This window comes from Bacillus sp. MYb56 (assembly GCF_002976445.1).
GTDB lineage: Bacteria > Bacillota > Bacilli > Bacillales > Bacillaceae_G > Bacillus_A > Bacillus_A mycoides.
On sequence record NZ_PCOH01000022.1, the window covers coordinates 1 to 94900 of the forward strand.

General features: G+C 35.8%; 96 protein-coding genes, 5 tRNA genes, 1 pseudogene and 3 riboswitches. Of the genes and pseudogenes, 26 read left to right on the top strand and 76 right to left on the bottom strand.

Translation table 11 applies throughout. The features are described from left to right. Positions 1–164: 164 nt before the first annotated feature. Complete coding sequence (locus CQ058_RS21950; protein ID WP_016095131.1) at positions 165–620, bottom strand: SprT family protein; 456 nt, start codon at positions 618–620, stop codon at positions 165–167. A 210-nt stretch (positions 621–830) separates the two neighbouring features. Between CQ058_RS21950 and cmpA the strand changes: the two genes are divergently transcribed. After that, entirely contained in the window at positions 831–947 is a 117-nt protein-coding gene (gene cmpA, locus CQ058_RS21955; protein WP_001143642.1) for a cortex morphogenetic protein CmpA, read from the top strand. A 57-nt stretch (positions 948–1004) separates the two neighbouring features. On the opposite strand, the gene CQ058_RS21960 is transcribed toward cmpA, so the two are convergent. From CQ058_RS21960 to acpS, 6 genes are all read right to left on the bottom strand, one after another. After that, positions 1005–3173, bottom strand: coding sequence for a Tex family protein (locus tag CQ058_RS21960; RefSeq protein ID WP_002124824.1), 2169 nt, complete (start codon positions 3171–3173; stop codon positions 1005–1007). Positions 3174–3241: 68 nt separating this feature from the next. Next, positions 3242–3592 carry a type II toxin-antitoxin system endoribonuclease NdoA gene (gene ndoA / locus CQ058_RS21965; RefSeq protein WP_000635965.1) on the bottom strand — a complete coding sequence of 117 codons (351 nt, stop codon included), beginning with the start codon at positions 3590–3592 and terminating at the stop codon, positions 3242–3244. 4 nt (positions 3593–3596) lie between these two features. Next, positions 3597–3884: an antitoxin EndoAI gene (locus CQ058_RS21970; RefSeq protein ID WP_000004570.1), complete on the bottom strand. Its 288-nt coding sequence runs from the start codon at positions 3882–3884 to the stop codon at positions 3597–3599. A gap of 311 nt (positions 3885–4195) precedes the next feature. After that, positions 4196–5365 carry an alanine racemase gene (gene alr, locus CQ058_RS21975; RefSeq protein WP_002124821.1) on the bottom strand — a complete coding sequence of 390 codons (1170 nt, stop codon included), beginning with the start codon at positions 5363–5365 and terminating at the stop codon, positions 4196–4198. Between the two features lie 117 nt (positions 5366–5482). Continuing rightward, entirely contained in the window at positions 5483–6433 is a 951-nt protein-coding gene (locus CQ058_RS21980) for a LolA family protein (RefSeq protein ID WP_002124820.1), read from the bottom strand. Positions 6434–6589: 156 nt separating this feature from the next. Then, positions 6590–6949, bottom strand: coding sequence for a holo-ACP synthase (gene acpS / locus CQ058_RS21985; protein ID WP_002009969.1), 360 nt, complete (start codon positions 6947–6949; stop codon positions 6590–6592). Between the two features lie 92 nt (positions 6950–7041). Between acpS and CQ058_RS21990 the strand changes: the two genes are divergently transcribed. Then, positions 7042–7614: a rhomboid family intramembrane serine protease gene (locus tag CQ058_RS21990; protein WP_002167128.1), complete on the top strand. Its 573-nt coding sequence runs from the start codon at positions 7042–7044 to the stop codon at positions 7612–7614. Here CQ058_RS21990 and uvsE read toward each other — a convergent pair. The 16 genes from uvsE to CQ058_RS22070 form a co-directional block, all read right to left on the bottom strand. Continuing rightward, positions 7607–8569: a UV DNA damage repair endonuclease UvsE gene (gene uvsE / locus CQ058_RS21995; protein WP_105589983.1), complete on the bottom strand. Its 963-nt coding sequence runs from the start codon at positions 8567–8569 to the stop codon at positions 7607–7609. The two genes, CQ058_RS21990 and uvsE, sit on opposite strands and share 8 nt — an antisense overlap. Before the next feature lie 92 nt (positions 8570–8661). Next, the gene (gene cshA / locus CQ058_RS22000) at positions 8662–10278 is read right to left on the bottom strand and encodes a degradosome RNA helicase CshA (RefSeq protein WP_002063522.1); all 1617 of its coding nucleotides are present in this window, start codon (positions 10276–10278) and stop codon (positions 8662–8664) included. Positions 10279–10584: 306 nt separating this feature from the next. Beyond that, a complete protein-coding gene (gene murF / locus CQ058_RS22005) occupies positions 10585–11961 on the bottom strand; it encodes a UDP-N-acetylmuramoyl-tripeptide--D-alanyl-D-alanine ligase (RefSeq protein WP_002124813.1) in 1377 nt (458 codons plus the stop codon). A 60-nt stretch (positions 11962–12021) separates the two neighbouring features. Further along, entirely contained in the window at positions 12022–13110 is a 1089-nt protein-coding gene (locus CQ058_RS22010) for a D-alanine--D-alanine ligase (RefSeq protein ID WP_002009961.1), read from the bottom strand. A gap of 300 nt (positions 13111–13410) precedes the next feature. After that, positions 13411–14685, bottom strand: coding sequence for an MDR family MFS transporter (locus CQ058_RS22015; RefSeq protein WP_002124811.1), 1275 nt, complete (start codon positions 14683–14685; stop codon positions 13411–13413). Positions 14686–14792: 107 nt separating this feature from the next. Continuing rightward, positions 14793–16208, bottom strand: a complete 1416-nt coding sequence (gene bcaP / locus CQ058_RS22020; protein WP_002124809.1) for a branched-chain amino acid transporter BcaP — start codon at positions 16206–16208, stop codon at positions 14793–14795. Positions 16209–16466: 258 nt separating this feature from the next. Further along, positions 16467–17639 carry a homogentisate 1,2-dioxygenase gene (locus CQ058_RS22025; RefSeq protein ID WP_002140161.1) on the bottom strand — a complete coding sequence of 391 codons (1173 nt, stop codon included), beginning with the start codon at positions 17637–17639 and terminating at the stop codon, positions 16467–16469. Next, on the bottom strand, positions 17605–18561 hold the full coding sequence (locus tag CQ058_RS22030; RefSeq protein ID WP_105589984.1) for a fumarylacetoacetate hydrolase family protein: 957 nt from the start codon (positions 18559–18561) through the stop codon (positions 17605–17607). The genes CQ058_RS22025 and CQ058_RS22030 overlap by 35 nt, the downstream gene beginning before the upstream one ends. A gap of 66 nt (positions 18562–18627) precedes the next feature. After that, positions 18628–19746, bottom strand: a complete 1119-nt coding sequence (gene hppD / locus CQ058_RS22035) for a 4-hydroxyphenylpyruvate dioxygenase (protein WP_000810917.1) — start codon at positions 19744–19746, stop codon at positions 18628–18630. Positions 19747–20056: 310 nt separating this feature from the next. After that, a complete protein-coding gene (locus CQ058_RS22040; RefSeq protein WP_001083697.1) occupies positions 20057–20167 on the bottom strand; it encodes a DUF3948 family protein in 111 nt (36 codons plus the stop codon). Positions 20168–20209: 42 nt separating this feature from the next. Then, a complete protein-coding gene (locus CQ058_RS22045; protein ID WP_002130820.1) occupies positions 20210–20317 on the bottom strand; it encodes a DUF3948 family protein in 108 nt (35 codons plus the stop codon). Positions 20318–20361: 44 nt separating this feature from the next. Beyond that, positions 20362–20478: a DUF3948 family protein gene (locus CQ058_RS22050; RefSeq protein WP_002029425.1), complete on the bottom strand. Its 117-nt coding sequence runs from the start codon at positions 20476–20478 to the stop codon at positions 20362–20364. A gap of 35 nt (positions 20479–20513) precedes the next feature. Next, entirely contained in the window at positions 20514–20630 is a 117-nt protein-coding gene (locus tag CQ058_RS22055; protein ID WP_000654250.1) for a DUF3948 family protein, read from the bottom strand. 35 nt (positions 20631–20665) lie between these two features. Continuing rightward, positions 20666–20773 carry a DUF3948 family protein gene (locus tag CQ058_RS22060; protein WP_000664237.1) on the bottom strand — a complete coding sequence of 36 codons (108 nt, stop codon included), beginning with the start codon at positions 20771–20773 and terminating at the stop codon, positions 20666–20668. Between the two features lie 44 nt (positions 20774–20817). Continuing rightward, the gene (locus CQ058_RS22065; protein ID WP_000654250.1) at positions 20818–20934 is read right to left on the bottom strand and encodes a DUF3948 family protein; all 117 of its coding nucleotides are present in this window, start codon (positions 20932–20934) and stop codon (positions 20818–20820) included. Between the two features lie 35 nt (positions 20935–20969). Then, positions 20970–21080, bottom strand: a complete 111-nt coding sequence (locus CQ058_RS22070) for a DUF3948 family protein (protein ID WP_001058532.1) — start codon at positions 21078–21080, stop codon at positions 20970–20972. Between the two features lie 473 nt (positions 21081–21553). Between CQ058_RS22070 and CQ058_RS22075 the strand changes: the two genes are divergently transcribed. Continuing rightward, the gene (locus CQ058_RS22075) at positions 21554–22426 is read left to right on the top strand and encodes a Cof-type HAD-IIB family hydrolase (protein ID WP_002091393.1); all 873 of its coding nucleotides are present in this window, start codon (positions 21554–21556) and stop codon (positions 22424–22426) included. A 67-nt stretch (positions 22427–22493) separates the two neighbouring features. On the opposite strand, the gene CQ058_RS22080 is transcribed toward CQ058_RS22075, so the two are convergent. The 6 genes from CQ058_RS22080 to CQ058_RS22105 form a co-directional block, all read right to left on the bottom strand. Further along, positions 22494–23459 carry an ABC transporter ATP-binding protein gene (locus CQ058_RS22080; protein ID WP_105589985.1) on the bottom strand — a complete coding sequence of 322 codons (966 nt, stop codon included), beginning with the start codon at positions 23457–23459 and terminating at the stop codon, positions 22494–22496. Further along, positions 23456–24436 carry an ABC transporter ATP-binding protein gene (locus CQ058_RS22085; RefSeq protein ID WP_002091396.1) on the bottom strand — a complete coding sequence of 327 codons (981 nt, stop codon included), beginning with the start codon at positions 24434–24436 and terminating at the stop codon, positions 23456–23458. Before CQ058_RS22085 ends, CQ058_RS22080 begins: the two co-directional genes overlap by 4 nt. Before the next feature lie 10 nt (positions 24437–24446). Continuing rightward, complete coding sequence (gene opp4C / locus CQ058_RS22090) at positions 24447–25370, bottom strand: oligopeptide ABC transporter permease (protein ID WP_002191741.1); 924 nt, start codon at positions 25368–25370, stop codon at positions 24447–24449. A 13-nt stretch (positions 25371–25383) separates the two neighbouring features. Further along, positions 25384–26340 carry an ABC transporter permease gene (locus CQ058_RS22095; protein ID WP_002191740.1) on the bottom strand — a complete coding sequence of 319 codons (957 nt, stop codon included), beginning with the start codon at positions 26338–26340 and terminating at the stop codon, positions 25384–25386. 103 nt (positions 26341–26443) lie between these two features. Further along, a complete protein-coding gene (locus tag CQ058_RS22100; protein ID WP_002124792.1) occupies positions 26444–28171 on the bottom strand; it encodes an ABC transporter substrate-binding protein in 1728 nt (575 codons plus the stop codon). 243 nt (positions 28172–28414) lie between these two features. After that, positions 28415–30118 carry an ABC transporter substrate-binding protein gene (locus tag CQ058_RS22105; protein WP_002191737.1) on the bottom strand — a complete coding sequence of 568 codons (1704 nt, stop codon included), beginning with the start codon at positions 30116–30118 and terminating at the stop codon, positions 28415–28417. A 233-nt stretch (positions 30119–30351) separates the two neighbouring features. On the opposite strand from CQ058_RS22105, the gene CQ058_RS22110 reads away from it, so the two are divergent. Continuing rightward, complete coding sequence (locus tag CQ058_RS22110; RefSeq protein WP_002115459.1) at positions 30352–30549, top strand: hypothetical protein; 198 nt, start codon at positions 30352–30354, stop codon at positions 30547–30549. Between the two features lie 15 nt (positions 30550–30564). On the opposite strand, the gene CQ058_RS22115 is transcribed toward CQ058_RS22110, so the two are convergent. The 7 genes from CQ058_RS22115 to CQ058_RS32755 all read right to left on the bottom strand — a co-directional run bounded on the left by CQ058_RS22115 (position 30565) and on the right by CQ058_RS32755 (position 38150). Continuing rightward, positions 30565–31710, bottom strand: a complete 1146-nt coding sequence (locus tag CQ058_RS22115; protein ID WP_002124789.1) for an ABC transporter permease — start codon at positions 31708–31710, stop codon at positions 30565–30567. Positions 31711–31721: 11 nt separating this feature from the next. Then, positions 31722–32918, bottom strand: a complete 1197-nt coding sequence (locus CQ058_RS22120; protein ID WP_002124787.1) for an ABC transporter permease — start codon at positions 32916–32918, stop codon at positions 31722–31724. 15 nt (positions 32919–32933) lie between these two features. Then, the gene (locus CQ058_RS22125; RefSeq protein WP_000960163.1) at positions 32934–33866 is read right to left on the bottom strand and encodes an ABC transporter ATP-binding protein; all 933 of its coding nucleotides are present in this window, start codon (positions 33864–33866) and stop codon (positions 32934–32936) included. A 138-nt stretch (positions 33867–34004) separates the two neighbouring features. Continuing rightward, positions 34005–34661 carry a response regulator gene (locus CQ058_RS22130; protein ID WP_002191736.1) on the bottom strand — a complete coding sequence of 219 codons (657 nt, stop codon included), beginning with the start codon at positions 34659–34661 and terminating at the stop codon, positions 34005–34007. Next, complete coding sequence (locus CQ058_RS22135; protein WP_000902013.1) at positions 34658–35851, bottom strand: sensor histidine kinase; 1194 nt, start codon at positions 35849–35851, stop codon at positions 34658–34660. The genes CQ058_RS22130 and CQ058_RS22135 overlap by 4 nt, the downstream gene beginning before the upstream one ends. 153 nt (positions 35852–36004) lie before the next feature. Then, positions 36005–37891: a ribosomal protection-like ABC-F family protein gene (gene abc-f, locus CQ058_RS22140; RefSeq protein WP_105589986.1), complete on the bottom strand. Its 1887-nt coding sequence runs from the start codon at positions 37889–37891 to the stop codon at positions 36005–36007. A gap of 124 nt (positions 37892–38015) precedes the next feature. After that, positions 38016–38150, bottom strand: coding sequence for an RAxF-45 family protein (locus CQ058_RS32755; protein WP_000650295.1), 135 nt, complete (start codon positions 38148–38150; stop codon positions 38016–38018). Between the two features lie 420 nt (positions 38151–38570). On the opposite strand from CQ058_RS32755, the gene CQ058_RS31545 reads away from it, so the two are divergent. Both CQ058_RS31545 and CQ058_RS22155 read left to right on the top strand, forming a co-directional pair. After that, complete coding sequence (locus tag CQ058_RS31545; RefSeq protein ID WP_002029408.1) at positions 38571–38699, top strand: hypothetical protein; 129 nt, start codon at positions 38571–38573, stop codon at positions 38697–38699. A 133-nt stretch (positions 38700–38832) separates the two neighbouring features. Further along, complete coding sequence (locus CQ058_RS22155) at positions 38833–39627, top strand: DUF4931 domain-containing protein (RefSeq protein WP_002169305.1); 795 nt, start codon at positions 38833–38835, stop codon at positions 39625–39627. Between the two features lie 11 nt (positions 39628–39638). Here the strand turns inward: CQ058_RS22155 and CQ058_RS22160 are convergent, their stop codons facing one another. Further along, positions 39639–40172: a transglycosylase SLT domain-containing protein gene (locus tag CQ058_RS22160; RefSeq protein WP_000713256.1), complete on the bottom strand. Its 534-nt coding sequence runs from the start codon at positions 40170–40172 to the stop codon at positions 39639–39641. A gap of 248 nt (positions 40173–40420) precedes the next feature. Between CQ058_RS22160 and CQ058_RS22165 the strand changes: the two genes are divergently transcribed. Next, positions 40421–42070 carry a DUF2334 domain-containing protein gene (locus tag CQ058_RS22165; RefSeq protein WP_000831642.1) on the top strand — a complete coding sequence of 550 codons (1650 nt, stop codon included), beginning with the start codon at positions 40421–40423 and terminating at the stop codon, positions 42068–42070. Positions 42071–42102: 32 nt separating this feature from the next. Here the strand turns inward: CQ058_RS22165 and CQ058_RS22170 are convergent, their stop codons facing one another. The 5 genes from CQ058_RS22170 to CQ058_RS22195 form a co-directional block, all read right to left on the bottom strand. Further along, positions 42103–42873: a TatD family hydrolase gene (locus tag CQ058_RS22170; RefSeq protein ID WP_105589987.1), complete on the bottom strand. Its 771-nt coding sequence runs from the start codon at positions 42871–42873 to the stop codon at positions 42103–42105. A gap of 747 nt (positions 42874–43620) precedes the next feature. Continuing rightward, positions 43621–43977, bottom strand: a complete 357-nt coding sequence (locus tag CQ058_RS22180; protein WP_002009906.1) for a YxeA family protein — start codon at positions 43975–43977, stop codon at positions 43621–43623. Positions 43978–44238: 261 nt separating this feature from the next. Next, complete coding sequence (locus tag CQ058_RS22185; RefSeq protein ID WP_002009911.1) at positions 44239–45075, bottom strand: YitT family protein; 837 nt, start codon at positions 45073–45075, stop codon at positions 44239–44241. A gap of 117 nt (positions 45076–45192) precedes the next feature. After that, positions 45193–45522: a PH domain-containing protein gene (locus CQ058_RS22190; RefSeq protein ID WP_002091410.1), complete on the bottom strand. Its 330-nt coding sequence runs from the start codon at positions 45520–45522 to the stop codon at positions 45193–45195. Positions 45523–45682: 160 nt separating this feature from the next. Further along, entirely contained in the window at positions 45683–46660 is a 978-nt protein-coding gene (locus CQ058_RS22195; protein ID WP_002124775.1) for a LacI family DNA-binding transcriptional regulator, read from the bottom strand. 305 nt (positions 46661–46965) lie between these two features. On the opposite strand from CQ058_RS22195, the gene CQ058_RS31550 reads away from it, so the two are divergent. Then, a complete protein-coding gene (locus CQ058_RS31550; protein ID WP_012260201.1) occupies positions 46966–47058 on the top strand; it encodes a DUF3948 family protein in 93 nt (30 codons plus the stop codon). A gap of 71 nt (positions 47059–47129) precedes the next feature. On the opposite strand, the gene CQ058_RS22205 is transcribed toward CQ058_RS31550, so the two are convergent. Next, positions 47130–47735 carry a lysophospholipid acyltransferase family protein gene (locus CQ058_RS22205; RefSeq protein ID WP_002191729.1) on the bottom strand — a complete coding sequence of 202 codons (606 nt, stop codon included), beginning with the start codon at positions 47733–47735 and terminating at the stop codon, positions 47130–47132. 336 nt (positions 47736–48071) lie between these two features. Between CQ058_RS22205 and CQ058_RS31555 the strand changes: the two genes are divergently transcribed. After that, on the top strand, positions 48072–48164 hold the full coding sequence (locus tag CQ058_RS31555) for a DUF3948 family protein (RefSeq protein ID WP_012260201.1): 93 nt from the start codon (positions 48072–48074) through the stop codon (positions 48162–48164). Positions 48165–48233: 69 nt separating this feature from the next. Here CQ058_RS31555 and CQ058_RS22215 read toward each other — a convergent pair whose 3' ends face one another. Next, a complete protein-coding gene (locus tag CQ058_RS22215; RefSeq protein ID WP_002063481.1) occupies positions 48234–48374 on the bottom strand; it encodes a YrzO family protein in 141 nt (46 codons plus the stop codon). A 21-nt stretch (positions 48375–48395) separates the two neighbouring features. Beyond that, positions 48396–49364 carry a DMT family transporter gene (locus CQ058_RS22220; RefSeq protein WP_002124765.1) on the bottom strand — a complete coding sequence of 323 codons (969 nt, stop codon included), beginning with the start codon at positions 49362–49364 and terminating at the stop codon, positions 48396–48398. 127 nt (positions 49365–49491) lie between these two features. Here CQ058_RS22220 and CQ058_RS22225 point away from each other — a divergent pair, with 127 nt between their 5' ends. Together CQ058_RS22225 and CQ058_RS22235 are read left to right on the top strand one after the other, a co-directional pair. Beyond that, positions 49492–50358, top strand: coding sequence for a LysR family transcriptional regulator (locus CQ058_RS22225; protein ID WP_002191728.1), 867 nt, complete (start codon positions 49492–49494; stop codon positions 50356–50358). Positions 50359–50613: 255 nt separating this feature from the next. Then, a complete protein-coding gene (locus CQ058_RS22235; protein ID WP_002124760.1) occupies positions 50614–50715 on the top strand; it encodes a DUF3948 family protein in 102 nt (33 codons plus the stop codon). A gap of 65 nt (positions 50716–50780) precedes the next feature. Here CQ058_RS22235 and CQ058_RS22240 read toward each other — a convergent pair whose 3' ends face one another. Further along, the gene (locus tag CQ058_RS22240) at positions 50781–51728 is read right to left on the bottom strand and encodes a helix-turn-helix transcriptional regulator (protein ID WP_033708172.1); all 948 of its coding nucleotides are present in this window, start codon (positions 51726–51728) and stop codon (positions 50781–50783) included. A gap of 131 nt (positions 51729–51859) precedes the next feature. Between CQ058_RS22240 and modA the strand changes: the two genes are divergently transcribed. The 3 genes from modA to CQ058_RS22255 all read left to right on the top strand — a co-directional run bounded on the left by modA (position 51860) and on the right by CQ058_RS22255 (position 54488). Then, positions 51860–52657 carry a molybdate ABC transporter substrate-binding protein gene (gene modA / locus CQ058_RS22245; protein WP_002169309.1) on the top strand — a complete coding sequence of 266 codons (798 nt, stop codon included), beginning with the start codon at positions 51860–51862 and terminating at the stop codon, positions 52655–52657. 5 nt (positions 52658–52662) lie between these two features. Beyond that, positions 52663–53337 carry a molybdate ABC transporter permease subunit gene (gene modB / locus CQ058_RS22250; RefSeq protein ID WP_002169310.1) on the top strand — a complete coding sequence of 225 codons (675 nt, stop codon included), beginning with the start codon at positions 52663–52665 and terminating at the stop codon, positions 53335–53337. 299 nt (positions 53338–53636) lie between these two features. After that, positions 53637–54488, top strand: a complete 852-nt coding sequence (locus CQ058_RS22255) for a GRP family sugar transporter (RefSeq protein WP_000353554.1) — start codon at positions 53637–53639, stop codon at positions 54486–54488. Between the two features lie 67 nt (positions 54489–54555). On the opposite strand, the gene pnuC is transcribed toward CQ058_RS22255, so the two are convergent. Further along, on the bottom strand, positions 54556–55206 hold the full coding sequence (gene pnuC, locus CQ058_RS22260; RefSeq protein WP_002091429.1) for a nicotinamide riboside transporter PnuC: 651 nt from the start codon (positions 55204–55206) through the stop codon (positions 54556–54558). A gap of 196 nt (positions 55207–55402) precedes the next feature. Here pnuC and proC point away from each other — a divergent pair, with 196 nt between their 5' ends. From proC to CQ058_RS22280, 4 genes are all read left to right on the top strand, one after another. Then, positions 55403–56206, top strand: a complete 804-nt coding sequence (gene proC / locus CQ058_RS22265; protein WP_002124750.1) for a pyrroline-5-carboxylate reductase — start codon at positions 55403–55405, stop codon at positions 56204–56206. Position 56207: 1 nt separating this feature from the next. Further along, the gene (locus CQ058_RS22270) at positions 56208–57041 is read left to right on the top strand and encodes an aldo/keto reductase (protein ID WP_002191726.1); all 834 of its coding nucleotides are present in this window, start codon (positions 56208–56210) and stop codon (positions 57039–57041) included. A gap of 152 nt (positions 57042–57193) precedes the next feature. Then, positions 57194–57298: riboswitch (SAM riboswitch) on the top strand. A 135-nt stretch (positions 57299–57433) separates the two neighbouring features. Continuing rightward, complete coding sequence (locus CQ058_RS22275) at positions 57434–59074, top strand: peptide ABC transporter substrate-binding protein (RefSeq protein WP_002191725.1); 1641 nt, start codon at positions 57434–57436, stop codon at positions 59072–59074. 505 nt (positions 59075–59579) lie between these two features. Beyond that, positions 59580–61220, top strand: a complete 1641-nt coding sequence (locus CQ058_RS22280; RefSeq protein WP_002124743.1) for a peptide ABC transporter substrate-binding protein — start codon at positions 59580–59582, stop codon at positions 61218–61220. A gap of 46 nt (positions 61221–61266) precedes the next feature. Here CQ058_RS22280 and CQ058_RS22285 read toward each other — a convergent pair whose 3' ends face one another. Genes CQ058_RS22285 through CQ058_RS22295 form a run of 3 tightly spaced genes read right to left on the bottom strand, consistent with a single transcriptional unit; the run spans position 61267 to position 62635 of the window. Then, positions 61267–61539 (bottom strand): hypothetical protein, encoded by a 273-nt coding sequence (locus CQ058_RS22285; protein WP_002091435.1) that lies wholly within the window; start codon positions 61537–61539, stop codon positions 61267–61269. Continuing rightward, positions 61526–61717: a hypothetical protein gene (locus CQ058_RS22290; protein WP_002124741.1), complete on the bottom strand. Its 192-nt coding sequence runs from the start codon at positions 61715–61717 to the stop codon at positions 61526–61528. Before CQ058_RS22290 ends, CQ058_RS22285 begins: the two co-directional genes overlap by 14 nt. An 18-nt stretch (positions 61718–61735) precedes the next feature. Next, positions 61736–62635: a helix-turn-helix domain-containing protein gene (locus CQ058_RS22295; RefSeq protein ID WP_002124740.1), complete on the bottom strand. Its 900-nt coding sequence runs from the start codon at positions 62633–62635 to the stop codon at positions 61736–61738. 172 nt (positions 62636–62807) lie between these two features. On the opposite strand from CQ058_RS22295, the gene CQ058_RS22300 reads away from it, so the two are divergent. Continuing rightward, a complete protein-coding gene (locus CQ058_RS22300) occupies positions 62808–63275 on the top strand; it encodes a YusW family protein (protein ID WP_001221531.1) in 468 nt (155 codons plus the stop codon). A gap of 24 nt (positions 63276–63299) precedes the next feature. On the opposite strand, the gene CQ058_RS22305 is transcribed toward CQ058_RS22300, so the two are convergent. The 5 genes from CQ058_RS22305 to CQ058_RS22325 are packed head-to-tail and all read right to left on the bottom strand — an operon-like array spanning position 63300 to position 68599. After that, entirely contained in the window at positions 63300–64910 is a 1611-nt protein-coding gene (locus tag CQ058_RS22305) for a peptide ABC transporter substrate-binding protein (protein WP_002191724.1), read from the bottom strand. Positions 64911–64923: 13 nt separating this feature from the next. Further along, complete coding sequence (locus CQ058_RS22310) at positions 64924–65697, bottom strand: ABC transporter ATP-binding protein (RefSeq protein ID WP_002169314.1); 774 nt, start codon at positions 65695–65697, stop codon at positions 64924–64926. Then, the gene (locus CQ058_RS22315) at positions 65694–66704 is read right to left on the bottom strand and encodes an ABC transporter ATP-binding protein (protein ID WP_002191723.1); all 1011 of its coding nucleotides are present in this window, start codon (positions 66702–66704) and stop codon (positions 65694–65696) included. The genes CQ058_RS22310 and CQ058_RS22315 overlap by 4 nt, the downstream gene beginning before the upstream one ends. Further along, a complete protein-coding gene (locus CQ058_RS22320) occupies positions 66661–67665 on the bottom strand; it encodes an ABC transporter permease (protein WP_002124733.1) in 1005 nt (334 codons plus the stop codon). Before CQ058_RS22320 ends, CQ058_RS22315 begins: the two co-directional genes overlap by 44 nt. A gap of 16 nt (positions 67666–67681) precedes the next feature. After that, on the bottom strand, positions 67682–68599 hold the full coding sequence (locus CQ058_RS22325; RefSeq protein WP_002124730.1) for an ABC transporter permease: 918 nt from the start codon (positions 68597–68599) through the stop codon (positions 67682–67684). A gap of 137 nt (positions 68600–68736) precedes the next feature. After that, positions 68737–68842: riboswitch (SAM riboswitch) on the bottom strand. Positions 68843–69015: 173 nt separating this feature from the next. Between CQ058_RS22325 and CQ058_RS22330 the strand changes: the two genes are divergently transcribed. Then, positions 69016–69231, top strand: a complete 216-nt coding sequence (locus CQ058_RS22330) for a DUF3951 domain-containing protein (protein ID WP_000371388.1) — start codon at positions 69016–69018, stop codon at positions 69229–69231. Between the two features lie 18 nt (positions 69232–69249). On the opposite strand, the gene CQ058_RS22335 is transcribed toward CQ058_RS22330, so the two are convergent. The 6 genes from CQ058_RS22335 to CQ058_RS22360 form a co-directional block, all read right to left on the bottom strand. Beyond that, positions 69250–69753, bottom strand: coding sequence for a hypothetical protein (locus CQ058_RS22335; RefSeq protein WP_002124728.1), 504 nt, complete (start codon positions 69751–69753; stop codon positions 69250–69252). 250 nt (positions 69754–70003) lie between these two features. Next, positions 70004–71263 (bottom strand): multidrug effflux MFS transporter, encoded by a 1260-nt coding sequence (locus CQ058_RS22340; protein WP_003186924.1) that lies wholly within the window; start codon positions 71261–71263, stop codon positions 70004–70006. A gap of 117 nt (positions 71264–71380) precedes the next feature. Beyond that, complete coding sequence (locus CQ058_RS22345) at positions 71381–73099, bottom strand: DUF3981 domain-containing protein (RefSeq protein WP_002187530.1); 1719 nt, start codon at positions 73097–73099, stop codon at positions 71381–71383. A 90-nt stretch (positions 73100–73189) separates the two neighbouring features. Further along, positions 73190–73723, bottom strand: a complete 534-nt coding sequence (locus tag CQ058_RS22350; RefSeq protein WP_002191720.1) for an MFS transporter — start codon at positions 73721–73723, stop codon at positions 73190–73192. After that, a complete protein-coding gene (locus tag CQ058_RS22355; protein WP_002191719.1) occupies positions 73720–75156 on the bottom strand; it encodes an FAD-binding oxidoreductase in 1437 nt (478 codons plus the stop codon). Before CQ058_RS22355 ends, CQ058_RS22350 begins: the two co-directional genes overlap by 4 nt. A 118-nt stretch (positions 75157–75274) precedes the next feature. Next, the gene (locus tag CQ058_RS22360) at positions 75275–76039 is read right to left on the bottom strand and encodes a DUF6612 family protein (protein ID WP_002191718.1); all 765 of its coding nucleotides are present in this window, start codon (positions 76037–76039) and stop codon (positions 75275–75277) included. Between the two features lie 145 nt (positions 76040–76184). Between CQ058_RS22360 and CQ058_RS22365 the strand changes: the two genes are divergently transcribed. The 4 genes from CQ058_RS22365 to CQ058_RS22380 all read left to right on the top strand — a co-directional run bounded on the left by CQ058_RS22365 (position 76185) and on the right by CQ058_RS22380 (position 79881). Then, the gene (locus tag CQ058_RS22365) at positions 76185–77093 is read left to right on the top strand and encodes an NAD(P)-dependent alcohol dehydrogenase (RefSeq protein WP_002192204.1); all 909 of its coding nucleotides are present in this window, start codon (positions 76185–76187) and stop codon (positions 77091–77093) included. A gap of 80 nt (positions 77094–77173) precedes the next feature. Beyond that, a riboswitch (SAM riboswitch) is annotated at positions 77174–77287 on the top strand. Positions 77288–77372: 85 nt separating this feature from the next. Beyond that, positions 77373–78185, top strand: coding sequence for a MetQ/NlpA family ABC transporter substrate-binding protein (locus CQ058_RS22370; RefSeq protein WP_002124722.1), 813 nt, complete (start codon positions 77373–77375; stop codon positions 78183–78185). 12 nt (positions 78186–78197) lie between these two features. Continuing rightward, positions 78198–79238, top strand: a complete 1041-nt coding sequence (locus CQ058_RS22375) for a methionine ABC transporter ATP-binding protein (protein WP_105589988.1) — start codon at positions 78198–78200, stop codon at positions 79236–79238. Beyond that, positions 79213–79881 carry a methionine ABC transporter permease gene (locus tag CQ058_RS22380; RefSeq protein WP_002124718.1) on the top strand — a complete coding sequence of 223 codons (669 nt, stop codon included), beginning with the start codon at positions 79213–79215 and terminating at the stop codon, positions 79879–79881. The genes CQ058_RS22375 and CQ058_RS22380 overlap by 26 nt, the downstream gene beginning before the upstream one ends. 48 nt (positions 79882–79929) lie before the next feature. Here the strand turns inward: CQ058_RS22380 and CQ058_RS22385 are convergent, their stop codons facing one another. Then, positions 79930–80706: an SDR family oxidoreductase gene (locus tag CQ058_RS22385; protein WP_002124715.1), complete on the bottom strand. Its 777-nt coding sequence runs from the start codon at positions 80704–80706 to the stop codon at positions 79930–79932. A 500-nt stretch (positions 80707–81206) separates the two neighbouring features. Here CQ058_RS22385 and CQ058_RS22390 point away from each other — a divergent pair, with 500 nt between their 5' ends. Together CQ058_RS22390 and CQ058_RS22395 are read left to right on the top strand one after the other, a co-directional pair. Then, positions 81207–82493, top strand: coding sequence for a DUF5068 domain-containing protein (locus CQ058_RS22390; RefSeq protein ID WP_000038607.1), 1287 nt, complete (start codon positions 81207–81209; stop codon positions 82491–82493). Between the two features lie 159 nt (positions 82494–82652). Further along, positions 82653–83159: a DoxX family membrane protein gene (locus CQ058_RS22395; protein ID WP_000236347.1), complete on the top strand. Its 507-nt coding sequence runs from the start codon at positions 82653–82655 to the stop codon at positions 83157–83159. A gap of 181 nt (positions 83160–83340) precedes the next feature. Here CQ058_RS22395 and CQ058_RS22400 read toward each other — a convergent pair whose 3' ends face one another. From CQ058_RS22400 to CQ058_RS22465, 14 genes and pseudogenes are all read right to left on the bottom strand, one after another. Beyond that, entirely contained in the window at positions 83341–85305 is a 1965-nt protein-coding gene (locus CQ058_RS22400; RefSeq protein ID WP_002191714.1) for a S9 family peptidase, read from the bottom strand. 148 nt (positions 85306–85453) lie between these two features. Next, complete coding sequence (locus CQ058_RS22405) at positions 85454–85612, bottom strand: hypothetical protein (RefSeq protein ID WP_232301892.1); 159 nt, start codon at positions 85610–85612, stop codon at positions 85454–85456. Between the two features lie 111 nt (positions 85613–85723). Beyond that, positions 85724–87526 carry a glutamine--fructose-6-phosphate transaminase (isomerizing) gene (gene glmS / locus CQ058_RS22410; RefSeq protein WP_105589989.1) on the bottom strand — a complete coding sequence of 601 codons (1803 nt, stop codon included), beginning with the start codon at positions 87524–87526 and terminating at the stop codon, positions 85724–85726. Positions 87527–87538: 12 nt separating this feature from the next. Further along, positions 87539–87723: pseudogene (locus CQ058_RS32915) on the bottom strand (hypothetical protein). 285 nt (positions 87724–88008) lie between these two features. After that, positions 88009–89355, bottom strand: a complete 1347-nt coding sequence (gene glmM / locus CQ058_RS22420; RefSeq protein WP_002091472.1) for a phosphoglucosamine mutase — start codon at positions 89353–89355, stop codon at positions 88009–88011. After that, the gene (locus CQ058_RS22425; RefSeq protein ID WP_105589990.1) at positions 89348–90871 is read right to left on the bottom strand and encodes a CdaR family protein; all 1524 of its coding nucleotides are present in this window, start codon (positions 90869–90871) and stop codon (positions 89348–89350) included. Before CQ058_RS22425 ends, glmM begins: the two co-directional genes overlap by 8 nt. After that, positions 90864–91685, bottom strand: coding sequence for a diadenylate cyclase CdaA (gene cdaA / locus CQ058_RS22430; RefSeq protein WP_002191712.1), 822 nt, complete (start codon positions 91683–91685; stop codon positions 90864–90866). The genes CQ058_RS22425 and cdaA overlap by 8 nt, the downstream gene beginning before the upstream one ends. A gap of 248 nt (positions 91686–91933) precedes the next feature. Then, positions 91934–92827, bottom strand: coding sequence for an arginase (gene rocF, locus CQ058_RS22435; RefSeq protein ID WP_002029355.1), 894 nt, complete (start codon positions 92825–92827; stop codon positions 91934–91936). A 270-nt stretch (positions 92828–93097) separates the two neighbouring features. After that, a complete protein-coding gene (locus CQ058_RS22440; protein WP_002191711.1) occupies positions 93098–94243 on the bottom strand; it encodes a glycerate kinase in 1146 nt (381 codons plus the stop codon). 125 nt (positions 94244–94368) lie between these two features. Continuing rightward, positions 94369–94441: transfer RNA gene (locus CQ058_RS22445), tRNA-Ala, on the bottom strand. Between the two features lie 10 nt (positions 94442–94451). Further along, positions 94452–94523: transfer RNA gene (locus tag CQ058_RS22450), tRNA-Gly, on the bottom strand. 5 nt (positions 94524–94528) lie between these two features. After that, positions 94529–94604: transfer RNA gene (locus CQ058_RS22455), tRNA-Lys, on the bottom strand. 5 nt (positions 94605–94609) lie between these two features. After that, positions 94610–94684, bottom strand: a tRNA-Gln gene (locus tag CQ058_RS22460). A 65-nt stretch (positions 94685–94749) separates the two neighbouring features. Next, positions 94750–94833, bottom strand: a tRNA-Tyr gene (locus tag CQ058_RS22465). Positions 94834–94900: the final 67 nt, after the last annotated feature.

Consider the following 94900-nt stretch of genomic DNA (forward strand, 5'->3'; position numbering starts at 1 on the left):
TACGACCGATCGGTTAACAGCCGATAGCTCTACCACTGAGCTACTGCGGAATAATGAAGACAATTTGTATCTTATAAAAATTCTCATCGTAAGTCAAGAAGTTTTTTCACAACATCTTGCGCAAACGTGACATGTTTATAATATACTGGATTGCGTTTTCACTGTCAAGATGTTTTCACTACCAGTTTTAGTTGTCCTTTACACTTTCCACATACATATCTTTGTGTATTTATTTGACGTCTTCTTACATATTGAAAAGAACACCCCATACATTCATACATAGAAACTCTCGTTTCCTCCTCACTAATCATTCGTTTACAAAAACGTGGTGCACCTACTTTCTTTAATAACTCCCGAAAATCTCTATCTCGATGCTTATACCCTTTTCCTGTGATATGTAAGTGATAATGACAAAGTTCATGTTTAACAATCCCGACTAACTCTTCTTTTCCATATACTTCGTAATATCGATAATTCAATTCTATATTATGATTCTTCAATAGATAGCGCCCACCAGTTGTACGTAACCTACTATTAAACATCGCTTTATGTAAAAACGGCATTCCAAAGCATTGTAACGATACCTCTTCCACTAACCGCTGAATTTCTTGCTCATCCATTCTCATTCCTCCTAAACTAAAAAATATTTCCACACTTTTCTCCCTTCTTATACATATAGTAAATAGTACATATACCCATCCTCATTCAAGAAGCGTGATTTCTAAAAATGCAGCATTGCTAGAAATCCACTCACCAACCTCTCATCAAAGTTACTTTAACTAAAAGGAGCTACTTTTTTTGAGAGCAGGATTAAACAAGGAGGGATTCCTATGCCCACGTGGCTAAAGAAACAAATGCAACGTGCATATTTCGAGAAAAACCGGTATCAAATCAAGTTACTAAATGAATGCTGGTTTTATTATAGTAAAATACATCAAAGCTCATAATCAATTAAACTTTCCAGTTCATAAAAAGAGAGCAGTTTCATCTGCTCTCTTTTCTTACTATTCAATCGGTAACATTGATAATGCAACACGACCTTTTTTCGTATCAATATCATCTACCCATACCTTTACAATTTGTCCCACGGATACAATATCTAATGGATGCTTTACAAATTGTTTGCTTAGTTTAGAAATATGTACTAAACCATCTTGCTTCACACCAATATCAACAAAGGCACCGAAATCAACAACATTGCGGATCGTTCCCTCTAATTCCATACCACGCTTTAAATCTTCTAATTTTAAAATCCCCTTTTTCAAAAGTGGCTTTGGCAACTCATCCCTCATATCTCGCTCCGGGCTAATTAAAGCATCCATAATATCAACTAATGTCGGCTCACCAATCTCCGTCTCTTGAGATAATTTAGAAATATCTACTCCTTCGAAACTCTTTTGCAAGTTTGGTTTCCCCACATCATTCTTTGATAACCCTAAGCTCTTCAATAGCAATTCAACATTTTTATATTGTTCTGGATGAATCCCTGTGCGATCTAACGGATTCGCTCCTTCTAATATACGTAAAAACCCGATACATTGTTCATATGTTTTTGCACCTAAACGTGGGATTTTCTTTAATTCAGTACGCTTCGTGAATTTCCCATCTTCCTCACGCTTAGCTACAATGTTTTTCGCAACTGTTTTTGATAATCCCGAAACATATTGCAACAATGCAACTGAAGCTGTATTTACATTAACACCAACTCGGTTAACTGCTGTCTCTACTACAAATGTTAATGATTCATTTAATCTCTTTTGAGATACATCATGTTGATATTGTCCCACCCCAACAGATTTAGGGTCAATTTTCACAAGTTCTGCAAGTGGATCTTGTAGACGTCTCCCAATTGAAACAGCACTTCTTTCTTCAACCTGTAAATTTGGAAACTCCTCGCGAGCTACATCAGATGCTGAGTACACACTAGCACCCGCTTCATTTACAATAATGTAAAATACATCTCGCTCTACATTTTGTAATACATCTACTATAAATTCTTCCGTTTCCCTCGAAGCTGTACCATTTCCAATCGCTATCATTTCAACTTCATATTTATCTATAATTGAAATGATTTTCGTTTTTGCATCCTCATATTTACGAGCAGGCGGATGCGGATAAATAACATCTATGTGAAGAACTTTTCCTGTATCATCTACTACAGCTAATTTACAACCGGTTCTATATGCTGGATCTACCGCTAACACAACTTTCCCTTTCATCGGAGGTTGTAATAATAAATTACGTAAATTCTCAGAGAAAATATGAATCGCTTGTTCTTCGGCCGTTTCCATTAATTCTTTACGAATTTCTCTTTCTATTGAAGGTTGAATTAATCGCTTATATCCATCTTCCATCGCTAATTGTACATAATGCGCACTTTTAGAAGCTTCATCAAGAATCATTTTTTTATGTAAAAACTGAAGAATTTCTTCAATTGGCGTGATAACAGAAATTCTTAATACGTCTTCCTTTTCACCACGATTCATAGCTAGTACACGATGCGGCACTACTTTTTGCAACGGTTCTTCATAGCCATAATACATTTCATATATATTCTTTTCATCTTTTTCTTTATCTTTTACAGATGAAGACATAATCCCTTTTCGGAAAGTAGTATTGCGAATCCAACTACGATATGCCGCATTATCCGAAACAAGTTCCGCAATAATATCTTGCGCACCTTGCAACGCATCTTCTGCAGACGCCACTTCCTTTTCTGCATTAACAAATTCCATAGCCTTCTCTGCTGGATTTTCTTTTTTATATAATAATAGCCACTCAGCTAACGGTTCTAATCCCTTTTCTTTAGCAATTGTAGCTTTCGTTCTTCTTTTTTCTTTATATGGACGATATAAGTCTTCTACTTCTTGAAGTTTTGTTGCAGCAACAATATGACGACGCAACTCTTCGGTTAGTTTACCCTTTTCACCAATAAGACGAAGAACCTCTTCTTTCCTATCTTCTAGTTGCATCATATATTGCCATCTTTCTAAGATTGCACGAATTTGCACCTCATCAAGAGACCCTGTCCATTCTTTTCGGTAACGAGCGATAAATGGAACTGTGTTACCTTCTTCTGTTAATTGAATAACATGACGAACTTGCTTTTCTGTAAAGCCTAATTCTTTCACTAACATTTTCATTAACCCTTGTCGATTATCTACCATTTCCATATCCAACCGTAACCTCCTCTATAATAAAAAAAAGTTGCCCTGTAAAGAGAGCAACTTAAACTGCCGATTTAAAAATCTATTAGTCCTAAACTAATTTGTAACGCTTCATCTACACGACTCATCATCACTTCATCCAAATGAGTGATTTTGTCCGTTAAGCGTTGCTTATCGATTGTTCGAATCTGCTCAAGTAAAATAACAGAATCCCTCTCAAAACCGTACTTTTTCGCATCAATTTCCACATGAGTGGGTAATTTCGCTTTTTGAATCTGTGCAGTAATAGCCGCTACAATCACAGTCGGACTAAAACGATTTCCGATGTCATTTTGAATGACAAGAACCGGACGAACGCCTCCTTGCTCAGAACCAACAACTGGGGAAAGGTCTGCAAAATACACGTCGCCGCGTTTTACAATCAAAATATTACCCCCCGCTAACTAAGCGTTCTACTGTATGAGCTGCTTCATACTCTGCTAAGAAAGCTTCAGATGCAATACCAAGATTAATTTTTCCCATTTCAATGTACCCACGTCGCATTGATTCATGTTGGTAGCGTTTCTTCGTCTTATGTTGACGCAATAACAGTTGTGTTGCCTGGCAAATTAGTTCATGGCGATTCTTATTCTCTTGTTTTCCAATTCCGTCCAATTCCGTTACCATTTGCTTTGGCAACCGAACCACGATTTCAGTAGTTACACTTGATTCGGACACAAAAATACACCTCCACCGTCAACTACACACCCAAATATATATATGACACCTATTGTAATAATACCATTGTATGGAGCCTGTTGCAAAGACTTCCTTATTCCTTGCTTATGTTTTCCAATTCATAAATAAAACATTCATCTTCTTTTACTTTTTATCTCTTTCAAACAAGAAATAAAGCAATCCTTCAGTAATATTTCATTGCAACTTATATTAATAACAAGTATAAAAAGAAGCTCCCCAGCGAAAAAGAGCCTATTCTTTATTAGTGAAACTCCTCCAAATGACGAGATACTGAGTAATATTACCTTCTTCTATATATCGTTCAAATAATTGATTACTTCTACAACTTTACCGTGTCGTATAAATATTCTCGGTACACGGAAGCTTATCGTTGCAATAATTTCATAATTAATAGTCCCGGAATATTCAGCAACCTCGGTAGCACTAATATACTCATCACCTTGTCTCCCAATGAGTGTAACTTTCGTACCAAGTGGCACTTCACAAGGAAGATGTATCATGAATTGATCCATTGTCACTCGCCCTACAATCGGTACTCTTTCACCGTTTACAAGTACCTTAAACCCTTGCAATCTTCTAAGCCAGCCATCTCCATATCCAATTGCAACTGTCGCAATCCATTCTTCAGTTCTCGTTCGGTATGTGACATTATAACTAATCCCATCTCCTTTAATCACTTGCTTAATATGAGCAACTTTCGTGTGAAGTGACAACGCCGGTTCCAATTTAAATGGTAAAAAAGGACGTATTTCTACAGATGGGGATAATCCATACATCGCAATACCAATTCGCACCGCATTAAATGTAATCCCTTGAAACCTTAACGTTGCGGCACTATTGGCTGTATGGACAAATTTAGGATTCACTCCAAATTCTTTCAACCAACGTAACTGCTGCAAAAATGTATTATATTGCTTATCAAAGTAAGAAGTCTCAACCTCATCCGCTGTTGCAAAATGCGTATATACTCCTTCTAACTCTAAAAATGGCGCACCTTCTAAACTCTTTAAGAACCCTTTTAATTCTTTTCGTTCACGTATTCCGATTCTCCCCATACCACTATCAAAATTAATATGGAATTTCATTATTGATGAACCATCCCAGAGCTTTATCGCTTCTTCCACCCATTCTTTTTGAAAAACAGTTAATGCTACATCATTTTCAGCAGCTACATTTACATCACGGGGCGGGGAAGGACCTAATACTAAAATCGGTGCAGTAATACCAGCCCTCCGAAGCACTAAAGCTTCATCTAAAAAAGCAACTGCTAATCTTGTTGCTCCTGCTTCTAATGCAGTTTTAGCCACCGGTACATAATCGTGCCCATATGCATTCGCTTTAACTACAGCAAAAATCTCTACATCACTTGGAATGTACTCTTTAATATGTGTAACATTGTTATAGATCGCATCTAAATCCACTTCCACCCACGTGTCACGGTAAAACGGTGCTTCTTCCATAAATACACTTCCTTATACACGATATGCGAAGCTTATTCTTTTATATGCTTCTTTTATGAAATCCACCTTCAAACTAAGAAAAGACGTGGTGCACATATATCACCACGTCTAAGAAGTTTACTTCACCTGCTTCGCTGTAACCGAACGAGCAACCATCAACAACTCATTCGTCTCTAAACCTTTAGACACGAGCATATATTCTACTCCGTTATGTGACCACGTTACAGAGTCTTTCGTCAATGCACCAATCGTGAAACCAAGATCAACCGGCTCTCCACTTACACTTACCGCCGATGAGGCCTCTGCAACTTTTGACTTTTCTTGTATTAAAGTAAAGGATTTCTTACTTCCAGTGTATGTGAGTATTGCACGCTTGCCACTGTCTGTCTTCAACTCTTCTTCCTCTTTCAAAGTCATACCTTGCGGTGTATCACGTGGATACAAAATAGCAAACGGTTTGTCTTCTTTCGCTGCCGTCTGAACATCCACTTGTGCTCTAGACATATTTTGTTTCGTATCAAATGCACCTTTATCAAACTTTGCATCAAACTTTACTTTAGTGAAATCTACTTTTACAAGGACATTTTGATCATTATCCATCAGTTTCACAGAAACTGGTGTTAAATCACTTTTATTCAGCTTAATTTCTTGTTTCGGCAACATATTTTGATGTTGATAATTTGTTTTTGTTTTAAACACATAATACTTATCTGTTTTCTCGAAAGAGAGATTTTTCTTATCTTGCAAAATATCTCTTACAAGTGATTCATATAAATAAGCCTGGCTACTATTTTGCGGCCAATCACTTTGAAAACGGAAACTCTTATTAAGTGCCGGTGTTAATACAAATACACCTTCATCATTCCTTAAAATAATTTGACTCTGATCCTTTTTCGCATTCTGCAAATTCACACGATAATACGAAGGTTCTTTATGCCAAATTTCTACATTGTACTCTTGAGGTTCATTTCCTGTTTTAATAGATAATTTCGCTTCAGCTTGATAACTCTTCATACTTTTAACTTTCGTTTCTAAATCTCTCACAACATCTTCCTGTTTCTTTTCCATACAACCCGCCAACACAAAAACGGTCAATAAACCGACAAGAACTAAAAACAGACGCCTTTTCATCACTTCAGCCCCTTTGCCCCTATAAATGAATGGAAGATATGCCTTCCTTATCGCTACCTCAAATATATGAGACAAAGATATAAAATATGCAGACTAGCGTGACGAGCTTTCCAAAACAACTTGAGCAACGGCAAATTCTTTACTATGACTAATTGATAAATGAACAATATGCTCTGTATTTGTAATGATAATCGGCTTACCTCTATCATCATTCCTTACTTCAATATCTAAAAAACTCACTTCTTTCCCGATACCGGTCCCTACCGCTTTAGAATACGCCTCTTTTGCTGCAAATCTTCCAGCTACGAATTCTGTAAGACGACTTCCTTTCAGCCCCTCAGCAACACCACGTTCTCTTTCAGTTAAAATACGTTCCATAAATTTAAGCTTTCCATCTAGCATTTTTTCAATTCGATTTAACTCAATAATATCGATTCCAATCCCTACAATCATTTCAAAATCCCCTTCTTCTATTTAGCTTTCTTCATTCATATTGTAAGAATAACAGAGAATCTTTCTGATGCAAAAGGAGTGATACTAAAAACATGCTAATACCATCCACTCGCATTTCCTTACAACCGATTATCATTTCTTTACTTCTTATACAATTAGTCATGATTATATTGAGCGACTTTTCCCTCTTTCACCTGGCAGCCTACAATGAATATATCGCTAAAGGAGAATGGTGGCGTGTCATAACTTCCTTACTTGTACACGTAGACTTACAACATTTCCTTTCTAATAGTATTTGTTTATTCGTATTTGGTTCTTCCATCGAAAAACAACTAGGACACTTTTCTTTCATCATTATTTTTTTCCTTTCTGGCATTCTCGGGAATATTTCTTCTTATATTATTATGCCTCTTGAATATATTCACGCCGGAGCATCTGGTGGTATTTTCGGATTACTAGGCGCCCAATTATTTTTATTGTATAGTCGATATCGTTCTTCAAAACCAAGAGACATCGCTATTTTTTCAATAATGATACTTATATTACTACTATTTACTTTCTTTAATCCCTCTGCCAATCCTATAAGCCATTTAACAGGACTGATCATCGGCGGCATGTGCACCCCTTTTTTAACAAAAAAAAACGATGGCGCAGAGCTTATTTAATATAGAAGCTCGCACCATCGATAATTTCCACATCTGTTTGTTTACTTAACTCTCTCATTAGTTGAAATAAAGACTCGTCCTTTTTCTTCGCCTCAATCATACAATCAATTCGCGGAACACTCCCCTTTATCTTTTTCAAAAAAGATAAGAAAGTATCTACATCAATAAAATCTGCATGTGCTCTCGGGTTTTTTCCATCTCTAGGACTGGAGATGTGCATTTTAACCGGTAACAAAGACGATTCCCACGTATGTACAACACGCGCCCAATCTTCATGCCAATCTTCCTGGTCATTATTCATCATATGATGGTGCAAATCAAACACGACTGGAATGTCTAATTTCTCACCTAAATACAATGTTTCTTCTAAAGAAAAGGTCGTGTCATCATTTTCTAATATAATCATCTCTTGAATACCTCTTGGAACAGTTGACCAATTTTCTATAAAGCGTTCTAATGCAAGCTCCTTATCTTTATAACCTCCTCCCACATGTAATACACATCGTTGCTTATGTTCAATTCCCATACCCTTTAACAATTTTTTGTGCATCTGCAATGTCTTTACAGATTGTTTGAGAATACTCTCCTCAGGTGAATTTAGTACAACAAAGTGATCTGGATGGAAGTCAATTCGCATATTCATACGAATTGCATATTCACCTAATTCTTTCAGATTTTCTTTTAACGGACGAATATAGTTCCAATCTAACAACTCCTCATGATTCGCTAAAGGAATAAGCTTGGAACTAAGTCGAAAGAAAGATACATCATGCCCTTTATTATGTTTTAATAACCGTAAGCAATTTTCCAAATTCGAATTAGCGATTCTTTCAAGTTTACGAATCGCAGCCTCTCGATCATCAATCCGCTGAAACTGTGCATACGTCATCGTTTGAGATGGAGAAGCATTCTTCAAATGTACACTCATCGCAACATACCCAAGTCTTACAAGCATATAGCACCTCATTTCTATACGAGTTACTATGTAGTATGCACAATTACAGAAATAAAAAAAGAGAATGCCAGCAAAGGGCATTCTCTTTTTTATTAAGCTTGTGGACGGCTATGATGTTTTCTTTCGCCGCGTCCATTTGAAGATCCAGGGCGACCTTCACCTTTACGACCACGGTTGCCATCACGGCTACCAGCATCACGGCTACCGCCATCACGATTACGATCACGGTTACGACCATCGCCACTTCCGCTTCCACGTCCATCACGATTGCGATCACGGTTACGACCATCGCCACCGCCGCGTCCATCACGACTACGATTACGGTTACCATCACGGTATCCACTTCCGTTACCACCGCGTTTTTTAGAACCGCCACCGCCACCTCTTGAAACAACTGGTGGTTCTGATGTTAAAGCGATCGGAGTTGTATCCGGCTCTTTTGTCATCATTTTTAAAGCAGCAGCTACTACTGTTACAGAATCATTCTCTTCTAACATTTCTTCTGCAATACGCTTGTAGTATGATAAGTTATCATTTTCAATTGTGCTTTGAAGTTTTTCAGCGATTAAACGTTGTTGACCTTCTAACGCCTCGTCAAGTGTCGGTGCGTCCATACGATCAACTTTACGTTTTGTTGTACGCTCGATATTTTTTAATTGTCCTGATTCACGTGGTGTTACAAATAACATTGCAATACCTTTTTTACCGGCACGGCCAGTACGACCGATACGGTGAACGTATGATTCTGGATCTTGTGGGATATCGAAGTTGTATACGTGTGTTACGCCTGAAATATCAAGACCACGTGCAGCAACGTCTGTTGCAACAAGAACTTCAATAGTACCTTCTTTAAATTTACGTAATACAGACATACGCTTCGCTTGTGTTAAGTCACCGTGAATACCTTCTGCTGCATAACCACGTAAGTTTAATGCTTCTGATAATTCATCAACACGACGCTTTGTACGACCGAATATGATTGCAAGCTCTGGAGATTGAATATCTAGTAAGCGTGTTAACACGTCAAACTTTTTCTTTTCTTGCACTTCTAAATAGAACTGCTGAATGTTTGGCATTGTTACTTCTTTTGCTTTTACTTTAATGTGTTGAGGCTCAGTCATGAAACGCTCAGCAATACGACGGATTGGATCTGGCATTGTCGCTGAGAATAATAATGTTTGATGTGTTTCTGGCACATCTGTTAAAATCGCTTCAATATCTTCAATGAAGCCCATGTTTAACATTTCATCCGCTTCGTCAAGAACAACAGTCTCTACGTTTTGTAAGCGAAGTGTTTTACGGTTGATATGATCTAAAATACGACCCGGCGTACCTACAATAATGTGTGGGTGTTTTTTTAGAGCACGAATTTGGCGGTTAATATCTTGACCACCATAAATTGGTAGAATACGAACACGTTTATGTTTACCAATTTTGTATAGCTCTTCTCCAACTTGAATTGCTAATTCACGCGTTGGCGCGATAACAATACCTTGAACTGCTTCTTTATTTGTATCCACTTTATCTAATAGTGGTAATCCGAATGCTGCTGTTTTCCCTGTACCTGTTTGCGCTTGCCCAATAATATCCTTACCTTGCAATGCATGTGGAATTGTTTCAGCTTGAATCGGCGTAGCCTCTTCAAAGCCCATACTTTCAACAGATTGTAGTAAAGACTCACTTAATCCTAGTTCTCGAAATGTTGTCAATGTTACTTCTCCTTTTCTATCCTATACTTATCATTTAAAAAAAGGCGTTTTCCGAACTTGCGGAAAAGCCATTTTCCTGAATACTTACGTATATAACCGGGCGTATATTCTTCACGAAAATACTTCTAAACGTTATTACACTTTATCAATTATAAGTTTTGTAGGTGTAAAAAGCAAACCCCAACTGTTACCTTATTTCATATTCAGAGCTTTTTTCTTTACTTTTATTTTTTTATCGTTTACTGTAAGCGCTTATTATAAGTTTCCACTATTTTCGTGGCTATCATCCCTATTTATATACACCAATTATTTCAACATCGTAATTACTTCTTCTAATTTCATGCCGCGAGATGCTTTTACTAATACAACATCTTTCGTACCGACTACTGCTTGCAACTCTTTTATTAACTCTTCTTTACTATCATACGCTTTTACACGGTCTTTAGGGAAATTAATTTTTGCACCTTCAGCAATTTGAGCCCCTAATTTACCATATGTGAATACATATGAAATTTTTGCTGGATCAATTAATTTACCTACTTCATAATGAAATTGCACTTCTTGATTTCCAAGTTCTAACATATCACCAAGCACAACAATTTTTTTAGCAAATCCATCTAAACCATTCATTAGGTGGAACGCAGCTTCCATAGCTGTTGGACTAGCATTATAAGCATCATTGATAATTGTTAAACCACTATCTGTTTTTACAATTTCCATACGCATACCTGTCATTTGAAGTGTTACTAAACCTTGTTTCATTTCTTCCCACGTTACACCAAAATGTTTTGCAATTGCCATTGAAGCAAGCGTATTATATACATTATGCTTTCCTAGTACTGGCAAATAGAATGACGAAGTTTCATCCCTGTTCATCTTAAAGTGTGTCCCAGTAGCCTGCAATGTTACAGTAGTTGGATAGTAATCATTTGCTCTCGCATCACCAAATGTAACTGTTTCAGCTGCTAAATTCATTTCTGGAACACGATTCGTTAATAGCGGCTCATCTCCATTATATACGAACACGCCACCCTTTTGTAAACCTGTAACAATTTCTAACTTCGCTTCAGCAATCGCCTCACGAGAGCCTAAATCCATTAAGTGCGCCTCACCAATGTTCGTGATAATAGCTGCATTAGGGCGAGCTAACTTAGATAGAAATTCAATTTCTCCTCGGCTTGACATGCCCATTTCTAATACAGCTACTTCTGTATTTTCCTCTAAATTTAAAATAGTAAGAGGTAAACCGATGTGGTTGTTGAAATTACCTTCTGTTTTTTGAACTTTAAATTTAGTCGCAAGAATACTTGTTACAATATCTTTCGTAGATGTTTTACCATTACTACCCGTTACACCAATAACTTTTACATCCAATTGATCACGATAGTTTTTCGCTAACATTTGCAATGCTGCTAGTGTATCTTCTACAAAAATAACCGGAAGATTTTCAGGTGGGTTTTCTACATCTTTCATCCATAATGTAGCAATCGCCCCATTTTCAACAGCTTTGTCTACAAAAGCATGTCCATCGAAACGTTCACCTTGAATTGGAACATATAAATTTCCATTTTCAATTTTCCTCGTATCAATAGACACTCCTTGTATAGTAATTCCCTCATACCGCTCTGCTAATCCAGTACCATTTATCATCTGCTCTACTTGTTTTAACGTTCGATTTATCATGAAAACACTCCTTACATAGAGGAAGCACTATTCCTTCGAATAGTGCTTCCTCCTTTTTTGTTAGATTGTATATTTAATTTTTTGTTTTTCTTCGTGACGCTCAATCGCTAAGCGAATTAGCTCTTCAATTAATTCCGGATACGGTAACCCTGTATGTTGCCATAATAGAGGGAACATACTAAACGGCGTGAATCCTGGCATTGTGTTTACTTCGTTAATATATACTTCTCCATCTTTCGTTAAGAAGAAATCAGCTCGTGTTAAGCCCGAACCATCTAATGATTGGAATGCGATAATTGCATCTCGTTTAATTACATTAGACTCTTCCTCTGTCATTTCAGCTGGAATAATTAACGCTGTATCACCATCGATGTATTTCGATTTGTAATCATAAAAATCTTTTTTCGGTACAATTTCACCTACAACTGAACATTTCGGCTCATCATTACCTAATACACCAACTTCTACTTCACGACCTACAATATTTTCTTCCACAATAATTTTACGGTCAAATTGGAATGCCTCTTCGAATGCATTCTCAAGCTCTTCACGATCATTACACTTATTAATACCAACACTTGAACCAAGATTTGCTGGTTTTACGAAGCAAGGATATCCTAATACTTCTTCTACTTTTTCATACGCTGTTTCACGATCTTTTTCCCATGCGCTACGAATGAAAGATGCATATTTCGCTTGTTTCAATCCAGCTTCTGCAAAGATATTTTTCATAACAACTTTATCCATACCAGCAGATGATGCTAATACACCGTTACCTACATATGGAATGTTTAGTAATTCTAATAACCCTTGTACTGTTCCATCTTCACCATTCGGTCCATGTAATAATGGGAAAATAACATCAATTGCATCTTCTTGTTTAGAAGTTGCAGTTGGGATAATTTCTGTACTTAATGATACAGGAGAGATTGTATTCTCTTCCCCACTCATTTGTAATGCCTCAACATTTGTTACTTCGCCTTCAATACGCTCTCCACGCATCCATTGGCCTTGTTCTGTAATATAAATTGGATGAATCTCGAATTTATCTTGATTTAATGCTTTAATAGCAGCAAGAGCCGTTTGTAACGAAACTTGATGCTCAGCTGATTTTCCACCGTATAATAAACCTAATTTAATTTTTGTCACTGAAATCACCCTAACCAATTGTTTTCATTTTTCTATTTTAGCACTTTTTATAAAAATAGGTAGTTCCTATTTGAAATAAAATGTAACTTCCACAAATAATTAAAAGACACCAATTATTGGTTTTCTACACTTTTTCTCTTTAATTTCTACACACCTAAACAAAATTAAACTTTAAAGCAAAATTGCTATCTAATCTAGTTATGTACCTAAAATATGTAGAAATCCACTTTGTGTGTATGTCATCTATATTACCCTACCATTTGTGGAGGGTGAAAAAACATTGATTAAAGTTTCATTTTATTAAGAAGACTGTTTTGTAGGCGTATCTTTTTGCCTCTGCTCAACAAGACGATCTAAAGAAACATATACAAAGCCTGCAACTACACACCCTACACTTAAAATTGTAAATAAGTAGTGACCAAGCAAACGATCCAATAGAAAACCACCAAGAAGTGGACCGAATGCACTTCCTGTAATCCACTGCAAACTCGCCGCCCCCATATAGGTTCCTCTCAAATGCTCAGGGGCCAAATTCGCTACAAACGTCATCTGTACAGGCGACATAATCATCTCGCCTAACGTATATATGGCATAAACAAACATTAACGTCATTAAAATAATTGTAGCATTTGTATCATATTCTCCAAACCACTTCGGTAACCATCCTATAAAAAACAAACCAATTCCGAACAAACACGCACCGTATAGCATCGTCTTTCCAACAGGTTTATCTGTCGCCCATTTTGAAATTTGAAATTGAAATAAAACAACTAATAGACCATTTAATGCCATTAAATATGGGTATGGATTGTTGACTCCAAAAATATCCTTCATTTCGTTATCAAAGTGAAGCGGTAACATGCCTTCTGTTTGAGAAAACCCCATAGAAATAATGATCCCCGCTAACAAATAAATCATTAACGCCTTATCTCTCATTAAAATTTTCCAAACTGCTCCGGATTCCTTCTCTTTATTTTTTTCCGTCATATCCGTAATTTTTGGCATTGTTTCTTTAATAAGTACTAACACTAGTAGCGCATAAAACAACATAGCGGATGAAGCAATAATAAACACGAGGTTCTTTGATAAAACAACTACTGATGCTCCCATTATCGGTCCAATTGCAGCACCAATATTGTGTCCCATTCGCAATAAACCATATGCTTCTGTTCTTTTTTCTGGCGCCGTCACATCTGCAACCATCGCTGATGCTGCTGGATGAAATAAAGAATTACTTAACCCTAAAAAAATAGATAAAATAGCGTATGGAATAAATCCTTCGATAAATAAAAAACCGAGCATTAATAACGCATTACTCGCCATTGAAAATATCATAATTGGCTTTCTTCCATATATATCAGCTATTCTTCCGCCTATAAGCGAGCCAAAGCTTGCAGCAATTGGAGAAAGCGCCATAATAATCCCAACTTGTAATAAAGAATCTACCTTATCTTTTAAATATAGTGCAAAAAAAGGCATTAACATCATCATCGCAATTCCGTTCAAAGTCTCACCGATAAATCGAATCCATACGTTACGATCCATCTCTCTTAGCTCACGCCATGTATTTTTCACATTTTCACCCCTTTAGTTCGCCAACAATTATCTTATAATACATTCAGAAAAATGTAAATTTTCAAAATAAAAATCCATCCTAACAGAATTAGAATGGATTTTTCCATTTATAAATTTGCTACATCTTCTTCTTTTTTACTATTATTTAAAACACTACGCTTTCTACTATAGGCGAAATAAACTACTATACCGATAACCATCCAAACACCAAAACTAATCCAAGCTGTCGCTGATAATTGAAGCATCAAATATAAGCAAAAGATAACTGTTAATGCTGGTAAAAATGGTACGAGCGGCGCCTTAAACGCCCTTGGTAAATCAGGATGAGTTCGTCTCATCACAATGACAGCAACAGCTACAAGTGCAAATGCTGACAAAGTTCCCATATTTACAAGATGTGCTAAAACATTTAAATCTATTAATCCTGAAATAAGTGCTGCAATAATACCTGTTGTCCATGTATTTAAAAATGGTGTTTTAAATTTCGGATGAACTTTAGCAAGACGCTTCGGTAACAATCCATCTCTGCTCATTGCATATGAAACACGAACTTGCCCATACATCATAACTAGCATTACAGTTGTAATTCCTGTAATTGCTCCTACTGATATCACTCCCGCCAAACTATCTTGTCCAATAAATTGAAGTGCGAAAGCAACTGGATCTGATATATTCAACTGACCGTATGGAACAATCCCTGTCAAAATAAGTGAAACAACAATGTAAAGAACCGTACAAACTAGTAACGATGCAATAATTCCAATCGGCAAATCGCGTTGCGGGCGCTTCACTTCTTCTGCGGCTGTTGATACAGCATCAAATCCAATGAATGCGAAGAAAACTGTAGCTGCTCCAGCCATTACACCATCTAACCCAAATGGCATAAAAGGTGTCCAATTTTCAGGTTTTACATAATTAAATCCGGCGAAGATAAAAATGAGAACAACTGCTAGTTTAATAAATACCATTATATTATTTACACGTGCACTTTCACGAACACCTCTAGATAAAAGAACTGTCATAACTAGAATAATTAGAACTGCAGGTAAATCAATTATTCCACCCTTTCCAGTACCAGGGGCCGAGGAGAGAATGGTCGGAATATGAATCCCAAATCCCTTTAATAACGATTGAAAATACGCTGACCATCCATTAGCTACAGCAGATGTGGCTAATAAATACTCGAGCATTAAATCCCATCCAATTAAGAATGCAAATACTTCTCCCATCGTCGCATACGTGTACGTGTAAACACTCCCTGAGACAGGAACTGAAGAAGCAAATTCAGCGTAACAAAATGCAGCAAAGGCACAAGCTAATGCAGCTATAGCAAATGATAATATAATAGCTGGTCCAGAATGTTTCGCTGCTACAACGCCAGTAAGAACAAAAATACCAGTTCCAACAATTGCTCCGATTCCAAGCATTGTTAAATCAAGTGCCCCTAACGTTCTCGATAATGTCTTTTGTTTACTTTCTTGCAGTAACGTTGAAATCGGCTTCTTTTGAAAAATTTGCTTCATACTGTGCTCCTCCATGATTTTAGTTTTCTGAAAATTTAATTTACTTTTTTCATTTTACCCACGGCATGTTTTTTAGTCAATACTTTTGTCGAAATAAACAGAAAACTATCGAGATACATACTATACTCTTATCATCCTTTCGATAAAAAGATTCAGACAATCATATCTATATATATTTTCATAACTTTTTTTGGTATTATTATACATGTCGATTCCATAAAAGAGGCATGCTCCCGTAGTGAGCATGCCTCTTTTTACTTATTTCACAGTATATGAACCCTCTTCAATCCAGCTATACATATATTTTTCATCTTCCGTCTCATGTGCTTGTTTTACAATACGAAGCGGACGGAATGTATCTATCATAACAGCCAGTTCAAGTGTCTCTTTCTTCCCTATACTCGCTTCTGTTTTCCCTGGATGTGGCCCATGCGGGATCCCGCTTGGATGAAGCGTAATAGAACCTTCTTCTACACCTTTTCGGCTCATAAAATTACCTTCTACATAGTACAGTACCTCATCACTATTCACATTACTATGATAATATGGTGCCGGAATAGATTCTGGATGATAATCGTATAAACGCGGTACGAAAGAGCAAATGACGAAATTATGCCCTTCGAATGTTTGATGTACTGGTGGTGGCTGATGAATACGACCTGTAATTGGTTCAAAATCCTCCACATTAAAGACCCACGGATATAAATACCCATCCCACCCAACAACATCTAACGGATGGTGCCCTAACACATGCTTGTGCATATAACCTCTCGACTTTGTCATTACGACAAACTCACCTTTTTCATCATATGTCTCCAATTTCTCCGGTCCACGCATATCTCTTTCACAAAACGGACTATGTTCTAACAATTGCCCATATTCATTGCGATAGCGACTTGGTGTTGTAATTTGGCTATTTGCCTCTACAACAAGAAACTTAGTCTCTCCCTCATCTGGAATAACACGATAAATCGTTCCAATTGGAATTGTTACATAATCACCTTTTCTATAGTGAATCGTTCCAAACATCGTTTCAATTTTTCCTGTTCCATAATGAACAAATAACATTTCATCGCCATCACCATTACGGTAAAAATAATCCATTTTTTCTGTTGGACTCACTACTCCAATTAATAAATCCTCATTCCCAAGCATAAAGTTTCTTCCGCTTACTGCATCACCAGTTTTTTTATTTTCTTTCGTACGGAAGTGGCGATGAGCAAGAAGGGCATCCTCTTCATACTGTAACTGACAAGAATGCGATAATGCCGCGTGCCCTACTTCTGTTGGCATATAATGATGATACAAAATAGACTGGGTACCAGAGAAACCTTTTGTCCCCATTACCTGCTCACGATAAAGCGATCCATCTTTTTTACGAAATTGTACATGTCGTTTATGAGGTAGCTCCCCCATGTGACGATAAAACATGCCCATCACCTGCTTTCATGTCTTTTTTGACCGTATTACGTAACGTACCTAAACCAGTAATCGACAGCTCTACAACATCTCCATCTTGTAGCCACTCTTCTGTACCAAGTTCTAAAATACATCCTGTTCCTACTGTCCCAGAACCAATCACATCTCCTGGATATAACGTAACGTCTTCCGAAGCACGTTCAATCATTTCAGCAAATGTATAGTAAATATCTTGGAAGTTTCCCTTTGATAATATCTTTCCATTTACATGAGCAGTCATCTCTAAATCATAACTATCACCGTTACGATAAACGTCTAATTCCTCTTTCGTAACGAGATACGCTCCTAATGAAGTTGCAAAATCTTTTCCTTTCGCTGGACCGAGTCCCACTTTCATTTCTGTTGCTTGTAAATCCCTTGCACTCCAGTCGTTCATAATGCAGTAACCAAAAATATATTCCTCTGCTTGTTCACGAGAAATGTTTCGTCCCTCTTTCCCAATTACGCAAGCAATCTCTAACTCATAATCAAGCTTTTTAGACTTCTTCGGACCAATAACAAAATCATCTGGACCAATAACAGCACGGTGGTTCGTAAAATAAAAAACCGGGATATCATACCATTCAGGTACAACATCTAGCCCTCTTCTCCCGCGAGCTGTTTTTACATGCTGCTCAAATGCATAAAAATCTCGAATGCTACTCGGATTAGGAATTGCCGCTGCTAATTGAACTTCCTCTAAGGAATATATACCCTTTTCAGGATTCTTAATATTACGCAATACTTCTACATACTCATCTGCTTTCTCTAAAAAGGCGAACATAGAAGAAGGTAATTGTCCATCACTCGCAAGATTCATATCGATTACTTTGTCACCTTCAAGCCATCCAGCTCGCATTTCTTTCGATGGGAGACGAAATGTAACAAATTTCATCGTGATTCCTCCCTATGAAAATGAAATTTCCACCAACAAAGGAACTCTTGCTGGTGGATACAAATTTTATAAATTTCCGCGACGCTCTTGTTCTCTTTCAATTGATTCGAATAAAGCTTTAAAGTTCCCTTCGCCAAATCCACGAGAACCTTTACGTTGGATGATTTCAATAAATAGAGTTGGACGATCTACAATTGGTTTCGTAAAGATTTGTAATAAATAACCTTCTTCGTCACGGTCTACTAGAATCTTCAATTCTTTTAATCTATCAATTTCTTCATCAATTTTCCCAACACGTGCAGTTAACTCATCGTAATACGTATCTGGCGTATCTAAAAACTCCACGCCATTCGCACGAAGCACTTCAATTGTTTTTACAATGTCACTTGTTAATAAAGCAAGATGCTGTACACCCGCTCCGTTATAGAACTCTAGATATTCTTGAATTTGTGACTTTCTTTTTCCGTCTGCTGGTTCATTAATTGGAAACTTAATACGGCTTCCATTCGTCATAACTTTTGACATTAATGCCGAATACTCTGTGCTAATATCGTCATCATCAAAGTGAATCATTTGTTTAAATCCCATGACGTTCTCATAATAACTAACCCATTCTTCCATTTTCTCAACGTTACCAACGACATGGTCTACAGCAATTAAACCGGATTCTTCAAATGGAATATTGAACTCTACCTTTTGAAATCCTGGCATGAATGTTCCTTTATAATTTTTACGCTCTACAAGCGTATGAATTGTATCACCATACGTACCAATAACCGCTTTCTTCAAGGTACCGTCCTCATCTGTTAACTCTTCAGGAGGAGCAATCGCAACAGCGCCACGTTTTACAGCTTCAGAGTATGCTTTATCAACGTCATCAACAAGTAAAGCTACATCTTTCACTCCATCACCATGAGTCTTTACAAACTCTGCAATACGGCTATCGCTACTTAAAGCTCCAGACACAACAAAACGCATATTTTTTTGCACAAGAACATAAGATACCTTTTCACGGTTTCCTGTTTCTAATCCAGAATAAGCAACAATTTTGAATCCAAACGCTCTCGCAAGATAATAACTTGATTGCTTTGCATTCCCTACGTAAAATTCCAAATGATCTACATCACGTACCGGAAAAAAGTCCTCCATTTGTGCAGCTAGCGTATCCATAGATTTTTGTTTCATAATATCTTCATCCCCCTGTAAATAGATTAAATAGTCCATACTTAAAACCAACCGAAAACGCTTCCAACATCAATTAATAGAAATTAGTTAGCAAGCTAACAATTTCCGACCTTTAAAATTTTCTATCTTTTCTGTCAAATTCCTCTTTTTTTCTTACATATAAAATTCGACTTTTTTCTCTTTAAAGTAAGGGGAAAATATTAATACTTGAAGGTATATATGAGAGGAAAACAAAAAAGACTCCAACATATTAACTACTTACTAATACGTTAGAGTCTTTATTTTTTTTGAATGATTGTATTTATATTTTTCATACTAATATATTTGCAAGGAATAGAATAAATGATGTTAATATTACCGCTCCGCCTAATGATCCTAATAAATCTGTTTTTGTTACTTGTAACACTTGTTCACTGTTCATATTCCTCATTCTCCTTTCATTTTGTACAATTTAAAACTTTTATTATACTAATACGCTTGATAGAAATACGATTAATGCTGTTAATACTACTGCTCCGCTTGCTGATCCTAAGAAATCACCTTTTGTTACTTGTAATACTTGCTCTTTCATATCTTTCATTCTCCCTTCATTTATCTTTTGTTACAAAACTTCTATTATACTAATACGCTTGATAGAAATACGATTAATGCTGTTAATACTACTGCTCCGCTTGCTGATCCTAAGAAATCACCTTTTGTTACTTGTAATACTTGCTCTTTCATATCTTTCATTCTCCCTTCATTTATCTTTTGTTACAAAATTTCTATTATACTAATACACTTGATAGAAATACGATTAATGCTGTTAATACTACCGCTCCACTTGCTGATCCTACGAAGTCACCTTTTGTTACTTGTAATACTTGCTCTTTCATATCTTTCATTCTCCTTTCATTTATCTTTTGTTACAAAACTTCTATTATACTAATACGCTTGATAGAAATACGATTAATGCTGTTAATACTACCGCTCCACTTGCTGATCCTACGAAGTCACCTTTTGTTACTTGTAATACTTGCTCTTTCATATCTTTCATTCTCCTTTCATTTATCTTTTGTTACAAAACTTCTATTATACTAATACGCTTGATAGAAATACGATTAATGCTGTTAATACTACCGCTCCACTTGCTGATCCTACGAAGTCACCTTTTGTTACTTGTAATACTTGCTCTTTCATATCTTTCATTCTCCTTTCATTTATCTTTTGTTACAAAACTTCTATTATACTAATACGCTTGATAGAAATACGATTAATGCTGTTAATACTACTGCTCCGCTTGCTGATCCTAAGAAGTCACCTTTTGTTACGTTTAATACTTGCTCGTTGTTCATATCATTCATTCTCCTTTTTTATAAGTTATCTATATGTAATTACTAAGAAATGATTAGTTCATAGTTTTCATGTTAACGTTACATTGAAATTAATTACGTAACGTTTGTAACACTAATGTAACATAACTATTATTACGTTGCAATATAATTACGTAAATTTTATTACACTTTTTTTACGTTTTTTTAAATAAATACTCAAAAACCTTGTTTTAATGCGTTTTCTACTACAATCACATTTGTAACACTAGTGTAACATTAAGGTCATAAAGCGAAATATAATATTATTCGTCTCTATTTTGTTAAAAACCAAAGTGAAACTTTAATCAACGAGAGTTCCATTCCCTACTAATTATTCCCCTCACCAATCGCACTTTTACTAGAAATTAATGCGGGATAAAATACTATCTTTCCAAGATAAGTTTATATGTTTCCTCTATATAACTATGTATAATGGAAACAAAGAGGTGGTCATTTTGAAATTAATCGCACTAGATATGGATGGTACACTACTATCATCTAATCTTGAAATCTCCAAAGAGAACTTACAAGCTATCCAAACCGCAAAAGAGGCTGGTCATATTGTAATGATTTGTTCTGGCCGCGCGAAAGAGGATGCTTTGAAATTATTGGAAGAATATAAACTATCTCTTCCAGTTGGAGCAAGCAATGGGGCAATTGTTTATGTGGACGGAAAAGTAATTAACTCGCGTTGTTTACAAAATGATAAAGTATACAAGCTTGCAAAATTACTAGAATCTGAAGGTTTTCCATATAAGTTGTACACAAATAAAGGGGTTTACTCTCCTTATACATGGCAAGATCAAGTTATGCAGGCATTCGAAGAAAATAAACATACACTAGATGTTACACTTGAGGAACTTGAAAGAATTACAGAAAAACAAAAGAAATCAAACTTAATTACTGATTTCCAAAAAATCGAAGATGTCGTAAATAATCCAGAATTAGAAATATCTAAATTCTTCATTTTAACATTTAATGCTGCTCATCGTTCACAGCTATTACAAACTTTACAAGAAGATACGGACATTTCAGTTACGGCATCAGCTCCTACTAATGTAGAAATTATGGATAAGCATGGCCATAAAGGCAATGGTTTGCAAGAAATGGCAGCTTATTTCAATATACCAATTGAAGATACTGTTGCAATCGGCGATAACTTTAATGATGTGCCAATGTTACAAGTAGCTGGCTTATCAGTTGCAATGGGAAATGCTGAAGAAGACGTAAAAAAATTATGTGACGTTGTTACATTAACAAATAATGAAAACGGTGTTGCTCATGCAATTGAGCAATTTGTATTAAAACAAACTTCATCTAGTAAATAAAGTTCAACTTTAATCAGAGGCGGGGTAAAAAAAGGACTCTTTCATATTTTGAAAGAGTCCTTTTCTTTTACACATGATGACAAGCAACAAAATGATCTTCACCCACATTACGAAATTCTGGTACATTCTTTTTACAAATATCTGTAGCAAAGGGGCAACGTGTATGAAAACGGCAACCTGATGGTGGATTTGCAGGACTTGGAATATCCCCTTCTAGAATAATCCGTTCTCGCTTAACCGTTGGATCCGGTATTGGCACTGCTGATAACAATGCTTTTGTATATGGATGAAGCGGATTCGCAAATAACTCATCACGTGGTGCTGTTTCCACAATAGTTCCTAAATACATAATTCCAATTTTCGTACATAAGTGCTCCACAACACTTAAATCATGTGAAATGAATAAATAGGATAATCCCTTTTTCTCCTGTAATTCACTAAACAAATTAATGATTTGCGCTTGAATAGATACATCTAATGCCGCAACAGGCTCATCAGCTACAATAAATTCTGGATCTAATACCATCACCCTTGCAATAACGATACGTTGACGTTGCCCACCGGAAAACTCATGAGGGTACCGGTCAATATGATACGGCGCTAAACCACATAACTCCAATACTTCTATCACCTTTGCACGGACATTTTCTTTCGTCGCTAGTCCGTGAGCCAACATTGGCTCACCAAGCGCTTCTCCAATTCTCATTCTTGGATTTAATGAGCTAAATGGATCTTGAAAGACGAGCTGCATATTAGGACGATGCTTTCTCAGCTCTTCTTTTGATAAAGCATGAACATCTTGACCTTTAAATTTCACTTCGCCTTCTGTTTTTTGAACGAGACGGAGAATTGTTTTTCCTATCGTCGTTTTCCCACTTCCAGACTCTCCTACAAGGCCAAACACTTCTCCTTTATCAATTGTAAAGCTTACCCCATCTACCGCTTTCACATGTCCAATCGTTCTACTAAATACGCCGCCCTTAATCGGAAAATACGTTTTTAAGTTCTTCACTTCTAATAATGGTTCACTCATTGCCCAGCACGCTCCTCATATAACCAACAAGCTACTTTATGATCCTCGTCATGCACATTAAGATTTGGCGCTTCATTTTTGCATATTTCCATGCAATGTTCACAGCGACCACTAAAGTAGCAAAACTCATCTAAGCCAACTAAATTTGGAACTTGCCCTGGAATAGAATAAAGTTTATCTGTTCGTTTCCCCATTACTGGTTTTGATTTTAGCAACCCTTGCGTATATGGATGTTTCGGATTTTGAAATATCTCTAGTACCGGTGCCTCTTCAATAACTTTTCCACCATACATAACGACAACATAATCGGCCATTTCTGCTACAACACCTAGATCATGTGTAATTAATAAAATCGATGTTTTAAATTCCTCTTTTACTTGCCTTAGTAAATCTAATATTTGCGCTTGAATCGTAACGTCCAGAGCTGTTGTCGGTTCATCTGCAATTAATAACTTTGGATTACAACTAAGTGCAATAGCAATCATAATACGTTGTAACATGCCACCGCTTAATTCGTGCGGATAAGAATGGACAATTTCATCAGCACGAGCAATACCAACTTTACGAATTAATTCAATTGCTTTTTTGTATGCTTCGTTTTTGCTAAGTAGTTCATGCTCTCTTAACGTCTCAACAATTTGCTCTCCAACAGTAAAGACCGGATTAAGTGATGTCATCGGTTCCTGGAAAATCATCGCGATATCATTTCCTCTTAAACTACGAAGTTCTTTCTCTTTCATTCCTAAAAGACTTTTTCCTTCATAAAGAATATCACCACCAACGATGCCACCAGATTCAGCAATAAGTCCCATAATAGATAAAGCCGTTACACTTTTCCCGCAACCTGATTCGCCTACTACACAAACTGTTTCACCTTCTCGAACTGAAAAGCTAACATGGTTGACGGCCTTTACTGTACCTTCTTCCGTCTGAAAGTGTGTTTGTAAATCCTTTAGCTCTACTACTGCTCTACTCATGCTTTCTCACCTACCGCTTCATCTTTGGGTCTAATGCATCACGAAGTGCATCGCCAAGTAAATTAATTGATACAACTGTTATAAAGATTGCAAAACCAGGTGGTATCCATAACCACGGACGCTTTTGGAAATCGATTAATGAGTTTGCTGCACTAATCATATTTCCCCACGATGGTGTAGGCGGGACAACGCCAAGTCCTAGGTAACTTAGTGCAGACTCTCCTAAAATAGAACCTGCAACACCTAATGTGGATACAACAATTAATATCGGCAGAACATTTGGGATTAAATGATATACAATTTTCCGGTAATCGTTTATCCCGAGTACATCAGCAGCTTGCATAAACGATTGTTCTCGCAGCGATAAAATTTGACCTCGTACGAGGCGTGCAAGTCCTGGCCAACCTACTAAACTTAAAATGATCATAATGACATAAAGACGATAATCAGATGGTACTTTCCATTCTGATAAAATAGCTCCCATTATAATAAGTAACGGTAATCCTGGCATCGACATTAAAATATCCGCGAGACGCATTATAATATTATCGACGATACCACGGTAGAAACCTGCAATCGCTCCTAATAAAGCACCTAGTATAACGGATAACACCATTGAGGCTAAGCCAATTGTTAATGAAATCCGTCCTGCTTGCATAAGCCTCGTTAAAATGTCTCTTCCTAATTGATCTGTGCCAAGCCAATGAGAAAAACTAGGTGGTTTGTTAATTAACGTAACTTGTATTTTTCCTGATGCATACGGTGAAAAGAATGGACCAATAAAACAAAATAAAAACATAAAAACTAATGCGTAAAATCCTATAAGTGCCATTTTATTTTTCTTTATCCTTTTAAAAGCTTGCCTCCACGGCGATGATCCATTCCTTCTTTTCTTTTTTTCTTTTTTTTCCGTAGTTGCTGTAACAGTTTCCATCTCTTTCCCCCCCTTACTTCAACCGAATACGTGGATCAACAACTGCATATACAATATCCGCTAAAAAGTTTGAAACAATTGTCAAACACGAAAGAAACATCGTAAATGCCATTAATACCGTATAATCACGAAAATTAAGTGCTTCTAATTGAATATTACCGATACCTGGCCAGTTGAAAATTTGTTCTATAATAATTGCCCCTGAAAACAACCCTGGTAATTCAAATGCAAGCAATGTAATAGCCGGCAAAATTGCATTTTTTAATGCATGTTTATAAATAACGGTCTTCTCCTTTAACCCTTTTGCTCTAGCCGTTCGAATGTAATCTTGCCGTACAACCTCTAACATACTCGTTCTAAAATAACGAGTTAATGAGCCAACTCCAAGAAGAGTTAAAATAAATACGGGTAAAACCATATGCTTTGCAACTTCTATTCCGTAAGCAAGCCCAGTTGAATTACTCCCAACATCAATCATCCCGCCTATCGGTAACAGCTTAAAGTCAACCGCAAACACTTTAATTAAAAACAAACCGATAAAGAATGAAGGAAATGACATCGCTGCAAATACACCAATTGTTACAAGCTTATCGAATAAAGAATGTTGCTTTGTCGCTGAAAATACACCGATAATAAGTGCAATTAGCCAAATAAAGAACACTGCAATAATCGCAACAATAAACGAATTCCATATAAATTTATTTAATAATGACGTTACAGATTCTTGATATTGAAGAGAAAAACCAAAGTCCCCCTGCAATGCATTACCTAGCCAGTGAAAATATCGCTCAACAATTGGTTTATTCAATCCATACAATTCCCTAAGTTCAGCTGCTCTTTCCGGTGTAATCTTCGGGTTTGAATCAATATAATCTCCTGGAAGAAGTGCGAACAGGAAGAAGATAATAATCGATGTCCCCAACAGTGTAGGAATCATTTGTAACAGCCTACGAATGATATATGTTTTCACCCTTTTTCTCTCCAATCTTATGCTTAAAATAGAAGAACATTTTTTCAAAGCGGCACACTACTTGCCGAATGAAAAAATGTCTTCTACTTATACATTCTTCTCGTTATTTTTCGATAGATAGAGCTGGTAAGTTTGCACTAATACTATTGTATTTTTCAGGGTCAATTCCTTTTATATTCCCGTTATAACCAGTAATTGTTCTACGATAGTTTAATAGAATTACTGGTGGATCATCACTTAATTCTTTATACAGTTCTTTATAGATTGGTTTACGTTTTTCAATATCTACCGTTTCAATACCCTTTTGAATTAACTCATCTACTTTTGTATTTTTATAACCAAGACTCTTCTCATTGACACCCGACAAATATTCACCAGCTGTTTCACTCGGATCACTTGTAATTGGTGTCGAAACAGAAGCTAAATCATAATCACCTTTGTTTACCTTCGAAAGCATAGTATTAAAGTCCATAAATTCAGGGTTAAATTCTACACCTATTTCTTTATAATTCTCTTTTGCAATCGGAATTAATAAATCGCTATCTTTAGCCGAACTTGGGCCGAAATAAGAAAGCTTTAATTTTTGACCATCTTTTTCACGAATTCCATCCGAACCAACTTTCCATCCTGCTTCATCTAATAATTTTTTCGCTTTTTCTTTGTCGTATTCATATTTATTAACTCCTTCTTCCGTATAAGCCCAAGAAGTTGGATGAATTGGTACATTAGCTACCGTACCGTATCCTTTCAATGCTGTATCAACATATTTTTTACGATCTAATCCGTAAATAAGTGCTTGACGAACCTTTTTATCCTTTAAGTACGGCTTATTATTATTCATATAAATATAGCTAAATGACGCTGCTGTTTCGATTTGGATATTTGCAAATTCTAAAGCCTTAGCCTGTTCAAGAACTTCGTCACCAGTACCTAGGCCAGTGTAGTCAACCTCACCTGTTTGGAATAATTGAAGCTTCGTATCACCAGAAGTAATTTTATAAATGAAGTTTGGAATTTTTGGTTTACCCGCATAATAATTTTCATTTGCTACAAATCGCACTTCTTGCCCTGGGATATACTTTTCAAATTTATATGGACCCGCAGCTATCGGTTTTTCATATAACGCTTTTAAGTAATCTAAGCTTGTATTTTGTTTGTAATCTTTTCCATAATAAGCTTTTGATAATACCTCTCCACCTAAGGCTGTTAGTGCCTGTGAATTAACTTTTTCAGTTGTAATTTTAATTGTCTGTGGATCAACAACTTGAATTCCTTCAATAGAAGTTGCTTTTCCTTCTTTATATTCTTTACCACCTTTAACAGCATATTGAGAAATGTCTTTGTCACCCTCATATGCCTTATCATGTAAAAGCGTCAATGTGAACGCTACATCATCTGCTGTTAATGGTGAACCATCGCTAAATTTCAAATCTTTACGTAAATGGAATGTATATGTTAACTGATCAGAGGAAATATCCCACTTCTCAGCTAATTCTGGAGTTGGTTTTCCTTGTTTATCTGTAGATACAAGGGATGCAAAAATAACTGAAGTGACGTTTCCATCCCAACCATTTTGTTGGAAATATGGTAAAAATACGCCGCCTGGTTTACTAATGCCAACTACTAACGTATCTTTTCTATTCTTCGCTTTATCTGGTACTTTCGTCTTATCTGTCGCAGCAATATTTTCAACTTTTATATTTTTTAAATCTTGCTGTTTTACTGGTTCTGTAGAAGCCGTATCCTCCTGTCCCCCACAAGCAGATAACACAAGCGAACTACTCAGTAATACCGAAAATACACCAGCCCATTTTTTTGTCTTTTTCTTCATTGTCCCCACCCTAACTTTTTTTTAATAATTACACCTTATGAACTGCTTGCCTAATGTATGCCTCCCACAGCAACATTTTATAGCCAATCGGAAAAGTCGGTTTTGGTTATAAAAAAATAGTTGTTTTTGAGGGGTAACAATCTTATTCCGACCTTTCCGGTAGACTTTATGGTTATTAGCTTATATCTTTCAGTATATTTTGTCAATTATTTCTATATAAATATTTCGATAATTCTTTCGAAATTATTGAGCAATATTCAATTTAGGTAAACTTAACAAAATACCATTATAATTATCTTCTTGTAATCCTTGAATTCGTGCATTATGTGCAGACACGACTTTACTATTGTTTAAGAAAATAACAGGTGGATCTTCACTTAACTCTTGATATAGTTTTTTATAGATTTCTTTTCGTTTTTCAATATCCAATGTTTCTAATGCCTGCTTAGCTAATTCATCTACTTTCGGATTATGATATCCATCATAATTACGCTTACTTGTCGAAACAAACTCCTCAATTGTTCCGCTCGGATCATCAATCATCGGTGTGGAGACCATCGCTAAATCATAATCTCCTTTAATTACCTTGGAAATCATCGTATTAAAGTCCATGTATTCAGGATTGAAATCTACCCCAATCTTTTTATAATCCTCCTTCATAACGGGGATCATCACATCATTGATTTTACTTGCAGAAGAAGCAAAATAACTTACCTTCAATTTTTGGCCATCTTTTTCACGAATACCATCTGATCCAGCTTTCCACCCAGCTTCATCGAGCAATTTCTTCGCCTTTTCTAAATTATATTCGTATTTATTGATTCCTTCTTCTGTATACGCCCACGAAACTGGTGTAATTGGTACATTAACGAGTGAAGCGTATCCTTGGAAATATGTATCAATGACCTTTTGACGCTCTAATCCATAAATAAACGCTTGGCGTACACGTTTATCTTTAAAGTATGACTTCTTATAATTCATTTTAATGTAACCGTATGAACTTCCCGTATACACATTAACATTAGCAAAGCCTAACTCTTTTAATTGTGCAATCGTCTCCGCATTTGTCGTGAAGCCATCATAATCTACTTCGCCCGCTTGAAATTGTTGCAGCTTCGTATCACCTTTTGTAATTTTATAAATAAAGTGCTCAATCTTCGGTTTACCTTCAAAATAATTTTCATTTGCTACAAAACGAACTTCTTGACCTGGAATATATTTATCTAGTTTATAAGCTCCTGCTCCCATCGGTTTTCCATATAACTCTTTTAAATACTCTAAATTCCCTTGCTTATATTCTTTACCGTAATAAGCTTTTGATATAACTTCTCCACCAATTAACGATAATGTTTGGGCATTTACCTTTTCAGTTGTAATCGTAATTGTTTTCGGATCGATGACTTGAATCCCCTCAATAGATGTAGCCTTTCCTTCTTTATATGCTTGCCCACCCTTTATTGCTGTTTGGCTTATGTCCGTTGCACCACTATAAGTTGGATCATGTAGTAAAGTTAATGTAAATGCTACGTCATCCGCTGTTAACGGTGAACTATCACTAAACTTTAAATCATCTTTCAAATGAAACGTATATGTAAGCTGATCCTCCGAAATATCCCATTTCTTCGCTAGAATTGGAATTGGTTTCCCCTCCTTATCCAATCCAACGAGAGGAGCAAAGATAGCTTGTGTTATATTACCATCCCACCCATTTTCCATAAAATGCGGAAGGAATATCCCGCCAGGGCTCGGCATTCCCACTACAAAGGTATCCTTTCTTTCTTTTGCCTTTGCTGGACTTTTTGCTTTGTCACTCGCTTTAATAAACTCATCTTTTACTTTCGGCATCTTTGTTGCTTCATTTGTACTTGTCTCTTCTTGAGCACATCCTGCTAATAAAACCGATGTACTAAGAAACGTAAAAAGTAACCCTTTAAAAACCTTTCGCATAATTCTCACCCTTACTTTCCTGTTTTTTTATTAAGTGGTAACATAACGCCAATTCTGTAACTATCTTTACTTTACCTATAAAAATAGTATGAATTAATTTCAAGATTATTCCTTTTCACTAGTTATGTCAATCCTTGCTAATTGATGTCTTTCAAAAAATAAAAAACACCTTCTATTACCTAATAGTCCCGCATAGAATAATAACAATTAACTACCAAGAAGGGGGCGAAAATATGGACAACCTATTCCAATATGTCCTGCACTATGTATTATTAACAATCATAATAGTCGGGGCGTTATTACTATTCCCTTTCTTCCCAAAGTTCGTCCTCTTTTTAGCTTTTTTTATTATGCTCGGGATCGCTATTATAATTTCAACAAGGGAAGATACCACACAAAAAGAAAGCAGAGTTCAGCGCGTAAAGCTGTAACTCTGCTTTCTTTTTTCAGTCATAACGTATTCTTGTTAAACCAATTACGAAAAATACTCCTGCAAATAAAATGAGTATACCAATATATCCTCCTATATCAGCTAATGTACCTCCCCTTACAATTAACTCAGTAAAGCCACGCATCGCCCACGTTTGCGGAACAAAATTTGCCGCCGCTTGCATCCATGAAGGCTCAATTTCAATTGGCCAATAAAGACCACCAATCATACACGTTGAAATTACAACGATATTCCCTAGTGCGGACTGCTGTTCTGTTGTTTTCACGATACTTGCCAATAATAAAGCTAGACCAATAACCGCTAATAGCAATACTGAAACGAGTGTAATAACCCCTAATAAATTTCCCCACTGCACATCAAATAATGAATGCGTTAATATCATTAAAACACCAAATTGAATCCACCCTATTAAAAAGAAGGAAAGGATATATCCTGCTAGTATTTGAACTTTTGAAACTGGTGCCCCTAATAAACGAGACCAAACACCAAGTTGTCTAGCTTTCAAAATAGTTCCCGTCGCACTTAACATGACAATCATGACGAATAGAATTGAAAAACCTGCCGCTCGCCCTGTAACGTTATTTAACTTTTGATCATCGTGTAAAATCAATTCTTTTTGAATCGAAACAGGATCTATTTTTGTATAAATTGTTTCATACATCGTTTCCCACGAAGTGTTACTTTTCTTCTCAAAATCTCTTGCTGCACTAACTTCTATCTCCATCTTTTTTAATGCACTTGCTAATACTTGCTCTACAGAAGTTCCACCCGTAAAATCAGCACTGGCTTGAAATTGGATATTTTCTACTTTTCCATCTAGCATACTCTTTTGAAAATCTTTCGGAATGATGATTATACCAGATGCTTTCTTATCTTCGATCCTCTGTGTCCCTTCCCTATACGTTACCTTTTCTATAGAAATTAAATCACTTTTCTTTATTTCCTCATAATACTTGCCAGATAATACAGAACCATCTTTATCTACTAAACTAATATTTACTTTCTCATTCCCACTTCCGCCTAAAAGTCCACCGAATATGAGTGTAAAAATAATAGGCATTCCAAACATGAGTATATAACTTTGTGGCTTAATTAAAATTTGTTTTAATTCTAGCCAACAAAGCGCCCAAACTTTCTTCATCATTTCCCCTCCTATCTCGTACGTAAACGTAACGTTCCAATCATAACGGAGATAATTCCTGCACTACATAAACTTAAAATGACAGGGAATAGCACATCCCAAGATGTTCCCGACATAATATTTAAAAAGCTCGTAAGTGCCCATTTATTCGGAGCAATATTTGCAACTGTTTGAAGTGTATCGGGAAATACGTAAATCGGTAACATTGATCCTCCTAATATAGCTAGTATTTGAATACCGATTCCCCCCATTAAGTCTGCCGTTTTTTCCTCACGAATAAAAGCGGCGATTAACATAGATAAACCAGAAACACAAATTGCATAAGAAATTCCCAACACTACTATTTGAGACACATCTGCGCCCCATTCCACATGAAACATAAAGTGTGTAGCAACTATAAATATTCCAAATTGTATACAGGCAAATAGTAATGTACCTAAAAACTTCCCGAATAAAATTGAAAATGAGCTCGTCGGTGTACTGAACAAACGCGCCAACGTTTCAGTTCGTTGCTCTGTTACAACTGACTTTGCACCTACTGTTATGTTATATAGTAAAAACATGACTAACATTGCTGCTGCATAATATTGCATCGCTGCAACTGTTTTTTTGCCTACCGTTCCTTTTTGGATGTTACCCACACTTGCAGTTGCTATCGTCTGTAGACTTCCACTTACCTCTTTTGCAACTTGTGCTACATCACTCTGCTGAGATTTTGCTAATTCTGTTACAACACTTTTAGTAGATACTGCGACTGTTTGAACACGTTCTGAAAAAGAGCGGATCATTGACTCAGCAATTTTTGCTTGTATATCTTTTGATGGGTCTATAAGCACCTTTGGTTCTTTTAATTTTCCATCTTGTACTTGTTCGCTCCATTTATTTGGGATGGCAATTCCTACATCTATTTTCTTTTCCTTTAACATATCTTCAAGCTCTTCCCGAGAGTTAACTACCTTTACTTTCACATCATCTTTTATTTCTTTAGATTGCAATACATCTTTTTGAAAGACATCTGCAAACTCATCCGTTCCCTCTTGATAATAGCCAATTACTGTTTTCGGTAGTCCACCACTCTCAAATACATTACTTAATGCTGAACCTAAAATGGCCGTTAATACAAGTGGCATAATTAACATCATCATAAATCCGCGCCGATCAATTAAACGGATTTTTAAATCTTTCCATGCAATAATGAAACTTCTCATCTCGTACTAACCCCCTTAATCACGAAGTGAACGTCCTGTTAATTGTAAAAAAAGTGCCTCTAAATTCGGTTCTTTTACTTCCAGTTTTAAAATTTGAGCTTTGTTTTCAACAACTTCTGAAACAACTATGCCAATTGCCTCGCCACCATTTAGTCCAATATCAATCGTGCTACTATCTTCGTCAAAAATAATCCGCTCAACAACAGGTAGTGCCTTCAACTTTTGTAGCAGTTCCGTACTGTAGCGATTTAATTGCAATTTCACCATAAACCCATCTGTTAGACGATTACATAGCTCTCTTTTCGTTCCTAGTGCAATTACCTTTCCATGATCAACGATGGCAATTCGCTCACATAAATACTCAACTTCTTCCATGTAATGACTCGTATAAATGACCGTCATACCTTTTTCATTTAACTTTTTAACAGTCTCTAAAATATGATTTCTCGACTGCGGATCAATCCCGACTGTCGGTTCATCCATAATTAATAACTCTGGTTCGTGCATAAGTGCTGCACCAATATTAATACGCCTTTTCATTCCACCTGAAAATGTTTCAATTTTATCTTTTCCCCGATCCTGTAAACCGACGTAAGCTAACACTTCCTCTGCCCGCTCTTTTGCAACTTTTCCATTTAAACCGTACATCTTTCCCCAGAAGATTAAATTTTCCTTTGCTGAAAGTGTCGGATACAGCGCAATGTCTTGCGGGACAATACCGATTTTCTTTTTCGCTTCTAATGGATACTCTTTTACAGATTTCCCACCAACTTTTATATCACCACTATCGTATGGAATTAACCCGCAAATCATTGATATCGTCGTTGATTTCCCCGCTCCGTTTGGTCCAAGCAATCCAAATGTTTCACCTTTTTTCACTTCAAAAGAAACATTCTTTACGATTTCCTTCTTGCCAAATGATTTCGTAATATGATCTATGACTAACATATTGATTCAGCCCCTTTGTATTCATCTACACTTTCATTGTAGAAAAATTTCTTCTTCTCTCCATCACCCTTAAGATAGAAATACAAAATAAAAAAGCAGCAAATTCTGCTGCTTTTTCACACTTATATATGCCAAAAGTCATGTGTACATCGTGACGCCATACCTTACTGCGTATATTGCTGCTTGTGTTCGATCTCTCAGTTCTAGCTTACTAATCAAATTAGAAACATGATTCTTAACAGTTCCCTCTGTAATAAATAGCTTTTCGGCAATCTCTTTATTATTTAACCCCAGTCCAATTGCTCTTAAAACATCTACTTCTCGCTCAGTTAATTGTTTTAGTTGTTCTGGTGGGTTACACTCTACTGCCACTTTCGTCTTTTTTAATTCCTCTGTAATTTGCGCTGTTATATCCTGAGGAAGCACAACCCCGCCACTATGCACCGTTAAAATTGCTTGCGCGATTGCATCTGTCTCCATATCCTTCAATAAATAACCACTCGCTCCTTGCTCTAATGCCTCAAAAATAAGCTCACTATCACTAAAAGTTGTTAACATAAGAACCTTTATATAAGGAAACTTTTCTCTAACTAAACGAGTTCCTTCAACACCATTCATACGAGGCATCCGAATATCCATCAAAATAATTTCAGGCTGTAATTGTTTCACCTTTTGTACGACTTCATCCCCATCACTAGCCGTCCCTACCACTTCCAGTTCCGGACGTAAATTTAATATCATTGCCAATCCATCACGAATCAGTGATTGATCATCAACAATCATAATTCGAATCATAACGCTCCCCCTATTACCCATGTTTTTTCTCGGAGTGGAAATTCGATTTTTAGGCGAAAACCTTTTTCTATTTCACTCTCAAATTGAATGATTCCACCATGCTCCTCTACACGTTCTTTCATATTAAGTAAGCCAAATCCAGGGCTTACTTCATTGACTCCCATACCATTATCCAAAATACATAACTTAACTTGTTCCACTGAACAAACTAAACTCACTTCACATAAACTAGCTTTTCCGTGACGTTTTGCATTCGTTAAAGACTCTTGCATAATACGAAGCAACGTAGGCTGTAGTGACAACGGAATCAAAACCGGATCTCCTTGTAATTGAAAAGATACTTGTACTTTCGTCACTTTAGAATATCCATGTAACATTTCACGCATATTCTCTATTATGTTCCCTAGTTTACTTTCCTCTTTTAAGGCATGCACAGAAGCTCTCACTTCTTGAAGTGATTTTCTAGCTAACCCATGGCATGTATGTAAAACCTCTTCTGTAGCGTCCGATTTTTGTTTCCATAAAACCTCCGCCAGTTGTAACTGAACAAGTAATGCCGTCATATTATGACCAACAGTATCATGAATTTCTCGGGCAATATCATTTCGCTCCCGAACAGCTGTCAATTCTTCTACCTCTTTTGCATATAGACGTAATTGCTCATGTGCTTCTTTTAAAGCTGTATGAGATAATGCTAATTCCCCATATTGCTCATCTACCATTTGCCGAGCAGCTGTAAGTTTTTTTATTAAGTTTCCAGCTAAAGCACTGAAAATGATAAACATAAAGTTAATTGCATTACTCTCCAATTCCAGACTCTCTGTATGTTGATACGTATGTAGTATATTTATAAACCAACAAAGAAAGAAAAAAGCGATAAAAAAATAAGTCATCCTTTTACGCCAATCATGAATAAATAATCCTACCGCATCAATTCCAAATATAATTAAATACAAACATGTCTCGGGAAATAAAAACCCTAATAACGCTGTGACAATACCGTTTGTGAGCAAGGTATAAAAAACAAGTTTCCTACTCCCTTTTGCTTTTACAAGCAAAATATGATTCACAATATAAATAAAAAGTGCAATACCGACAAAAATTTGTAAATTTTCTGTTTCACGTGAAACATGATTTGCGTAAACTAAGCAAATCATGACGATTGTAGCAATCCGCGCATATCCTAACATAAAATTCTCCCCACGTTTTAGTGACCTAAAGTTCATTCTATTATCACAGCAGCAAGAAAATTATACCAATTTTTCTACTTTCATTATACTAAAAAGAGCAAGCCCTCCCCCAAAATATGAGGAAACAACTTGCTCTTTTTCATTCTATTTTCTTTACTCCACAATATTCTCTAACTCATTATATAACTCCGCTCGTAAAAACTCTTTTTTCATTTTTTCTTCATATAATTGTTCAAGCATTTCAACATCAACTACATTTTCCATTTTACATTCGAGTGCATATATATCTTCTTCTATATGCACTAACTCATTTTCAACTGCCTCTAAATCCCTAGACTTCTTCTTTTTTATAGGCATTACTTCTAACGCTTTATTCCCTTGCTGTTGCTGCTTCTGTTTTACTACCTGTTTCTCAATTCTTTCTTCCCACTTTTGACGAGCCCATGCATAGTTCCCTGCAAACTCAAATAATTTGTGCTCATCAATCCAATATGTCTTTTCAAACAATTTATTTAAGAAATAACGATCATGTGAAACAGCTAAAATCGTCCCATTATATTGTTCAAGGGCCTCCTCTAAAACCTCCCTTGATTCAATATCAAGATGATTCGTCGGTTCATCTAAAATAAGAAAGTTAACATCTTGATACATAAGTTGCGCGAGCCTTAACCTCATTTTTTCTCCACCGCTAAGTTGCGTTACTTTCTTAAAAACAGCTGGACCATAAAATAAGAAACGAGCTAATATATGTCTTGCTTCTCCCTCTGTTACAGCCACGCAATCTCTGAAAGCTTCCAATACATTGTTCTTCATATTCCCGTACGCATGTTGCGATAAATAACCAATTTTCACACTACTACCAATCCGAATTTCTCCAGCATCTTGCTGCATTTCTTTTAGTAATAGTTTTAATAACGTAGTCTTTCCTGTACCATTACGTCCAACGATAGCTGCGCGCTCCTGAAAACGAATATGCAAATTTACTTTCTCGAATAAAGACCGTTCATCAAATCCTTTACTCACTTCTTTCATTACAACAACATCTTTCCCGCTTCTCTCTTGCCCTTCAAACTGAAGTCCCATCTGTTTTCTATCCAAAATGGGTCTCTTTAGTTTCTCTATGCGCTCTAATGCACGTTCCATATTTCTGGCTCTCTTATGCAATCCTTCATTCGGCGGATTCGCTTGATTTGCCCATTCACGTAGACGCTTAATTGCTTCTTTCATTTTCTTTATTTTCTTTTGCTGTTCTTGATACGCTTGAAATTCTTGAAGCAGCCTTTCTTCCTTTTCCTCAACAAACTGTGAATAGTTCGTATGATATACGTGAATTTCTCCATCTTCTAAATCAAAAATTTTCGTTACAACTTCATCAAGGAAATAGCGATCATGCGAAATGACCATAACTGTTCCTGTATATTCTTTTAGAAATTGCTCTAACCACTCGACTGCAAATAAGTCCAAATGATTTGTTGGTTCATCTAACAAAAGTAGATCTGGTTTCTGCAATAGCATATACGCAAGGCTTACTTTTGTTTGTTCTCCACCACTTAACTCCATAAATGATCTTGGAAATAGTTCCGTCACCTGTAGACCATTTGCTACCTTCATAATATTCGCTTCTATTTCATAACCACCGAGAAACGCGTACCTTTCTTGAATTACTCCGTATCTCTCCATCAATTTTTGTAAAGCAGATGATTCCTGTTCTTCCACCATATTTTTTTCTAAAGCATGCATTTCTATCTCCAACTCTTTTTCCTTTTTAAAAGCGGAGCTTAATACATCATATACATTCATTTCATTATTAAATTTTGGAATTTGTGCTACATGACCGATGCATGTACCTTTCTTCATATGAATGGCTCCTGCATCCAAACTCTCCATTCCTGTTAGAAGCTGAAAGATAGTTGTCTTCCCACTACCGTTACGACCAACTAATCCAATACGTTCTCCATTCTTTATTTCAAGCGATATATTTTCAAATATGATGTTTCCACCAAAAGATTTCTTTACATTATTTACACTACAAATTGTCATTTTCCGTACTCCTTTCAATATAAAAAACCATGGGGAAGAAACATTCCCCATGGTTTTTGTCATAGAAAAAGGAAGCCAAATAGCTCCCTTTTCACACGTTTATCAAAAATGGGTGAAGAGACTTCTATCGTTCAATAGCTACTATGCAATTGTTAAAAAAGGGCATACGTATCCCGTTAACAACTGCATCATGAAAAATCGCACGACAAATATAGATATAATCTAAAAATTTTGCGCGCGTAGCTAAAGAACATTTCATCTCATTCACTCCTTTCGTACGGAATTTAATACTTACTTCTTTATTATACTTCCCCGATTTATGTTTGAATAGTCATTTTTCTGAAAATAATGAAGATAGACTAAACATTTCAATAAGTGACATCAAATCTTACAAAACTGTTATGTTCACGTAATGGAAAGCGATAGTACGAAAAGATGCCTCCCTATACAATAAAGATATAAACAAGAGAGACAAAAACAAGGAGGAAACAATCATGATGAAAGAAATCGTAAAAGCAATCTTTGAGGTATTAGTGAACGGACAAGCAGTTGTAAAAGAACTAAACGAACTATAAAAGGGAGGAAAGAACTATGATGAACATGGTAAAAATGATCTTACATGCTTTAGTTGATGCGAAAGCAGTTAGCCAAGAATTAAACCAACAATAAAAAGGGGTATATGAATATGAAGAAAGCCATTATTGTAATCGCAAGTACAGCAATTGCCTTATACACAATAAAAAATAGAAAAAAGAAACAAAATGAAAATGCTCTATATTATCCATACACACTATTAAAGAAAAAATAAAAGACAAGGTACCCTATTGCAATGAGGATATCTTGTCTTTTATTTTTCCCTATTCCCTTTAAAGGATTTCCTTCTCCTTTTCCCGAATGTATTAAGCGGGATTTTTACATATATTTTAAAGGGGCATATACAAATGGATACACAACAACTATATTTTTTAAACGATATCGGTAAACAAAAACCAGAAAGCATTCGGAACAGAAGCGCTGCATGTCCTTTTTGTGACAGAGAAAATTTAACGGATATTTTAGCAACTGAGGGCTCTATTATTTGGTTAAAAAATAAATTTCCTACATTAAAGGATACCTTTCAAACCGTGCTAATCGAAACAGATAATTGCGAAGACCATATCGCAACATATACAGAAGAACATATGAGAAAACTAATTCGCTTCTCTATTCTCCATTGGTTAAACTTACAGGAAAATGAAGAATTCACTTCTGTGATTTTATACAAAAATCATGGTCCATTTTCAGGCGGAAGTTTGCATCATGCACATATGCAAATTATCGGAATGAAACATGTAGACTATCTTGAAAATATTGAGGAAGCAAATTTCCAAGGGGTAATTGTTCAAAAAAATGAACGCATTGAACTCAATATTTCAGAGCGTCCTATTATCGGCTTTACTGAATTTAATATCATCATTGAAGATATTGCATTTATAGATGAAATGGCCAATTATATTCAGCAAACTGTACGTTACATACTGACAGATTTCCATAAAGGATGTAGTAGTTATAACTTATTCTTCTATTACTTAAACAGGAAAATCATTTGTAAAGTTGTTCCTAGGTTTGTCGTTTCACCGTTGTATGTAGGATATAAAATACCGCAAGTTTCTACAAAACTAGAAGATGTGAAAATACAACTAGCGCAGTATTTCACGAAAGAAAAGGATGAAATTATTCATAAAAAAACAGAGTAGGTATAGAAAACCTACTCTTTGATTACACCTTTATTTCGATAGTATACATCCTCTAATCCGATGTTATACTTCATATTGTTATCCGTCCACTCTGGTCCTAAATTCCCTGGCCATCCAGATGTATTCGCTATATATTTCAGTAATGCAAAATCAGTCAAACCTTTTTGCACCCCGCGCTTATAACCTTTCATTAAATGCGGCATTGCAATTTGCGCATTTGTACGTGGATCTTTCAGCTCTTCATCAGTTAAATGATCTGGCGCAAGCCCACCACCGCGGTGTAATTGAAACAATCCGAATGAAGTTCCGTTATCTCCAACACTTCTTGGATTTAACCTACTTTCATGTTCGGCAATTGTAAGAGGTATCCATTCCGGAAGGTTTACTTTCTTTGCTTCCTCTATAATGATTTGTTTCATCTGTTTTGCTTCTTCTGAATCAACATAGCTTGTTTCATTCATTAGCTTACCCATTCCTTCAGACTTTCCTTGGAAATATAAATACACTCCAAGAACAACTAAAAATCCTACAAAGAATTTCTTCACTACCTCTACCTCTTTCTCCGCTGAAATTTGTCCCCTTTCAGCCTTCCTTTTACAATTACCAACACTCTATCATTCTCTTACCTTTCAATCATAGCAAATTACTATACATATTATCATCATGCTTTAGACCGATTTTGCGAAAAAACATATGGTAAATACGTGCAAAAATGTAACTTACATGGACTATAACTTATTTCTTGTATATAATTGTAAATTGAATTCTATATATAGAATAGGAGCATAAATAAATGAAAAGAACTCTACTAATCTTTTTCAGCATTTTACTACTCATTCCTATACATACCTCTGCACAAACATCATCAAAATCAAAAGTACTCGTTTTGTATAGTACAGAAGACAACAAAATTACAAACAATGTACAAATCCTTAATACTCAGTTAGGGCACTTTACAAAAGATATAACAGTAAAAAGCTTAAAGGAAGTAAAGGAAAGTACTGAATCATCTTCTTATACACATATTGTTTATATCGGAGAGAAAAAAGAAGATTTTTCTATTGCAGCAAAACAATTTCTAGAAAACTTCTCAGGTCCCATATTAGTTTTAGGACAAAATGTTGAACAATTATCTAATCGTTTTTCTTTCATTACCTCGAAAGAAACCGATATACGAATTCACACTATAGAATATCCGACTAACCAGTTAAAAAATGAATTACATGAAGAACGCTTAATGAAGAAAATTGAAACAAAAGGAACAACTCTTGCTTACGCCTTGAGTGCTGATGGAACTCATCCGTTAATCATTCAGCAAGGAACATCCTATTATGTTGCAACTCCAAACCTTTTCGATTGGATGTCTCATTACGTCGGTGAAATGTTATTTTCTTATTTCGGACAAAAACCTGAAACAAATAAAACTTCAGCTTATTTACGTCTTGAAGACGTTCATCCAGCTGTAGATGTAAAGCAATTAAAAGAAATCGCTGAATTACTAAAAGAGAAAAAGCTCCCTTATATGATTACCGTTATCCCTGTTTACAAAGATCCAGACACAGGAAAAACAGTACATTTAAAGGATAACTCTGAATTAATCGATGTTTTACACTTTATGCAAGATAATGGTGGGTCTATCGTTATGCATGGTTACACACATCAGTTTTATGATAGTGAAACTGGCGAAGGTTTTGAATTTTGGGATGTAAAAACAGATCAACCAATTCGCCAACCAAACCATGAAAAATCAAAAACAAAAAAAGATTTTCAGTCTACAGAAGACTATAATAAATACGTAAAAAACGGGAAAGCCTTCGAAGAAAAATATATTAAAGATCATATTGAAAAAGGGATTACAGAGCTTGTAGAAGCTAAATTATATCCAGTTGCCTTTGAAGCTCCGCACTATACAATGTCTCAAAAAGGATATGAAATACTATCACAATATTTTTCAACTTATGTAGGACAAATACAACTAAACGATACAACTTGGAAATCAATGCACTCACCAGCTTATATAAGTACACCGTCATTTTTGCATGGGATGAAATTAATTCCTGAAACTGTTGGCTTTATTGAAGAAGGGAAGCCACAAGCTATAGCAAAAATGAAAGAACGTGCTTTATCTATCACTAAACTATCTGATGGAATTATCGGTGCATTTTATCATCCTTACTTGGGCGTTGAACCATTAAAAGAAGTATTAAAAGAACTAGAAAGTATTCCAAACATAGAGTGGATTGATTTACAAAAAGACATGAATGAAGTAAAAATGAAAGATATTCATATTACTACTAATAAAGAAGGCATTCACGTTGAAAAACCAACAAGTGCGAATGACATAATTGATTATATAAAACAATATGGGTTCTTCCTTATAATTGGGTTCATTATAATTGTCTTTCTTTTATTATTAAGACGTGCGAAAAAATTAGAGTCATAAAAAAAACACCAAGCGAGATGCTTGGTGTTTTTTTATGACTCACTAACTTTATAAAATCGCACCGTATTCGCATATATTTGCTCAGTAACTTTCTCTACTGATATTTTTTTTATTATACTAATTTCTTGTAATACATCTTTTATCATATAAGGATGTTTCATCGTATCCTTCTGAAATTCCCACGGCCCATCTGTTTCTACCATCATATATTCAAGCGGATAATACGAAACTATTTTTCTAATTTTCTCCTTATGTAAAACATCCGGTGTGATGGAAATATAATAACCGTTCCTCATCATCCGTTTCATTGTCTCTTCACTTCCTTTAAACCAATGAAAGTGTGCACGCGAAACTTTATATTCTTCAAGTAAACCACATACAGTGTCAGTATCTTCATAAACCGCATGCAATATAATTGGTAAATCGTATTTACTAGCTAGTTCCACAAACTTTTTTAACACCGCTATGTATGGATCAATAGCAATATTTTCATCTTCTTTCCTTAAATAATATGGGAGTCCCACTTCACCAATCGCAACAATTTCATCTACATGATCTTCAATTAATTTATAAATTTTCTCACATTCCTCTTTATGAATCGGCTGCTCCGGATGAAAACCTATTGCTGGATGTACAAAAGGATATCGCTTTGCTAAAGATAAAGTTTCTAGACATGATTGATAATTCATAGATACTGCAATAAGCCCTTGTATCTCTTTACTGTTTTCCACATCTATAAATAATCTACTTTTCTCTTCATTCTCATATTGATCAACATGTATATGGCTATCAATCAATTTCATCTTTATGCCCCCATAAAAAAAACAAGAAAGGGTCTTCCTTCTTGTTTTATCATCTATATTAGTTAACAATTAAATTTGTTATTATATCAAATAATCCAATACATACTACGGCAACAGTAAAGTAGCTACAGAAATCTTTAATTGGAAACTTCACTACTTCTTCTTTACGCATCCCAGTTTTCTCCCTTCTTAATATATCCCTAATTATTTTTTATCTATTTGTATCTATTATGCAAAAAATATGACAAATTTACTATCGAATTAACTTACGTAAACCTTACAATGTTGTAAGGTTTGAAAAAAGGCCTCATCTTAAGCTAAGATGAGGGCTATTCAAAGTTAGTTGGTTTTTCGTTCTTCATTAACATTGCGAATCAGAAAGTAATAAAATGAGACTTTCTAGTTACACTATATTAAATTTACTATCTTTTAACTATCGAATTGCATTACAGGAGTCTTACATATTTGTAAGCTATGTGTAATGTAATTCGATAGTTCCCCTTACCTATACTTTGTACAATAAGGTTAGAAAGTAAGCCAAATAAGAAGAATACTCACATAACCAAATTACATTGCTAGTAGCCGACTCTTCTTATACCTTTCACTCATGCTACTACAATGTACCCCCTTCCCCCTTATATAATAAGAAAAGCCTTAGTCCATATGGACTAAGGCTTTTTCACGAATCTAAAATACCCCTACCTAGTATTTTTATTTTCGACAAAAAATAGGCGGGGGTATAATTCGCTATCTCATCGTTAAAAGTTTACTCTTCGCATTAATAGGAATATTTCCAGCTTCAATTTCTTCAATTGCCTCGCCGTAGCGTCCTTTTGCGTACACCTTTAATGCTTCATCTCTCTTTAACATATGCTTAACAGTCTTCTTTATTTTTTGTTCTCTTCCACGTTCATCAAATGCAATAAATTCATATTCATACCATTCATCACCGACATGCTGACCAATCGCATCCACAATTGTATAGTATTCTTTCGTCGTATAAAGCGGATTATATTTATCAATAACCGGTCCAAGTTTCGTAGGTAGTAATACTACTACTATCACTACCATGGCTATTACAGTAGTAATTATTTTTTTCTTCATAATACTGATCTTCCTCCTCTACAGGATACTTATACATCCATTCTAAAGAGCAGGAATTTAATCTACCATTCAATCCCATTACATTACCCTTACATTTTTGTAAGAATAAAGTGAAACTTTAATCAGCCCTCACCAATCGGGCGTTTACGGGCAGTTGATCTCCCACCTAACTTCTTTGCTCCAGCTGAATTTTGAGGTGGGAGTTCTACTGCCCGTTAATGCGGGATAAAAAAAAGATGAACGAATTTTCTCGTTCACCTTTTAGCTTGCTTTAAAGCCACCGCCAAGTACATCACGCACATCGTGAATGACAACGAAGGCATCTTCATCAACTCTACTAATAACTTGCTTTAACTTAACAAGCTCTTGTTTATTAATAACGATATATAAAACTTCTTTATTTTTACCAGTATATCCGCCGCGTCCCTCTAATACAGTGACACCGCGTGTCATGTTTTTTGTAATAGTTTCACGTATTAAATCCGGTTGATTTGAAATGATTGTAACAGCTGTTTTTGTATCCATACCTTCCACGATGAAATCAATTACTTTCGCTCCGACAAATACAGCTACAAGTGTATACATTGCCTTTTCTTGTCCTATTATAAATACAGAACCCGCAATTACAACGATATCAATAATAAGTACGCCTTTACCAACGCTCCAACCTAAATATTGATTTGCTAGTCGAGCTAAAATTGCCGATCCTCCTGATGTACCTCCAGCTTTGAACATACAGCCTAATCCGATACCTACAAATACACCAGCAAATAAAGCTGCTAGTAACGTATCACTATTTACTTGATATTCGATATGTTCTGTAACATATAAAAACAAAGAGGTTTCCACAATACCTATAATTGTGTAAACCATCGTTTTCTTATCAAAAAATTTATAACCTACAGCTAATAAAATTGCATTCAAACCAAAATTCACAATTCCTGGTGACCAATCAAATAAATAGTACGTAACAACCGTTAAACCAATAATTCCACCCTCTGATAAACGGTTTGGAATTGCAAAGTAATTAATACCAATTGCGAATAATAATGAACCAATTGTAATTAGTGTTATTTCCTTTATACGTTGATTAACCATAGTTCATACCTCCCCCCATTTGACATTGTATCACTATCTCCTAGAGGTTTAGAAGTTGTTTTTATTCCGCATTTTCCCTCACAAAGACCAAGATATTATGTTTAAACAAAGGGGTGATTAATTATTCATATTCGCTCTAACTGTACGGACAAAGCGCTCCACATTCCCACTCTGAATATACTTAGCTCTAATGGTTTCACGATTACAAGTACATTCGAAATATGGACGGAAATCTATGTCATCTATATGCAAATATGAATACTCTTCAAATATCGCAGGATAGCACGAAAATTTCCCGTAAAATAGAAGACGTCTAGTAGTGGCAACAAAAATCCCATGTTGATAACATAAAGTAAAGTCATCCTTTTCAAATATCCCTACGACAAACGCTAAAATCTTTTCGTCATCCTCTACATATTTTTTCATACTTAATAAAAGTTCATTCATGCATATTCCTCCAAATTCTATTCATTGTTTTAGCACTTGAAAAGAATCCATGGATTATTACAGACCGGTGTAACTCTTTTATAAAGTATGAAACGCGTTTCCTGTCAAAGACATTTCAAAAAATAATCCGTTATGTGATTATACACATAACGGATAAATACTAAACCGTCGAGCGTTCCACAAGTTTATACGGAATTTCCATCTTTTCTTGTTTAGAACCCTCATCACTTACTTGCCTATAAAACATTTCAAAAGCCGTCTTACCTATTCCCTTTAAATTTTGGTCAATGGTTGTCAGTTGTAAAACTTGAGAAATCGGTTGATTATCAAAACCAATAATCGCTAAATCCTCAGGAACTTCAATACCTAATTTTTCAACTTCTGTCATGATCCCAATAGCAACTTCATCTCCTGCCACTATTAATGCTTCAGGAGGATTCTCCATCTCCTTGAATTGATGTGCAACTCTTACACCATCTTCTAACGTAAAGCATTCTGTGAAAATCCGATCTTCCATCACTTCTTCATCTATTAATTGTAGCTGTTGTTTATAAGCATCAAAACGTTTCTTACTACTTGGCCCTAACTTTCTTCCCGTACAATATCCAATCTTCTTATAACCTTTTTCAATAAGGTAACTCATCCCTAATTGAAAGGCATTAAAATGATCTGTATATACACTCGATATGCTTTCAATATCATTATCCTCACAAGCAATAACCGCCCCATACGCTGCATAAGGCTCTATAGTTTCCCACTCATTAGCACGAGAACAAATGATAAGACCGTCTAGTTGCTTTGTTTTCAACATATGTAAACTTTTCATTTCTTCTTTTTTATTGTAGTTCGTTTGACAAAGAAGCACCCTGTAATTATGAGCTAACGCAACTTCCATCATTCCACCCACCATCGCATCAAAAGACGGATGATTAATATAAGGTAAAATCACGCCAACAATATTCGTCTTCCCTTTTGATAAATGAACAGCATTTGCATTTTGCGAGTAATTCAATTTCTCAACTATTTCTAAAACAACTTTCCTTTTTTCTTCACTTACATACGGATGATCATTTAATACCCTCGAAACAGTCGTAACTGAAACCCCAGCCATCTTTGCAATATCTTTAATATTAGCCATACACTCACCTCTACTTTTAACTTAATGAATCACATGAACATATGTCAAATCTTCTCATCATGACACTTTCATTCGTTTTTCTTACAAAAGTGTAATTTTCCTGTAAGCTAATTCGATAGTGACTCTCCGCAACATTTCATATAATTAAGTCAGAAACAGGGCAACAACCATTTGAAAAGGAGCGGATCTATATGATGAACAAAATGAAAACGAACAATTTCTTAAATACAATGAGCTTGGTATTTTCCGCTCTTATCGATGCAAAAGCTGTTGCTTCTACATTAAACAAGTAAGGAGAATGCATTATGAACAACATCACTTTTAATAAATTAGATTTTTTAGGACTAGCTAGCGGCACGGTTCTTCTTACTGCTTTCATTTACGCTGCTACACTATAACTTCGTGTCCCCTTTCCCCTTTATATAAATAATAATAGAAAAGACGACCGTCTATGCACGATCGTCTTTTCTTATTTTTGATTCGGCTGCAAAACTTCCTTTAGTTCTTCAAACTTTGCATTTAATTCATCTGTCATCATTTTCATAGCCGTTTTTCGGTCTATTTGTTCTTCAGCATCGATTTGGATTGGGTCTCCAAAAACTAATCGCGCTTTTTTTCCTTTTATCAATTCTTTTATACTTGATGGACCAACATAAGCTGCCGGTATTAACGGAACGTTAGAACGCATTGCAATCGTAACAGCCCCAGCTTTTAGTGAAACGTCTTCTGATGACCTCGTCCCACTCGGGAAAATCCCTACTACTTTTCCTTCTTTTAATAAACGTGATGGAATTTTTAATGTGCTTGGCCCTGGATTCGCACGGTCTACAGGGAATGCATTTACATTTTTAAAAAACCAATTTTTAAATTTCCCTTCAAACAATTCTTTTTTTGCCATGTAATGAATTTGGGTTGGGTACATTCCTGCCGCTAACATTAAAACATCCATAAAACTTGTATGTGTACACGCAACAACGTAAGGGCCACCTTTTGGTAATTTCTCTCTCCCTTGTACTTCTACCTTCCCAGCCATTTTAAATATATATTTCAACGAAAATGTAATTGGTTTATACATTTGTTTCGTTCCTTTCTGAATATCCGAAGTATAATCATTTTCTTACAACGATTATAACACTAAGTTTTAGGAGTTGGTAATAAAAATAAGTATTTATTGTTAAATTTCAATTCTTACAAAAGTGTAATTTTCTTGTAAGCTAATTCGATAGCGGCTCCCTCCACTATCTTATACAATTAAGTCAGAAAGTAACAACAACCATTTGAAAAGGAGCGGATCTATATGATGAACAAAATGAAAACGAACAATTTCTTAAATACAATGAGCTTGGTATTTTCCGCTCTTATCGATGCAAAAGCTGTTGCTTCTACATTAAACAAGTAAGGAGAATGCATTATGAACAACATCACTTTTAATAAATTAGATTTTTTAGGACTAGCTAGCGGCACGGTTCTTCTTACTGCTTTCATTTACGCTGCTACACTATAACTTCGTGTCCCCTTTCCCCTTTATATAAATAATAATAGAAAAGACGACCGTCTATGCCCGGTCGTCTTTTTAATTTTTTCTTTCCTTCAAGTCTTTTAAAAGCTGTATCAATTCAGCTTGTTGTTTTATATTTTTACGACCGTTTCGATTAATTGCTGCAAGCTCGCAGGCTACTCCAGCAGCAAAGAAAAACAATAAACTTTCTAACATATAAAATCCTCCAGTTGCCTATTAAACAGCTTGACGCAATTGCTTTTCTTGCAAAATTTGTTTATTTATATTTTCTTCTTTTCTCTGACAAACATTATTACGAATAAGCGCTGCAATAACAAATAATGTTCCTACAATATCAAATGTTGTTATTTTATACCCTTGCATCATCATAATAACTAAAGTAGTAATTGGCACAAAGTTAATAAATAAAATACCATTAATGGATGATAAGATTTTCACACCGTAGTTCCAAGCAAGTAGTGCTACGATACCTGGTAATGTCATCATAAATAACAAATCATACTTCACAATAGAAATCGTTTCCATACTTGGAACAGATACATATCCAAGCACTGTAATGACCACAGTTATAATCCCTGTGACAGTTGTACCCAATACACATGTCAAAGTAGAATAGCGTAATGTTGACCAATCGCTACACGTTTGACCACCCATCGTATAAATAACCCATCCTACAACACCAACAAATATAAATGCTAGCGAAAACATGTTATCTTTCAATGTTAAAAAGAAACTCATATCACCTTTCGTAATAACAAATACAGCCCCTACAAACGCAATAATCATGCTCGTTATCATATATTTCTTCGGCTTTATATTTTTATATCCCCATAAAATACAAATTGAAATCATTGGCATAAGCGCCTCCATAATAGAAGCTACCATTACACCTGATTTTCCCATTAACATTTGTCCTAGAAAAATTAATACATTATATACGGTAAAAGCCATTGTTCCAAAAAAGACGAGTAACTTCCCTCTTCCTTCTAAGCGAAATGCCTTCTTTCCTTCTTTCATTAGCAATAATACAATCAATACAATTGCTACCGCACCATAACGAATAAACGAAAAATAAAATGGATCTATGTATTCTAGAGCATGATCAGCAACCGGAAACATCGCTCCCCATGACATACTTGCAATTAAACATGCCAAAGCACCTATTATCATTTGACCTTTTCTCACCACAATCCCCCGCTTCTTTCTATTTGCACAAAGAGAATTGTAAAAGAAAAAATATATCACGTAAAATGATTCAAAATGATGTTAACTATCATTTATAATGATAGTTAACATCAAGGAGGAGCATAAAATGGAATTACGAGACTTACAAATCTTCCAGAGCGTTGCCGACCGCGGTAGTGTAAGCGGCGCAGCAAAGGAATTAAATTACGTACAATCAAATGTAACCGCACGTATTAAACAATTAGAAAACGAGCTGAAAACACCTCTCTTTTACCGTCATAAGCGAGGCATGACTTTAACAGCTGAAGGAAGAAAAATGCTCGTTTACGTTCATAAAATTTCGCAAGATGTTGAAGAGCTAAAACAAGTGTTTTTAGATAGTGAAACACCATCTGGCATATTAAAAATCGGTACAGTCGAAACAGTCAGTACATTGCCTACCATTTTGTCTTCTTACTACAAAAGCTATCCAAATGTCGATTTATCATTACAAGCTGGTCTAACGGAAGAGCTTATTAGAGAAGTACTCGATCACCAATTAGATGGCGCCTTTATATCAGGTCCTATTAAACATCCACTAATTGAACAATACGATGTTAGTACTGAGAAATTAATGCTTGTTACACAAAATAAAGCTTTTCATATAGAAGAATTTACTACGACGCCCCTACTCGTTTTTAATCAAGGATGTGGATACCGTTCCAAGCTTGAACGATGGCTTAAAGATGAAGGTTTGCTACCAAAAAGAATTATGGAGTTTAACATATTAGAAACTATATTAAATAGCGTAGCGCTCGGTCTTGGGATTACACTCGTCCCCCAGTCTGCGGTGCAGCACCTTTCTACAGCAGGTAAAGTACACTGTCATCCAATTCCGGAGAAATATGGTAGTATTTCAACTGTTTTCATACGCCGTAAAGATAGTTACATGACCAATTCGATGCGAAGCTTTTTAAAAACAATTGAAGCACATCATCATATCAATATGCTTTAAAAGACATTCTTACACGAATGTCTTTTTTTCTTACAAAAGTGTAAGTCTTACGTAAGCCAATTCGATAGTTGCAGGCTGCTATATTTCATATAATTAAGACAGAAAGCAGGGCAACAACAATTCGAAAAGGAGCGGATACGCATGATGAACAAAATGAAATCAAACAAATTTTTCAATACAATGGGCATGGTGCTATCCGCACTTATCGATGCAAAAGCAGTTGCAACTACATTAAACAAATAAGGAGAGATTATAATGAACAACATTACTTTCAACAAATCAGACTTTATCGGACTTGCAAGTGGAGCTACTCTTCTTACTGCATTCATTTATGCACTTGCTCAAAGTCTTATTTAACACTTTGTTTCCCCCAACCCCTTTATATATAGAAAAGGCTGCTCGTCTTATAGACAAGCAGCCTTTTAGTTTGTTTCATATATAATTTGGCCTGTTTTGCTTATATCATATCCACCAATTGCTTTTAATTCATTGTGAAACTCTTCAGATTGCAAAACCTCTTTTATAACCTCAATAAGTTCCTCATTTTCTTTATTCTTCAGAAGTACTAAATCATACTGTTCTTTCATTATTGGAATAAAGTCTACGTTCACAATTTGGGAAAACTTTTCTGATCCTACCCCAATATCAGCTTTTCCATTCGCGACTTGCGAGGCAACGCCAAGGTGATTCGATTCTTCCCATTCATACCCGTTAATATCTTCTTTACTTAATTTTTGAATTCGCAATTGCTCATCCACTAACACCCTAATACCAGAACCTTTTTCTCGATTTACAAATCGTATAGATGACTGAGCTAAATCAGCCCATGTTTTTATATTTTGTGGATTCCCTTTTTGCACATAAAACCCAACATTTCTTGCTAATAAATTCATCATAATATATGGTTGTCCAACTAAAATACGTTTTACGTAAGGAACATTATATGTACCCGTTTCACCATCAAATAAGTGTAAACTAACGACGCTTCCTTCTCCTTGGTACATCTTCACTAAACTCGTTAAACTACCTTGATACGCTCTCAATATATTAGAATTTGGCAATCGATTTTCTATATGCTTTGCCAACATATCTAACGTTAGTTCTTGACCACTAATGATGCGTGTATTCGAACTACTAATTTCGTCCTTCTTTACAGGAGTAAATTGTACCTTCCCTGTTTTCATTTGCTTTATATATTGTTCTAAATCAGCTGCATCAATGCGCATCTGTCTACCAACTCTATAAGAAGGCAGTTCTCCTTTTTTAATTAAGTCGTATACAGTTAGTTTTGATACTTTTAATCGCTTTGCTACTTCTTCCGTTGTGTAGGAATGATGATCCATAGACGATTCCTCACTTTCTTCCTTCATTGTAACAAAGAAAAGAATATTTCTCCTAGTTTTTAAAAACAACTATATCGTTCAAATTATATTCAATTATAACTAGTTATAACTAGTTATAATTAGTTATAATTAGTTTAGTAAACGAAGGGGGATTTTTTATGAACAAATTTACATTACGATCCATTGGGGTACTTATACTTTCTTTTCTTCTTATATTCAGTGCAGCTTGTTCAAGCGAAGAAAAGTCAGCTGCTAAAGAGGGAAAATCAGTGGAGCTGACTATATCAGCGGCTGCAAGTTTACAAGATTCACTAAAAGAAATTGAAAAACAATATAAAGAGAAAGAACCAAACATTAAACTTTCTTTTAACTTCGGTGCTTCTGGTGCACTTCAACAACAAATCGAACAAGGTGCACCTGCTGATTTATTCTTCTCTGCAGCAGAAGATAAATTTCAAACCCTTGTTAAAAAAGGATTCATTAATGAAAAAGAAGGGAAAAACCTTCTTGGAAATGAACTAGTTCTAGTCGTTCCAAAAGATAGTTCTCTTACAAAATTTCAAGATTTAAAGGATGCGAAAATCAAGAAAATCGCACTTGGTACACCCGAATCTGTACCTGCAGGAAAATATGCAAAAGCTTCTCTCACACATGAAAATCTTTGGAATGACGTTCAAAATAAAATCGTATTTACAAAAGATGTTCGCCAAGTGTTAACATATGTAGAAACAGGTAATGTTGATGCTGGTATTGTATATAAAACAGACGCTCTCGTTTCAGACAAGGTGAAAATTGTAGAGGCGGTAGCGGCTAATTCTCATGAGCCAATCCACTATCCTTTAGGTGTTATAAAGGAATCTAAGCATAAGAAAGAGGCGACTTCATTCTATGAGTATTTGCAATCAAAAGATGCACAATCTATCTTTAAGAAATATGGATTTACAATCCTGCCATAATTGCTATGAGCTTTGATACAATTTTGTCACCTGTCTTTCTATCCTTGCGAGTAGCTGCATGCGCCACCATTATCGTTACGATCTTAGGAACGATTATTGGACGAGCATTAGCGCGCTCCTCGTGGCGATATAAAGTACTACTAGAAACTATTTTCTTATTACCAATGGTGCTTCCACCAACTGTTATCGGCTTTTTTCTAATTATCATTTTTGGAAATAACAGTCCCATTGGAAAGTGGATTGAATCATTATTTCAGCAGTCCATTATGTTTACATCTACTGCTGCTATCATTGCTTCTACAGTCGTTGCATTTCCGCTCATGTATCAATCAGCAAAAACAGGATTTTCCATCGCGAATGTGCAAATTGAAGATGGTGCGCGCGACCTTGGTGCGAGTGAATATCAAGTTTTTCTACACGTTACACTCCCACTTGCATTCCCCGCGCTACTTAGCGGTATGATTTTAAGCTTCGTTCGCGCACTCGGGGAATTTGGTGCTACTTTAATGTTTGCAGGAAATATACCTGGCAAAACACAAACGATTCCAACTGCAATTTATATGGCTATTGATGCAAGTAATATGCAACTCGCTTGGACTCTTGTCATCATAACAATTAGCATGTCATTACTATTTTTATTATGTATTCAAATCATTAACAAGCGAATTACCACTTCCTAAAGCAGTTTTCGACAAAAGCTGCTTTTTTTATTTCCCGAAAAATAAAATGACCTAACTAATGACTGAATTTTATTTCTTATTTAAATATACATTTTATTTGAATTCACTTTCTAAAATAGGTAATTTCCTGTTATTATATGAAAGTGTTTCAAAAAGTGAAGAAATGAAAACGCATTTATATCGTAAGTTCTTCATCCTGTTTTAGCGATCGGTAATCTTCTACTCTATTAGTGGGGCATTACCGATCGTTAGAACGATATGTAATTATATTGGTATAGAAAACCGAAGGGAGTCTTGTAATGGACATTTTATTAGCGCTTCTTCCTGCAATCGCATGGGGAAACATCTTATTAGTAAGCGTAAAAATGGGCGGTGGTGCATATAGCCAAACGGTAGGTATGACAATCGGTGCTCTATTCTTCGCAACAGTTATGTATGTATTTACTCAACCAGCTTTAACAATGACAGTCTTGATTGTTGGTTTTATTTCAGGTTTATTCTGGGCTTTAGGACAAGTAAACCAATTAAAAACAGTTGAAAAACTAGGTGTTTCAACTACTGTAACGATTTCTACTGGTATGCAACTTGTTGCAACTTCTATCTTTGGGGTTATCGCTTTCCGTGAGTGGACTACTACAACAACGATTGTTCTGGGAACGATTGCAATCCTATTAATCGTAGTTGGTGTTGTATTCACATCACTAGATGATAAAGAAAATGCACAGCCACCAGGACAATTGAAAAAGGGACTTCTTACTTTAATTGTTTCTACTTTCGGTTATCTTGTATATGTAATTATTATTCGTTGGTATAACATTGATGGTTGGTCTGCTATTTTACCACAGGCAGTTGGTATGTTCGTTGGTGCGGTTGTACTGACGTCTAAACATAAACCATTTAACAAATATGCAATGCGTAATGCTTTATCTGGTTTACTATGGGGAACAGGAAACTTATTCTTACTTCTTTCATTACCACGTGTCGGAGTAGCGACAAGCTTCCCATTATCTCAAACTGGAATCGTTATCTCAACATTCGGTGCGATTGTCTTCTTAGGTGAAAAGAAAACAAAACGTCAATTGATCTTTATTGCACTAGGTAGTGTTTTAATTATCGGCGGCGCTGTATTGCTTGGTATGACAAAAGCATAAATTCACACTATATTTAACCCCCCTGAAACGTATATGCTTCAGGGGGGTTTTTGATTACAATTATTTTCTAAATATAATTATTTACACGTTCTCGCTCTTTATGGTTTTTCTTCCATTCTAGCAAGCCATCGATACATAAAAATAGATTAATAATAGCTAATACTAACATGACGTATAAGCCCGTTGAAATATAAATCACAATGCTAACTATGTTATACAAAATCCATAAATGCCAATTTTCTAAGATTTTTCGGCTCAGCATAAATTGAGCTACTAATCCTAATACAGCGTTTAAAGCATCTAAATATGGACTTGTCGATTCTAAATAACGGACTTGATAATATCCCCAACCAATCCAAGCAACTAAAATAAAAAGTATATAAATAATCCATCCTTTCAAATCTAAGCGAACTGTCGGCTTTACCTTCTCCTCTCCACTACGCGCAATCCAGTAGTACCAACCGTACACATTAAATATAAATTGGAAGGCTGCTAATACTGCCATTGCGTATAAGCCTTGTGTAGTGAAAATATACAGAAATACCGCAACTGTAATCATCCCAAATAAAAAGTTTGATACCTTTTCCCTTGCAAGTAACCAAACATTAATAATCCCCATAACCGATGCGAAAATTTCAATATAACTTGATCGGATATAGAATCCAACTAATATGCAAATAATACTAGAAATGAGTAAAAAAAGTGGACTTCTAACCATATTTATCTCTCCCCAGATATGTAATAAACTCCCTATCAACAGTATAAGAAATAACTCTTATACTTACTATAAATTTTCTCCTGTAAAACCCCCCACTCATCTATTCCACTTACGATAAGCCGTTTCTTTTTACAAAATTCTCTTAAAAATGGTATCGTTTTTTATAACATATTCTCATCAGAAAGGAATAAAGGATATGCCTAATAAACATCGAATTTTATTTATTGGTGCCGGTCGTATGGCAGAAGCTATATTTACTGGACTACTTACAACAAGTAAAGAATACATCGAAGAAATTATTGTTTCCAACCGAAGTAACATAGAAAAACTAACGCAATTACAAACTCAATATGATCTATCGATTACAACAGATTGGAAACAGCATATTAAATCTGTAGATACAATCGTTTTAGCAATGCCGCCTGTCGCACATGAACAGCTATTAGCGGATCTATCCCCTCTTCTAACTAATCAATTTGTCGTGACAGTTGCTGCCGGAATCGGACCATCTTATCTAGAAGAAAGACTTCCCCAAGGGACACCTGTTGCTTGGATTATGCCAAATACAGCTGCTGGGATTGGAAAGTCTATCTCCTTATATACGACGGGACATTCTGTAGATGAAACACATCAAGAAACGTTACAACTTCTTTTAAAAGGTATCGGTACCTCACAGTTTTGTACCGAAGAGGAAGTTCACCAACTTACCGCAGTTACTGGTAGTGCACCCGCTTTTCTCTATCACTTTGCTGAAGGTTTAATTGAAGCAACGAAAAGCTATGGGATTGATGAGGAAACAGCAAAACACCTTGTCATTCAAATGATTGCTGGCTCTGCCGCTATGCTCCAGCAAAATCAGGATCCAGCTATGCTCCGCGAACAAGTAACAACACCAGGAGGTTCAACAGCTGAAGGCTTAAAAGTTCTATATGAAAATAATTTTTCAGAAGTCATTCAACAAGCAGTTGAAGCGACCAATAAAAAAGCTAGGGGGAATTAATATGACTTTAACAAATTTAAACGACTATACAACATTACATAACGGCGTGAAAATGCCTTGGTTCGGCTTGGGTGTTTTTAAAGTTGAAGATGGTACAGAAGTAATTGATTCTGTAAAAGCAGCTATAAAAAATGGATACCGTAGTATCGATACTGCTGCGATATATAAAAACGAAGAAGGCGTTGGACAGGCAATTCAAGAATCTGGTATTCCTCGTGAAGAGTTATTCATCACTTCAAAAGTGTGGAATAGTGATCAAGGTTACGAGTCAACACTACAAGCATTTGAAACTACATTAGAAAAATTAGGTCTAGAATATTTAGATCTATATTTAGTACATTGGCCTGTAAAAGGAAAATACACTGAATCATGGAAAGCTTTAGAGCAGCTTTATAAAGATGGTCGTGTTCGTGCTATCGGTGTGAGTAATTTCCATATTCACCATTTGCAAGACGTATTTGAAATTGCAGAAATTAAACCAATGGTTAACCAAGTGGAATACCACCCACGTTTAGCACAAGAAGAATTACATGCCTTCTGTAAAGAACATAACATCCAGCTTGAAGCTTGGTCACCATTAATGCAGGGGCAGCTACTTAATCACCCAACATTACAAGAAATCGCTACGAAATATAATAAATCGACTGCACAAGTTATTTTACGTTGGGATCTACAAAATGAAGTTGTAACAATCCCTAAGTCTATTAAAGAACACCGCATTATTGAAAATGCAAACATCTTTGACTTTGAATTAAGCTCGGATGATATGAAAGCAATTCAAGCTTTAAATGAAAATCATCGCGTTGGTCCAGATCCAGATAACTTTAACTTCTAGTAGGGAAACCACTGCCATATGCAGTGGTTTTTTTAAAAAATAAAACTGAAAATTTAAACTATATTCCATTTGATTGACACTTCATTATCTAAGGTGTAAGATTTTGAATTATCAAAGAAACACAAAAATTAATAAAATTTATTTGTTTACTCATTGTATCAAGAGAGGTGGAGGGACTGGCCCTTTGAAACCTCGGCAGCAGGTTCATTTTGAATACTGTGCCACTTCCTGCAAGCTTTGTGCTTGAAAGATAGAATGAGGGACTTCGTTTATATACGGGTGCATAACTTGTACGTAAAAATCCCTCTTTCTCAATACGAAAAGAGGGATTTTTTGTTTTTCATTTCCCTCATCATCATCCAATCTTATTAACTATTTAGGAGGAAAATCAAATGAAAAAGAAGTTTGTACCCGGTATTGCATCAGTTGTAGGAGTAAGTATTTTATTATCTGGTTGCGGTAGTTATAAAAACGAAGCGAGCGGAGCAAATGCAAAAGATGAGGCACCTAGTAAGCAAGTTTTAAACTTATCTTCTCCTACTGAGATTCGAACAATGGATACGGCTCGTGCTACAGATACTGATTCTGGTCAAGTAATGAGAAACGTATTTGAAGGTTTATACAATCTTGGTGAAGGTAATAAACCTGTTCCTGGCGTTGCGAAATCTCATGAAGTAAGTGCTGATAAAACGAAATACACATTCCATTTACGAGATTCAAAATGGTCGAACGGCACACCTGTAACAGCGAAAGATTTTGTCTTCGCTTGGCAAAGAGCTGTCGATCCAGCAACAGCTTCTGAATATGCTTTTTTATTCCTGGATATTAAAAACGCTAAAAAAATTAATAGCAAAGAACTCCCATCCGATCAACTTGGTATAAAAGCAGTTGATGACCATACGTTTGAAGTAGAATTAGAGCGCCCTGTTCCGTATTTTATTAGCTTAACGGCGTTCCCAACACTTCTACCAATCAACGAGGAATTCTTTAAAGCACAAGGTGATAAGTACGCTTTAGAAGATAACAAAATCTTGTACAACGGAGCTTTTACACTAAGCGATTGGAAGCATGAACAAAGCTTTAAATTTAAGAAAAACCCTACCTATTGGGATAAAGATAATGTCAAACTCGAAGAAATCAATTTCAACGTTGTGAAAGAGAAATCAACAGAAGTAAATTTATTCGAATCCAAACAATTAGACCGTATAAAACTAACATCTGACTTCGTTGATAAATATAAAAAGGATGCTAACTTTAAAGAACGTCCGAACGTAGGGGTACAGTTTTTACGTATGAATCAGCAAAACAAAGTACTTCAAAACGTTTCTGCACGCCAAGCAATCGATCAAACAATTGATCGAAAATCTTTTGTAAATACGTTATTAAATGATGGCTCTACACCAACCTTTAGTCTCGTGCCGAAAAACTTTGCAAAAGGGCCTGATGGAAAAGACTTCCGTACTGCAAACGGCGATTTAACAAAAGTTGATACAACATCTGCACAAGAATTATGGAAGAAAGCAAAAAAAGAACTTGGTTCTGAAAAGATAACATTAGAATTATTAACAAGTGATGGTGACCTTGAGAAGAAAACTGGTGAGTTCCTAAAAGGACAACTAGAAAAGAATTTAGATGGCTTAACGGTAAATATAAAACCGCAACCACGTAAACAACAAGTTTCACTCTTATTAAAAGGTGACTACGAGATTGGAATTGACGGTTGGAGCCCTGACTTTGCTGATCCAATTACATTCCTTGAACTATTTACGACGAATAACCCTTACAATTTAGATCATTACTCTAATAAAGAGTTTGATGACACAATTGAAAAAGTTAAAACTACTTTGGCTGGTGATGAAAAAGCTCGCTGGGAAGCGTTACTAGCATCAGAAAAAATCTTATTTAAGGACTCTGTTATCGCTCCTCTTTACCAAAAAGGAGAATCTTATTTAGAGCGTTCTTATGTGAAAGGCATTGTGCAAGTAGACTTTGCAGGTCAATTAAACTTCAAATGGGCAAAAATTGAAAAATAAAGTGAAACTTTAATCAGCCCTCACCAATCGGGCTTTTACGGGCAGTTGATCCCCCCTAACTTCTTTGCTTTCACTGAATTTTGAGGCGAGGATCTTACTGCCCGTTAATGCGGGATAAAATGCAACTTAGATCATCGTGTTCTCACCCACCCCCATTGTTTTTTTAGCAAAATATATTAAAAGCAGATTCCCTAATATGAGGAAATCTGCTTTTTCAATATATTATTCCAAGAAATTAACACTCCACTTTTTATTATTGACATATAGTTCTTTCCAGTGTTAATATTCTAAATAATCAAATAAACAAAATATTTTACCATCAAAATGTAATGTCTACTAAGTTGAAACATATAACGATAGATTATAGTTCAACATGTATATACATATAGAATACCTGATTACCTATATACACATATTTATAATAGGTTTTCTCTCCTTCTATAGCTACACTTCAAGACATGGACATTATGACGTTACGAACAACACATTTAGGGAGGAAAGAACAATGAAGAAAAAAGTTGTACCTGTTGTTGCATCTGTTTTAGGGGCAAGTCTACTACTAACTGCTTGCGGGGGAAATAAAGATAATGCAGGCGGAGCAAAAGCGAACGATAAAGCACCTGATAAACAAGCGATTAACTTATCATTTGCTTCAGAAATTCCAACAATGGATGTTGCAAAAGCGACGGATGGGGAATCCATGAATGTAATGAGAAATGTTTTTGAAGGTTTATATGCTATAGGAGAAGATAATAAACCGATCCCTGGTGTTGCTGAATCGGTTGACATTAGTCCGGATAAAACAAAGTATACTTTCCATCTTCGTGATTCAAAATGGTCAAACGGTACTCCTGTTACAGCAAAAGATTTTATTTTCGCTTGGCAACGTGCCGTTAACCCTGAAACAGCTGCTGAATATGCATTCTTATTCTTTGATATAAAAAATGCGAAACAAATAAACCAAAAAGAAGTAGCAATCGATCAATTAGGCGTTAAAGCTCTTGACGATAAAACTTTAGAAGTACAACTGGACCGCCCTGTTCCCTACTTCTTAAGCTTAACGACATTTGCAACATTCTTACCAATCAATGAAGAGTATTTAAAATCTCAAGGTGATAAATACGGTTTAGAAACAAATCATTTAATTTACAATGGTGCTTTCACATTAGATAACTGGAAACATGAACAAAGCTTCCAATTGAAGAAGAACCCTAACTATTGGGATGCTAAAACTGTAAAACTAGAAGAAATCAACTTCAATGTCGTTAAAGATAAATCTACAGAAGTTAACTTATATGATTCAGGACAAATTGATCGTGTTGCTTTAACTGCGGAGTTTGTTGATAAGTATAAGAACGATTCCAACTTCAAGGAACGCGCTGAAGTCGGTATCCAATTCTTACGACTAAATCAGAAAAATGCAGTATTAAAAAATCAACATGCACGCCTCGCTATTAACGAAGCAATGAATAAAAAAGCGTACGTAGAAACAATTTTAAATAACGGTGCAATCCCAGCAGAAGGAATGGTTCCTGCGAAATTCGCAAAAAGTCCAGACGGTAATGACTTCCGTAAAGAGAATGGAAATCTAGTCAAAGATGATGTGAAATCTGCAAAAGAAAACTGGAAAAAAGCGAAACAAGAACTTGGTACTGACAAAGTAACAATTGAACTATTAACAAGTGATAATGCTTTAGCTAAGAAAACTGGTGAATATTTAAAAGGTGAATTAGAAAAGAATCTAGATGGATTAACAGTGAATTTAAAACCTCAACCACGTAAACAACAGTTAAAACTACTATTAAGTGGTGATTACGAAATCGGAATCGATGGCTGGGGCCCTGACTTCGCGGATCCTATTACATTCTTAGATCTATTCACAACAGATAGTGCTTATAACTTCGATAAATACTCTAACAAAGAGTACGACGAGCTTATTCGTAAAGTAAAAACTGATTTAGCTGGTGATGAAAAAGGTCGCTGGGAAGCAATGAAGCAAGCTGAAAAAATCTTATTACAAGATGGTGCTGTCGCTCCTTTATACCAACAAGGTCGCTCTTACTTACAACGCTCTTTCATTAAAGGACTTGTAACAACTGACTTCGGCGGTGAATTTAACTACAAGTGGACAGAAGTTGCAAAATAATAAACACTAGTAAAAAAGGTATCCCACGAAGGATACCTTTTTTACTTTATGCTTCTTTAACTACAGAACTTCCCCTCTTTACTATCACTTTTATACCTATAGTGATTCCCGCTACTAATTGTGTAACTAGTATAATAAGTAATAATGAAATAATATTTTCCGCTAAATTAACTCCACCAAATATTATTGTGTAATAACCATTCGCTGCATATGTTGCGGGAAATAATCCCGAACGGCAAACCTGTTTTTCCAATGCAGTGATAAATACATATGTATTAATACTAAGAAGACTAAAAGGACGATTATCAACTCTCTTCATAGCTCTCTTTTTGTATTGAACCAAAACTCATCATAAATATAACCATAAATATCAAATATGTTCTCCACGTCAAAGAAGGTATATGCCCTGACCAAAGATAACTAATTAAATAGTTGATTCCCATAATACACGATGATACTACTAAACTAATACTTATCAATTTCACATATTTGAGCATATCTTTTCTCCTTACTTTTTAATTTTCTATTTCTTCAAATTGCAGATTCACCGGCTCTTCTAGGAGTGTTTCATAAAAGTTTTCTGCCAAATCTGTTGAAGGAATTTTTTCATCCACTTCATCAAAACGAATACTATCTAGCCAGACACAGCCTTCTCCTGATAATAAAACACCAAATGCAATACCAAGTGCTTCTTCTTTTATATCTAGTACAACCGAGTATGATTGCCAGTTATTCGTATTTTTAATTGGACGATTTTGCATGTTATCCATAGCAATAGGCTCTGTATCTTTTCCGTCTACTCGCATCCACAATCCTGCCCAGTCTTTTACATTTTCACTCTTAATAAATGCTGTTAAACGCAACCTCTTACCTACATATTTATCCGCTCGGAACATTTGCATTAATGTTGAAAACCCTCCGTGTGTAACGTTCTCTTTTCCTTTTATATATGCAGATACTTTTCCTTGATGAACAACTTCGTAATCTAAACCCATCTCATATTCAGCAGGATGACTTCCACTTAATACCCATCCTTTCGGTATACCTTTTTCCATTGAAACGCCCTCTCTTTCTATATAAAATGACTGGAAATATTTCCGATATTTTTTTGGTGGTAATTGAAACATTCTTTTAAAAGCTCTAGTAAATGCCTCTTGTGAGGAAAAGCCATTTTGCACTGCAATATCAATGACTGCTCTTTCAGTCGATACTAAAGCCTGTGCAGCATGAGTTAATCTTCTCTTACGAACATAATCCGTTACACTCATCCCAATATAACTTTGAAAAATACGATGAAAATGGTACATCGATACTGCCCCGTGAAATGCCACTCTTTCTGTTGTAAGCTCTTCATGTAAATGATTCTCTATATATTCGATTGCTTTTTTTATCATCTCTTTATATTCTTCATGCATTTCAGTACCTCCTTACAACTTCAATTTACCATATACATACAAATCATTTTTGATTTAAATTGCGGATTAATTCTTAAAGCTATAAGTAAATAATTTATTTTCAACACATACATAATTACATGAAATTAGGAAAAACTTGTATAGAACAAATTTACATAAGGAGGAATTTATAATGAGAATTTTACTATCAATTTTATTAGCTCTTATGCTAGTACCTGCATTAACAGGATGTAAAGCTCCTGCAAAAGAAGATACAACTTCTAATAAGAAAACGACTGAAGAAGCAAAAAATGAGGCTCCTGCAGATTTAAAACTAAACTTTAATGAATTTGATTTAAAGGCAGACTATCAAGATACGAAGAAAGACTACGAAGCTGATTATAAAAATGTAGCAGCGGATAAGAAAATGGAAGCAAAAATTGAAGATCATAAAACAGATGTAAAGTTCACAGGCGATGAAGCTATTACAAAATTAAGCCCTCTTCTACAAGAATTAAAATTCGATAAAAACACACCAGATCAAGAAGTAATTGATCAAGTAGTAAATGTATTCAAACTTGATAAAGACTACCAAAAATTCGATTTAGAAGTTGTCTTCTCTGATGGAACGAAAAAAGAATATAAAAGAGAAATAAAATAAAGAAGTAGGCGGTTGCCTACTTCTTTATTTTTTAATTTTTACGTATCTTAGTTCTGGACTAGAACCGATAATGAATTGGACGCCAGATACTGATGATTTTTGTAAATATGAAGAGCTTGGGAAAATAATTGGGATTAATGGTGTATCATCAAACATAATATCTTCTGCTTTATGCAATAAGTCAAAACGCTTATCTTCGTTTTGTTCAACTTTTGCCTCTTTTACTAAAGCATCAAATTCTTTATTATGCCATTTTGCATAGTTGTTTGGACCATCACCTGCATATAAATCTAGTTTAGTAATCGGATCCAATAGAGAGCCGCCCCATCCCATATAAGCTAATTGGAAATCACTTTGCTTATATGTGTCGATGTAACTCTTCCACTCTTTATTTTCTAATTTAATATCTACACCAAGATTTTTCTTAAACATTTCTTGCATTGCTTCTGCTACTTTTTTATGTTGTGTATCTGTAGTGAATTTTAATGTTACTTCAGGTAATGTAGACCAACCTTGCTCTTTCATGCCCTCTTCTAATAATTTTTTCGCTTCTGCTGAATCGAATTTTACGTAATCGCCTTTTTCTTTACGGAAATCACGACCACCTTGTGTTTTTGCCCCTTCTGGAACAAAAGCATATGCTTCTTGTGCATTATTTTTATACAGTTTTTCAACGATAAACTTACGATCAACCGCTAATGAAAATGCCTTACGTACTTTCGCATTTGTAAACGGCTCTTTTTCTACGTTAAAGGAATAAATATAAGATGAGAATCCTGCAACACGCTTATATTCTTTGTTTCCTTTTTCTTTTTCAATCATCTCTTGTGGTAAACCACTTAGTAAATCTAATTCTTTTGACTTGTACAATTGGTACGCTGTTTTAGAATCTGGAATAATACGAAACTCAATTTCTTTTAATGTTACCTTTTTATCATAGTATTCTTTATTTTTTTGTACTGTAATAGCTTGGTTATGCTTCCATTCTTTTAATGTGAATGGTCCGTTCGTAATTAACTCTTTTGGATCTGTTTTTAATTTATTATTATCATCAATTGATTTTTTAGATAATGGAATAAATAATGAACTTGCTAATTTTTGTTTAATAGAAGCAACTGGGTGCTCAAGTGTTACCTTTAATGTTTGAGGATCAACGACTTGAATACCAACTTGTCCTTCTTCACCTTTTCCAGTATTATATGCCTCTGCTCCTTTAATAAAATACATTTCTGTCGCATTCATAGAACCCGTTTTCGGATTTAATAATCGCTTCCAGGCAAACTCAAAATCATTTGCTGTAATAGGAGAACCGTCCGACCAGTTAATATCTTTCTTTAAATGAATTGTATATTCAGTTCCATCAGCGTTTACTTCTTCTTTCTCTGCTAATTCATTTTGATATTTCCCGTCACTATCTTGCGTATATAAACTTGAAAACAATTGCCCAATTACATAACCTGACGTGCTATCTGTCGCAATGGCAGAATCAAGCGTATACGGATCACTGCTAATATTCGTTACTAATCGATCCCCGTCTCCCTTACCAGCACTCGCCTTTTGCGTCTCTTTCTTACCGCAAGCAACAGAAGTAATTGCTAAAAAAGTCATAATGACAAACAGTAAAAACTTCTTCATCCTACATTCTCCTTTAACCTGAAATTTTTGGTGTTGATGCTAATAATGTTTTTGTATAAGAATGTTGTGGATTACGGAATACTTCGTCCGTATATCCAAATTCAACAAGTTCTCCTTTGTATAAGACAGCCACTTTTTCACATAAATAGTGAACCATCGGTAAATCATGCGCGATAAATAAATATGTATAGCCTTGTTCCTTTTGAATCTTTTGCAACAAGTGCACAATTTGGATTTGAAGTGAAACATCTAATGCTGAAATTGGTTCATCAAGGATTAAAACTTCTGGCTCACATAATAACGCTCTTGCAATAGCAATACGTTGACGTTGTCCGCCGCTAAATTCGTGTGGATAGCGATCAATATATCGTCTATCTAATCCAACACGCTCTAGTGCATCACCTGCGACTTTATCTTTCAATCCTTTATCGCCTAAACCGAATGAAATATAGCCTTCTGTTACAATATCGCGTACTTTCCAGCGCGGATTTAATGCCGCTGTGGAATCTTGAAAAATGAACTGTACTTTCTGTAAGAAATCCCGCTTATGAGCTGACTTCAGCTTGTGAACAACTTGACCGTTATAATCAATTTCACCAGACGTTGGACGCTCGATCCCAGCTATGAGCTTACCAAGTGTTGTCTTTCCAGAACCACTTTCCCCAATAATGCCAAGCGTTGTTCCTTTCGGGATAGAAAGTGATATATCTTTTAAAGCTGCGATTTCTTTATTTTTACTTCCATACGTTTTCGTTACTTGCTTTACAGTAATTAAATCTGTCGTCATGAGGCATTCACCTTCTCTTTTGATTTCGCTTTATTATGCTCCAGAATATGTTGCCAGCAATGTGAGCTATGCTCCTCAGAATATGTCGTTCTCTCTGGGAAGCGATGAATACATTCTTTTATCGCTACTGGGCAACGATTTACAAAAGGACAACCAAAGCTATTTAATGTTTCAATGGAAGGTGTCGTTCCTTCTATAGCACGTAATACTTTTTCGGAATCATCCATATTCGGAATTGCTTGTAATAAACTTTTCGTATATGGATGCTTAGGTGAACCTATTACTTCTTGTATCGTCCCTTTTTCAACGACACGTCCTCCGTACATTACCACTACTCGATCAGCTACTTTACGTACAAGTGCCAAATCATGTGTAATTAATAAAATACTCGTATTTTGTTTTTCTTTTCTTGCTTTTAACAACTCCATAATTTGCTTTTGAATCGTTACATCTAATGCTGTTGTAGGTTCATCTGCAATAACAAGCTTTGGGTGACAAGCAAACGCAATTGCTAAACAAATACGCTGCCTCATACCTCCGCTCAACTGATACGGGTATTGTTCAAAGCGTTTCTCTGCTTCATGTATCCCTAAATCATTTAGTAAGTTAATCGCAATTTCTTTCGCTTCTTTTCTCGATTTCTTTTCATGTTGCAAAATTACTTCTGCAATTTGTTTGCCTACCTTCATCGTTGGGTTTAAAGATGAAAGCGGATCTTGAAAGATAAAGGAAATATCTTTCCCGCGAATTTGATTCCATTCTGATTCTTGTAAACCAGTTAATTCCTTTGATTTGAAAGATACATTTCCATCATCAATATGAATTGATTCTTGATTTAAGCCGATAATAGATTGTGCTGTAACACTTTTCCCTGAACCACTTTCTCCGACAAGTGCAACTATTTCACCTTCGTTAATAGAAAAGGAAACATGCTTCACAATCGCTTGCTTACTATTCTCTTTTTCAACGGCCAACGTTACGTTTTCTAAAGATAAGATTTGTGCCATGTTTTTTCTCCTTTCGATTACGTTTTACGATTTTCGGATCAATCGCATCTTGCAAACCATCACCAATCGCATTAAATGCGAACATGATGAATGCAATCATGATTGCCGGGAAGAATAGTTGCCACCATTCTCCGCTTAGTAACGTCCCAAGTGCATCGTTCGTCATCGTGCCCCAGCTTGCCGCCGGTGATTGTACTCCAAGTCCGATAAAGCTTAAAAATGATTCTGAGAAAATAGCTGCTGGAATGGTAAATGATAAATTTACGATAATAATCCCTGTTAAGTTTGGAATTAAATGCCCATATATAATTTTCATATGAGGTGTACCTAATCGCTCTGCTGCGATAACAAATTCTCTTTGTTTTAAAGACAAGACTTGCGCTCTAATGAGGCGTGCCATGCCAATCCATCCCGTCAATGCAAGGGCGATAATAATTGTAAAAAGGCCTGGTTTCATAACAATTAATAGTAAAATAACAATTAACAAATATGGAATACCGTATAACACTTCAATCCCTCTTATAATCCACTCGTCAATTAACGTTCCAAGACGATTACGTCCTCTCACATATCCACTAAAGCCACCAATTAGTACACCTAGCCCAATATCAAGAGCTGCTGCCACTAATCCAACTGTTAGTGAAATTTTCCCTCCAGCCCAAGTACGCGCCCATATGTCTCTTCCTAAATCATCTGTTCCGAACCAATGCTCACTACTAGGTGGTAAGTTTGTTGCTTCTTTTACTTGTTCACTCGCAGTAAATGACGTTAAACTTTCGCCAATAAGCGAGAAAACAATAATTAGTAATAACGTCACTGCCCCTAAAACTGCTATAGGGTTTGATATAAACTTGCGAAACACTTCCTTTTTCCGGCTAATCGTTTGCTGATCTTTATTTATCGTTAATTCTTTTTTCTCTTCATTCGTTAATAACTGGTCATTAATTTCATAAGCCCCCATTTAAACATCACCCTCCTTACGTAATAGAACGAATGCGCGGATCAACAATACGATGAATGATATCTGTAATAAAAATACATACAATTAATAGCGCACTATAGAAAATGGTTGTTCCCATAATCACCGGATAATCTCGGTTGAAAATACTGTCTACAAAATATTTTCCTAAACCAGGAATTGAAAAGATTTTTTCAATAACGAAAGTCCCTGTTAAAAGTCCAGCCATTAATGGGCCAACAAATGTAAGTACCGGAACAATCGCATTTCGAAGAGCATGTCTTATAATGATTTTCTTAATTGGTATACCTTTCGCTCTCGCTAGCTTAATATAATCACTCTGCAACACTTCAATCATATTAGAGCGAACAAATCTTGTAATAACTGCGATTGGTCCTAACGCTAATGCGAAGGAGGGTAATACAGTATGCTCAAATGTTCCCCAAGACGCCACTGGTAGTAATTCAAATTGTATGGCGAATACTTGTATAAATAGTGGTGCTAAAATAAAACTAGGAATAGAAATACCGAGAATCGCAAGCAAGCTCACACTATAATCAATCACTTTCCCATGATATAGCGCGGCAAATGTACCTGCGGCAATTCCGACTAACAATGAAATAACAAGTGCTTGTAAACCAATAATTGCCGATGGTCCAAAACCAGTTGTTATAATTTCCGATACACCTTGACCTGTCGATTGAACAGATTCGCCAAAATCAAAATGAACTACCCCATCCAAATAAGCAACATACTGATTCCATAACGGTTCATCAAGGTGATACTTCGCTCTCATGTTTTGTATTACTTCTTCAGGAAAGATTTTCGCATCTGATGAAAACGGATCACCTGGAATAATATGCATAATTAAAAATGTTATTGTCGTAATGACCCATAGCGTGAATACCATAACCGATAGTTTTTTAATAACATACACTTCAATAACCCCCTAAACAAATGAATTTACTTTGTTTTATTGACATATTTGTTGCCATTACTCCTTCTCTACTTCTTAAAACACAAAAAGCCTTGATCTTAAAAAATAAGATCAAGGCTTAATAAACGAAGGCCCATCACTTATCTTTCAAGACTTGCTTGCTGGAATTAGCACGGTGTTCCTGTTACAGAACCCGCTGCTGAGGTGTCATAGGGCCAGTCCCTCTACCTCTCTGGATAAGTAAATTGCTATATTATTATTTGGTTCAAATTGTATATTTTGAATTATAATTCTGAAAAAATGAAAAGTCAATCAAATTGGATATATTTAGAAAAATCAGTTTTCTATTATATTAGTTATTGAAATTACAATCTTTCGCTTATAATAAAAAGAAATTGTATTAAAGGAGTTATAAGATGGATCCACTACTTCTGGCTACTATAGGATTGCCATTAACAATCGTCATACTCGTCATCATCGGCTTCTATAAACTCTTCATTAAAAAGAAAAGCATCACTTCTTTTTACACTCCATTCGATAATATTACTGGACAAACAATTTCAGAATTTCACGAAGAACAGAAGATATTAGTATCCGAGGATGAAGACGGAGATGGTAAAAAGAAAAAATAACCTTGCGCATGCGCAAGGTTATTTTTTCGCCTCTGTTTGAAAGCGTTTATAGTATGTCGATGCTGTTGAAAAATTAATTTCTATATCACGAATCAACGATGAATCTTCTTCTTTAGCTAACTTCTGTAATTTTTTCATCGCTTGTTCTGCTTCATTTAAGAAACCAACATATAGTTCATGTTCGTCCTCTTTCGACTTCGGCACACGAATTTCTTTACGCATATGATCAATATCTTCTAACATGCCCGTCGTTACCTTCTGCACGTCTTCTTTATATTTAGCATCCGTTATTTCCTTACCGCCCTTTTCTTTTGCCACTTCCCATAACTGTAATGCTTTATTAATTTCTTTGTTCATCTTCATATCATATTTTTCATGTATTTCGCGATACACTTTCATCTCTTCTGTTTGTTCAGTAGATTGCTCTACCTTTTCTTTCGGTTCTTTCGTATCTTTATTTCCATTACACCCTGCTAGAAGGAGCATACTTCCCATTACAGCAATACCCAAAACCTTCTTCATCTCTTCTTCTCCTTTTATCTATAGCTATTACTCATTATAGTTTCTTTTATCTCCACTTGTTATTATACCGAGAACACCCTACTTTTTACACTTAAGACGAGCTCTTAATATACACACCAACATTTTTGTCACAGTATCGTCACTTTATGCAAATAACTTTTGCATCACCTTACAACACTGTATAAGTTATTTCAAAGAAATGAAAAAAGAGCTGATTCAACACATGTTTGAATCAGCTCTTTTTTATAAATTAAGCCTCTAAATTTTGTCTTTGTTGCAGTTCAAACTGCTTCTCACTTCTTCTGGCCATAAATAGATAACATAACACAGCACCAATTTCACAAAGCGCTATCACAACCCCCATCGGTAATGCGGTATTGCTTCCGCCAATACCTACTAATGGTGCAACAAGTGCTCCTGAAATGAACTGTAATAAACCTAGTAAAGCTGATGCTGTTCCTGCTGCTTGTTTTTGATTTCTCATCGCTAACGAGAAGCCGGTTGTTGATACAACCCCAACACTTGATACAACAAGAAATAGCGAGCATAAAACACCGATTAGCCCTATTCCTAATACGATTGTAAGTAGTAATGATAGACCGCCAACAGCCGCAATAATAATACCAGCAACAAATAAAGTTTTCTCATTAACTTTCCCTGCTAAACGGCCCGTAACCTGACTAGCAATAATAATACCGATACCGTTAATCGCAAAGAATAAGCTAAATTGCTGTGGTGATGCTCCGTATATGTTCTGCAACACAAACGGTGAACCAGAAATATAAGCAAACATTGCAGCTGTTACTAATCCTTGCGACAATGCATACCCCATAAATAAACGATCTTTCAGAAGCTTTCCGTATGTTGCAAGCGTTCCTGATAATCCACCTGTCTCTCTTTCTTCAGGAGGTAATGTTTCACGTAATACGAAAGTAGCTGATATTAGCATGAATACACTAATTGCTCCAAGAACGATAAAAACGCCGCGCCATGATGTGAACTGTAATAATTGCCCTCCAATAATCGGTGCCAAAATAGGCGCTGCTCCGTTTACTAACATAAGCAGTGAGAAAAACTTCGTCATTTCAGAACCTGAATACATATCACGTACCATTGCACGTGATATAACGATACCAGCAGATCCTGAAGCACCTTGTAAGAAACGTAAAAGCACTAAACTCCAAATCGATGGTGCAACAGCACAAAGTAAAGAAGAAGCAACATAAATAATAAGAGCGATAATAAGAGGTTTGCGTCTTCCGTAAATGTCACTAATTGAACCAATAAATAACTGCCCTACTGAAAGCCCAAGCAGACAAGCAGTTAATGTAAGCTGCGCGAGGGATGCACCCGTTTGTAAATCATCCGTTAACTTTGGTAAAGAAGGCAAATACATATCAATAGATAATGGCCCAATTGCCGTAAGTGTCCCTAATACAAGAATCATCCATAACCTGTTTGTCTTTACAGGTTTATATATTTCGTGATTAACTCCATTCACTTTTTCCATTCACCCTTTCATATAAACACTTAATCGTAACAATTATAGTTACAACATGAATATACGTCAAGTATACCGTATTTTCCTGTTTAATAATGTAAAAAAAGCGATAGAATCTCTATCGCTTTACTTTTTCAAATTACTATTTGTAAATTTAGATACAGATGCCATCATTTCTCCTGTGTCTAAATATGTGATTTGAATTGGATCTCCTACTTCTGTAAACATTGCATATGGGAATTTCTTCGCCGGTACCATGAATACTTTTTGCTCGTTTTCTAATAGTACGTATACAATCGTATTTTCACCTGATTTTTCTTTATACACACGTTGTACAGTACCTTCTTTTTGCGCTTCTTTCCCATTTGAAGTCGGTCTAAATGAATCACCACTTCCGCTCAGCGCATTTTTATAATTCTCAAGTGCTTCTTTTTGCGTTGAACCTGTTGCAAACACTTTTGCATTAGAAGCATATATGACAGTATGAGCACGTACTAATCCTCCGTCATCAATAACAGGTACAATCCAAGAAGGTTTACCGTACACGTTATAAATAACCGGCATCGTTCCGTGCCATTTCTCTCTCTTAAAGGAATTATCCACTACTTCTGTAGCAGCCGAACCATCCATAATTCCCTTTACTTCTTTTCCATTATAGTAATACAACTTACCTGTACGCGCATCAATAAGCGAATAGCCTAGTGCAGAATCTACTCCTTCTTTCGGAGAGGTGAAATCAGTAAAATAATATAACGTTCCATCCTTACCGAAGATTGGTGTAACTCCTTCTTTCGTTCCCCACTCAGTCGGAATCTTCATATCCGTTTGTGAGAATTTTGTATTCCAAAATCCGTGAATATATTTACCAAAATACGTATTTAATGTAGATGCAGTCTCGTGATTTAATACGCCATCAACGAATTTAGGTGCCTTTCCTTTGTCGTATCTTTTCACTTCACCTGTTTGTGCGTCTACTACTACAACACCTTCTACTTCAAATCCAGATCTTCCTGAAATAAATTCACCATACGTCATTGTATAATACGGTTTCCCTTTATCATCAACTTCAAATTTTGGTTTCCCTTTAAAAACTAAATCTGGCTCTGCTTTTCGAACGACACGTTCTAATTTATTACCGAAAAACATGCTTGGTACATACTTCATTTTATATCCAAGATGTAATTTCGCTTCCGCATCAGGATTTGTACCTGACATTGTTACGTAACCTGGAATTGTTTCCGCTTTACGTGCTTTAAAAAATCCTGAAACTTCTATCGGTGCTACATATAAAGCCTCACCATTTACCATTTGTGGCGTTAATTCCCCTAGCTCAAAATAAGCTACTTTCGGAATATCACCAAATACCTTTTTCATTTTATTTTCCGCTGTTTTAGGCGGAACTGTAAACGGTTGGTCATTTTCAGTAAATGGCTCTGAGATATCTTTCTCTACCTTCACGACCGAATCATATTTCTTTTGCGAGATTACTATATCGTGCAAATAACCAAAATAGCCGTAACTTGCGAGTAAAAGGAACATTAGAAGTCCTTTTAACGTACCTTCTAATTTCCCTACCTGCTCTTGTGAGAATAAAACAAGCCCAATTAAAATCGCTACTGCAACAGAATAATGAGTAAGAATAGAATCTGCTCGATCATCAATTAGCCAGAAATATTCATAGATTGCAATACCTATCCAAAATAAAACAGGAATAACTAAAATAGATGATTTCTTACCCTTTACAACTTTCTCATTTCCTCCTTTATCCACCGCGCGAATTTTATTACCGCTTCTAGTCCATGGAATCAAAAACAAAGTGAGAATAGCTAAAACTATAAATTTCATCAAAGGCAATGTCCCCTTTTCTTTTGTCTTCTCCATAAGTATAACAAATAAAGGGTAATCAGGTAAAAATGGGAATGGAAATACTTTTAATTACTTTTCACCGCGGCTTAATACAAATCCACTAACTACATATAAAACTGAAGCAATGTAAAAAATAGTCCCTATCGTAAAGAAATCCACTAGGTAACCAGTTGCAATTATAGCTACTCCGCCCCCAATTGATGTCCATACATGGTATTTTCCAATTTCGTAACCAGCTTCCTTATGCGCTACCTTTCGTGCTAACGATGTCTTCTCCGTATTACGCTGCACAGCACCTAAAATACCCATTAAAATTTGGAGAATGTATACATGCCAAACTTCTGTTGCAATAGGGAAAAAAAGCATTAATATAGCCATGGACCATGCGTATATAATTAATAACTTTCTATCACCTACCCTATCAGAGATTCTTCCAACTAACGGATATACTAGAGCTGAAGTTAAGGCAAATAAGCCGTACGCCCAGCCAAATTGCGAGAAACTATTTCCTACATTTCGAAGCAATAGTATATAAAAAGGAAATACCATACTACCTGCCATCATAATAATGCTTTGTGAGGCTACAAATCTTCTATATGTCATTTGCTATACTCCTTATAAAATAAATTCACAAACCTTTCCTCTGGGTCTACTTCCTTCTTCTTCTGAAGGAATTCTTCTATGCGAGGATACGCTTTCTTTAGTTGCTCCTTTTCCGGATAAGAATAATACGGTAAATAATAACTTCCATTATGCTTTAACGTAACATCAATCATCTTTTGAATGACCACTTTTGTTTTCTTTATTTCATCTTCAGAACGCCCTTGATTAATTAGAAGCACAAGCGCAAACATATCATCTTTCGCATAAGATAGCACCGCATTCTCATTCTTTTCTACATAGCGGATTGTAATGTTAAGAAGGTTTAATTCCTCTTCATTTAAAACGCTTCGCAAATCATCTATATACTCTGCAAAACCATCTATCGGTACAAAGTACTCTTGTAAAACTTCGGTCAAGTTTGGATTATCGTATTCCATAAAAGCACTATCAGATCTCATTACGTTATTTCGAGTTTCGTACTTACCATCTGTACGTTCAAAATAACTTCTTTGTATATCCCAAAATGCGCCCTTTCCCCAGTCACTATAACGTGATAACCCAAGTAAAAATTTCGGCGCAGCTATAATATTTTCTTCTTTTAATTTGCTGTACTCTCCCAGCTTCTGTTGATCTTCTGCCAGTACATAATCTGTTACATACATTTCTTTTAAAAATGAATTTGGGGCAACAGAAATACGTGCTAAATGCATACGTATATTCTCATCCCTTCGCACTTTATTCTTAAAGTATGAAGAGTATTCTTTATAATCTAGTACTTTCGTATGCGTTTCATACAATTCATCGTTTGTTAACTGTAGCGTCACATCTAAAATCACACCAAATAATCCATATCCCCCAATTACATATGGAAACAAGTCAGCATTTTCTTCTCTATTTACATTACGCACCGTACCATCTGCCATTAACAATCTGAACGACTCTACTGTATCAATCAATGCTTCATGACGAATATCACGCCCATGTACATTTACACTTAATGAACCACCCACAGTAAAAATATTTTGAGATTGCATCACTTGAACTGCAAGACCATATGGATTGATTTTCTTTTGAATGTCATTCCATGTGACACCGCTTTGTACCCTAATCCTCTTCTTCTCCGGATCGAATTCTAATATTTCATTATACCCTTTCATATCAAGCATCGTACCGTTCGGATAATACGTCTGCCCACCTTGGCTATGTTGCATACCTGCAATAGAAATCTTCTCTCCAGAAACATTTGCATCTTGCACTAACTGTTTTAATGAACGTTCATCCTCAGCATTTTCAACACGTTTAATTTTCGTTGGAAGCAACTTCCCTACATCACTCATAATAGGATGATCCAGTTGCCCTTTGTATGTATATACAGATGTCGCGAGCAACACTGTATACGCTACAATAACAACTGCTATCTTTCTTTTTTTCAAATGGCACTCTCCTCTTCTAACGTTCTTCCTCTTCATATTGTACCTACTTTCCTACGAAGAAGGTATTAACAAAAAAGAGAGAGACCCTTTATTTTAGGTCCCTCCCTCATCAAGACTGTTACTTTGCTGCTGGCAGCTGTATTGGCTCAAACTTTTCGTACGATGTATATTTTGCATTCGTAATAATGTGTGCCTTATCCTTACCATTACTACTCATAATCATATCTATCTTCGCTGATTCATATTTAAAATCTTTTGTAATGATATATTCTGCATCCACTTCTTCTATCTTTGCGTTTTGTGCTTGTAGCATTTTCTTCTGCGTTTCATCCATGCTAGTTAACATACTTTCTGTTTCTTGCCCTTTTAATGTAAATTTCAGTTTATATTTATCTCCGCTTTTCTCCATCTTCATTTTATCTAAAACTACTGCTGGTACTTCTAACTTATCTATAATATCTTGAGTCGCTTTCATTCCACCAGCGTTTAATTGCTCCTCTGGTACGGTTATAACTTCTCCTGTATTAGGGTTTTTCACCTCACCAGCAACTTTACCATCCACTGTATACACTACAACATCTGTACCAGAAATATTCATTTCAGAACGAGAATTCTTTGTCTTTGGCTCTAATTGCATCTTAGCCTTTAATATATCCATCTCTGTTCCCTCAGCTTTTATCCCTACATCATATGTCATCGTTACATTTTCTTCATTTTTAAAAGCTTCGTTCGTTTTCTTGAAAACATCCTTCGCTGCTAATTCCTTTTCTTTTTGCATGGCTTCTTTTTTCGGTTCATCAGTCTTTGTTGTTTTCTCATTGCTACACCCTACCCCCAGACTGATTGCAAGCACTAAACTTGAAATAAAAATAGTTTTTTTCATAATGTCGCCCCCTTTCTCAAAATAATATCACCTCTTTTCCTACGAAATCTATATAATTTTTAATCTTTATTCGCTATATAGCGACATGTTTGATGAGAGTTTTAAATATGATGTAAATAACAACAACTCATTTCAGGAGGTCATTATGAAGGCGATCATTTGCACACAGTATGGACCACCTAACGTTCTTCATCTTCAAAATATAGAGAAACCTACACCTAAAAAGAACGAAGTATTAATTAAAATTCACGCAACAAGTGTAACGACTGGAGATTGTAGAATACGCGGCTTTAATAGCCCCCTCTTATTTTGGATTCCTATGCGGATCATATTAGGTTTCAGAAAACCGAGAAAACCTGTACTCGGCGTAGAGTTATCCGGTGAAATCGAAGAAGTAGGAACAGATGTAACTCAATTTAAAAAAGGTGATCCAATTTTTGCATTAACAGAACTAAACCTCGGTGGTTATGCCGAGTACACATGCGTACATGAAAGTGGATTAATAACATTAAAACCTACCAATGTGACGTATGAAGAAGCGGCAGTTATTCCTTTTGGTGGAACTTCAGCATTACATTTCCTGAGAAAGGGCCGTATAAAAAAAGGGCAACAAGTGCTCATATATGGTGCCTCCGGATCAGTAGGAACAGCTGCTGTACAACTTGCTAAATATTTCGGCGCGACCGTTACGGCTGTTTGTAGTAATTCAAATTTTGAACTCGTGCAATCTTTAGGAGCTGATAAAGTAATTGATTATACGAAAGAAGATTTTACTAAGCAAGGCAAATGCTACGATATTATATTTGATGCAGTTGGGAAGTATAAAAAATCCCTTTGTACAAATACATTAACACCCAATGGAAAATATGTATCTGTTAATGGAATGATGGCCAAGGTAAGTAAAGAGGATATGATTCTATTAAAAAAACTAGTCGAAACGGAAAAACTAAAGCCCGTTATTGATAGAACTTACCGATTAGAAGAAATTGCTGAAGCTCATATGTATGTGGAAAAGGGACATAAAAAAGGGAATGTTTCGATTATCCTAAAATAAAATATATTCAGAAAATAATATTGACAATTCTTTTTGTAAGATTTACTATTAGTACCATATTAAAAAACTACATACACATACTCTTATCAAGAGTGGCGGAGGGACTGGCCCGATGATGCCCGGCAACCGAGCTTATAACGTATAAGCTAAGGTGCTAATTCCTGCAGAACGATTTTCGTTTTGGAAGATAAGAGAGGAACCTATTTTGTCTATTCGGCACCTCTCTTATTTTTGAGAGGTGCTTTTTATTTTGGAACGTATATTAAGGGGGAATTATAGATGAAAAAGGTGTTATTAAGTATTGTAAGTGGAGCGATATTATTGTTAGGTGCATGTGGTGCTAATTCTGATAAAGAGGTAAAAGCATTAGATGAGAAAAAGATTACTGTCGGCGTAACGGGTGGACCGCATGAACAAATTTTTGAAAAGGTAAAAGAAGTGGCAGCAAAAGATGGTCTCGAAATTGATGTAAAGGTATTTAATGATTATGTAGCGCCAAACGTATCTTTAGATGAAAAAAGCCTCGATGTAAATAGCTATCAAACTAAATCTTATTTAGACGTATTTAAAGCTGAACGCAACATGAAATTAACTGAAGTATTTTCCACAGTAACATTCCCTATGGGTGTATATTCTAAAAGCTTAAAAGATGTAAAAGAATTAAAAGAGGGCGATGCAATCGCTGTCCCAAATGATCCAACAAATGAGCTTCGTGCTTTAAAGCTATTTGAAAAAGCAGGTGTTTTAAAGGTTGATCCAAAAGCTACAGAAAAAGCGACTGCAAAAGATGTAATTGAAAACCCGAAAAATTTAAAGATTGTTGAATTAGAGGCATCTCAATTACCAACACAGCTAAGTGAAGTAAAGGCAGCTGCAATTAATACAAACTTTGCATTAGGTGCAAAATTAAGCCCAGCGAAAGATTCTATTTTCCGCGAAGGAAAAGATTCACCATATGTGAATTGGGTCGTTGTTCGTACTGAAAATAAAGATGATGCTGTTGTTAATAAATTAAAAAAAGCTTATCAATCTAAAGAAGTAAAAGATTTCATTGAGAAAAAATTCGATGGTTCTGTTTTACCGTCTTGGTAGGAGCTGACTATAATGATTGAATTAAAAAACGTCTCCAAAGTATTTACAACAAAAAAAGGGAATGTTGAGGCTCTTAAATCAACTTCCCTTAAAGTAAAAAAGGGCGAAGTATTTGGAATCATCGGATATAGTGGCGCTGGTAAAAGTACATTAATCCGTTGTGTAAATTTATTAGAAAAACCAACGACAGGAGATATCATTGTAAATGAACAAGAGTTAACAACCTTATCGACAAAAGAACTCGCAAAGGCGAGAAAAAAGATCGGCATGATTTTTCAAGGATTCAATTTACTTAAAACCGTTACCGTTTATGAAAATATCGCACTACCCTTACGTCTATCTGGTCTTCCCAAAAATGAAATTGAAAAAAGGGTAGAAAAGTATTTACGCATTGTTGATCTCTTTAATAAAAAAGATGCCTATCCAAGTGAATTATCTGGTGGTCAAAAACAACGTGTAGCGATCGCTCGCGCACTATCTCATGAGCCTGAAATTTTATTAAGTGATGAAGCAACGAGCGCATTAGATCCGGAAACGACTGATTCTATTCTTGATTTATTATTAAAGATCAACGAAGAAATCGGAATTACGATTTTGCTAATTACACACGAAATGAATGTCATCCAGCGTATTTGTGACCAAGTTGCTGTAATGGAACATGGATCTGTCGTTGAAAGTGGAACAGTGAAGGACATTTTTACAAATCCACAACATGTAACAACGAAGAAATTTGTAAATAGCGCGTTTGCAGCTAAAATTCCAGAAGAGGTACAGAAAGAACTACAAAGCACCGGGGAAATCGTAACACTTTCATTTATAGGAACCGCTTCAGGAGAACCAGCGTTAGCTGTCGCTACAAAACGTTTCCACGTATATCCTAATATTTTATCAGGCAATATTACACAGTTAAAACATGAGGCATATGGAAAACTGATCGTTCATATGCAAGGTGAAAAAAGTGAAGTACACCGTTCCTTATCATTTTTACAAGAACAAGGGATCATCGTAGAAGGAGGTAGAACAGATTATGGGAAACAAGTCCTTTTTGGATGAGTGGGGTAACGTAATATGGGAAGCAACAATTCAAACATTTCAAATGACATCTATTTCACTACTTATCTCTATTCTTATTGCATTACCACTCGGTGTCACACTTGTTTTAACGAGACCTGGTGGACAGCGAGAAAATAAAATTATCTATCCTATTCTTAATACAGTTATTAATATCATTCGTTCTCTTCCGTTTATCATTCTATTATTCTTCATTTTACCTTTTACAAAGTTTCTAATGGGAACGTCCATTGGCGTGCAAGGTGTTATCGTACCACTTGTTGTCTTCACAGCCCCTTACATTGCCCGTTTAATGGAAACTGCTTTATTAGAAGTGGATCGCGGTGTCATTGAAGCATATCAAGCAATGGGAGTCTCTACTTTAAAAATCATTTGGCACGTTATGGTTAAAGAAGCTCGCCCGTCTCTCGTACTTGGATTAACAATCGCAACGATCGGCTTAATCGGTGCAACAGCAATGGCTGGACTTGTCGGTGCTGGCGGCCTTGGTGATTTAGCATATCGATTCGGACATTTACGCTACGAACCTGAAGTAATGTATGCAACCGTCTTTATTTTGATTATCCTCGTTCAAGGATTACAGTCTTTAGGGAATGGTGTTGCACGAAGATTGAAGAAAGATTAAAAAGAAGGTATCTCATTGAAATGAGATACCTTCTTTTTAATTATAAAATTATCTCTTAAATCCACCTTCTGAATGAATAACTTGCCCTGTAATCCATTCGGCTTCTTCGCTCACTAAAAACTTAATAAGCCTTGCTGCATCCTTTGGCTCACCAATTCTGCCGAAAGGAAACATCGGTCTTAATCCTTGCTTTATCTCCTCAGTCATCCATCCTGTACTAGTTGGACCTGGATTAATTGCATTCACTGTTATCCCTAAATGGGCCACTTCCGCTGACAACGTACTAGTAAGAGCGTCAATTGCTCCCTTCGTTGTTGCATACGCTAATTCTCCTGCCATAGGTCCTTTAAATTGTCCCGACGTCATATTCACAATTCTACCACCAGATTTCTTATCAAAACCTTGGGCAAATTGACTACTTAACAATGTAGTCGCACGAACATTTACCATGTAGTGCTTATCTAGTTCTTCAGCAGTCAAATTAGAGAAATCATTATTTGTAGAATATGCTGCATTATTAATTAATATATGAGGGTACCCTAATTGTTCAGTAACTTTATTTATAAGCTGATTTGATGCATCATTCTGAGTTAGATCTAACTCCATGCTCGATACTTTGACACCGTTTTGTATCAACTTTTCTTTTAATTGTATTTGTTCATTTTTATCAACGCCCCAAGGCATCTCTTTATCGTATTCTGTCCAATACGTAAAAAATATATCGTATCCAGCCTCTGCTAACTCCGTGCAAATAGCTGCTCCTATACCGTCTAGACGACTAACACCTGTAACAACAGCTACTTTATTTTTCAATTGATTCATCATATACTCCTCCAAGTTTAAAGGACGCATATTTTATATAAGAGATATAAATTTCCCCACATAGGCATCTACCCTTACAAAGGGGATGTACAAGCTAAATATGCAGTCCTTGAATGATTTACAGATAGCTAAATAAACCCTCACTTATGAGAGAAAAATTCATCTATCTAATTTCTAATCATTACAAGTTCGTACACATATCGAGTCTTTGTCCCCTTTCAATATATCTCTATTATTTACTCTAACAAAAAGATTCAATATTTAAAATAGAAAAGATAATCTTCTCTCTCTTTTGGCGGAAAAATATTGTAATTACCTATATAAGCTTTAACTATGTTTCTATTAAAAATAACCATTAAGATATCAAAATAATAAAAACAATCAGAAAAACACTGGTAAATACTGGTCCACTTTCTTATAATAAAACGTGGGGCTAATGTGAGAGATATAAAGGGTCTGATTATACAGACCCAACTGGTTTTAAACAAATAGGGGGAAGAAACATGTCAAAAAAATTACTTTCTTTATTTTCTACACTAATCGTAGCAGCTTTTGTAATAACTGGCTGTGGTCAAAGCGATACGACAAATAAAGAACAAAAAGAAGATGTAACGCAAGAAAACAAAACAGAAAAAACGGATACAACGAAAGAAAATAAACCTGAAGAAAAAAAATCCGAAGATAAAAAGCCTGAAAATACAGCTACTAGCTCAAGCGATTACTCTAAGCTGATTTCCTATATGGAAAAAGAAACAGGTGGTAAAACAAAAGTTCTTTTTGAAAATAAGGAACCACAAGTCTATAAAGCTGAAGATGTTTCAGTAACAATGAATGGTTATACATTAGTTGAATTAAATGGATTCCATACAAACTTCGACATTCCGTTTAATCGTCAAACAGAGGGCGGAGTTATTCTTGTGAACTACAGCGTAAAAAATAGTTCAGCTAAAGATATTTATTATATGCCAGCATTGGACATGTCATTTACTGGTGCTCAGAAAGCATATAGTAACTATAGAGATTTAATTCCAACAGAAGATCAGCTACCAACTAAGCTTGCTCCAACGAATGATTACTTAGTAAAAGCAGGAGAAACTATTTCTGGTTATATCGCTTATCCATTCGGAAAAGATGATCTAGCAAAAATTTCAAATCTCTCAACGGTCTCAGTCACAGTCCCAACTGCACAAGCTAATAAAGGAAAATTTGATGCTCCAATCGGAAGTCCTGGAAGCTTTTCATTAAGTTTAAACAAACAAGGTGCTGAAAAGGTTGCAACAGATAACACTTTCTACCAAGATAAAGCTACAGCTAATAACATGGGCGATAAAAAAATGTTAAAAGAGAAATCAAGTATTAATAACAGCCAAGAATTAGGCGCTGTTAATGTTACATTAGACGGATACCAATTCACTCAATTCACACCAAATTCCGTCGAAGCTCCACGCTTTGCAAATTTTAAAAACGGTCTTGTTCTGTTAACAGTAAAATTCAAGCTTGATAACAAAGATGCTCAAGACGTTTCACTATCTCCTATAAGCTCTACATTAAGAGTGAATGATGGTACACAATATACGATTAATGAAGGTATGCTATTAAATTACGACTATAACGCTGCAGTTAAAACTGGAACATCTGGAGAATTGCTGCAAGTATATATTTTAGATCAAGAGCAGTACGAAAAGATTTGGAAAGAAAAAAGCTTTGAGATTGAGTTAGGACCTATGAGAAATAAAGAAGCTAAAGATATTTCACAAGGTAAAAAAGTTAAATTTACATTACCTAAATAAATTACTAAGTATATATTAGAAAAGGCATATAACATATGATTGTTATATGCCTTTTCTAATATATAAAAACACCATTTTTGTTCACACTTTATCCATTGTGAATTTATTCACAATGGATATATAATAAACATGTAAATACAATACATTGGAGGGATTTCAATGGTTATCAATTTTTTAAGAACTGATAAACGCGCTACTTTCATATTATTATTTTTACGACTTTACATAGGATATGCATGGCTCGCTGCTGGAATAGGAAAAGTTTTTGGACAGTCTTTTGATGCAAGTGGTTTTCTAAAAGGAGCTATCGCTCAAGCATCAGGTGACCACCCTGCAGTACAAGGTTGGTGGGCAGATTTTCTTCAACATTTTGTTCTTCCAAACGCAGACCTATTTAGCTTTTTAGTTCAATGGGGAGAAATTTTAGTAGGACTAGGTTTGATTTTAGGTGGATTAACAAAAACAGCTGCATTTTTCGGCATCATAATGAACCTTTCATTTTTATTAAGCGGAACTGTTAGTGTAAACCCAAACCTACTTATTTTAACTATGTTCATTTTAGTTGCAGGACAGAATGCTGGACGTATTGGATTAGATGGTTATGTTTTCCCAAAACTTTTCAAAAAAAATAACCGTGAAGCATATAAATTAAGTAAAACTGCATAAGAACAGTTCATCTTTTAAATATAAATAAGAAAAGAGCCTACATTCAGGCTCTTTTCTTATTTACACCAAAATATTTCACAGTTTGCCTTATCCGAAATGTTAAACTCAATCATATATAACCGGATAAATGTGTACGACTTTATTTCAAGCATCTAAAAAGCTTAAAGACTAAAACAAGCCATTATAAAACCCTAAAACCTTTCATACTTTCCCCAAGAATATAGTGTGAAAACCACATCAGATTCTGTTTCATAATAGCTACATTCATTCCCGGCTGATCAGGACTATATGCCATTCCTTTAAATATAATTAATTCTGTATCAACTTCCATGTCCCTTAATCCTTCATATAGTTCATGTGCGTTTAGAGTTGGAATTCTTGCATCCTTTTCGCCATGTTGGATTAAAGTGGGCGTACAGGCTGATTTAATATATGTCATTGGTGATGTTTTCTTATATATCTCTGGATCATTCCATGGAGTATTTCCTAAATACATTCTAATAAAGTAAGGGATATCTGTATTTACATAATGGGTACCCCAGTTAGTGATTCCGCCCCCAACTGAGATAGCTTTAAATCTATCACTATATGTAGAACAGAAAGCTGATATATATCCCCCGTTACTCCATCCCATAACCCCTACTCTATTTTTATCTGCAATCCCTTTTTCAACTAGTTTATCCACTCCAGATATAACATCCTCGTAGTCAGCAATCCCCTGTTTTCTATAGTTTGCTTTTAAGAATTCATTACCATAACCAGAACTTCCCCTGTAGTTTGGTTCTAAAACGATAAAGCCTTTTTCGATAAACTGCTCAATAGGATATTTTTCATTAAAACAATCTGAAAATATTGGGAAGGATGCCCAAGCCGGACCACCATGGATTACTACTAATAAGGGATATTTTTCATTTGTGTCAAACTCTACTGGAGTCGATAAAACACCCTCTATTTCAAGACCATCACTACTTTTCCATGAGATTATTTCCCTATTACTTTTAAGCTCTCCTTCAAAAAAGCTATTTTCATTCGTTATTTTTTTATCGTCTAAATAGATTTCAAAGGTTTCATTTGTAATAGCCTTATTATAGGATATATGATTTCCATCCCTTGTTATAGAAGCATCCATTATAAAGCCATCTACGTTTTCACTTAACATTTCTACAGTGCCATCCTCACATAGCAACCCAATAAGATAATTCGTTTTATCCTGCCATCTAATTAAAATTCCTTTAGCTGTCCACTGTAATGGCATAACCGTACTATCAAAATCTAGTAAAGGTCGAATTAGCTCTCCATTATTCATATCATAGATTTCTAATGTACTGTCTTGTATATGAGTCTTATAGTACTCCTTCTCCCTTATGCTTGCCGAGTAACATATTTTGCTGCCTTCAGGAGAAAAGCAAACGCTCCCTCCCAACAACTTATCTATATTCATCTTTTGTAGTTCTCCAGCTTCAATATCTAATATATATAGATCACCATTCATATAATCGTTTAGGCTTGGTGTAGCTATAAATACAACCTTTTTCCCATCATTTGAAATATCAAAGTTATGTATATAAAAATCCTTACCCTCAGTTAATTGATAAACACCGCTAATCTCTCGTTCCCCTTTATCATTTTGTATCACTTTTTCTATTTCAATGTAATATAAACAATTATGCCGATGTTCCTTACCTACATGTTGGAAGTCCCCATATAGCTCTTTACGTTTCTTTATTCCCTCACATTCTTTTGACTGTGCCACATAATAAAAGCCTTTGCCACTAGGCTCCCATTTAAAATTACTGACCCCTTCTTTCTCATCAGTAATTTGAACCTCACTACAACCGTCTATTGACTTAACAAAGATCTGATTTTTATTAGCCTCGTCACCGCCTGGGCTAAGGTATGCAATAGTCTTGGAATCTGGAGACCATAATAGATGTGTACTATCTATATCTCCAGTTGTTAGTGGATAACTCTGCCCTTTATCTTTCTCATATATCCATACATGATTTCTATATGTATTGTCTTTCCAGTTAGCTGTCTTCTTAACAAATGCTACATTTTTGCCATCATCACTTATGTTTGTACCTGATAAGGTTGGTAACGAAATAATCTCTTCTATACTTAAATATGTTTTTTCTTTCACCTTCATTAATAAACCCCCTTGTAATGTCTAGTAATCTAATTTGTTCAATAAAGTGAAACTTTAATCAGTGGTTTTTTTCCATCAACGAATATTCGGAATAACAACAGAAAATTCAGTTAAATAAAAGTGGTTCCGTCCCAAATCCGATAAAAACTTATGTTGTCTGCCGGTTTTTATACTTTTTAAATCCTACTGACCAATCTAATGAGGGACCGTCTTGAATTTCAAGACAAGGCTGATAATCTCTCCCACTGCCAGTTCCTTTCCTCTCTTTAATCCACTTATCAATATTAGATGTTCTTTTTTTCGACACAAAAATGCCCCTTTAGATAATCATATCCAAAGGGGCAAAGCTTCACAACTTTTTTATAAACGTCGTGACTTTATTTTAAATTTACAATAATCTAGTTACTCTACCAATCTCCTACTCAACAGTAACAGATTTAGCTAAGTTACGTGGCTTATCAACGTCACATTCGCGGTGAAGCGCTGCGTAGTATGAGATAAGTTGGAATGGAATAACTGCTACTAGCGGTGCTAGTGCTTCGTGTACAGCTGGTAATACGAAGCTGTCACCTTCCATTTCTAAGCCTTTCATTGAGATGATACATGGGTTAGCTCCGCGTGCTACTACTTCTTTCACGTTACCACGAATTCCAAGGTTTACGTGCTCTTGTGTAGCAAGTGCGATAACTGGTGTACCGTTTTCGATTAAGGCAATTGTACCGTGTTTTAATTCTCCTCCAGCAAATCCTTCTGCTTGGATGTAAGAGATTTCTTTTAGTTTTAACGCACCTTCTAAACCTACGAAGAAGTCTACGCTACGTCCGATGAAGAAGCAGTTACGCGTTGTTGCTAAAAATTGTTTTGCTAATGCGTCCATTTCTTCTTTTTGATCACAAAGTTCTATCATTGCATTTGCTACAAGTCCTAATTCGTGTGTTAAATCAAAATCAAGAACTTCGCCTTTTGCTTTAGCAATGTCCGCAGCTAAAATTGAAAGTACCGCAAGCTGTGCTGTGTAAGCTTTCGTTGATGCAACTGCGATTTCTGGTCCCGCGTATAACGGAAGTGTATAATCAGCTTCACGAGAAAGCGTAGAACCAGGTACGTTTGTAATCGTTAATGCTTTATGACCCATTTCATTCGTTTGTACAAGTACTGCACGGCTATCAGCTGTTTCACCACTTTGTGAAATGTAAATGAAGAATGGTCTCTCTGTTAATAATGGCATGTTATAAGAAAATTCACTTGCTACATGCACTTCAACTGGCATTTTTGCAAACTTCTCGATAAATTGTTTTCCAACAAGACCTGCATGATAACTTGTTCCACATGCAATGATGTAAATACGATCGCTATCTAAAATTGCGTTACGGATATCTTCATTCAGTTCAATCTCGCCATTTTCATCTTGGTACTTTTGAATTATATTACGGATTACAAGTGGTTGCTCATCGATTTCTTTAAGCATGAAATGAGGGTATGTTCCTTTTTCAATATCACTTGCGTCTAATTCCGCTGTAAACGGTGCACGTTCAATCGTTTCACCTTGTAAGTTTTTAATTGTAATACTTTCTTTCGTTACGATTACGATTTCTTTATCCATTAACTCAATAAATTGATCTGTAACTTGTAACATCGCCATAGCGTCGCTCGCCACAACATTAAAGTTGTCACCAACACCTACTAATAGCGGGCTTTTGTTTTTAGCAACATAAATCATGTTTGGATTTTCAGCATCAAGTAATCCGATTGCATAAGAGCCATGTAAAAGAGATAGCGTATTACGGAACGCTTCATCTACACTTAGTCCTGTGCTCACTTGTTGTTCCATAAGTTGCACGATAATTTCTGTATCTGTTTCACTTACGAACGTTACATCTTGTAAATATTCCTTTTTCACTAACTCATAGTTTTCAATTACACCGTTATGAACTAGTGTAAAGCGTTTTGATGTACTTTGATGCGGATGCGCGTTTAGTTTGCTTGGAACACCGTGTGTAGCCCAGCGTGTGTGACCGATTCCCACGCTTGCTGCTACGTTCTCTTCTACGACTTCGCGAAGTTTTGCAATACGGCCTTTTTCTTTGTATACAACAACACCGTTCTCTGCTTGTACTGCAATACCTGCTGAATCATATCCGCGATATTCTAGCTTTTCTAAACCTTTTAATAAAATTTCCTTTGCATCTTGCTCTCCAATAAATCCTACGATTCCACACATGTTTAGTCGCCGTTACAAATGCTTACACTGCTTTGCGAACATGTAACGACATAGTCCGATACCATTTATTTATATTAAAAAAACGGATTACATATTGCTAGCCCTGTAAGCTTGTAACGGCTTTCACCTTCCTCTCGATTGGGTTAAAGTCCGTATATACTTATACAGCTAGTATTCATCCGTTCCTTTTCTCTCATCACACTTTCACCTTTGTCCACTAAGTCACCTTAATGTTTTAAGTAAAAGATTGCGGTTATGATGAACAACCGGGAGTCATCCGCCGAAATCTCGATAAACTCCACCTCGTCAACTACACTACTTGTAGTTCTGGCGCTTTTATAATTTACAATATTTCCTTTGAGAAAAAGAACAAGACCATCGTATAACAAACAATATAAATCGTCAATGAATTTTTTTTCATTGTCTATAAAACATATGAAAAAGGAGCACTTTTTGTGCTCCTTTTAAATAAAACCAGCTAATTATTCAACGCCAACTTCAGCTTTCACAACTTCTACAATACGATGTACATACCCATCACAAATTTCTTGTGTCGGTGCTTCTGCCATTACACGAATAAGTGGTTCTGTTCCAGATGGACGAACAAGAATACGACCGTCTCCATTCATTTCTTCCTCTACAACACGAATAATTTCTTTAATTTTCTCATTTTCTAATGCTAGTTTTTTATCTGTTACACGAACGTTTACTAGTAATTGTGGGAATTTTGTCATCTCACCTGCAAGCTCAGATAATGGCTTTTTCGTCATTTTCATGATGTTTACAAGTTGAAGTGCACTTAACATTCCATCACCAGTTGTAATGTAATCAAGTAAGATAATATGACCTGATTGTTCTCCGCCCAGGTTATATCCACCACGTTTCATCTCTTCCATTACGTAGCGATCACCAACTGCTGTTTTATCACTTGTAATACCGTTTGCTTCAAGCGCTTTGTAGAAACCTAAGTTACTCATAACTGTTGAAACAACTGTATTATGTTTCAATTGACCAGTTTCTTTCATATACTTCGCGCAAATAAACATAATTTGATCGCCATCAACGATGTTTCCTTTTTCGTCTACTGCGATTAAACGGTCTCCGTCACCATCAAAAGCAAGACCAATGTCAGCACCTTTTTCTTTTACTAATTCAGCTAACACTTCTGGATGCGTAGAACCTACTCCAGCGTTAATATTCATACCGTTCGGTGAAGTTCCCATTGTTGAAATATCAGCTTCTAAATCTGCAAATAAATATGGAGCTAAAGAAGATGTAGCACCATGTGCACAATCTAAAGCAATATGTAAACCAGAGAAATCTTCCTCTACAGTTTGTTTAATGTATTGTAAATATTTTTGTCCACCTTCAAAGTAATCACTCACTTGTCCAAGGTTAGTACCTGTTGGACGTGGTAGCTCATCAACTTCTTTGTCTAATAACGCTTCAATTTCTGCTTCTTGCTCATCTGTTAATTTAAATCCATCTGAACCGAAGAACTTAATTCCATTATCTTGTACTGGGTTATGGGATGCAGAGATCATAACACCTGCTTGCGCCCCTAAAGCTTTTGTTAAATAAGCCACACCTGGTGTAGAAATAACACCAAGGCGCATTACTTCCGCTCCAGTTGATAATAGGCCTGCTACTAAAGCTCCTTCTAGCATATGTCCAGATACACGTGTATCACGGCCAATAATTACTTTTGGACGATCTGTATCTTTTGTTAATACATAGCCGCCAAAACGTCCTATTTTAAAAGCTAATTCAGGTGTTAATTCCTTATTTGCAACCCCACGTACTCCGTCTGTACCAAAATATTTACCCATTATTATTCGCTCCTTTTTCGTGCTCTTTTTGATTATCTACTGTTGGTTCTTGGCTTGGTTCTTGGCCATTTTCTTTTTCTTTTTCTTTTTCTTTTTCTTTTTCTTTGTCTTTTTCTTTTTCTTTTTCTTTTTCTTTTTCTTTTTCCTGATCCTTTTCTGGATCTGGTTCAGGATTTTTTGGTTTTTCAGTTTGATTTTCTTGATTGTTTTTTGAATCTGGTTGTTCAATATTACCCTGTACTTCTTTATCCGGCTTTTCTTTCTTCACAATTGTGACTTTAGCACTTTTTTGTTTTGCTTCTATCGAAATATTACCAGGACCACTCACTTGAATAGAAACATCTTTCGTCCCCGGAGATACATTTTGCAGATTAATCGCCGCTGTTATTTGAGCAGCTGTTATTTTATCTACTATACTTGCTTCTCCTGAAATATCAACGCTTATCTTTCCATCTTGTGGCGAAAGTAGCTGCGCAGTAACATCATTCGGAATTCCACTTTTTTGAATCGGGATACCATCAATAGTTTTACTTTTCGTTTGTTTTACCTTTTGTACCCCTACGGAAACCTTCACTTGATTTGGTTTTGCACTTGTTACACCTTTTGGCAATAAAACAGAGGCATCGAATGTTGTAGAATCCGTCAATTGACTAAAATCTACCTCGACCCCCTCTATAGATTGTATATTATCCAAAATGTCTTTTGGACCTGCTATCGTTACTTCTCTTGGCTCAACGCTAATATTTGTAACAGTCAATCCTTCTGGCAAACTCCCCTTTTTCGTATACGTCACAGGAACAGTTTTTTCAGTATTATTGGCCGTAGCTTGCGTCGCCACATTCAATGTTACACTAATTTTAGATGGACTCGTTCTTACATTTAAACGTTTTCCTTCTTTATTGTATAATGTAACTTCGGCTGTTTTTGTAACAGTTTTATTAACACCTTTTAAATCAATATACGCCTTAGCAGATGAAATACTTTCAATTTCTTCTTTCGTCCCAACTACCTCAACAGTATCAGGTTTAATGTTTGATTTTTCGAGAGTAGAACCCGCTGGCATTTGATCCTCATTTGATAATTTTAAGTCTACATGAACGTATTTTCTCGCTTTTTCATGTAGAGTAATTTTAATTGTTGATGGCTGAACTGTTCCTTTCACATCATCTGGAAGCCCGTTCGTTTTCAAAGAAACTTCATAAGTTCCTTTTTCGCTATCTCTCAAATCAACTGGTATATCAAATTGTTTTTTTGCTTTTGCTGTAGCAACTGCTGATTTTGGACCTTCCAACTTCACCTTGACTCCACCTGATGGAATACCACTTACAATATATTTCTCTTCATCATACTTAAGGGTAATAGGATAATCAGTTAATGTTTCTTTCGTTTCATTTACGAAAGGTAATATACTCGATGTCGTATTTTTTTCAGTTAAAGTTGCTGACATGAAAAGCATACACGCCAATAGTAATGAGATTCCTTTTAAAAACCAATGATTCTCCATTAACTTATCCATGACGCTTTCTCCTCCAATTCCATAAAGACGAAGAAGTCGTTTTTTCATTCCCACTAAATTCTGCTAACAACATGTCCTTCAGCTGTTCTGTCTTCAAATCACGATGTAACTTCCCGTTTTTCGTTAAAGAAATTTGGCCTGTTTCTTCCGACACAACTACTGTAATACTATCAGTGACTTCACTAACTCCCATTGCAGCGCGATGCCTAGTTCCTAACTCCTTAGAAATAAATGGGCTTTCTGATAACGGAAGGTAACATGCTGCTGCTTTAATTGTACTTCCCTGCATAATTACTGCTCCATCATGAAGAGGGGTATTAGGGATAAAAATATTAATGAGTAATTCCGATGACACATTTGCATTTAGCGGAATACCCGTTTCTACATAATCATCCACCCCAGTCTCTTTTGACAAAGTAATTAGTGCACCAATTCTACGTTTTCCCATATATTCCGTTGCTTTCGCTATCGCTGTTGCAACAATTTCAGGTTCATCGTCCTCGTGAGTTCCCACACGCGAAAATAAGCTACCCCGTCCTAGCTGCTCAAGTGCTCTTCTCAATTCTGGCTGGAAGATAATAATAACGGCTAAAAATCCCCACGTTAATACTTGTTCCGTTAGCCAATATAGCGTATGCAATTCAAGTAAAATACTAATCATCCGGACGACAATAATAACTGTAATACCTTTTAAAAGTTGCACAGCCTTCGTGCCCCGAATTATAAGAATTAGCTTATATATAATAAACCATACAACAGCAATATCTAATGCCGTACTAAGATATTTCAAAATGGTCGTATCTTCAAAAGGCATGCTAACCCTTCCTCCTACTTACGAGCAATTCTATCCATATATTGAAATATTATTTTATGCTCTATCTGTATGTATTTCCAACAACTAGTTAATTATACCATACATGAACCAAACGACAATTACAAACGCCCCCCTTTAGCTTAAATTGGTAAGATGTCAAACTTTCTTATCCTACAGTATAATATAAGTCATTATTATACGCCTATTTTCAAATAAAAAAAGCAACTTCTCAGTTGCTTTTCTTACATTTATTTTAGTTTTTCACCGAATAAAGAACCCATTAAAGCAACCGCTGTTGTTGCTGTTCTATTTCTCTCATCTAAAATCGTATTTACTTCAACAAATTCAGCAGATGTAACAATATCAGCTTCTGCTAACATTTCCATCGCTAGGTGGCTTTCACGATACGATAAACCACCAATTACAGGTGTTCCAACTCCTGGTGCGTCATGAGGATCAAGCCCATCTAAATCTAATGATAAATGAACACCGTCAGTATGAGATAAATACGCAATTGTTTCTTCCATAACAGCCGTCATACCCATACGATCAATTTCATGCATTGAGAATACTTTAATGCCTTCTTCACGAATAAAGTCCTTTTCTCCTTCATCTAATGCACGTGCACCTATAATTACAACGTTCTCTTTTTTTACTTTCGGGTATGCCCCGTATAAATCTACAAGTGAAGAATGTCCATAACCTAAACTTGCAGCAAGTGACATACCGTGAATATTTCCAGATGGTGATGTTTCTTCTGTATTTAAATCACCGTGTGCATCATACCAAATAACACCTAAATTTTTATAATGTTTCGCCACACCAGCTAGCGTACCGATAGCAATACTATGATCACCGCCTAATACAAGTGGAAAACGACCTTCTTCTATAATATGATCAACCTTAGTCGCTAGTTCATTACATACAGTTGCAACTTGAGTAAGGTTTCGTAACTTTGTATTTTCATCTACTTCTTTTTCTCTCTCTATACATATATCTCCCATATCTTTTACGTCATATCCAATTTGTTCAATTCTTTCAACTACCCCTGCATAACGGATCGCGCTTGGTCCCATATCAACCCCGCGACGCATCTGTCCTAAATCCATTGGAACTCCAATAACTGAGATTTCTTTTTTCATAGATAGTATCCCCCTTTTATGCCTTCACTAAATATTTTAAATCTTTTATATAGTCTGACTCAACTCGACATTTTTCTGCATGGATATACATTTTATTCACTTATATTTACGTTGGACTCCCGATTTTTAAACTATTCTATGTATAAAGTTAACTTAATGAACCAACTAACTTTTCTATCAGCTAATATTTTTATCCGTGCCTTTCTCCATCAATACCTAGAATTACACAAAACATCCTCAAATAACTGAATTTAAAAAACACTTCTACACTTAGAAGCGTTTTTTTGATGCTAGTTTCCACACTGCTGCAATATTTCTCGCTGTCATTTCTATATTCTCTTCTGCCCTTTTATATGCCTCTTCTAATGTCATTGGACTTGCTGTAATACTAAATACTGCATCAATTCCCTTTTCATAAACAATTGTATAGTTCGGAGATACAGATCCACCAATAGCAATTACAGGAATATGACGGCATTTCGCCCGCTTCGCGACACCAACAGGAGCTTTTCCATAAGCTGTTTGTTCATCTATCCTTCCCTCACCAGTTACAATAAGATCGGCACCCTCTATACACTTATCAAAATTTGTATAATCTAATACAATTTCAATCCCTTTTCTTAGCTGTCCCTTTAGTACTGCAACGACAGCGGCTCCCATTCCTCCAGCTGCCCCTGCACCAGGTATTAGGGACACATCAAAAGATACGTACTGTTTAAGTATATTAGCATAATGTTTTAAATTCCCGTCTAGCTCTTTCATCATCTCTACATTCGCACCCTTTTGTCTCCCAAATACAAAAGACGCTCCCTTTGGTCCAACTAATGGATTGTCGACATCACATGCTGCTTCTAGCTTTATATCCTTCAAACGTGTATCCATACGAGAAAGGTTAAGAGCAGTAATCAAATGTAATGTTCCTCCAGAGGGCTCAATTACTTCACCTTTCCTATTAATAAACTCTACGCCTAAAGCAGACAACATACCTGCCCCACCATCATTTGTAGCACTTCCTCCAAGCCCTAAAATAATGTGTTTAGCTCCTTGATCTAATGCATGTAATATCAGTTCACCTGTCCCTTTTGTCGTTGTAATAAGTGGGTTTCTCTTTTCAATTGGAACGTGTTGTAATCCTGATGCTGCCGCCATTTCAATAAATGCTGTCTCCTTATCCTTAGACATTCCATAATAGGCTTGCACACTCTCCCCAAGCGGCCCTGTCACATTAAGTGATATAATTCCCCCCATTGTAGCACCAACAAGAGATTCGACCGTTCCTTCACCTCCATCTCCAATTGGTACTTTAACGTACTCTGCTTTAGGAAAAACTGCTGCAAAACCCCTTTCAATAGCTTCACATACCTCTATAGCTTTCAGGCTTTCTTTATATGAATCCGATGCAATGACAACTTTCATAATTATCCCCCCTTATTCAATCCCTTTTTTTCATTTTAAACGATATACGGAAAAGTTTCCTTTTTGAGTGGAATTTAAACACAAAAAAAGCTTACATCATTTGATGTAAGCTTTTCCTATTTATATGGAGCCTAGCGGGATCGAACCGCTGACCTCCTGCGTGCAAGGCAGGCGCTCTCCCAGCTGAGCTAAGGCCCCTTAGTAATTAAGCGGAAGACGGGATTCGAACCCGCGACCCCAACCTTGGCAAGGTTGTATTCTACCACTGAACTACTTCCGCGAAAATGGTGAGCCATGAAGGATTCGAACCTTCGACCCTCTGATTAAAAGTCAGATGCTCTACCAACTGAGCTAATGGCTCGTAAATGGCTGGGCTAGCTGGATTCGAACCAGCGCATGACGGAGTCAAAGTCCGTTGCCTTACCGCTTGGCTATAGCCCATTAATATTTACTAGTATGGTTATCTTTTCAAAAAAATAAACCCTCTCAGGTTATTTTAAAGAAAATGGTGGAGGGGGGCAGATTCGAACTGCCGAACCCAAAGGAGCGGATTTACAGTCCGCCGCGTTTAGCCACTTCGCTACCCCTCCGACATTTAAAAATATATGGTGGAGGATGACGGGATCGAACCGCCGACCCCCTGCTTGTAAGGCAGGT

Coding starts and splice junctions, on each gene's coding strand:
- CQ058_RS21950 (WP_016095131.1), bottom strand. CDS start 620: ATGGATGAGCAAGAAATTCAGCGGTTAGTGGAAGAGGTATCGTTACAA.
- cmpA (WP_001143642.1), top strand. CDS start 831: ATGCCCACGTGGCTAAAGAAACAAATGCAACGTGCATATTTCGAGAAA.
- CQ058_RS21960 (WP_002124824.1), bottom strand. CDS start 3,173: ATGGAAATGGTAGATAATCGACAAGGGTTAATGAAAATGTTAGTGAAA.
- alr (WP_002124821.1), bottom strand. CDS start 5,365: ATGGAAGAAGCACCGTTTTACCGTGACACGTGGGTGGAAGTGGATTTA.
- CQ058_RS21980 (WP_002124820.1), bottom strand. CDS start 6,433: ATGGAAAAGAAACAGGAAGATGTTGTGAGAGATTTAGAAACGAAAGTT.
- acpS (WP_002009969.1), bottom strand. CDS start 6,949: ATGATTGTAGGGATTGGAATCGATATTATTGAGTTAAATCGAATTGAA.
- CQ058_RS21990 (WP_002167128.1), top strand. CDS start 7,042: ATGCTAATACCATCCACTCGCATTTCCTTACAACCGATTATCATTTCT.
- uvsE (WP_105589983.1), bottom strand. CDS start 8,569: ATGCTTGTAAGACTTGGGTATGTTGCGATGAGTGTACATTTGAAGAAT.
- murF (WP_002124813.1), bottom strand. CDS start 11,961: ATGATAAATCGAACGTTAAAACAAGTAGAGCAGATGATAAATGGTACT.
- bcaP (WP_002124809.1), bottom strand. CDS start 16,208: ATGAAGCAAATTTTTCAAAAGAAGCCGATTTCAACGTTACTGCAAGAA.
- CQ058_RS22025 (WP_002140161.1), bottom strand. CDS start 17,639: ATGTTTTATCGTCACATGGGGGAGCTACCTCATAAACGACATGTACAA.
- CQ058_RS22030 (WP_105589984.1), bottom strand. CDS start 18,561: ATGAAATTTGTTACATTTCGTCTCCCATCGAAAGAAATGCGAGCTGGA.
- hppD (WP_000810917.1), bottom strand. CDS start 19,746: ATGAAACAAAAATCTATGGATACGCTAGCTGCACAAATGGAGGACTTT.
- CQ058_RS22040 (WP_001083697.1), bottom strand. CDS start 20,167: ATGAACAGTGAACAAGTGTTACAAGTAACAAAAACAGATTTATTAGGA.
- CQ058_RS22045 (WP_002130820.1), bottom strand. CDS start 20,317: ATGAAAGAGCAAGTATTACAAGTAACAAAAGGTGATTTCTTAGGATCA.
- CQ058_RS22050 (WP_002029425.1), bottom strand. CDS start 20,478: ATGAAAGATATGAAAGAGCAAGTATTACAAGTAACAAAAGGTGATTTC.
- CQ058_RS22055 (WP_000654250.1), bottom strand. CDS start 20,630: ATGAAAGATATGAAAGAGCAAGTATTACAAGTAACAAAAGGTGACTTC.
- CQ058_RS22060 (WP_000664237.1), bottom strand. CDS start 20,773: ATGAAAGAGCAAGTATTACAAGTAACAAAAGGTGACTTCGTAGGATCA.
- CQ058_RS22065 (WP_000654250.1), bottom strand. CDS start 20,934: ATGAAAGATATGAAAGAGCAAGTATTACAAGTAACAAAAGGTGACTTC.
- CQ058_RS22070 (WP_001058532.1), bottom strand. CDS start 21,080: ATGAACAACGAGCAAGTATTAAACGTAACAAAAGGTGACTTCTTAGGA.
- CQ058_RS22080 (WP_105589985.1), bottom strand. CDS start 23,459: ATGAGTGAACCATTATTAGAAGTGAAGAACTTAAAAACGTATTTTCCG.
- CQ058_RS22085 (WP_002091396.1), bottom strand. CDS start 24,436: ATGAGTAGAGCAGTAGTAGAGCTAAAGGATTTACAAACACACTTTCAG.
- opp4C (WP_002191741.1), bottom strand. CDS start 25,370: ATGGAAACTGTTACAGCAACTACGGAAAAAAAAGAAAAAAAGAAAAGA.
- CQ058_RS22100 (WP_002124792.1), bottom strand. CDS start 28,171: ATGAAGAAAAAGACAAAAAAATGGGCTGGTGTATTTTCGGTATTACTG.
- CQ058_RS22105 (WP_002191737.1), bottom strand. CDS start 30,118: ATGCGAAAGGTTTTTAAAGGGTTACTTTTTACGTTTCTTAGTACATCG.
- CQ058_RS22110 (WP_002115459.1), top strand. CDS start 30,352: ATGGACAACCTATTCCAATATGTCCTGCACTATGTATTATTAACAATC.
- CQ058_RS22115 (WP_002124789.1), bottom strand. CDS start 31,710: ATGAAGAAAGTTTGGGCGCTTTGTTGGCTAGAATTAAAACAAATTTTA.
- CQ058_RS22120 (WP_002124787.1), bottom strand. CDS start 32,918: ATGAGAAGTTTCATTATTGCATGGAAAGATTTAAAAATCCGTTTAATT.
- CQ058_RS22125 (WP_000960163.1), bottom strand. CDS start 33,866: ATGTTAGTCATAGATCATATTACGAAATCATTTGGCAAGAAGGAAATC.
- CQ058_RS22130 (WP_002191736.1), bottom strand. CDS start 34,661: ATGATTCGAATTATGATTGTTGATGATCAATCACTGATTCGTGATGGA.
- CQ058_RS22135 (WP_000902013.1), bottom strand. CDS start 35,851: ATGTTAGGATATGCGCGGATTGCTACAATCGTCATGATTTGCTTAGTT.
- abc-f (WP_105589986.1), bottom strand. CDS start 37,891: ATGACAATTTGTAGTGTAAATAATGTAAAGAAATCTTTTGGTGGAAAC.
- CQ058_RS32755 (WP_000650295.1), bottom strand. CDS start 38,150: ATGAAATGTTCTTTAGCTACGCGCGCAAAATTTTTAGATTATATCTAT.
- CQ058_RS31545 (WP_002029408.1), top strand. CDS start 38,571: ATGAATATGAAGAAAGCCATTATTGTAATCGCAAGTACAGCAATTGCC.
- CQ058_RS22155 (WP_002169305.1), top strand. CDS start 38,833: ATGGATACACAACAACTATATTTTTTAAACGATATCGGTAAACAAAAA.
- CQ058_RS22165 (WP_000831642.1), top strand. CDS start 40,421: ATGAAAAGAACTCTACTAATCTTTTTCAGCATTTTACTACTCATTCCT.
- CQ058_RS22170 (WP_105589987.1), bottom strand. CDS start 42,873: ATGAAATTGATTGATAGCCATATACATGTTGATCAATATGAGAATGAA.
- CQ058_RS22180 (WP_002009906.1), bottom strand. CDS start 43,977: ATGAAGAAAAAAATAATTACTACTGTAATAGCCATGGTAGTGATAGTA.
- CQ058_RS22185 (WP_002009911.1), bottom strand. CDS start 45,075: ATGGTTAATCAACGTATAAAGGAAATAACACTAATTACAATTGGTTCA.
- CQ058_RS22190 (WP_002091410.1), bottom strand. CDS start 45,522: ATGAATGAACTTTTATTAAGTATGAAAAAATATGTAGAGGATGACGAA.
- CQ058_RS22195 (WP_002124775.1), bottom strand. CDS start 46,660: ATGGCTAATATTAAAGATATTGCAAAGATGGCTGGGGTTTCAGTTACG.
- CQ058_RS31550 (WP_012260201.1), top strand. CDS start 46,966: ATGAACAACATCACTTTTAATAAATTAGATTTTTTAGGACTAGCTAGC.
- CQ058_RS22205 (WP_002191729.1), bottom strand. CDS start 47,735: ATGTATAAACCAATTACATTTTCGTTGAAATATATATTTAAAATGGCT.
- CQ058_RS31555 (WP_012260201.1), top strand. CDS start 48,072: ATGAACAACATCACTTTTAATAAATTAGATTTTTTAGGACTAGCTAGC.
- CQ058_RS22215 (WP_002063481.1), bottom strand. CDS start 48,374: ATGTTAGAAAGTTTATTGTTTTTCTTTGCTGCTGGAGTAGCCTGCGAG.
- CQ058_RS22225 (WP_002191728.1), top strand. CDS start 49,492: ATGGAATTACGAGACTTACAAATCTTCCAGAGCGTTGCCGACCGCGGT.
- CQ058_RS22235 (WP_002124760.1), top strand. CDS start 50,614: ATGAACAACATTACTTTCAACAAATCAGACTTTATCGGACTTGCAAGT.
- CQ058_RS22240 (WP_033708172.1), bottom strand. CDS start 51,728: ATGAAGGAAGAAAGTGAGGAATCGTCTATGGATCATCATTCCTACACA.
- modA (WP_002169309.1), top strand. CDS start 51,860: ATGAACAAATTTACATTACGATCCATTGGGGTACTTATACTTTCTTTT.
- modB (WP_002169310.1), top strand. CDS start 52,663: ATGAGCTTTGATACAATTTTGTCACCTGTCTTTCTATCCTTGCGAGTA.
- CQ058_RS22255 (WP_000353554.1), top strand. CDS start 53,637: ATGGACATTTTATTAGCGCTTCTTCCTGCAATCGCATGGGGAAACATC.
- pnuC (WP_002091429.1), bottom strand. CDS start 55,206: ATGGTTAGAAGTCCACTTTTTTTACTCATTTCTAGTATTATTTGCATA.
- proC (WP_002124750.1), top strand. CDS start 55,403: ATGCCTAATAAACATCGAATTTTATTTATTGGTGCCGGTCGTATGGCA.
- CQ058_RS22270 (WP_002191726.1), top strand. CDS start 56,208: ATGACTTTAACAAATTTAAACGACTATACAACATTACATAACGGCGTG.
- CQ058_RS22275 (WP_002191725.1), top strand. CDS start 57,434: ATGAAAAAGAAGTTTGTACCCGGTATTGCATCAGTTGTAGGAGTAAGT.
- CQ058_RS22280 (WP_002124743.1), top strand. CDS start 59,580: ATGAAGAAAAAAGTTGTACCTGTTGTTGCATCTGTTTTAGGGGCAAGT.
- CQ058_RS22285 (WP_002091435.1), bottom strand. CDS start 61,539: ATGAAGAGAGTTGATAATCGTCCTTTTAGTCTTCTTAGTATTAATACA.
- CQ058_RS22290 (WP_002124741.1), bottom strand. CDS start 61,717: ATGCTCAAATATGTGAAATTGATAAGTATTAGTTTAGTAGTATCATCG.
- CQ058_RS22295 (WP_002124740.1), bottom strand. CDS start 62,635: ATGCATGAAGAATATAAAGAGATGATAAAAAAAGCAATCGAATATATA.
- CQ058_RS22300 (WP_001221531.1), top strand. CDS start 62,808: ATGAGAATTTTACTATCAATTTTATTAGCTCTTATGCTAGTACCTGCA.
- CQ058_RS22305 (WP_002191724.1), bottom strand. CDS start 64,910: ATGAAGAAGTTTTTACTGTTTGTCATTATGACTTTTTTAGCAATTACT.
- CQ058_RS22310 (WP_002169314.1), bottom strand. CDS start 65,697: ATGACGACAGATTTAATTACTGTAAAGCAAGTAACGAAAACGTATGGA.
- CQ058_RS22315 (WP_002191723.1), bottom strand. CDS start 66,704: ATGGCACAAATCTTATCTTTAGAAAACGTAACGTTGGCCGTTGAAAAA.
- CQ058_RS22320 (WP_002124733.1), bottom strand. CDS start 67,665: ATGGGGGCTTATGAAATTAATGACCAGTTATTAACGAATGAAGAGAAA.
- CQ058_RS22330 (WP_000371388.1), top strand. CDS start 69,016: ATGGATCCACTACTTCTGGCTACTATAGGATTGCCATTAACAATCGTC.
- CQ058_RS22335 (WP_002124728.1), bottom strand. CDS start 69,753: ATGAAGAAGGTTTTGGGTATTGCTGTAATGGGAAGTATGCTCCTTCTA.
- CQ058_RS22340 (WP_003186924.1), bottom strand. CDS start 71,263: ATGGAAAAAGTGAATGGAGTTAATCACGAAATATATAAACCTGTAAAG.
- CQ058_RS22345 (WP_002187530.1), bottom strand. CDS start 73,099: ATGAAATTTATAGTTTTAGCTATTCTCACTTTGTTTTTGATTCCATGG.
- CQ058_RS22350 (WP_002191720.1), bottom strand. CDS start 73,723: ATGACATATAGAAGATTTGTAGCCTCACAAAGCATTATTATGATGGCA.
- CQ058_RS22360 (WP_002191718.1), bottom strand. CDS start 76,039: ATGAAAAAAACTATTTTTATTTCAAGTTTAGTGCTTGCAATCAGTCTG.
- CQ058_RS22365 (WP_002192204.1), top strand. CDS start 76,185: ATGAAGGCGATCATTTGCACACAGTATGGACCACCTAACGTTCTTCAT.
- CQ058_RS22370 (WP_002124722.1), top strand. CDS start 77,373: ATGAAAAAGGTGTTATTAAGTATTGTAAGTGGAGCGATATTATTGTTA.
- CQ058_RS22375 (WP_105589988.1), top strand. CDS start 78,198: ATGATTGAATTAAAAAACGTCTCCAAAGTATTTACAACAAAAAAAGGG.
- CQ058_RS22380 (WP_002124718.1), top strand. CDS start 79,213: ATGGGAAACAAGTCCTTTTTGGATGAGTGGGGTAACGTAATATGGGAA.
- CQ058_RS22385 (WP_002124715.1), bottom strand. CDS start 80,706: ATGATGAATCAATTGAAAAATAAAGTAGCTGTTGTTACAGGTGTTAGT.
- CQ058_RS22390 (WP_000038607.1), top strand. CDS start 81,207: ATGTCAAAAAAATTACTTTCTTTATTTTCTACACTAATCGTAGCAGCT.
- CQ058_RS22395 (WP_000236347.1), top strand. CDS start 82,653: ATGGTTATCAATTTTTTAAGAACTGATAAACGCGCTACTTTCATATTA.
- CQ058_RS22400 (WP_002191714.1), bottom strand. CDS start 85,305: ATGAAGGTGAAAGAAAAAACATATTTAAGTATAGAAGAGATTATTTCG.
- glmS (WP_105589989.1), bottom strand. CDS start 87,526: ATGTGTGGAATCGTAGGATTTATTGGAGAGCAAGATGCAAAGGAAATT.
- glmM (WP_002091472.1), bottom strand. CDS start 89,355: ATGGGTAAATATTTTGGTACAGACGGAGTACGTGGGGTTGCAAATAAG.
- CQ058_RS22425 (WP_105589990.1), bottom strand. CDS start 90,871: ATGGATAAGTTAATGGAGAATCATTGGTTTTTAAAAGGAATCTCATTA.
- cdaA (WP_002191712.1), bottom strand. CDS start 91,685: ATGCCTTTTGAAGATACGACCATTTTGAAATATCTTAGTACGGCATTA.
- rocF (WP_002029355.1), bottom strand. CDS start 92,827: ATGAAAAAAGAAATCTCAGTTATTGGAGTTCCAATGGATTTAGGACAG.
- CQ058_RS22440 (WP_002191711.1), bottom strand. CDS start 94,243: ATGAAAGTTGTCATTGCATCGGATTCATATAAAGAAAGCCTGAAAGCT.